The 115,343-nt window shown below is 71.4% G+C and carries 100 protein-coding genes (2 of these 100 running past the window's edge); 54 read left to right on the top strand and 46 right to left on the bottom strand.

Features of this window, described 5'->3' with window-relative positions; translation table 11 throughout:
- From ACFWJ8_RS04530 to ACFWJ8_RS04555, 6 genes are all read left to right on the top strand, one after another.
- Positions 1–1,039, top strand: partial view of a hypothetical protein gene (locus tag ACFWJ8_RS04530; protein ID WP_378809433.1) — the 3' portion only. 206 nt of this gene lie to the left of the window's left edge; 1,039 of the gene's 1,245 nt are visible here — the last part of the coding sequence; its start codon lies off the left edge, out of view; its stop codon occupies positions 1,037–1,039.
- Between the two features lie 19 nt (positions 1,040–1,058).
- Complete coding sequence (locus tag ACFWJ8_RS04535) at positions 1,059–1,874, top strand: polysaccharide pyruvyl transferase family protein (RefSeq protein ID WP_378809434.1); 816 nt, start codon at positions 1,059–1,061, stop codon at positions 1,872–1,874.
- Positions 1,871–2,440: an acyltransferase gene (locus tag ACFWJ8_RS04540; RefSeq protein ID WP_378809435.1), complete on the top strand. Its 570-nt coding sequence runs from the start codon at positions 1,871–1,873 to the stop codon at positions 2,438–2,440. The genes ACFWJ8_RS04535 and ACFWJ8_RS04540 overlap by 4 nt, the downstream gene beginning before the upstream one ends.
- Positions 2,437–3,624, top strand: a complete 1,188-nt coding sequence (locus ACFWJ8_RS04545) for a glycosyltransferase (protein WP_378809436.1) — start codon at positions 2,437–2,439, stop codon at positions 3,622–3,624. The genes ACFWJ8_RS04540 and ACFWJ8_RS04545 overlap by 4 nt, the downstream gene beginning before the upstream one ends.
- Positions 3,625–3,868: 244 nt before the next feature.
- Positions 3,869–5,308, top strand: coding sequence for a sugar transferase (locus tag ACFWJ8_RS04550; RefSeq protein ID WP_378809438.1), 1,440 nt, complete (start codon positions 3,869–3,871; stop codon positions 5,306–5,308).
- Positions 5,309–5,336: 28 nt separating this feature from the next.
- Positions 5,337–6,287, top strand: a complete 951-nt coding sequence (locus ACFWJ8_RS04555; protein ID WP_378809440.1) for a glycosyltransferase — start codon at positions 5,337–5,339, stop codon at positions 6,285–6,287.
- Positions 6,288–6,333: 46 nt separating this feature from the next.
- Here the strand turns inward: ACFWJ8_RS04555 and ACFWJ8_RS04560 are convergent, their stop codons facing one another.
- From ACFWJ8_RS04560 to ACFWJ8_RS04580, 5 genes are read right to left on the bottom strand one after another with little or no spacing between them, the layout of a single operon-like run.
- Positions 6,334–7,218 (bottom strand): SGNH/GDSL hydrolase family protein, encoded by an 885-nt coding sequence (locus tag ACFWJ8_RS04560; RefSeq protein WP_378809442.1) that lies wholly within the window; start codon positions 7,216–7,218, stop codon positions 6,334–6,336.
- Positions 7,215–8,894, bottom strand: coding sequence for a lipopolysaccharide biosynthesis protein (locus ACFWJ8_RS04565; RefSeq protein ID WP_378809443.1), 1,680 nt, complete (start codon positions 8,892–8,894; stop codon positions 7,215–7,217). Before ACFWJ8_RS04565 ends, ACFWJ8_RS04560 begins: the two co-directional genes overlap by 4 nt.
- On the bottom strand, positions 8,891–9,739 hold the full coding sequence (locus tag ACFWJ8_RS04570; RefSeq protein WP_378809445.1) for a glycosyltransferase: 849 nt from the start codon (positions 9,737–9,739) through the stop codon (positions 8,891–8,893). The genes ACFWJ8_RS04565 and ACFWJ8_RS04570 overlap by 4 nt, the downstream gene beginning before the upstream one ends.
- Entirely contained in the window at positions 9,736–11,322 is a 1,587-nt protein-coding gene (locus ACFWJ8_RS04575; protein ID WP_378809447.1) for an O-antigen ligase family protein, read from the bottom strand. The genes ACFWJ8_RS04570 and ACFWJ8_RS04575 overlap by 4 nt, the downstream gene beginning before the upstream one ends.
- A 12-nt stretch (positions 11,323–11,334) precedes the next feature.
- Positions 11,335–12,234 (bottom strand): hypothetical protein, encoded by a 900-nt coding sequence (locus tag ACFWJ8_RS04580; protein ID WP_378809449.1) that lies wholly within the window; start codon positions 12,232–12,234, stop codon positions 11,335–11,337.
- A 287-nt stretch (positions 12,235–12,521) separates the two neighbouring features.
- On the opposite strand from ACFWJ8_RS04580, the gene ACFWJ8_RS04585 reads away from it, so the two are divergent.
- The 6 genes from ACFWJ8_RS04585 to ACFWJ8_RS04610 are packed head-to-tail and all read left to right on the top strand — an operon-like array spanning position 12,522 to position 20,210.
- Positions 12,522–13,694, top strand: coding sequence for a glycosyltransferase family 4 protein (locus ACFWJ8_RS04585; RefSeq protein WP_378809450.1), 1,173 nt, complete (start codon positions 12,522–12,524; stop codon positions 13,692–13,694).
- Entirely contained in the window at positions 13,678–14,598 is a 921-nt protein-coding gene (locus tag ACFWJ8_RS04590; RefSeq protein WP_378809451.1) for a glycosyltransferase, read from the top strand. The genes ACFWJ8_RS04585 and ACFWJ8_RS04590 overlap by 17 nt, the downstream gene beginning before the upstream one ends.
- The gene (locus ACFWJ8_RS04595; RefSeq protein ID WP_378809453.1) at positions 14,595–15,932 is read left to right on the top strand and encodes a wax ester/triacylglycerol synthase domain-containing protein; all 1,338 of its coding nucleotides are present in this window, start codon (positions 14,595–14,597) and stop codon (positions 15,930–15,932) included. Before ACFWJ8_RS04590 ends, ACFWJ8_RS04595 begins: the two co-directional genes overlap by 4 nt.
- A complete protein-coding gene (locus ACFWJ8_RS04600; RefSeq protein WP_378809455.1) occupies positions 15,929–16,501 on the top strand; it encodes an acyltransferase in 573 nt (190 codons plus the stop codon). Before ACFWJ8_RS04595 ends, ACFWJ8_RS04600 begins: the two co-directional genes overlap by 4 nt.
- A complete protein-coding gene (locus tag ACFWJ8_RS04605) occupies positions 16,498–18,555 on the top strand; it encodes a glycosyltransferase (RefSeq protein WP_378809456.1) in 2,058 nt (685 codons plus the stop codon). The genes ACFWJ8_RS04600 and ACFWJ8_RS04605 overlap by 4 nt, the downstream gene beginning before the upstream one ends.
- Positions 18,552–20,210 (top strand): S8 family serine peptidase, encoded by a 1,659-nt coding sequence (locus ACFWJ8_RS04610; RefSeq protein WP_378809457.1) that lies wholly within the window; start codon positions 18,552–18,554, stop codon positions 20,208–20,210. The genes ACFWJ8_RS04605 and ACFWJ8_RS04610 overlap by 4 nt, the downstream gene beginning before the upstream one ends.
- A gap of 12 nt (positions 20,211–20,222) precedes the next feature.
- Here ACFWJ8_RS04610 and ACFWJ8_RS04615 read toward each other — a convergent pair whose 3' ends face one another.
- From ACFWJ8_RS04615 to nucS, 4 genes are all read right to left on the bottom strand, one after another.
- Positions 20,223–22,304, bottom strand: coding sequence for a bifunctional lysylphosphatidylglycerol flippase/synthetase MprF (locus ACFWJ8_RS04615; protein WP_378809458.1), 2,082 nt, complete (start codon positions 22,302–22,304; stop codon positions 20,223–20,225).
- Positions 22,305–22,424: 120 nt separating this feature from the next.
- Positions 22,425–23,696, bottom strand: a complete 1,272-nt coding sequence (locus tag ACFWJ8_RS04620; protein WP_378809459.1) for a hypothetical protein — start codon at positions 23,694–23,696, stop codon at positions 22,425–22,427.
- Complete coding sequence (locus tag ACFWJ8_RS04625) at positions 23,689–24,393, bottom strand: HAD hydrolase-like protein (protein WP_378809460.1); 705 nt, start codon at positions 24,391–24,393, stop codon at positions 23,689–23,691. Before ACFWJ8_RS04625 ends, ACFWJ8_RS04620 begins: the two co-directional genes overlap by 8 nt.
- A 62-nt stretch (positions 24,394–24,455) precedes the next feature.
- Positions 24,456–25,151 carry an endonuclease NucS gene (gene nucS, locus ACFWJ8_RS04630; RefSeq protein ID WP_378809461.1) on the bottom strand — a complete coding sequence of 232 codons (696 nt, stop codon included), beginning with the start codon at positions 25,149–25,151 and terminating at the stop codon, positions 24,456–24,458.
- A 240-nt stretch (positions 25,152–25,391) separates the two neighbouring features.
- Here nucS and ACFWJ8_RS04635 point away from each other — a divergent pair, with 240 nt between their 5' ends.
- Positions 25,392–26,717 carry a MinD/ParA family protein gene (locus ACFWJ8_RS04635; RefSeq protein ID WP_378809463.1) on the top strand — a complete coding sequence of 442 codons (1,326 nt, stop codon included), beginning with the start codon at positions 25,392–25,394 and terminating at the stop codon, positions 26,715–26,717.
- Between the two features lie 130 nt (positions 26,718–26,847).
- On the opposite strand, the gene ACFWJ8_RS04640 is transcribed toward ACFWJ8_RS04635, so the two are convergent.
- Positions 26,848–28,077, bottom strand: a complete 1,230-nt coding sequence (locus tag ACFWJ8_RS04640; RefSeq protein WP_378809465.1) for an MFS transporter — start codon at positions 28,075–28,077, stop codon at positions 26,848–26,850.
- 114 nt (positions 28,078–28,191) lie between these two features.
- Between ACFWJ8_RS04640 and ACFWJ8_RS04645 the strand changes: the two genes are divergently transcribed.
- Positions 28,192–29,274, top strand: coding sequence for a LacI family DNA-binding transcriptional regulator (locus ACFWJ8_RS04645; protein WP_378809466.1), 1,083 nt, complete (start codon positions 28,192–28,194; stop codon positions 29,272–29,274).
- A gap of 15 nt (positions 29,275–29,289) precedes the next feature.
- On the opposite strand, the gene ACFWJ8_RS04650 is transcribed toward ACFWJ8_RS04645, so the two are convergent.
- Positions 29,290–30,858: a hypothetical protein gene (locus ACFWJ8_RS04650; RefSeq protein WP_378809467.1), complete on the bottom strand. Its 1,569-nt coding sequence runs from the start codon at positions 30,856–30,858 to the stop codon at positions 29,290–29,292.
- A 276-nt stretch (positions 30,859–31,134) separates the two neighbouring features.
- On the opposite strand from ACFWJ8_RS04650, the gene ACFWJ8_RS04655 reads away from it, so the two are divergent.
- From ACFWJ8_RS04655 to arr, 7 genes are read left to right on the top strand one after another with little or no spacing between them, the layout of a single operon-like run.
- Positions 31,135–34,086, top strand: a complete 2,952-nt coding sequence (locus ACFWJ8_RS04655; protein ID WP_378809468.1) for a Na+/H+ antiporter subunit A — start codon at positions 31,135–31,137, stop codon at positions 34,084–34,086.
- Positions 34,083–34,700 (top strand): Na(+)/H(+) antiporter subunit C, encoded by a 618-nt coding sequence (locus tag ACFWJ8_RS04660; RefSeq protein ID WP_378809469.1) that lies wholly within the window; start codon positions 34,083–34,085, stop codon positions 34,698–34,700. Before ACFWJ8_RS04655 ends, ACFWJ8_RS04660 begins: the two co-directional genes overlap by 4 nt.
- On the top strand, positions 34,697–36,286 hold the full coding sequence (locus tag ACFWJ8_RS04665; protein ID WP_378809470.1) for a Na+/H+ antiporter subunit D: 1,590 nt from the start codon (positions 34,697–34,699) through the stop codon (positions 36,284–36,286). The genes ACFWJ8_RS04660 and ACFWJ8_RS04665 overlap by 4 nt, the downstream gene beginning before the upstream one ends.
- Complete coding sequence (locus tag ACFWJ8_RS04670; protein WP_378809471.1) at positions 36,283–36,954, top strand: Na+/H+ antiporter subunit E; 672 nt, start codon at positions 36,283–36,285, stop codon at positions 36,952–36,954. Before ACFWJ8_RS04665 ends, ACFWJ8_RS04670 begins: the two co-directional genes overlap by 4 nt.
- The gene (locus tag ACFWJ8_RS04675) at positions 36,951–37,217 is read left to right on the top strand and encodes a monovalent cation/H+ antiporter complex subunit F (protein ID WP_378809472.1); all 267 of its coding nucleotides are present in this window, start codon (positions 36,951–36,953) and stop codon (positions 37,215–37,217) included. The genes ACFWJ8_RS04670 and ACFWJ8_RS04675 overlap by 4 nt, the downstream gene beginning before the upstream one ends.
- A complete protein-coding gene (mnhG, locus tag ACFWJ8_RS04680) occupies positions 37,217–37,573 on the top strand; it encodes a monovalent cation/H(+) antiporter subunit G (protein WP_378809473.1) in 357 nt (118 codons plus the stop codon). The genes ACFWJ8_RS04675 and mnhG overlap by 1 nt, the downstream gene beginning before the upstream one ends.
- A gap of 38 nt (positions 37,574–37,611) precedes the next feature.
- The gene (gene arr, locus ACFWJ8_RS04685; RefSeq protein ID WP_378809474.1) at positions 37,612–38,022 is read left to right on the top strand and encodes an NAD(+)--rifampin ADP-ribosyltransferase; all 411 of its coding nucleotides are present in this window, start codon (positions 37,612–37,614) and stop codon (positions 38,020–38,022) included.
- Positions 38,023–38,041: 19 nt separating this feature from the next.
- Here arr and ACFWJ8_RS04690 read toward each other — a convergent pair whose 3' ends face one another.
- Positions 38,042–38,329 (bottom strand): DUF1905 domain-containing protein, encoded by a 288-nt coding sequence (locus ACFWJ8_RS04690; RefSeq protein WP_378809475.1) that lies wholly within the window; start codon positions 38,327–38,329, stop codon positions 38,042–38,044.
- A 49-nt stretch (positions 38,330–38,378) separates the two neighbouring features.
- The gene (locus tag ACFWJ8_RS04695) at positions 38,379–39,344 is read right to left on the bottom strand and encodes a LysR family transcriptional regulator (RefSeq protein WP_378809477.1); all 966 of its coding nucleotides are present in this window, start codon (positions 39,342–39,344) and stop codon (positions 38,379–38,381) included.
- A gap of 70 nt (positions 39,345–39,414) precedes the next feature.
- Between ACFWJ8_RS04695 and ACFWJ8_RS04700 the strand changes: the two genes are divergently transcribed.
- Together ACFWJ8_RS04700 and ACFWJ8_RS04705 are read left to right on the top strand one after the other, a co-directional pair.
- Complete coding sequence (locus ACFWJ8_RS04700; RefSeq protein WP_378809478.1) at positions 39,415–41,148, top strand: L-aspartate oxidase; 1,734 nt, start codon at positions 39,415–39,417, stop codon at positions 41,146–41,148.
- 70 nt (positions 41,149–41,218) lie between these two features.
- Complete coding sequence (locus ACFWJ8_RS04705; RefSeq protein ID WP_378809479.1) at positions 41,219–41,659, top strand: VOC family protein; 441 nt, start codon at positions 41,219–41,221, stop codon at positions 41,657–41,659.
- An 11-nt stretch (positions 41,660–41,670) separates the two neighbouring features.
- On the opposite strand, the gene ACFWJ8_RS04710 is transcribed toward ACFWJ8_RS04705, so the two are convergent.
- Entirely contained in the window at positions 41,671–42,219 is a 549-nt protein-coding gene (locus ACFWJ8_RS04710; RefSeq protein ID WP_378809480.1) for a CGNR zinc finger domain-containing protein, read from the bottom strand.
- Between the two features lie 130 nt (positions 42,220–42,349).
- Between ACFWJ8_RS04710 and ACFWJ8_RS04715 the strand changes: the two genes are divergently transcribed.
- From ACFWJ8_RS04715 to ACFWJ8_RS04725, 3 genes are read left to right on the top strand one after another with little or no spacing between them, the layout of a single operon-like run.
- Positions 42,350–42,793: a VOC family protein gene (locus tag ACFWJ8_RS04715; RefSeq protein ID WP_378809481.1), complete on the top strand. Its 444-nt coding sequence runs from the start codon at positions 42,350–42,352 to the stop codon at positions 42,791–42,793.
- A 20-nt stretch (positions 42,794–42,813) separates the two neighbouring features.
- Positions 42,814–43,011, top strand: a complete 198-nt coding sequence (locus tag ACFWJ8_RS04720) for a hypothetical protein (protein ID WP_378809482.1) — start codon at positions 42,814–42,816, stop codon at positions 43,009–43,011.
- Positions 43,008–43,478: a hypothetical protein gene (locus ACFWJ8_RS04725; RefSeq protein WP_378809484.1), complete on the top strand. Its 471-nt coding sequence runs from the start codon at positions 43,008–43,010 to the stop codon at positions 43,476–43,478. The genes ACFWJ8_RS04720 and ACFWJ8_RS04725 overlap by 4 nt, the downstream gene beginning before the upstream one ends.
- Before the next feature lie 153 nt (positions 43,479–43,631).
- Here the strand turns inward: ACFWJ8_RS04725 and ACFWJ8_RS04730 are convergent, their stop codons facing one another.
- A complete protein-coding gene (locus tag ACFWJ8_RS04730; RefSeq protein ID WP_378809486.1) occupies positions 43,632–46,244 on the bottom strand; it encodes a penicillin acylase family protein in 2,613 nt (870 codons plus the stop codon).
- Between the two features lie 235 nt (positions 46,245–46,479).
- Here ACFWJ8_RS04730 and ACFWJ8_RS04735 point away from each other — a divergent pair, with 235 nt between their 5' ends.
- Entirely contained in the window at positions 46,480–46,824 is a 345-nt protein-coding gene (locus ACFWJ8_RS04735) for a hypothetical protein (RefSeq protein WP_378809487.1), read from the top strand.
- Positions 46,825–46,876: 52 nt separating this feature from the next.
- On the opposite strand, the gene ACFWJ8_RS04740 is transcribed toward ACFWJ8_RS04735, so the two are convergent.
- The 5 genes from ACFWJ8_RS04740 to argG form a co-directional block, all read right to left on the bottom strand.
- A complete protein-coding gene (locus ACFWJ8_RS04740) occupies positions 46,877–48,688 on the bottom strand; it encodes a YhgE/Pip family protein (RefSeq protein ID WP_378809489.1) in 1,812 nt (603 codons plus the stop codon).
- Positions 48,685–49,473, bottom strand: a complete 789-nt coding sequence (locus ACFWJ8_RS04745; protein ID WP_378809491.1) for a hypothetical protein — start codon at positions 49,471–49,473, stop codon at positions 48,685–48,687. Before ACFWJ8_RS04745 ends, ACFWJ8_RS04740 begins: the two co-directional genes overlap by 4 nt.
- On the bottom strand, positions 49,470–50,108 hold the full coding sequence (locus tag ACFWJ8_RS04750) for a TetR/AcrR family transcriptional regulator (RefSeq protein WP_378809493.1): 639 nt from the start codon (positions 50,106–50,108) through the stop codon (positions 49,470–49,472). Before ACFWJ8_RS04750 ends, ACFWJ8_RS04745 begins: the two co-directional genes overlap by 4 nt.
- 41 nt (positions 50,109–50,149) lie before the next feature.
- Entirely contained in the window at positions 50,150–51,151 is a 1,002-nt protein-coding gene (locus tag ACFWJ8_RS04755; protein WP_378809494.1) for an NAD(P)-dependent alcohol dehydrogenase, read from the bottom strand.
- A 75-nt stretch (positions 51,152–51,226) separates the two neighbouring features.
- Positions 51,227–52,669, bottom strand: coding sequence for an argininosuccinate synthase (gene argG, locus ACFWJ8_RS04760; protein ID WP_378809496.1), 1,443 nt, complete (start codon positions 52,667–52,669; stop codon positions 51,227–51,229).
- Between the two features lie 192 nt (positions 52,670–52,861).
- Here argG and ACFWJ8_RS04765 point away from each other — a divergent pair, with 192 nt between their 5' ends.
- Positions 52,862–61,798 carry a DUF5979 domain-containing protein gene (locus ACFWJ8_RS04765; protein ID WP_378809497.1) on the top strand — a complete coding sequence of 2,979 codons (8,937 nt, stop codon included), beginning with the start codon at positions 52,862–52,864 and terminating at the stop codon, positions 61,796–61,798.
- Positions 61,799–61,864: 66 nt separating this feature from the next.
- Here ACFWJ8_RS04765 and ACFWJ8_RS04770 read toward each other — a convergent pair whose 3' ends face one another.
- Positions 61,865–62,599, bottom strand: a complete 735-nt coding sequence (locus ACFWJ8_RS04770) for a Pr6Pr family membrane protein (protein ID WP_378809498.1) — start codon at positions 62,597–62,599, stop codon at positions 61,865–61,867.
- Positions 62,600–62,910: 311 nt separating this feature from the next.
- Between ACFWJ8_RS04770 and ACFWJ8_RS04775 the strand changes: the two genes are divergently transcribed.
- Positions 62,911–63,663 carry a Pr6Pr family membrane protein gene (locus ACFWJ8_RS04775; RefSeq protein ID WP_378809499.1) on the top strand — a complete coding sequence of 251 codons (753 nt, stop codon included), beginning with the start codon at positions 62,911–62,913 and terminating at the stop codon, positions 63,661–63,663.
- A 43-nt stretch (positions 63,664–63,706) separates the two neighbouring features.
- Here the strand turns inward: ACFWJ8_RS04775 and ACFWJ8_RS04780 are convergent, their stop codons facing one another.
- Positions 63,707–64,252 (bottom strand): hypothetical protein, encoded by a 546-nt coding sequence (locus ACFWJ8_RS04780; RefSeq protein WP_378809500.1) that lies wholly within the window; start codon positions 64,250–64,252, stop codon positions 63,707–63,709.
- A gap of 108 nt (positions 64,253–64,360) precedes the next feature.
- On the opposite strand from ACFWJ8_RS04780, the gene ACFWJ8_RS04785 reads away from it, so the two are divergent.
- From ACFWJ8_RS04785 to ACFWJ8_RS04825, 9 genes are all read left to right on the top strand, one after another.
- Positions 64,361–65,647, top strand: a complete 1,287-nt coding sequence (locus tag ACFWJ8_RS04785; protein ID WP_378809501.1) for an adenylosuccinate synthase — start codon at positions 64,361–64,363, stop codon at positions 65,645–65,647.
- Positions 65,648–65,651: 4 nt separating this feature from the next.
- The gene (locus ACFWJ8_RS04790) at positions 65,652–66,833 is read left to right on the top strand and encodes a lactonase family protein (RefSeq protein ID WP_378809502.1); all 1,182 of its coding nucleotides are present in this window, start codon (positions 65,652–65,654) and stop codon (positions 66,831–66,833) included.
- Positions 66,834–66,896: 63 nt separating this feature from the next.
- Positions 66,897–67,712, top strand: a complete 816-nt coding sequence (locus ACFWJ8_RS04795; RefSeq protein WP_378809503.1) for a hypothetical protein — start codon at positions 66,897–66,899, stop codon at positions 67,710–67,712.
- Positions 67,619–68,494, top strand: a complete 876-nt coding sequence (locus ACFWJ8_RS04800) for a hypothetical protein (protein WP_378809505.1) — start codon at positions 67,619–67,621, stop codon at positions 68,492–68,494. Before ACFWJ8_RS04795 ends, ACFWJ8_RS04800 begins: the two co-directional genes overlap by 94 nt.
- Before the next feature lie 45 nt (positions 68,495–68,539).
- Positions 68,540–70,162, top strand: a complete 1,623-nt coding sequence (locus ACFWJ8_RS04805) for an AAA family ATPase (protein ID WP_378809506.1) — start codon at positions 68,540–68,542, stop codon at positions 70,160–70,162.
- Between the two features lie 10 nt (positions 70,163–70,172).
- On the top strand, positions 70,173–70,388 hold the full coding sequence (locus tag ACFWJ8_RS04810; RefSeq protein WP_378809507.1) for a DUF2997 domain-containing protein: 216 nt from the start codon (positions 70,173–70,175) through the stop codon (positions 70,386–70,388).
- Positions 70,385–71,158 carry a 4Fe-4S single cluster domain-containing protein gene (locus tag ACFWJ8_RS04815; protein WP_378809508.1) on the top strand — a complete coding sequence of 258 codons (774 nt, stop codon included), beginning with the start codon at positions 70,385–70,387 and terminating at the stop codon, positions 71,156–71,158. The genes ACFWJ8_RS04810 and ACFWJ8_RS04815 overlap by 4 nt, the downstream gene beginning before the upstream one ends.
- Entirely contained in the window at positions 71,155–71,676 is a 522-nt protein-coding gene (locus ACFWJ8_RS04820) for a hypothetical protein (RefSeq protein WP_378809509.1), read from the top strand. Before ACFWJ8_RS04815 ends, ACFWJ8_RS04820 begins: the two co-directional genes overlap by 4 nt.
- Positions 71,673–72,521 (top strand): ComEA family DNA-binding protein, encoded by an 849-nt coding sequence (locus ACFWJ8_RS04825; RefSeq protein WP_378809511.1) that lies wholly within the window; start codon positions 71,673–71,675, stop codon positions 72,519–72,521. Before ACFWJ8_RS04820 ends, ACFWJ8_RS04825 begins: the two co-directional genes overlap by 4 nt.
- 80 nt (positions 72,522–72,601) lie before the next feature.
- Here the strand turns inward: ACFWJ8_RS04825 and ACFWJ8_RS04830 are convergent, their stop codons facing one another.
- From ACFWJ8_RS04830 to ACFWJ8_RS04840, 3 genes are all read right to left on the bottom strand, one after another.
- Positions 72,602–73,702: a flavin-containing monooxygenase gene (locus ACFWJ8_RS04830; RefSeq protein WP_378809513.1), complete on the bottom strand. Its 1,101-nt coding sequence runs from the start codon at positions 73,700–73,702 to the stop codon at positions 72,602–72,604.
- A gap of 186 nt (positions 73,703–73,888) precedes the next feature.
- Positions 73,889–75,502 (bottom strand): LuxR C-terminal-related transcriptional regulator, encoded by a 1,614-nt coding sequence (locus tag ACFWJ8_RS04835; RefSeq protein WP_378809514.1) that lies wholly within the window; start codon positions 75,500–75,502, stop codon positions 73,889–73,891.
- Between the two features lie 43 nt (positions 75,503–75,545).
- Positions 75,546–76,754 carry an AI-2E family transporter gene (locus ACFWJ8_RS04840; protein WP_378809515.1) on the bottom strand — a complete coding sequence of 403 codons (1,209 nt, stop codon included), beginning with the start codon at positions 76,752–76,754 and terminating at the stop codon, positions 75,546–75,548.
- A 102-nt stretch (positions 76,755–76,856) separates the two neighbouring features.
- On the opposite strand from ACFWJ8_RS04840, the gene ACFWJ8_RS04845 reads away from it, so the two are divergent.
- Positions 76,857–77,150, top strand: coding sequence for a chorismate mutase (locus ACFWJ8_RS04845; protein ID WP_018173782.1), 294 nt, complete (start codon positions 76,857–76,859; stop codon positions 77,148–77,150).
- A 69-nt stretch (positions 77,151–77,219) separates the two neighbouring features.
- On the opposite strand, the gene ACFWJ8_RS04850 is transcribed toward ACFWJ8_RS04845, so the two are convergent.
- The 3 genes from ACFWJ8_RS04850 to ACFWJ8_RS04860 are packed head-to-tail and all read right to left on the bottom strand — an operon-like array spanning position 77,220 to position 79,206.
- Complete coding sequence (locus tag ACFWJ8_RS04850; RefSeq protein WP_378809517.1) at positions 77,220–77,906, bottom strand: hypothetical protein; 687 nt, start codon at positions 77,904–77,906, stop codon at positions 77,220–77,222.
- Positions 77,903–78,817 carry an ABC transporter ATP-binding protein gene (locus ACFWJ8_RS04855; RefSeq protein WP_378809518.1) on the bottom strand — a complete coding sequence of 305 codons (915 nt, stop codon included), beginning with the start codon at positions 78,815–78,817 and terminating at the stop codon, positions 77,903–77,905. Before ACFWJ8_RS04855 ends, ACFWJ8_RS04850 begins: the two co-directional genes overlap by 4 nt.
- The gene (locus ACFWJ8_RS04860; RefSeq protein WP_378809520.1) at positions 78,814–79,206 is read right to left on the bottom strand and encodes a GntR family transcriptional regulator; all 393 of its coding nucleotides are present in this window, start codon (positions 79,204–79,206) and stop codon (positions 78,814–78,816) included. The genes ACFWJ8_RS04855 and ACFWJ8_RS04860 overlap by 4 nt, the downstream gene beginning before the upstream one ends.
- Positions 79,207–79,568: 362 nt before the next feature.
- On the opposite strand from ACFWJ8_RS04860, the gene ACFWJ8_RS04865 reads away from it, so the two are divergent.
- The 5 genes from ACFWJ8_RS04865 to ACFWJ8_RS04885 are packed head-to-tail and all read left to right on the top strand — an operon-like array spanning position 79,569 to position 84,825.
- On the top strand, positions 79,569–80,963 hold the full coding sequence (locus ACFWJ8_RS04865; protein ID WP_378809522.1) for a glycine betaine/L-proline ABC transporter ATP-binding protein: 1,395 nt from the start codon (positions 79,569–79,571) through the stop codon (positions 80,961–80,963).
- A complete protein-coding gene (locus tag ACFWJ8_RS04870) occupies positions 80,960–81,916 on the top strand; it encodes an ABC transporter permease (RefSeq protein ID WP_378809524.1) in 957 nt (318 codons plus the stop codon). The genes ACFWJ8_RS04865 and ACFWJ8_RS04870 overlap by 4 nt, the downstream gene beginning before the upstream one ends.
- A gap of 17 nt (positions 81,917–81,933) precedes the next feature.
- The gene (locus ACFWJ8_RS04875; protein ID WP_378809526.1) at positions 81,934–82,824 is read left to right on the top strand and encodes a glycine betaine ABC transporter substrate-binding protein; all 891 of its coding nucleotides are present in this window, start codon (positions 81,934–81,936) and stop codon (positions 82,822–82,824) included.
- 37 nt (positions 82,825–82,861) lie between these two features.
- Positions 82,862–83,698, top strand: coding sequence for a patatin-like phospholipase family protein (locus ACFWJ8_RS04880; protein ID WP_378809527.1), 837 nt, complete (start codon positions 82,862–82,864; stop codon positions 83,696–83,698).
- Positions 83,695–84,825 (top strand): 1-acyl-sn-glycerol-3-phosphate acyltransferase, encoded by a 1,131-nt coding sequence (locus tag ACFWJ8_RS04885; protein ID WP_378809528.1) that lies wholly within the window; start codon positions 83,695–83,697, stop codon positions 84,823–84,825. Before ACFWJ8_RS04880 ends, ACFWJ8_RS04885 begins: the two co-directional genes overlap by 4 nt.
- A gap of 382 nt (positions 84,826–85,207) precedes the next feature.
- Here ACFWJ8_RS04885 and ACFWJ8_RS04890 read toward each other — a convergent pair whose 3' ends face one another.
- The 5 genes from ACFWJ8_RS04890 to purL all read right to left on the bottom strand — a co-directional run bounded on the left by ACFWJ8_RS04890 (position 85,208) and on the right by purL (position 89,796).
- The gene (locus ACFWJ8_RS04890) at positions 85,208–86,161 is read right to left on the bottom strand and encodes a hypothetical protein (RefSeq protein ID WP_378809529.1); all 954 of its coding nucleotides are present in this window, start codon (positions 86,159–86,161) and stop codon (positions 85,208–85,210) included.
- Between the two features lie 52 nt (positions 86,162–86,213).
- On the bottom strand, positions 86,214–87,008 hold the full coding sequence (locus tag ACFWJ8_RS04895; protein ID WP_378809530.1) for a hypothetical protein: 795 nt from the start codon (positions 87,006–87,008) through the stop codon (positions 86,214–86,216).
- Positions 87,009–87,087: 79 nt separating this feature from the next.
- Complete coding sequence (locus ACFWJ8_RS04900) at positions 87,088–87,261, bottom strand: hypothetical protein (protein WP_378809531.1); 174 nt, start codon at positions 87,259–87,261, stop codon at positions 87,088–87,090.
- 51 nt (positions 87,262–87,312) lie between these two features.
- Entirely contained in the window at positions 87,313–87,450 is a 138-nt protein-coding gene (locus ACFWJ8_RS04905; RefSeq protein ID WP_378809532.1) for a hypothetical protein, read from the bottom strand.
- Positions 87,451–87,465: 15 nt separating this feature from the next.
- The gene (gene purL / locus ACFWJ8_RS04910; protein ID WP_378809533.1) at positions 87,466–89,796 is read right to left on the bottom strand and encodes a phosphoribosylformylglycinamidine synthase subunit PurL; all 2,331 of its coding nucleotides are present in this window, start codon (positions 89,794–89,796) and stop codon (positions 87,466–87,468) included.
- 173 nt (positions 89,797–89,969) lie between these two features.
- Between purL and ACFWJ8_RS04915 the strand changes: the two genes are divergently transcribed.
- The 4 genes from ACFWJ8_RS04915 (at position 89,970) to ACFWJ8_RS04930 (ending at position 93,424) form a co-directional block, all read left to right on the top strand.
- A complete protein-coding gene (locus ACFWJ8_RS04915; RefSeq protein ID WP_378809534.1) occupies positions 89,970–91,079 on the top strand; it encodes a hypothetical protein in 1,110 nt (369 codons plus the stop codon).
- A 77-nt stretch (positions 91,080–91,156) separates the two neighbouring features.
- On the top strand, positions 91,157–91,543 hold the full coding sequence (locus ACFWJ8_RS04920) for an ArsR/SmtB family transcription factor (RefSeq protein WP_378809535.1): 387 nt from the start codon (positions 91,157–91,159) through the stop codon (positions 91,541–91,543).
- Between the two features lies 1 nt (position 91,544).
- On the top strand, positions 91,545–92,525 hold the full coding sequence (locus ACFWJ8_RS04925) for an SRPBCC domain-containing protein (protein WP_378809536.1): 981 nt from the start codon (positions 91,545–91,547) through the stop codon (positions 92,523–92,525).
- Positions 92,526–92,545: 20 nt separating this feature from the next.
- A complete protein-coding gene (locus tag ACFWJ8_RS04930) occupies positions 92,546–93,424 on the top strand; it encodes an alpha/beta fold hydrolase (RefSeq protein ID WP_378809537.1) in 879 nt (292 codons plus the stop codon).
- A 56-nt stretch (positions 93,425–93,480) separates the two neighbouring features.
- Here ACFWJ8_RS04930 and ACFWJ8_RS04935 read toward each other — a convergent pair whose 3' ends face one another.
- Positions 93,481–94,620 carry a fatty acid desaturase family protein gene (locus ACFWJ8_RS04935; RefSeq protein WP_378809621.1) on the bottom strand — a complete coding sequence of 380 codons (1,140 nt, stop codon included), beginning with the start codon at positions 94,618–94,620 and terminating at the stop codon, positions 93,481–93,483.
- A gap of 174 nt (positions 94,621–94,794) precedes the next feature.
- On the opposite strand from ACFWJ8_RS04935, the gene ACFWJ8_RS04940 reads away from it, so the two are divergent.
- From ACFWJ8_RS04940 to ACFWJ8_RS04955, 4 genes are all read left to right on the top strand, one after another.
- On the top strand, positions 94,795–95,697 hold the full coding sequence (locus ACFWJ8_RS04940) for a TerC family protein (RefSeq protein WP_378809538.1): 903 nt from the start codon (positions 94,795–94,797) through the stop codon (positions 95,695–95,697).
- A gap of 112 nt (positions 95,698–95,809) precedes the next feature.
- On the top strand, positions 95,810–96,046 hold the full coding sequence (locus ACFWJ8_RS04945) for a hypothetical protein (RefSeq protein WP_378809539.1): 237 nt from the start codon (positions 95,810–95,812) through the stop codon (positions 96,044–96,046).
- Entirely contained in the window at positions 96,046–96,171 is a 126-nt protein-coding gene (locus tag ACFWJ8_RS04950; RefSeq protein ID WP_378809540.1) for a hypothetical protein, read from the top strand. The genes ACFWJ8_RS04945 and ACFWJ8_RS04950 overlap by 1 nt, the downstream gene beginning before the upstream one ends.
- Before the next feature lie 119 nt (positions 96,172–96,290).
- Positions 96,291–96,953: a flavin reductase family protein gene (locus tag ACFWJ8_RS04955; protein ID WP_378809541.1), complete on the top strand. Its 663-nt coding sequence runs from the start codon at positions 96,291–96,293 to the stop codon at positions 96,951–96,953.
- A 12-nt stretch (positions 96,954–96,965) separates the two neighbouring features.
- On the opposite strand, the gene ACFWJ8_RS04960 is transcribed toward ACFWJ8_RS04955, so the two are convergent.
- The 9 genes from ACFWJ8_RS04960 to ACFWJ8_RS05000 form a co-directional block, all read right to left on the bottom strand.
- Complete coding sequence (locus ACFWJ8_RS04960; protein WP_378809542.1) at positions 96,966–97,661, bottom strand: response regulator; 696 nt, start codon at positions 97,659–97,661, stop codon at positions 96,966–96,968.
- Positions 97,658–100,183, bottom strand: a complete 2,526-nt coding sequence (locus ACFWJ8_RS04965; protein ID WP_378809544.1) for a DUF4118 domain-containing protein — start codon at positions 100,181–100,183, stop codon at positions 97,658–97,660. Before ACFWJ8_RS04965 ends, ACFWJ8_RS04960 begins: the two co-directional genes overlap by 4 nt.
- A 28-nt stretch (positions 100,184–100,211) precedes the next feature.
- Positions 100,212–100,826: a potassium-transporting ATPase subunit KdpC gene (gene kdpC, locus ACFWJ8_RS04970; RefSeq protein WP_378809545.1), complete on the bottom strand. Its 615-nt coding sequence runs from the start codon at positions 100,824–100,826 to the stop codon at positions 100,212–100,214.
- A gap of 25 nt (positions 100,827–100,851) precedes the next feature.
- Positions 100,852–103,134, bottom strand: a complete 2,283-nt coding sequence (gene kdpB / locus ACFWJ8_RS04975) for a potassium-transporting ATPase subunit KdpB (RefSeq protein WP_378809547.1) — start codon at positions 103,132–103,134, stop codon at positions 100,852–100,854.
- A 1-nt stretch (position 103,135) separates the two neighbouring features.
- A complete protein-coding gene (gene kdpA, locus ACFWJ8_RS04980) occupies positions 103,136–104,818 on the bottom strand; it encodes a potassium-transporting ATPase subunit KdpA (RefSeq protein WP_378809548.1) in 1,683 nt (560 codons plus the stop codon).
- A complete protein-coding gene (locus tag ACFWJ8_RS04985) occupies positions 104,818–104,907 on the bottom strand; it encodes a potassium-transporting ATPase subunit F (protein WP_378809550.1) in 90 nt (29 codons plus the stop codon). The genes kdpA and ACFWJ8_RS04985 overlap by 1 nt, the downstream gene beginning before the upstream one ends.
- 703 nt (positions 104,908–105,610) lie before the next feature.
- On the bottom strand, positions 105,611–106,063 hold the full coding sequence (gene sufU / locus ACFWJ8_RS04990; protein ID WP_378809552.1) for a Fe-S cluster assembly sulfur transfer protein SufU: 453 nt from the start codon (positions 106,061–106,063) through the stop codon (positions 105,611–105,613).
- The gene (locus tag ACFWJ8_RS04995; protein WP_378809553.1) at positions 106,060–107,358 is read right to left on the bottom strand and encodes a SufS family cysteine desulfurase; all 1,299 of its coding nucleotides are present in this window, start codon (positions 107,356–107,358) and stop codon (positions 106,060–106,062) included. The genes sufU and ACFWJ8_RS04995 overlap by 4 nt, the downstream gene beginning before the upstream one ends.
- An 82-nt stretch (positions 107,359–107,440) precedes the next feature.
- Positions 107,441–109,591 carry an APC family permease gene (locus tag ACFWJ8_RS05000; protein ID WP_378809555.1) on the bottom strand — a complete coding sequence of 717 codons (2,151 nt, stop codon included), beginning with the start codon at positions 109,589–109,591 and terminating at the stop codon, positions 107,441–107,443.
- Between the two features lie 75 nt (positions 109,592–109,666).
- Between ACFWJ8_RS05000 and ACFWJ8_RS05005 the strand changes: the two genes are divergently transcribed.
- The gene (locus tag ACFWJ8_RS05005) at positions 109,667–110,734 is read left to right on the top strand and encodes a VanZ family protein (RefSeq protein WP_378809556.1); all 1,068 of its coding nucleotides are present in this window, start codon (positions 109,667–109,669) and stop codon (positions 110,732–110,734) included.
- A gap of 42 nt (positions 110,735–110,776) precedes the next feature.
- On the opposite strand, the gene ACFWJ8_RS05010 is transcribed toward ACFWJ8_RS05005, so the two are convergent.
- Genes ACFWJ8_RS05010 through ACFWJ8_RS05020 form a run of 3 tightly spaced genes read right to left on the bottom strand, consistent with a single transcriptional unit; the run spans position 110,777 to position 114,806 of the window.
- Positions 110,777–112,003, bottom strand: coding sequence for an amidohydrolase (locus ACFWJ8_RS05010; protein ID WP_378809557.1), 1,227 nt, complete (start codon positions 112,001–112,003; stop codon positions 110,777–110,779).
- A 33-nt stretch (positions 112,004–112,036) separates the two neighbouring features.
- Positions 112,037–113,053 carry a LacI family DNA-binding transcriptional regulator gene (locus tag ACFWJ8_RS05015; protein ID WP_378809558.1) on the bottom strand — a complete coding sequence of 339 codons (1,017 nt, stop codon included), beginning with the start codon at positions 113,051–113,053 and terminating at the stop codon, positions 112,037–112,039.
- A gap of 55 nt (positions 113,054–113,108) precedes the next feature.
- Positions 113,109–114,806 (bottom strand): glycoside hydrolase family 13 protein, encoded by a 1,698-nt coding sequence (locus ACFWJ8_RS05020; protein WP_378809559.1) that lies wholly within the window; start codon positions 114,804–114,806, stop codon positions 113,109–113,111.
- A 154-nt stretch (positions 114,807–114,960) separates the two neighbouring features.
- Here ACFWJ8_RS05020 and ACFWJ8_RS05025 point away from each other — a divergent pair, with 154 nt between their 5' ends.
- Positions 114,961–115,343, top strand: partial view of an adenine phosphoribosyltransferase gene (locus ACFWJ8_RS05025; RefSeq protein ID WP_378809561.1) — the 5' portion only. The gene runs 133 nt beyond the window's last position; only the first 383 of its 516 coding nucleotides appear in the window; the start codon lies at positions 114,961–114,963; the stop codon falls past the right edge of the window.

Genomic DNA, 115,343 nt, shown 5'->3' on the forward strand with positions numbered 1-115,343 from the left:
CGGCCACCACTGGCCGACCCGCACACCGCGTCCCTCGGACGCGTTCGACCTCGTCGTCGAGGCCGAGTGCACGTGGAAGGACATCGCGCGCTCGATCTCGTACGTCGCCGAGCGCTCGCCCCACGGCAAGTGCTGCGTCCTGGTCAAACCGGGTGTGCTGCCCGGCTACGGCGCGGGCTCGTCGAAGCCGCCGGTGCTGCAGGGGATCGGCGCGCTCGACCGCGACCACCGGGTGCTGGTGATGCCCCGCGAAGGATCCGCGAGCATCACCTTCAGCGACGCGATCCGGATGGACGCCGTGAAGGGGGTCGCCTTCGCCGGGTTCTGGCTCTTCCCTCAGAGCATCGTGCTGACGTCGGTGCAGGACTTCGCGTGGGCCTGGTCGAAGGGCCAGGCCTTCAACATCACCGCCGGCGCCTCGGGACCGGCATCCCACATCGAGCTGGTGGAATGCGTGACCCCGGAGGCCAAGCTGACCGACGCGGATGTCTGGGCCATCCGGACGGGCGACAATCCCTGGAACGACATCCAGATCGTGGGCTGCTACCTGGCGCCCTCGTACAAGAGCGCGAGCTCGTCGGCGCACTGTGACACGCTGCAGCTGTCGGGCAACAGTCCGGGTAGGGATCTGGTCATCCGCGACACCGTGATCTTCGCGTCCACCAACTCCGGAGTGATCCCCTCCGACCGCACCAGCGGCATCGTGTTCGATCACAGCCTCGTCGTCGGGGGCGACCGCATGGTCGTCCGCTACCCGCTGCCGTCCGGCGCGAACGCCTTCGCCTCGGGCAAGCCCGCGGCCGTCAACGGCATCGGCACCGTCGACGCGCTGTCAGCCGTGTCGTCGACCTTCGTGGGGAACCTGCGCGGACAGTGGCTGTCGGTGCAGAACTGCATCGCGTCGATCCCCCGGCCGCCCGCCGTCACCTCCGGCCAGTTCAGCGTCGACCTCTCGCTCAACGCGATCGGCGCCGACTGGCTGGATGCCCGTGCTCCGCTGCCGACCGACGAGGCGCTCCGACTGGCATGGAGCCTGTGACGAGGAAGGCGGCGCGACGATGGTCGAGGTGATCCACTGGAACCCGCGGCGCAACCGCATCCCGGTGCTGCGGCGGTACCGCGTGGGGCCACGCGTCGGCAATTTCGGCGACCTGATCGGCCCGCTCGTCGTGGCGGCGATCCGCCGGCGCGAGGCCATCGGCGCCGGCGGCGACGGCCGGCGCCTGCTGGCCGTCGGGTCGATCCTGCACCTGGCGCGCGACGGCGATGTCATCTGGGGCACCGGCGTGAACGGCAAGATCGCGGTGAGTCAGCACCGTTTCACGACCCTGGACGTGCGCGCCGTGCGCGGCCCGCTGACGCGCGCGTGGCTCCGCGACGAGAAGGGCATCGACGCGCCCGCGGTCTACGGCGATCCCGCACTGCTGCTGAAGCTGGTCAGGCCCGATCTGTTCGCCGACGATCCGGGGCCGCGTCGCCCGCTGACCATCGTCCCCAACCTCAACGACCACGCAAGGATGTCGGCGCACGCGGCGACGATCGACCCGCGACGGCCTGTGCACGAGGTGGTCCGCGCGATCCGGGCGAGCGAGGTCGTCGTCGCGTCCTCGCTCCACGGCATCCTCGTGGCAGAGCTCGCCGGAGTGCCGGTCGTCCCGCTCGCCAGCCGTGGCGACGGTCCGCTCGGGCCCGAGCCGCTGTTCAAGTACGAGGACTACTTCAGCGGCACCGGCCGGCCGCTGCCGGAGTTCGCCCCTGACCTGGAGACGGCGATCGAACAGGCGGCAGCGGCGCCGGCGCCCGATCTGCACGTGGCGCCGATCGCGGATCGGCTCATGGCAGCATTCCCGCGCGACGTCTGGAGGTCGGCATGAGAGGCATCGACGGCATGGTCGTGGTCGGAGGAGTGCAGCGCATCCGCGATGCCGCGTTCACGGTGTTCGCCCGGAACGGCTTCGCCGAGTTCGGCAGCGGGAGCCGGATCATGCTGCCCTTTCGCGCCGGCAACCCGCACAAGGTCGCCGTGGGACGCAACGTGCTCATCGGGCCGTCGTCGTGGTTCATGGTCCCGATCCTGGACACGGACGGACCGGTCATCCACATCCATGACCGCGTGCGCATGAACCAGACCTCGATCGCCGCGGTCGTGGAGGTGGTCGTCGAGGAGGCGGTCGGCATCGCCCGGGGCGTCTACATCGCGGATCACATGCACGGATTCGATGATCCGGCGCTGCCCGTGCGCGATCAGCCGCTGGCCAGGGTCGCGCCCGTGCGCGTGAGACGCGGGGCATGGCTCGGACAGAACGCGGTCGTGATGCCGGGCGTGACCATCGGCGAAGGCGCGGTGGTGGGGGCGAACAGCGTGGTGACGCGCGACGTCCCCGCCCGCACCGTCGTGGCGGGGGCACCTGCGCGCGTGATCCGGGAGTTCGTGTCGTGAATGCCGCCCGCGACGTCGTCTTCACCTTCTCGTACGAGACCTACGCGGATGCCGTCGCGCGGGGCATGATGCGCCCGCCCGACCGGATCCTGCAGACGCTCCTCGGGGCGGACCAGGTCGACGGCGTGCTCGTCGCCAACCCCTTCCGCAGCCTGCCGAGTGTGCTGTCCAGACGGCTGCGGCGCGCAGACCCGGGCTTTCCGACCGGGCGCCGACGCGCACTCGTCACGCCCACCCGGCTGGCGCGCGCGGACCCCGTCGACCTCGATCGCATCGTGCGGACGTATCGGAGGTACGACGGGGTGCTCCGAAGGCGGGCCGCGTCGCTCGGCATCCACAAGCCCGCCGTCATCACGACGAATCCGCTGGTCGCCGCGTTCTGCCCGTTCGCGTGGGCGTCGACGGTCACCTACTTCGGGCGCGACGACTGGCTGAGCTCCGCGGCGAGACAGGCGTACTGGCCGGCCTATCGCGCGGCATATCGCCAGATCCGGGAGTCCGAGGTCGCCGTCGCCGCCGTCTCGCAGGAGATCATCGACCGCATCGATCCGCTCGGCCCGCGCGCGGTCGTGCCCAACGGCGTCGAGCCCGAGGAATGGCGCGGGGAGGCTCCGCCCGCTCCGGCGTGGCTGGCGGAGATCCCGACGCCGCGTGCCGTCTACGCCGGAACGCTGGACCAGCGGCTGGACACCGAGGGCATCGCAGCGCTGGCGGCGGACCGCCCGGAGCTGCAGATCATCCTCGCGGGCCCGGCGCCCGACCCGGAGTACGTCGCGGGCGTGCGCGGCATCCCGAACGTCCATGTGCACGGGGGAATGGGGCGACGGGAACTCGTCGCGACGCTGCGCAACTGCCAGCTGTCGCTGGTCGCCCACCGCCGCACCCCCCTCACCGAGGCCATGAGTCCGCTCAAGGTGTACGAGTACCTCGCGGCGGGACTGCCCGTGGTCTCGGTGGACCTGGGGCCGATCCGCCGGGCCGACGCCCGGATCCTCATCGCGGGGAGCACCGCCGAGATGGGTCCTCTCACGGACCGCGCCCTGGCCGAGGGCGGCATGACAGAGGCGGAGCGGACGGACTTCATCGATCGTCACAGTTGGGCCTCGCGCCACGAGGTGGTCCTGTCGCTCGCTCTGCGGTCCGGTTTGTTACACCGGAGTGAAGAGTTCCTTCCCGCCGTGTGAAACCAGGTCGCAGACCCGTGACGCCGCCCCATCGATCGGCTTAGCCTGAGGTCCACCACGGCGGGCATCGGGACCGCCGTCAAGGCTCCACTGCACCATGCCGGCCGCCCTGGGGCGCCGGTTCCATAGGGTCAGCGCCGCCCCTGAAGCTACTCATGCGTCTTCCGGGGGGTCGCATATGAGTTCTCTGGGTCATTCACTGGCAGCGACCGAGTCACCCGCGGTCGCTGCAGGCACCGCCGCGGTGCCGAGGCAGCCGCGTGCCGCCGCGTGGTACTCGCGGCTCGTCACGGGAATCTTCGTCGGCGACCTCGTGGCGATCGCCGCATCGCTCGGGATCGCGAGCTTCGTCCGGTTCGGCGCCACGACGCAATGGCGTGCCGCCTCCGCGGCGGCGTACGGGGTCGCGGCGGTCGTGGTGGCGGTGCTGTGGGCGCTGTCGCTGTGGGCGGTGAAGAGCAGGGCCAAGCGGATCGTCGGCGAAGGGCTCACCGAGTATCAGCGTGTGACGAACGCGACCCTGCTCGCCTTCGGCTGCGTGGCCATCTTCTGCTACGTCGGGCAGATCGACTTCGCTCGCGGCTACGTGGCGGTGGCGATGCCGCTCGGCTGGGTGCTGCTGCTGGCCAACCGGCTGTTCTGGCGGCGTTCCCTCATGACGCTGCGCCGCAACGGCCGCTGCTTCACCGGCGCCATGGTGGTGGGCTCTGCTCTCGATGTCGACCGCGTCGTCGCGCAGCTGCGGGCGAACTTCGGCGCCGGGTACAAGCCGGTCGCCGTCTCGCTCACCGAGCCGCTCGAGGACGCGCCCGCGGATGTCGTCCGGCGGCTGCGGGGAATGCCTCGCGTCGAGTTCGATGCCGTCGTGCCCGCCACACGCGATTCGCGCACGAAAGCGCTCATGGTCGCCGGCGACCTGCCGCATGGCCGGGAGCAGATCCGGCAGCTGGGCTGGCAGCTCGAGAACTCGAAGGCGGAGCTGATCCTCGTCTCGCGGCTCACCGACGTGGCCGGACCGCGCATCCACCTGCGCCCTGTCGTGGGACTGCCCATGGTGCATGTCCAGCTGCCGCAGTACTCCGGGTTCGCGCACTCCGTCAAGCGCGTGTTCGACGTGGTCGCGACCTCTGTCGGACTGCTGGTCCTTTCGCCGGTCCTGGCCGTCATCGCCGTGGCGATCCGGCTCGGCGACGGCGGGCCCGTGTTCTTCCGGCAGGAGCGCGTGGGAGTGGGCGGCTCGTCCTTCACGATGTACAAGTTCCGATCGATGGTCGTCGACGCGGAGCGCAGGCGGGCCGAGCTCGCAGCTCAGTCGGACGGCAACGGCGTCCTCTTCAAGATGAAGGACGATCCCCGCGTGACGCGCGTGGGACGGGTGCTCCGACGGTTCTCGCTCGACGAGCTCCCGCAGCTGTGGAACGTGCTGCGCGGCGACATGAGCCTGGTGGGTCCGCGGCCGCCGCTGCCGAGCGAGGTCGAGGCGTACGCCGGGCACGAGACCCGGCGCCTGCTCTCCAAGCCGGGGATCACGGGGCTGTGGCAGGTGAGCGGGCGCAGCGATCTGGACTGGGAGCAGAGCGTCCGGCTGGACCTCTACTACGTCGAGAACTGGTCGTTCACCGGCGACCTGCTCCTCATCCTGCGGACCGTGCTGCAGATCTTCAAACACGACGGCGCGTACTGACGATGCGGCGCCTGCAAAGGAGGCGGACATGACGAAGACGATGATGGTGTGCTCCGGCGGCGGACACCTGAAGCAGCTCTTCACTCTCGCGGAGCGGCTGGGCGTCGCACCCGAGGACCAGGTGTGGCTCACGTTCGAGAACGGACTCTCGACCTCGCTCCTGGCCGGCCGGGAGGTGCACTTCGCGCCCTTCGTCGCGCCGCGGGATCTGAGCAGCCTGTGGCGCTTCCGGGCCGTCGCGTCGCGCGTGCTCGATCGGCACCGCTACGACCGGGCGTTCAGCACCGGTTCGAGTCCGGCGGTGGCGGTCCTGCCGATGGCGGCCGCAGGTGGCGCCCGCGCGCACTACATCGAGAGCGCGGCCCGCGCCGAGGGACCCAGCGTGTCGGGGCGCATCCTGCAGCGGCTCCGGCGGGTCCGCACCTACACGCAGTACCCGGTCTGGCAGAGCGAACGCTGGCGCTACGCGGGCTCGATCTACGACGGGTTCGCGCCCGGGCCGACGGCGCCGGTCGCTCCCGACCGCATCCGTCGCGCCGTCGTCACCGTCGGCACGCAGGAGGGTTACGGGTTCGATCGGCTGTACGACGCGGTCGTCCCTCTTCTCGCGGACTGCGACGACGTGCTGTGGCAGGTGGGTTCCCAGGATGTGTCGGCCTGGGGCATCGAAGGGCGCGACCGGGTGCCGCACGACGAACTGAACGCCGCCGTGCGTGAGGCGGACGTCGTGATCGCCCACTCGGGGACCGGTTCGGCGATCGCCGCCTTCGAGCAGGGCAAGTTCCCCGTGCTCGTGCCGCGCCTGGCCCGCCATCGCGAGCACGTGGACGACCACCAGGTGCAGATCGCACGGGAGATGCAGCGACGGTCGCTCGCCTTCATGCGAGCGCCCGAGGAGCTGGATGCCGACGTCCTGCGTGAGGCGGCACGTCGGTCGGTGGTCGAGGTCGAGGCCCCCGCCATGGCGCTGGACGGCTGACACCGCCCGGCGCACCGACGGGCACCTCCGCCTCTGGGGGCGGGGATCAGCCGGCGGGCGCAGCCGGGTCGATCGCCGCGGCGACCGCGGACCAGGCGGCTTCGGCGAGCTTGGCCTGACCCTGCAGCGACGGATGGAAGCGGTCGACGGTCGAGACGTCGTCGCTGTCGAATCGCACGGCGTGGACGGCACCGGCGTCGAATGTGCACGACACGATCGCCGCGCAGGCATCAGCGATCGCGTCGTCGTAGGCGGTCACGAGCTCGTCGACCGCGGCACGCCGCTCGATGTCGGCGTCCGCGACGGATGCCGCGTTCTGGAGCAGCGACCGGCACGAAGGGCTCCGGCTCCACGCCTGGACGGTCGCGGGGTCGGTGCTGCCCAGCTGCCACAGCTGCAGCAGGTCGGGCAGCGACAGGGCGACGATGCGCGCGTCGGGGAGCGCGGCGCTCACGCCCGTCAGGAGCGCCGCGTACGAGTCGGCGAAGTCCCCGGGAGCGGTCATGCTCGCAGCGGATGCCGTGCACGCGTCGTTCGCGCCGACGAGCACGAGCACGAGGTCGGCGTCGCTGTCGGCCAGTGTGGGCAGTGCGGCTTCGGCATCCGCGATCCGGGCCCCCGGACGGGCGACGGCCTCCGTACGCGGAGCGCTCCCGGTCAGCTCGGCGACGCGCGACGCGATCGAGGCCACGGCCGGATCCGTTCCGATCGCCCACGACGCCTCGGCGCAGGCGTCCGCCGTGCCGCAGGCGGCGACGCCCAGCGAGATGGAGTCCCCGATCACGACGATCGATCCGACCTGCGGCGGAGCCGGTGCGGAAGGCGACGGCGTCGGGGCGGCGCGCACTTCGGCGGCCGAGCAGCCGGAGGCCACCGCGACGAGGGCGGTCGCGAGCAGCGCGCCGCCGATGCGGCGACGCCAGGCGGTCACCGCGACTCCTCGTGGCGAGGGCCGTCCGTCTTCTCCGCGGCAGCGACGGGGGACCGCTCGGGGTCGCCGGCCGCAGGAGGCCCGCCGGGCAGCGGATCGTCGGACTCGGCGCGGCGGATCGCCTGCAGCTCGCCGGCGGACACCTCATCGGCGCCGAGCATCGTCGCGGGGGCGTCGACGGGGGAGTCGGATGCCGCGTCCGCCCCACCCGCGGGCTTGCGGGCCCTCCGCACGAAGTCGAGCATCATGGCGTAATCGCGCCGGTAGGCGGGGACCACAGCGGCTCCGGCGAGGACGACCGCTCCGGCGCCCGCTCCCACGACGACCTGCAGCAGCGCCGGCCATGAGCCGACGAGGGTCGCAGCGGCCCACGCGGCCGCGAAGACGGCGGCGGCCACGATCGCCGGACGCACGAGCGGGGCCGCGACGTCGGCCCACCCCCGGACGAAGGTGCCGCGGATCGCGACAGCGAACCCGGGGACGAGCAGCACGGCCGTCGAGATGCCGTAGAGCAGCGCCAGGCCGTTCATCCCGGCCCACCAGATCCCGACGAAGAACGCCGCGATCACCAGCGGCCGGGTGATCAGGTAGTAGACGAGCTGGCGATGCGCGCGACCGAGGCTGATGAACATCCACCCCTGCACGTTCCCGACGGCCTGCGCGACCCCGGCGATCGAGAGCAGGGCGAACGCGTCGGCTGCGGCATCCCATCCCGGTCCCAGCAGCACGAGCATGAGGGGGTGGGCCACGGCGGCGGCGACCGCGTAGGCGGGCAGCGCGAGGTAGCCGATCACGGCGAGAGCGCTGCGCACGTAGCGGCGGTAGCGCTCGCCGTCGTCCTGCAGGCGCGAGAGGACGGGGAGTGCCACCCGGCCGAGCGGCGCCGTCAGCTGCTGCTGGGGCAGCAGGAACAGCGCGTACGCGCGCGAGTACTGACCGAGGGCCGCAGGTCCGAGCTGCTGGCCGATGATCACGTTGTCAAGGTTGCGTGCGGCGTAGTTGAGCAGTTGCACCCCGAAGATGCTCCCGCCGGTGCTGACGAACGGGCGGATGTCGCGCCCGATGCGAGGGCGTCCGAACCGCGGCCGGGCGGCGATCCACAGCGCGACGAGCCGGTAGACCTGGCCTGCGCCGGCGAGGACGACCAGCGACCACACGCCCCACCCGAGGAGCGCGGCCACGATCGACAGTGCGACCCCGACCGCCATCGAGACGACGTCGATCATCGCGAGCGTGCCGAACTGCAGCCGGCGCTGGACGGCGGCCTGCATGGGCATCGCGAGACCGTTGACCAGCAGCGTCGGGGCGATCGCGATCGTCAGCATGATCAGGCGTTCTTCGCCGTACAGGGCGGCTATCAGCGGCGCGGCGACCGCGACGCCGATCATCAGGACGGTCCCCAGCAGCGTCGAGAACCACAGGAGCCCCGACCACTGCCGGCTGGTGAGGTCGCGCGACTGCAGGATGGCGCCGGTCAGTCCGAAGTCGCGCACGAGGTCCGCGACGCCGACGATCGCCATGATCATGGCGACGAGGCCGAAGTCCGACTGGTCGAGGAGCCGGGCGAGCACCATCGTCGACGCGAGCTGGATGAGCGTCTTCAGCCACAGTCCGCCCGCCGTGAGCGCCGCGCCCCGCGACGCGCGGCTGCTGAGGTCCGACGCGGGGCGATTCACGCGCGCACCGTCTCGCGCAGCGAATCGTCCCTCGACCACGTCACCGCGCCGCCGGACCGGGCACCCACCTTCGCGGCGGCGAACCCGTAGAGGTAGAACGGCAGGCACACCCACAGCGCCGGACGCACCGCGACCCTGCCCAGCAGTCGCAGGTATCGGCGGCGCGCGGGCTCGTGCGCGGCGAGCTGGACGGCGGCGGGGAGCTCGCGGTTGCCCCGCTCGATGCGGATGCCGCGCCGGATGTGGGTGCGCATGTCCTTCGACGCGGCGACCACGAACTCCTCGCCGTCGAGAGATCGACGCTCCGCGGGCCGGAACCGCTGCTGCACGAAGCGATCGTCGGCGATGACGTCGGGGAAGGCATCCCAGCGCGCGCGGCCGGCCGCGTTGACGGCGTACACGCCCGACCCGATGTGCCCGTCTCCGCGATAGTCCGACAGGGCCCACACACGGTAGTAGGCGCGCACCGGCCGGCTGGTGCGCGCGGTGTCGACACGGAGCCGCGGAGCGGCGGCCCGCGGCTCCGTCGTCTCGTCCAGCGCCGCGGCCAGGGCGCGCAGGGTGGCGGTCGAGATCCGCACGTCGCTGTCGACGTAGGCCCGCGGAAAGCCGCGGGCCGCGGCATCCCCCGCGTTCAGAGCGAGGATCTTCGAGGCGCGATCGATCTCGACGACCGTGACGCCGCCGACGCGACGCGCCTGATCCGCGGTGTCGTCGCTGCAGCCGTTCGCGACGACGACGACCTCGAACTCGCCCGGCTCGGCGTCGGCGAGCATGTGCTCGAGTCCGATCCGCACGAGCGGGCCCTCGTCGTGTGCGGGGATCACGATGCTCATGCGGGTCATCGGGCCACCTCCGTGCGGGCGTCCCGGGCCTCCCGCGCGGCCCGTGCGGCCGCGGCCGGCGGGCTCTCGGTCAGCAGCCACGCGCCGACGGCGAGCAGGAGGCACAGGACGAAGAAGGTCTGGTAGAACCCGAATGCGTCGTAGAAGAACAGCGCTGCGGTGTAGCCGGCGACCGCGGCGGTGACGGCGAAGGCGAGCAGCGCGTAGCGCGGCTCTTCGCGGGCGGCGGTGAACGCCCACCGCAGGAGCATGATCATCGGCGTCAGCACGAATACGGCCAGCCCGGCGACGCCCACGGCGCCCGACTCCATGAGGGTGCCGAGCACCTGGTTGTCGAGGATGAACGCGTTCGCCTCGTCGCCCACGACGATACGGCTGCCCATCCCGGTCCCGAAGAACGGGCTGGCGGCCACCTGCTGCATCGCCGGTCCGAGATCGGCGAGACGCCCGGCGCCCGTCATTCCCGCAGACGTCTGCTGCGAGGCGATGAGCGAGTCGACGTCGAGGAACGAGGCGAAGAGCGTGTCGAACATCTTGGGCACGAGGAGGAACCCGAGGACGAGCGCCGGCAGCGACAGGGCGATCAGCGTCACCCCGAGCCACGGGCGGAGCAGCAGCGTCAGCAGCAGCATCACCGCGAGCACGACGACGGCCGTGCGCGACACGGCCGTGAGGACGCCGACCAGCAGCACCGCCACGACCCCGCCGTACAGCAGGCGGCGGCTGAGGTCGTTGTACGGCCGGCGTGCGTACATCGCGAGGTAGATCGCGAGCGGGATCAGCATGGCGAGCATGACCGACAGTGCGATCGGATGCTGCGCCGAACCGTAGGAGCGGAAGCCTCCGGCGCGGAAGGTCTCGCTGTCGTCGGCGAGCAGCTTCAGCGGCAGGACGGTGCTCAGCCGCCAGAAGAGGTTGATGCGCGTGATCCGCTCGAAGATCGCGAGCAGCGCGACGATCGTGCCGCACCACACGAGCGCGGTGATGAGGCCGAGGACGATCCGCTCGGTCGTCAGCAGCTGCCGGGCGATGTAGAACGTCGACAGCAGGACGAGGAAGTTCACCAGTGCGCCGGCGGCCGTGGACGCGAGACCGGCGGCCACCAGGTCGGGGCCGTTGACGATGATCGACAGGAGCAGGGTCGCCACGAAGATGCCGATGGGCCAGCCGAACGCGACCGGCCGCCAGGTGCGGGTCCGATCCAGCGCGAGGGCTGCGACGACGGCCACCAGCAGCAGCAGGAGCACGACGCGGTAGGGCTCCAGCGCGAACGGCAGCGGTATCGGCAGGGCGTAGCGGCGCACCGGCACGAACATGATCACCGCGACGAGGACGGCGAGGCCGCCGACCCATGAGAACACCAGCCGACGCGCAAGGAAAAGCAAGGCGACGGTCAGCAGCGTCGCGCCGGCGGTCAGCGGCGGGAGCAGCAGCACGGCGGCGAGGGCGACGACGGCGACGATCGCGCCCGCCACCGCCTGCCGCGCGACGCGTGACCGTGTCGCGCGGCCCACGGGGACGGTCGGCGCGGGACCCGTGGGGGTCGTCGTGGTCGGACCGCGGGGCGCCTCGATGGTCGACATGCGATCCCCGGCTCAGGCCGTGTGCGCCGGTTCGGGCTCACCGACCCGAGGGTCGTCCTCCGGTGCCGGGGCGCCGTCAGCTTCGGCGTCGGTGACGGGACCCGCCGCCTCACGCCGACCGCGACGGGCCTCCGTCCGCGCGGACGGCGCCGCGGGCGAGTCGACATCGGGTCCGTCGGGTTCGACGGATGCCTCCGCGGACGCCTCGGCGCTGCGACGGCGGCCGCCGCGCACCCCCGCCACGACGAACGCGGCGACGACGAACAGCAGGAAGACGCCGACGAAGGTCAGCACGATCGGGATCGCAGGGTTCGAGCCCTCCACCTCGGTCGCGGACGGCGAGTCGAGCACCGTGACCTCGACGCGTTCCGAGTCGGGCAGCTTGGCGTTCTCCTGCTCGCCCTCCATGTTCGCGACGAAGAGGCTCGCGGCCGTCTCGGAGATCTCCTCCGCCCGCTGCGGGTCGAGGGAGGCGCCCACCACCGCGAGGATCGGCAGCGAGTAGCGTCCGGGGAAAGCCTCGTCACCGCCGGGCTGGGTCGTGCGCCGAAGCGCGGTGAGCGCATCGGTGTCGGCGAAGTCGCCGACGGACTGCTCCACGTCGTGGCGCATGTCGGTGCCGCTGATGATGTAGGCGTAGAGGATCGTCTTCGACGTCAAGTCGGCCTCTTCGGGCTGTGTCTGGCCCTCGACGAGCTGCTGGCCGGGGATGACGGCCTGGTACATGTCGCTGGCCGGACTCGACACCAGGAGCGTGGTCTCGGCCGTGTACTGCTCGATCGCACGCGACTGCACGCGGCCGTCGACGATCGTGAATCCGGCGAAGAACGCCGCGACGGCGGCGACGACCACGCCGACCGCGAGCAGCCACTTGCTGTTCCAGAGGACCTTCAGGTAACCGGGTACGACCATGATCTCGCTCCCTGCTCGCCCCCCAGGGCGACTCGTCGGATGCGCGCCGCCGTGGCGATGAGGAGTGGATGCCGTCCGCGTGCGGAACAGCCCCACATTCATCGTGCGCGCGGCGGGCGGCCGGTGTGTTGCCGGAGTGTTAAGGGCTTGGGACAATTCGGTGCGACTGACCACGGGGACCTTGCACCCCCGGCACGCTCCACCCCACTCTTGTGGCAGACGCTGGACCTCAGCGTCGTGCGAAGGGGCGGAGGGCCGCCCTCCGCCTGCGAGACCGGGGGGTCTGCATGCAGGTGCTTCTCTCGTTTCCGCACGTGCTGGGCACGCCCGGGATCGGCACGACCGCTTGGCATCAGGCCGACTCGCTCATCTCGGCCGACCACGAGGTGCATGTCGTCGCCGCAGGCGTCGCCCGCCCGCTGCCCGGTGCCGCGTCCGTCACGACCTCGCTGGCGGCGAAGGGCCTCCGGGTGCCTCACAAGGCCCTCGGGCGCGACCGCGCCTTCCGCTGGCACGACACGGTCGCCCGCAGCGTGCTCGCGCGGACGCCGGTCGACGTCGTGCATCTGTGGCCGTTGGCCCCCGGACTCACCGCCGCGGCCGCGCGTGAGGCCGGCATCGCTGCCGTCAGAGAGGCCCCGAACACCCATACCCGCCACGCGTGGCGCGTCGTCGCCGCCGAGATCGAGGCGCTCGGCTATCCCGCGGAGCGGACCGCCCACACCCACGACGCGGCGCACCTCGCGATGGAGGAGGCGGAGCTGGGCGCGGTCACCGGCGTGCTGGCCCCGTCGGCCGCGGTCGCCGACTCCTTCATCGCCGCCGGGTTCGAGCCGCACCGCGTCCTGCGTCATCGGTACGGCCGACGGCCCTCGCCGCGTCGCGCCGTCGCCCGCGGTGCCGATACGCGCCCGCTGCGGGCGGTGTACGTGGGTCTCGGCGAGCCGCGTAAGGGGCTGCATCACGGTTTGCGGGCCTGGCTGGACTCGCGGGCAGCGAACGACGGCACCTTCACGATCGTGGGAAGGATCCTGCCGGCGTACGCCCGGCTGCTGCAGCCGCAGCTCCAGCACCCGAGCGTGAGGGTCGCGGGCTTCGCGGACGACGTGGACGCAGCGCTCGCCGCGGCCGACGTGCTCGTGCTGCCGACCGTGGAGGAGGGCAGTGCGCTCGTGACCTACGAGGCGCAGGGGATGGGGTGCGTGCCGCTGGTCTCGACCGCCGCGGGTGCGGTCATGGACGACGGCGTGCACGGCCTGCTCCACCGCCCGGGCGACGTCGCCGCGCTGACCCAGCAGTTCGACCGGCTGGCGGCCGATCGCGCCGAGCTCGCGGAGCTGAGCGGCGCGGCGCTCGCGCACGCCGAGGAACTGTCGTGGGACCGCGCGGGCGAACACCTCGTGCTCGCCTACCAGGCCGCCATCGATGCGGCGAGGAGCGCCCGTGCCGTCGCCGTCTGACATCACCGTCATCGTCTGCACGCGCAATCGCCCCGCGATGCTGCGAGGGGCCCTGGCCGCGATCCTCGCCGCGTCGCCCCCGGGCGCCGAGGTGCTCGTCGTGGACAGCGCGAGCGACGGACCCGACACCCGGTCCGCAGCAGAGGCGGCGGGCGTCGCGTGCGTGCGGTCCGGGCGGGGGCTGAGCGTGGCGCGCAACGTCGGCATCGCGGCATCCACTCGTCCGATCGTGGTCTTCACCGACGACGACTGCCGGCCCACCGACGGGTGGATCGAGCGGCTGCTCGCCTGCTTCGACGACGCCGACGTCGGTGCGGCGACCGGCCGGATGCTCGACCACACCGAGGCCGCCGACGCGCCGTACTCGCGTGCCGAGCGCTACCGCACGCCGATCTCGGGCATCGATGCCGGTCACGGTGCGGTCATGGCGTTCCGCCGGGAGCTGCTGCTGCGCCTCGGCGGGTTCGACGACGTGATGGGCGCCGGGCAGCGCCTCGCGGGTGCCGAGGACCTCGACATCTTCGTCCGCATCCTGCGCGCCGGCGCCGACGTGGTGCACGACGCCCGCTGCGTCGTGCTCCACGCGAACACGCGCGAGGGAGAGGCGTATGTCGAGCTGCACCACGGCTACGGGCTGGGGCTCGGCGCCCTGACAGGCAAGTGGCTGCGACGGGAGCCGCTGCTCGGCCTGCGGCTGGGGTGGCGGCTGGCCGGCCGTGCGGTCGCCCGGATCGTGAGGGCGGCAGGCCGTGGTGCGCCGACCGCGGCCGACCGCGCCCTCCTCGCGGGGATGCTCGCCGGCGTGTGGGAGGTCCGCACGCTGCGTCTGGTCGGCGAGCGGTTCGTGCCGCCGTGGGCGGACGACGACGCACCGGTGCTGCGCGCGGAAGGAGTCCCGGCATGACACGACCCGTATCGATCGACATGGTGCGCACCCTCGACGAGCAGAAGATCGGCACCAGCATCGCGTACGCGGCGATGCATGCCGGAGCGGTGCTCGTGATCGACGGGGCGCCGTTCCTCAGCCCCGACGGCCGCATCGACCGTGAACTCGTCCACGCCCACATGCGCCGATGCCTCGAACGGGTGCCGGAGTGGCGACTGCGGCTCATGGACTCCCCGCTGGGGGTCACGACCCCGGCCTGGGTCCCCGACGAGCGCTTCGAACCCCGCGATCACGTCGCCTTCGACGACGATCCGGTCGAGCTGACTGCAGAAACGGCGCGCCGCCTGACCGGCGCCGGCGGCCCCGGGCTCCCGCGGGACCGGCCGTTGTGGGACCTGCGCATCGCGGTGCTCGACACCGGCGAGGTCGCGGTCGGCGCCCGCATGCATCACGTCGTCGGCGACGGCGAGTGGGGCTTCAGCGTCATCCGCCGGCTCACTTCGCCGCAGCCCGAGCCCGTCGACGTCGCGGTGGCCGGGTGGACCTCCGACACGCGGGCGCCGCGCACCGCGATGGCCATTCCGCCGTTCGCGCTGCGGGACTTCCTCGCGCGGCAGAGCTCGATCCGCGGCGGGTGGCACGATTACTGGCGCAAGCCGTTCGTCAAGCGGGTCAAGCGCGTGGCCTCGCGCAACGCCGCCCCGTTGCGCGAGTGGTGGATCGCGCGCACCGGACTCCGCGACAGGATGCTGCCGCCCACGCATGCGGCAGCGTTCGACGTGACCGCCTCACCGGCAGCCCGCCGGGCCGCGCGGCTGCGGGGGACCCTCAACGATCTGCTCGTGGCATCCGCCCTCGGCGCCGTCGACGACGACGACCGCGGCCTCGACATGCTCGTGCCCGTCTCGCGCCGACGCCGGGGCAGCGGCGACGGTGTGCGCAACCACATCTCGATGGCGCGCGTGCACGTCGATCCGGGCACGACGCTGGCGGAACGCGTGGCGGAGGTGCGCGGAACCGTGCGCAACGAGCTCCGCGGCGAGAGCACCGACACCCCGCACGGACGCATGCTCGGCTACGCCACGATCATGTCGCTGTCGGACGACCCGCTGTGGTTCGGCGAGGCGAAGGTGAATCGCGTCATCGTCTTCCCGGTCGGCGACCCCCGCAGCGAGCTCTCGGCCTTCGGCGTCGTGTACGACGGGATGCTGTCGGTCACGCTCGTCTCGCGCCTGGAGCTCGACGTCGCGCGCATGGCCGACAGCATGCGGCGCGACCTCGAGCCGGCCCCGGTGGCCGAGACCGGCCGGGCGCCGGAGCAGCGCGACGCCGATCCTCAGGAGGCCGCATGAACAGGACGCTGAGAGCCCTGGGCTCGGTGCTGGACCCCCGGGTGTACGTCCACCTGCTGCGGGTCGCGCACTTCTACGGCTACGCGCACGTCACACAGGTGCGCCGGCTGACCCGCGGCCCGCAGGTGTCGTTCGCGCCGAACGTGTCGTTCCGCAATGCGGAGCGGATCACGATCGGCGCGGGCAGCCACATCGGCGAGTACTCGACGATCTGGGCGGGCAACAGCACCGGACGCATCACGCTCGGCGAGAAGGCGCTGCTGGCGCCCCGCGTCACCGTCACCGCGTCGGACTACGGCATGGTGCGGGGGATCCCGCCGATGGACCAGCCCAAGATCGAGCAGGACATCGTGATCGGCTCGGGGACGTGGCTCGGCGTCGGGGTGGTGGTGCTGGCGGGTGTGACGATCGGCGACGGAGCGATCGTGGCGGCCGGTGCGGTCGTGACCAAGGACGTGCCGCCGGATGCGATCGTCGGCGGAGTGCCGGCGAAGGTGATCGGGTGGCGTCCCGAGGCGGTCGCACCCGCGCCGGCCGTCGTCTCATCGGCGGCCCGGGAGGTGGCGTGAGCAGTCCGACCGTCGATGTCGTCATCGTCAACTTCAACACCCGCGAACGCACGCTCGAGTGCCTGGAGTCGCTGTACGCACAGGCGATCCCCGGTGTGCGGGCCGTCCTCGTGGACAACGGCTCGACCGACGGCAGCGTCCCGGCGATCCGCGCAGCGTATCCGCAGGCGACGATCGTGGACGCCGGTGAGAACCTCGGCTTCGCACGCGGGGTCAATCTGGGTGTGGCCTCGTCCGACGGCGACGTCGTGCTGCTGCTGAACCCCGATGCGACGGTGTTCCCCGGGTCGATCGAGGCGCTGCTGGACTTCGCGCAGCGGCATCCCGAGAACGGCGTGTACGGCGGACGCACCGTACGCGCCGATGGGACGCTCGACCCGTCCTCGTGCTGGGGGGCGCCGTCGCTGTGGTCGCTGCTCTGCTTCGCGAGCGGCCTGTCCACGCTGTGGCGCGGATCACCCGTGTTCGACCCGGAGTCGCTCGGCGGGTGGGCACGCGACACGGTGAGAGAGGTGCCGGTCGTCACCGGGTGCCTGCTCCTCGTGCGGCGGTCGGACTGGGAACGGATCGGCGGCATGGACGAGCGGTTCTTCCTCTACGGCGAGGACGCCGAGTTCTCGCACCGAGCGCGATCGCGGGGGCTGCGTCCCGTCGTCGTGCCCGACGCCGTCATCCGCCACGACGTCGGCGGGTCCACCGCGTCCAGCGGCCGCAAGATGGCGATGGTCATGGCCGGCAAGGTGACCTATCTGTGGACCGTGTGGCCGCCCGCGCTCGCGCTCGCCGGGGTGCTGCTGCTGCAGACCGGGGCGGGAGTGAGGGCTGCGCTCGAGACCCTCACCGGCGCCTCGCGTCGCACCTGGCGAGACGTGTGGACGCACCGACGGTCGTGGCGGGGAGGCTACCCTGCCGCCGAGCACACGCTCTTCGGGCGCGAGCCGCGGCAGACGCCGGGACTCGTCGTGCAGGCCGAGCCCGCCTTCCGCACCGAGCGCGCCAACCCCTACACCGGGCGGCTCTACCGCGCGCTGCAGAGCCGCGGCGCCCGCGTCAGCGACCTCAGCTACTGGCGGCTGGTCGCACAGCCTACCGACGTCGTGCACCTGCACTGGCCCGACCTGTCGTTCCTCTCGGGCTCGCGGCGCAGCATCCACGTCGCCCGCCTGGCGATCTTCTACGGCGCGCTGCGCGCGGTGCGTCGGCGCGGCACGGTGCTCGTCTGGACCGTGCACAACGTCTCGTCGCACGAGACCCGCTCGACCCCGCGGGTGCGGCGGGCCGCCGAGAAGCTGCTGCTGAGCAACGTCGACGGCATCATCGGGCTGACCCAGCAGGGAGTGGATGCCGCACGCGACGCGTATCCGCCGCTGAGGGAGGTCCCCGCCGCCGTGACCCCGCACGGGCACTACCGCGACGACTACGAGTTCGGCGTGCCGCGCGACGTGGCGCGCGCGGCGCTGGATCTGCCGCAGCACGATCCGGTGATCGCGACGGTGGGTCAGCTGCGTCCGTACAAGAACATCCCCCACCTGATCCGCGTGTTCCGCGCGCTGGACGTCGAGGCGACGCTGCTGGTCGCGGGCAAGCCGTCGCCGCCCGAGCTCGCCGACGAGATCCGCACCGCCGCCGCCGGCGATGCCCGCATCGTGCTCGACCTCAGGTTCGTGCCGGACGACGAGATCCCGGTGGTGCTGGGCGCGGCGGATCTGGTCGCCCTGCCGTACACCGACATCCAGAACTCCGGGTCGGCGATCCTCGCCTCGTCGGCCGACCGACCTGTCCTCGTGCCCGAGCTGGGGGCGATGGGAGAACTGCGCGAGCAGCTGGGCGCGGACTGGGTCCGCACGTATCGGGGCGACCTCGACGCCGCGCAGCTCGCGGACGCGCTGGCGTGGGCGACCGCCGCCGGGCGGCCTCAGCGCGCCGACCTCTCGGCGCTGGACTGGGATGCCATCGCCACGCAGACGATGGACGCCTACCGGCGGTTCCAGAGCCGTCCGCGACGGCGCAGCACTGCTCAGGATCCCGTGACGACCGAAGGAGACCGCACATGAACCGCACCCGCCGACGCTGGGCTGCGCGCCCTCGACTCTGGGCCGCCGCCGTCGCGGCTCTCGTCGTCTCGCTGCTCATCGCCCCGCAGTCCGCCGTGGCCGCGCCGCTGCCGGCCGGTCGCTACGTCGTGTCCATCGCCGACGGCATCGACGCCGATGCGCTCGCCCGCGCGGCCGGCCTCGACGTGGACCGACGGTTCTCGGCCGCGATCCAGGGATTCGCCGTGGAGCTGACCGCGGCCGAGGCGACAGCCCTCGCACGTGATCGGCGAATCACCGGCATCACCGCGGACGTCGCCGTCGAGGGGCAGGCCCAGACGGTGCCCGCCTCGGTGCGGACGGTCGAGGCCGATGAGCCTCCGGTCCGCGCGGGCGACGGCTCGACGTCGTGGACCGGACCGGCTGTCGCCGTGGTCGACTCCGGTGTCAACGCCCATTCGGACTTCAACCTGGTGCGCGGGGTCAACTGCCTCGGCACCGGCGATGAACGCGACGGCAATGGTCACGGGACGGGCGTCTCGGGGTACATCGCCGCCTACGACAACGACTTCGGCACGGTCGGCGTCGCCCCCGGCGCCCCGATCTACTCGGTGCGGGTGCTGGATGCCGACAACCGCGGAACGCTGTCGACCATCGTGTGCGGACTGGACTGGGTGGCCGACAATGCGGCGACCTACGGGATCAAGGTCGTCAACCTCAGCCTGGCCACGACGGGCTCGGACGATCAGAACTGCGGGTACTCCAACGGTGATGTCCTGCACCAGGCCGTGTGCGCCGTGGTCGCGAAGGGCATCGTGGTCGTCGCGTCGGCGGCCAACTCGTCCAAGGATCTCGCCGGCTTCGTCCCGGCGTCGTACGACGAGGTGCTCACTGCGACCAATGTCGCCGACTACGACGGCGCGCCGGGCGGCAAGGGCTCGCCCCCGTGCGCGGTGACGCCACCCGACGACTCGCCCGCCCCGAGTTCGAACTTCGCGGTGTCGGCGGCGGATCAGGCCCACACCGTCGCCTCGCCCGGGGTGTGCCCGTACACGACGCTCAAGGGCAACCGGTATGGCGTCATCCAGTCGGGCACCAGCATGTCGGCGGCCGCCCTGAGCGGCGTCGTGCTCGACTGCTACGCGGAGGGAGCCTGCGCCGGCCGCAGCCCCGCAGAGGTGAGGTCGATCATCGTCGGACAGGCGTCCGCGGCCGCCGCCCGCGGCCACCGATTCACGGGGGACCCGCTCTCGCCGATCTCGGGCAAGTACTACGGCTATCTCGCGTCGACGGTGCCGACCGCCGGCGGCCCGACGCCGACGCCGACACCGACGCCGACGCCGACACCCACGCCCACGCCGACACCCACCCCCACTCCGACTCCGGACCGGACGGCGCCCACGGTCACCATCACCTCGCCGGTGTCGGGCAGCACGGTGTCGGGATCTGTCGCCGTCGTCTCGACGGCGTCCGACGACGTGGGCGTATCCTCCGTCGCCTACTGGTCGGGTACCACGCGGCTCGCGGTGGCCACGCGACAGTCGGACGGCACATGGCGCGCGACGGTGAACTCGAAGTCGTATCCCAACGGCGACTACTCCGTGGTCGCGAAGGCGACGGACGCCGCCGGCAACGTCGGAACGAGCGCGGTCGCGAGGTTCACGATCCGCAACTGATCCGCGCGGCCGTCAGTCGCCGCCGCTGTCGCCGCGAACGAGCTCCAGGCCGGCGCCGGCGAACTGGCGCAGCGTCGCGTCGGGCAGGAACGCGCGGGTGAGCGCGCCGCCGATGCGGGTGAGGTCGGTCTCGTCGCGGTAGAGCAGGTACATGGTCTCGTAGCGCGGGTGGAACTTCTCCTTGAACCGATGGAGCGACCGGAAGCCGTAGACGGGCTCCAGCGCGTCGGCGAGGCGATCGCTGAGCGCGGCGATCATCCCGGCGTCCGGCGGGTAGTCGTGCGCGAGCGGCGCACCCGACAGCGACATGATCTCGGCGCCCTCGTCGGAGAACAGCCTCGCCGACGAGCCGATGAGGTACTCCATCACCGGCGCGAAGCCGCCGTCGCGCCGGCGCATGAGGTCGAGCGTCCAGCCGCGGACGCGACCGTCTCCGCCGTACACCGGCAGCCACGACAGGAATCCGTCGACGTCGCCGTTCGGGGCGATGGCGAGTGCCAGTCGCACCTCGGGACTCTCGGCCTCGACGAGCGTGCCGAGCGTGAACCCCATCTCGGGCAGGTCCTTGTCGCCGACCCACAGTTCCGAGATCGCCCGCAGCTGCTGCTGCACGCCCCACGGCTCGTCCTTCAGATGCGTCATGCGGAAGGTCATGTCCTCCCGGCCGGCGCGGTTCAGCGACGTCCGCACCGAGTTCCACCGCTTGCCGGTGAACTCCAGGCCCACGAGGTCGACGATCGTGTCATCGGCCACCACGAGGCTGCGCCACGACGACGGCACCGCCGCCCGGGTGGCCTCGCTCGCGCTGAAGAAGCACGGCACCAGTCCCGCCCTCTCGGCGTCGTGGATGAACTGCCCGACGGATGCCGCACGCGACGCCTCCGGTCCGAGCGGGTCCGCGAGGGCCAGAGCGACCCCGTTGCGTCGCTGGTAGGCGACGATGCCGTCGGCGGTGCGCGCGTAGGTGTTGCCCTCCCACGTCGTCATCCACGACAGCGTGCCGCCGCCGTGGGAGTGGAGCATGCCCACCACGTCGTCCACGGTGGGCGCCGGCTGACGCCCGATGCGCGACTTCCGACGGGCCCGGAACGCGCGACGCACCCAGATCAGGTAGACGAGCATCAGCAGCCACATGACGCCGCTTGCCAGCGACAGCTCGGTCTCGCCGTCGATCGTCGCCTCGAGCTGCTGCTCGCTGGTGAGGACGATCAGCAGGAGGACGAGCGCCGCGGTCAGGATGTTGAGCGCGGCGAGGACGATGGCGACGATCCACGACCACCGACGCCCTCGACGCAGGCCGTTGGCCACGACGAGGATCACGACGGCGTCGACTGCGACGTCGATGAACCCGCCGGAGGCGGGCTCGGTGGGGCCGAACGGACCGTCCGTGGGCACGATGAGCGTGATGACCTCGACGGCCCCGAGGACGAGCACCGCGATGAACGCGATGAGGCGCTGCTCGCGGATGGTGGTGCGGTGGATGCGCAGCGACCGGTCGACGAAGAGGATGAGCAGTACGGCCATCAGATGCTCGAGGTCTGCCAGCGCACCCCAGAACAGCATCGCCACGAACACCGTGCCCAGCAGCACCAGCCAGGCGCGCACCCGCCAGGGCGCCCGGAAGAGTCCGACGGCGGCGGCGATGCACGCCATCGTTCCGCCCGAGGCACCGACGTCCAGCGCCGCCGCCTCGGTGGCCGCCCAGGCCCAGGGGAGCATCGACAGCAGCCAGAGCAGCAGCGCCGTCGCGCAGATCGCGAACAGCTGCCCCACCCAGTAGTAGGCGAGCGCGACGCGTGAACCGCGGCGGAACTCGAGGTAGGCCATGCCGACGAACCCGGTGATCGTGAACGCGTACACCCACGGCTGATTCACGAAGAACGTGCCGGTGAACGGCGTCCACCAGCGACCGGCCTCGAAGGCCGGCAGCCCGTAGGCGACGACCGGGAACACCGGCGAGTCCTCGAAGGGCTGCCAGAGGCCCTGCCAGATGATGCCGACTACAAGGATCACGCCGATCATGGCCAGCGTCGCGGGGATCCTCGTCACGACGGCGAGGACCGGGCTCTGCGTGTGCGTCGCAGCGTCGCTCATGCGTTCAGGGTAGCGAGGCGACCCCCGCAGCCGGGGGAGCACGAGGTCATCGGGGCCCGGGCGCCCCGGCACGTCGTCGGGACGACTCGGCACGGCGACGCCGGCTGCCGCTCCAGGCGGCTAGCGGCCGGGCGATGCCAGGCGGGCGTAGTCGGCCAGCGCCTTGGCGTCCTCCGCGTCGCGCAGTGCGCGGCGTGCGGCGTCGATCGCGGCGACCGGGTCGGCCGCCTGGCGCGCCTGCGCGAGCTCGTGCTGGGCCGAGAGGAGCCTCGAGCGCGCGTCGGCTCCGGCGCGGGAGTGGGCGACGGATGCCTCCGCCTGGGCGATCGCGCCGCGCGCGGCCGCGAGGGTGCCCGGGAGCGCCGTGCGCGCACCGCGCAGACGCTGCTGCGCGGTGCGGGCGTCGCCGAGCGCGAGGTCGAGCCGGCCCCGCAGGCGGGCGATGGCGTCGACCGTGCGCGTCGGCCGGCGGGCGGCATCCGCTTCGACGCGGTCCAGCTCCGCTTCGATCGCATGGAGCTCGCCCCCGAGGCGCTCGGTGTCGGCGGGCTCGAGGTTCTGCCGGGTGTGGGAGGCGGAGGCCAGCGCGGCGCGTGCTCCGGCGATCTCGTCGGGCACGGCCTGCGCGGCCTGCAGCACGAGCCGGTGGGTCTCTTCGAGGTGACGCGCGTCGCTCTCGGCCTTGCGCAGCGCCCGCTCCGCGGCCGCGAGGTCGGGAAGCGCGCTCAACGAGGGATCCGCGGCGCGTGAGGCCGCGGCGTCGAGCAGACGCCCAGCCTCGGTGACCTCTGCCAGCGCCGCATGAGCCGCGTGCGAGGCATCCCGCCACTCCTCCTCGGCGAAGCGGGACGACAGATCGGCGACGAGTGCGGCCGGATCCCCCATGGTCGCGCGCAGGTCGGCCAGCCGCCGGCGGGCGGCGTCGATCTGGCCGGCAGCCGACACGTTCGTGCGCACCCAGGCGCCGTGCTCGGCGCGGGCCGCCGCGACGGCGGCGAGGGCCTCGCCGGCGCGACGGTCGATGCGGGCGGCCGCGCGGGCGATCTCGGCGGGGGCGACGCCCGGCGCGCTGATCGTGCGGTACTCCTCGAAGGCGTCGTCGCGCACGTGCTGCGCGGTGAGGCGCGCCCGGCGCAGCGATGCCGGCGCATCTCCGCCGTACAGGGCGCCCGACAGCCCCACTTCGAGGTCGAGCTCGCCGACCTCGTCGTCCAGACGCACCAGCGTCGTGCCGGCGCGGGTGCGGGCCTGCTCCGCCGCTGCGCGGGCGCGGGGGGATCGGCGCGCCCGGCGCACCGCCCAGACGATCACGGCGATCGCGATCGCCGTGATGCCGAACACGACCGCGGCCGGTACCAGCCAGCCGAGGAACGCTCCGGCGGGGTCAGTCATCCGCACCCTCGAGGGCTTCTGCGGGCTCGCCGAACAGCAGCAGCGCGCGCAGCTGGTCGACGTCGTCGACGACCGCCTGGGCACCCTCGGACTCGTGCGGCCAGCTGAACCCCCACCGTACGAAGATGACGGGCACGCCGTGCTCGGCGGCGCCCTCGACGTCGTGGTGGCGATCGCCCACCAGGACGGGCCGACTCGTGTCGACCCCGGCCGCCTGCAGCCGGCGCAGCGCCTCGGCGACCACGTCGGCCTTGCTGCTCAGCGTCCTCTCGTCCGGCGAAGCCCCGACGATCGCGGTGAGCGAGCTCGTCAGGTCGAAGTGCTCCATGAGCGCCACGACCTGCACCTCGGGCTTGGAACTGGCGGTGGCCTGCGGGATGCCGGCGGCCGCGGCATCCCGGATCAGCTCGCCCACGCCGGGGAACAGCTTGGCGCCCGTCGTGTAGCCGTCGATCTTGTTGAGGCCGCGGTAGAACCTCACCGCCTCGGTGGACTCCTCGGGCGTCATGCCCACGTTGACCTGGAACGACTCGAACATCGGCGGTCCGATCCAGTGCACGAGCTCCGCGCGGGTGGGCGGACGCTTGCCGAAGTGCTCGAGCGCGATGGTGAGGCGGCGCAGGATCCCGTCGGAGGCGTCGACGACCGTCCCGTCGACGTCCCACAGGATGCATGTCCACGGAGATCGGCTCGGCATGCCCTCCAGCCTAGGCGAGCAGCGGGCCGGCGCCCCGGGACGCTTTCAGAACCGCCCGCAGCTCAGAACAGCCGGGGCGCGCCCGACTCGATGCCCTTCATGCCCTCGTAGTCGAGGGTGACGCAGCGGATGCCGCGGTCGGCCGCCAGCACCTTCGCCTGCGGCTTGATCTCCTGCGCGGCGAACACGCCGGTGACCGGCGCAAGGTGAGGATCCCGCCCGAGCAGCTCGAGGTAGCGGGTGAGCTGCTCGACGCCGTCGATGTCGCCCCGGCGCTTCACCTCGACGGCGATCGTGCCGCCCGCCGGGTCGCGCAGCAGCAGGTCGACCGGGCCGATCGCGGTGGGGAACTCGCGCCGAACGAGCGTCAGGTTCTCGCCGATCACGTCGACCTGCTCGGCGAGCAGGCGCTGCAGGTCCGCCTCGACGCCGTCCTTCTGCAGGCCCGGGTCGATGCCGAGCTCGTGCGACGAGTCGTGCAGCACCTCGTAGATGCGCACGAGCAGTGCATCGCCGGTCTTCGCGTGGGTCACGCGCCAGTGCTCGAGCACACCGGCCGACGCGGACTCCTCGTCGGGCTCCTCGACGTCGAGTCGGCACGGCGGGCTCATCCAGTTGAGCGGCTTGTACGAGCCGCCGTCGGAGTGCACCAGGAGCGAGCCGTCGCCCTTGTGCACCAGCAGGCGCGTCGCCAGCGGCAGGTGGGCATTGAGCCGCCCGGTGTAATCGACGGAGCAGCGGGCGATGACGAGACGCACCCGATGAGCCTAGCCCGGGGCGGTGCGCCGCGGGCTCGCGGGCGGGCCGCCGGGTCCGGTCCGGCGCCTGTGGGCCTCGCCTCAGCTTGCCCGCAGACTCGTCGGATAGCGTAAGGCTCCGTGTCGCATCTGCGACGTCGGTCGACGCTGCGATCCTGACGGATCGATGAGCCCGTCGCCGACCCCCTGCTGCGGGCCCCTGGCCCCGGCTCACACGCCTCATCGCCCGGAGAAGAACCGATGAACTCACGTCTGCCCGACGCGACCGTGCACATCCTGTCCAGCACCGTCGCCGAGCTTCACGTCGGCACCGACGTCGCGGAGGTCGTCGCCCCCGACAGCCTCGCCCTGCGCGACCGGGTCGTGGAGGAGATCCGGCAGCTGGCCGCGTCCGCCGGGGAGCCCGCGCACGCCACTCTCGTCGAGGGTTCGTCCCGCTGGCCGCTCGTCGTCCACCCGGACGGCACCTTCGCGGAGGAGCTCGAGGCCGCGGCCGTCGTGCCCGAGGATGCTGCCGGCATCCCCGCACCGGCGTCCACCCCGGTGTCCGCAGTGACCGCTCCGACGCCGGTGTCCGCCGCGGCCGCGGCCGTGTCACCCGCAGCCGCGCCCGCCGCACCCGAGCCCGAGGCGCGCCCCACGGTGCAGGACCTGCTCGACTCGCGCGGCGGGACCACCCGCGCGCGGGCGACCGAGGGGTGGCAGGCGGCCGTGCGGCGCGCGACCGGCGGCCTGATCTCGCCCGCCCCCGGCCGTGCGGAGCGCTCGCGGCTCGACCGTGAGAAGCGCGTCCAGCGTCGCCTGGACGCGCCGCGCACGATCGTGGTGCTGAACCCGAAGGGCGGCGCGCACAAGACGACGAGCACGCTGCTGCTGGCCGCGACGTTCGGCACGCTGCGCGGCGGCGCGACCCTCGCGTGGGACAACAACGAGACCCGGGGGACGCTGGGCTGGCGGGCGCAGAACGCGCCGCACCACCGCACGGCCGTCGACCTGCTCGAAGACCTCGACGAGTCCTCGAACTTCCGCGGCTCGAGCCTTGCCGCACTCGACCACTACGTGCGCACGCAGGTCGACGCCCGATTCGACGTGCTGGCATCGGACGAGGACGCCGCGGCCTCCTCGACGATCGACTCGGCGGCCTTCGACCGGCTGCACGCGCTGCTGCGCCGCTACTACCGTCTGATGATCGTCGACACCGGCAACAACATGCGCGCCTCGAACTGGGTCGCCGCGGTCGCGGCCGCCGACCAGCTCGTGATCGTGTCGACGGTCCGCGAAGACACCGCCGCCAGCGCCGCATGGCTGCTGGACGGGCTGCGTGAGAAGGGCTTCGGCCGGAAGATCGACGAGGCGGTCACGGTGCTGACCGCGCCGTCGTCGCGCCCGGACCGCGAGCTCGAGGCGCGACTGGCGCAGCACTTCGAGCAGGTGACCTCGGCCGTCGTGAAGGCGCCGTTCGATCCCTCGCTCGTCGACGGCGGCCCCATCGACTTCGACGCGCTCGCACCCGAGACGCGCGACGCGTGGCTCACTGTCGCGGCGACGGTGGCCGACCGGCTCTGACCCGCGCACCGGGCGTGGGCGGGGCGTCACAGCCACAGCCGCGGCTCGCGATCGGTCGCGAGCCCGCCTGCTCCCGGATGCCGCACCGCTGAGACCGCGCCGGACGCCCGGGGCGATCCGTCGTCGGGCGTCAGTGGTGGGCGTGCCCTGCGCCGACCTTCGAGCCGGCGATCGGCTTCGCCGCGCCCGAGGCCAGCCCCGACATCGCGATGAGCCCCACGATGATCCACAGCGTCGGCAGGATGCCGATCTCGTGGCTGATCCAGCCGAGGATCGGCGGGCCGCACAGGAACGCGAGGTAGCCGATGGTGGCCGCGGCCGACACCGACGCCGCCGCCTTGCGCGGGTCGTCGGCCGCCGCCGACATGCCCAGGGGGAAGCCGAGCGAGGCGCCGGCGCCCCACAGCGCGATGCCGATGAAGGCGATCGGGAGGTTCGGCGCGAGGATGAACATGACGAGGCCGACGCCGGCGGCGATCGACAGGATGCGCAACGACCAGACGCGACCGATCCGATCGACGAGCGGACCGCCGAGGATGCGGAACGTGGTCATCGCGACCGAGAACACCGTCAGCGCGATGGCGCCGACGGCCTCGGTCTGGGCATGGCCGTCGACCATCGCGATCGTGAGCCAGTCGTTCGCGCTGCCCTCGGCGAAGGCCATGCCGAGCATGATGGCGCCGATGGCGTAGGTGCGCGGGTCGCGCCACACCGCCGCCACCTCGGCGAAGCGCTCGCGGCGCGTCACGGTGGTGGTGGCGTCGTCGTGCATGCTCTCGCGCACCGGCACGGCCCGCAGCGACAGCAGGCCCGCCACGGTGACGAGCACTCCCGCACCGGTCAGGTGCCAGCCGACGCCGATGCCGGCCGCGGCCATCGCGACGCCCAGGCCGGCGCCGACGACCGTGCCGAGGCTGAAGAAGGCGTGGAACAGCGGCATGAGCGTGCGCTCGAACGCCTGCTCGACGGCGGCGGCCTCGACGTTCATCATGACGTCGGTGGCGCTCATGCCGAGACCCATGAGTCCCAGCCCCACGGCGGTGACGATGTACGACCCGACGAACTCCACACCCACGCCTGCGACCAGCACGCCGAGGCCGAAGGTGATGATCGTCGCGAACATGCCGCGCCGGGCGCCCCAGCGCGCGACGATCACATTGGCCAGGGACAGGCCCACGATCGACGTGGCGCCCGACACGAAGAGCAGGACGCCGACCTGCAGGTCGTTGATGCCGAGGTCGCCCTTCACCGCGGGCAGCCGCGACGCCCACGACGCGAATCCGACCCCCATGGTGAGGAAGATCGCGAAGATGGCGGTACGCCAGGCGACCAGCTGTCGACGGGTGAGCGCGGTATCCATCCGCACATCGTACCGAATCGATTCGACAAAGTTCGAATCGATTCGACCCCGGTTCGGGCGACGGGCTAACATCGGTCTCGACGAGAGTCGTCACGAAACGAGCGCAGTCCCGACATGAGCCGACAGGACACCGGCACCACCCGCCGTGCCACGATCTCGGACGTCGCCCGCGAGGCCGGCGTCTCGCCGTCGACCGCGTCGGTCGTGTTCAGCCGCAAGACCCCGGTCTCGGACGCGACCCGGCGCCGCGTGCTCGACGCCGCCGCGACGCTCGGCTACACCGGCCCCGACCCGCGCGCCGCCTCGCTGCGCCGCGGCCGTTCCGGCATCGTCGGCGTGGTGTTCGAGGAGCACCTCGGTCAGGCCTTCCTCGACCCGGTCAAGACGCTCATGATGGACGGGCTCGCCGACGCCGTCGCGCCGCTCGGTGCGGGCCTGCTGCTGCTGCGCGACCACGAGCCCTCGGCCGCCGAGTCCGCGCTCACCGCCGGCCCCTCGCTCACCACGGCCCCGCTCGACGCCGCCGTGCTCATCGGATGCAGCGGCATGCTGCGCGAGTCGCTCGAGACCGTGAAGGCCCGCGGCATCCCGGTCGTCGTCATCGAGGGCGATGCCGGCGACGACGTGCCCCGCATCGATCTCGACAACCGTGAGGCGCAGCGACAGCTGGCGAGCCACCTGCGTGCGCTCGGCCACCGCCGGGTCGCCGTGGTATCGCTGCCCGCGCGCGTCGACTGGGAGCGCGGCTGGCTCGGCGACGACACCGCCGTGACGGTGGACGTCACGCGTGACCGGCTGGCCGGTGCGCTGGACGTGTTCCCGGATGCCGCGACCTACGCCGCGGCCGGCAGCTTCATCGACGAGGGACTCGCTGCCGGGCGCGAGATCTTCGCCGACCCCGAGCGCCGCCCCACGGCCGTCCTCGCGCAGAGCGACCTGCTCGCCGCCGGCGTCATCCGCGCCGCGGAAGAGGCGGGGCTGCGCGTGCCCGAGGACGTCAGCGTGACGGGCTTCGACGGGATCGTCGTCGACGGCCTCGCCCCGTACGAGCTCGCGACGGCCGTGCAGCCGGCGACCGACAAGGGCCGCGCCGCGGGTGCCGCCGTCGCCGCGATGCTGGAGGGCCGGCCGGCGGCATCCATCCGCTTCACGTGCACATTCCGCGAAGGGAATACCACCGGTCCTGCGCCGGAGTGAGGACTCGGCGCGGCGTCACGAGCGCAGCGGGCCGATGGGCAGAGGGTGGTCGCCGAAGTCGGCGATCGTGTAGCGGCCGCATGATGTGAGCTCGGCGTCGGCCATGCTGACGCCGGCGGGGAGCTCGAACGCGGGGGACTGGGCGTCGGTCACCAGGAACGTCACCTCGCCCACGGTGAAGTCGTCGCGGTTCACGAGCCACGCGTAGCCGCGCAGCTGGTGGTCGAGCTGCACGAGCCCGCGCGGGTCGGCGAGGTGCGTCTTCGGAAGCCGGATCGTCCAGAACTGCCCGGCCCCGGTGCGGCCGGAGTCCTCGGTCCACTGCACGACGCATTCCAGGTCGCGGTCGGGCGTCGTCGCCGCGGCGGCGAGGGACGGGATGCCGAGTCCCGCGGCCGCGACGAGGGCCACCGCCGAGATGCTGATGGCGGCGACCGGCCGCGTCGAGGGCAGGCGTCCGGGGAGGAGGCCCGGCAGCACCACGAGCCCGAGCAGCGGGGCGAACAGGGCCGGCTGCAGATAGCGTGCGGCGTGCGTGCCCAGGACGATCGCGCCGACGGTGACGAGCAGCGGCATCGCCCAGCCGCACGCGGCGACGACCGCTGCTCCCACGTCGCGACGGCGGGCGAGCAGCACGGTGGCCGCGATGCTCCAGGCCCACAACAGGAAAACCGCGACGAGGGATGCCGCACCCCATGGCGCGGCCCCGCGGTCGGCGAGCAGCGCGCCGTAGTACTCCAGCGAGGCGAGCCACTGCGACGGGTCGGCGTAGCCCGCCCCCGTGTTCGCGATGAGGCCGGCGAGCGGGATCCGTGCTGTGTAGCCGACGATCGAGCCGACGGCGAGAGCGGCCGCGAGCCACCAGCCGTCGCGCCGGCGAATTCCGACGACGGCGAGGACGATGCCCAGCGGGACGGTCGCCCATACGGCGAACAGCGGATTGGTGAGGACGGATGCCGCGGCCACGAGCCCGAGACCGATCATGGCGGCCCACGCAGGCCGTGTTCCACGTGAAACATCGCGGGGGACAACTCGGTGATCGAGCGCGCGCCGGGCGAGCCCGACCGCCAGCACCACGCCGACGACGGTGGCGCTGTAGTACGTCGTGGTGACGAGCAACGACGCCAGTTCGAGGGCGTCGCGCGAGGGCGACCCCTCGGACGCGGCGAGCAGTCCGAACGCGCCGAGTGCGACCAGCGCGCCCGCGATCGGCGCGCGAGCCCGTGCCGCCGATCCGGCTGCCACGCGCAGTGCGCCGTACAGCGCCACGACGTTGACCACTCCGGCGAGGGCGAGTGTGCCGTTCACGCCGAGCCCCAGGAGCGAGAGCAGCCACAGCACCGCGAGCTCGGGGAGGAACAGCACCGACGACATCGCCCAGTCCTGCGGCTGCGCCACCGCCAGCGAGTGCAGCACGAGCGTCGTCACCATCGAGTCGCCGTCGCGGAACAGCAGCTCCGACCGCCCCGATGACGCCACGGCGGCGACGACCGCGATCGCGATCGCGGCGGCCACCACCCAGCCGAGCAGCTCACGCGCGCCGCGCGACAGTCCGCTCCGCTGCCGGGTCTCCGTGCCGTTCACCCTGACACTCTGGCACGGCCGGGGTCGCCACCCCTCCCTCGAACGCGGACGTGAGCCGACCCGCGAACCGGAGCCGCCCGGTGCCACCACGGACCGGCTCACCTCCGCTCATGGGGGCTGCCGACCGTGCGCGGTCGCCGGAGAATGAGCGACGGATTCGGCGTCACGGGCGGCCCGGGGTGCGTGCCGCCCGTAGGATGGAGCAGACACCCCGATCGCCATGGCCTGCCGTCCTGCCCGGACGCCTGCCGGCCGACGACCCCGAGGAGGCCATGGATGCTCCTCGTGCTCGGCGCGTTCGCGGTCCTTCCGCTCCTGCTTCCGTGGTTCGTGTCGCGCATCGGGGCACGGGCGTTCTACCTCGCGGCGATCCTGCCGATCACGGGCTTCGTCCATGCGGCAGTGCTCACCCCCGTCGTGCTGGCGGGCGATATTCCGTTCGAGACATACGCCTGGATCCCGTCGCTGCACATCGACCTGTCGATGCGCATGGACACGCTGTCGTGGCTCATGACGCTCGTGGTCACGGGCGTCGGCGCGCTCGTGATGATCTATTGCCGCTGGTACTTCCGGGGCAAGCGCGAGAACCTCGGTCAGTTCGCGGCGGTGCTGCTGGCCTTCGCCGGCGCGATGTACGGCCTGGTGCTCACCGACGACCTCGTCGTGCTCGTGATGTTCTGGGAGATCACGAGCGTACTGTCGTACCTTCTCATCGGGTACTACAACAAGCGCGCGGCGAGTCGTCGAGCGGCCCTGCAGGCGCTGCTGGTGACGACGCTCGGCGGTCTCGTGATGCTGATCGGCGTCGTGCTGCTCGTCGTCGCGGCCGGCACGTCGAGCGTCTCGCAGATCCTCGCCGATGCCCCGACCGGCGCGGTCGTCGACGCCGCGCTGATCATGATCCTCGTCGGCGCGCTCAGCAAGTCGGCCATCTTCCCCTTCCACTTCTGGCTGCCCGGCGCGATGGCCGCCCCCACCCCGGTCAGCGCGTACCTCCACGCCGCCGCGATGGTGAAGGCGGGCATCTACCTCATCGCGCGGTTCGCTCCGGTGTTCGCCATCGCCGCCCCGTGGCGGCCGATCGTGGTCGCCCTGGGTGTGTTCACGATGCTGCTCGGCGGGTTCCAGGCGCTGCGCGAGACCGACCTCAAGCGCGTCCTCGCGTTCGGCACGGTGAGCCAGCTCGGCATGCTGACCGTCGTGCTCGGGTACGGGACGAGGGATGCCGCCCTCGCAGGTCTCGCCCTGCTGCTGAGCCATGCGCTGTTCAAGTCGGCGCTGTTCCTCGTCGTCGGCGTCATCGACCGGCAGCTGTCGACCCGTGATCTGACCGAGCTCTCGGGCGTCGGTCGCCAGGCGCCGGTCATGGCGACCTTCTCGATCATCGCGGTGGCGTCGATGGTGGGCTTCATCCCCACGATCGGCTTCGTCGCGAAGGAGGGCGCGCTGGCCGCGCTCCTCGACGAGGCGATGGGCGGCGCGGTGTGGGGCATCGTCGCGGTGGCGGGGATCGCCCTGGGCTCGGTGCTGACCGCGGGCTACGGCATCCGGTTCCTGTGGGGCGCGTTCGCGACCAAGCGGGACGCAGCCGGCGACCGCCTGCCCGACACGGAGTGGCCCGATCCGCCGATCGGATTCCTGGTCGCGCCCATCGCGCTGTCGGGGCTGACGCTGGTCGCGGGCTTCGCGGCACCGTGGCTCGACAAGGTGTTCACGCCGTACGCCGACACCGCACCGCTCTCGACGCCCGGCGTGCCGGCGCCCGAGCACGCCGCGCACCTTGCGCTGTGGCACGGGTTCGAACCCGCGCTGTGGATCTCGCTCGCCTCGATCGCGCTCGGCGCCGTCGTGTTCTGGCTGACCCGCGGCTGGCGCCCCGCGAAGCGCCTGCTGCCGTTCACGGCCGCCGACGCGTACAACGGCACGCTCCGCGCCATCGCGCGCCTGTCGGTGGTCATCACCGGACTCACCCAGCGCGGTTCGCTGCCCGTGTACGTCGGCACGATCTTCGTCGTGTTCGTCGCTGCCGAGGCCACGGCGCTGCTCGCGGGCGACGAGTGGCGCGCACAGCTGGACGCCTACCAGACGCCCATGCAGCTGTTCGTCGCCCCGATCATGATCGCCGCGGGCCTCATCGCCATCCGCGCCCGCAAGCGGTATACGGGCGTCGTGCTGGTGTCGGTGACGGGCCTCGGCATGGTCCTGCTGTTCGCGACGAGCGGCGCCCCCGACCTCGCCCTCACGCAGATCCTCGTCGAGACCGTGACGCTCGTGGCCTTCGCCCTCGTGCTGCGCCGCATCCCGTCGCGCATGGGGGAGCACAACGCGTCGGTGTGGCCCGTCGCGCGCGCCGTGCTCGGCGCCGCCGTGGGCATCACGATGGCGCTCGTCGCGATCGTGGCCACGAGTGCCCGCGTCGAGAAGCCGATCTCCGAGCGCTTCCCCGATCTCGCGTACGAGCTCGGCCATGGCAAGAACGTCGTGAACGTCGCCCTCGTCGACCTGCGCGGCTGGGACACCATGGGCGAGCTGTCGGTGCTGATCCTCGCGGCGACGGGTGTGGCATCCCTCGTGTTCGTGACGCACCGCGCCGACACGCTGTCGCGGGCGATCTCGTCACTTCCGACGGACGCCATCCGCACACGGCGGCCGCTGGTCGAGACCGATGAGGGCGTGAAGCCGCGCGGCACCGGCGGCGGCCCGATGGCGTGGCTCGTCGGCGGGCAGCGCGTGCGGCCCGAGAACCGCTCGATCATGCTGGAGGTGATCGTGCGGATCCTCTTCCACACGATCATCATCGTGTCGCTGTACCTGCTGTTCGCCGGTCACAACCTGCCCGGCGGCGGCTTCGCCGGCGGACTCGTGGCCGGAATGGCCCTGGTCATGCGATACATCGCCGGCGGCCGGTACGAGCTGGGCGCCGCCGCGCCCACCGACGCCGGGCGCCTGCTGGGCACCGGCATGACGATCGCCGTCGCGTGCGCGGTGGTGCCGGTGTTCTTCGGCGACCAGCCCCTCACCAGCTACTTCTGGGAGGGCACGGTCCCGGTGCTCGGCCACGTCGAATTCGTCACCTCGACGCTGTTCGACATCGGCGTGTACCTCGTCGTCATCGGCCTGGTGCTCGACGTGCTGCGCAGCCTCGGCGCCGAGGTCGACCGGCAGGCGCTGGAGGCCCGCGAGCAGGCCCAAGGACCGGGTTCGAAGGAGGAGGTGAGCGTGCCGTGAACGTCTCGCTCATCCTCATCATCGTCATGGCCGTGCTCTTCGCGTGCGGCGTGTACGCGATGCTCGAACGCAGCCTGACCCGTGTGCTCATCGGCTTCCTGCTGCTCGGCAACGCGACCAACCTGCTGCTGCTCATCGTCATGGGGGCACCCGGCGTCGCGCCCTTCTTCGGGGCGGCGAAGGACGTCGACGACATGTCTGACCCGCTGCCGCAGGCCCTCACGCTCACCGCGATCGTCATCACGTTCGCCGTCTCGGCGTTCCTGCTCGCCCTGATCTACCGCTCGTGGCAGCTCGGCCAGGCCGACACCGTGACCGACGACGAGGCCGATCTCGAGGTGCGCGAGCGCGGCGCGCTCGCCGAGGACGCGATCGACGAAGAGATCGAGATCGAGGACGCCGACGACGAGACCACCACCGACTTCGTCGGCACGGCAACGGCCCCGATCACGATCCTCGGCGCCCGCGACTTCGCGGGGCTCCGCGACGACGCCCCGGTCGACCGTCCCGAACAGGGCGGGGGACGGGATGCCGCCACCCGGACCGGCGACGAGCCCCGGGGGACCGGCATCCAGACCGACGACAAGCGCGATGAGGACGGAGGCGACGCATGAGCATGACGACCATCGCCCCCGCGCTCGTCCCGCTGCTGGTCACGCTGCCGCTGCTGGGCGCGGCGATCGCCCTCATCGCCGGCCGCCATCGCCGGACGCAGGTCGTGGTCTCGGTCGTGACGCTCACCGCCGTGCTCGTCATCGCGGCGATCCTGCTGTACGTCGTCGACACCGGCGACAAGCCGATCGCGGTGTCGGTGGGCGGGTGGCCCATCCCGTTCGGCATCGTGCTGTACGTCGACCGGCTGTCGGCGCTGCTCGTCGTGGTGTCCAGCGTCGTGCTGCTCGCGGTCCTGCTCTTCTCGATCGGGCAGGGCGCCGCCGACGGCGACGACGACACCCCGGTCTCGATCTTCCACCCGTCGTACCTGATCCTCGGCGCCGGCATCTTCAACGCCTTCATCGCCGGCGACCTCTTCAACCTCTACGTCGGTTTCGAGATCCTGCTCGTCGCGTCGTACGTGCTCATCACGCTCGGCTCGACCGAATCGCGCATCCGCACCGGCGTCGTCTACATCGTCGTGTCGCTGGTGTCGTCGATCCTGTTCCTCGCGGCGATCGCGATGATCTACGGCGCCCTCGGCACGGTCAACATGGTGCAGATCTCCGAGCGCATGGGCGAGCTGCCGCAGCAGACCCAGCTCGTGCTGCACCTGATGCTGCTGCTGGCGTTCAGCATCAAGGCCGCCGTCTTCCCGCTGTCGTTCTGGCTGCCGGACTCGTACCCGACGGCGCCCGCGCCGGTCACGGCGGTGTTCGCTGGCCTGCTGACCAAGGTCGGCGTCTACGCGATCATCCGCACCGAGACCGAGATGTTCCTCGACAACGACGTCAACATGCTGCTCATGTTCGTCGCGCTCGCGACGATGATCGTCGGGGTCCTGGGTGCGGTCGCACAGGCCGAGCTCAAACGCATCCTGTCGTTCACGCTCGTGAGCCACATCGGCTACATGATCTTCGGGCTCGCGATCGCGACGCCCGCGGCGATCGGCGCGACGATCTACTACATGGTCCACCACATCGTGGTGCAGACGACCCTGTTCCTCGCCGTCGGCCTCGTCGAGCGAAGAGCCGGGTCGACCTCGATCCTGAGAGTCAAGGGCCTCATGAAGGCCGCGCCGGTGATCGCCGTGCTCTACTTCATCCCCGCGATCAACCTGGGCGGGCTGCCGCCGTTCTCGGGCTTCATCGGCAAGTTCGCGCTGTTCGACGCCGCGGCACAGGTCGGCACCCCGATCATGATCGTGCTCATGGTGGGCGGCATCGTCACGAGCCTGCTGACCCTGTACGCCCTCATGCGCGCGTGGAACCTGGCGTTCTGGCGCGAGGACGAGGACTCGGCCGAGACCGAGGCCCGCATCTCGTACCTGGGCGCCGCGCCCGCCGCCGGCGTCGAGACCGAGCGTCGCGTCATCCCCAAGATCATGACCGCCGCCACCACCGGCATGGTGGCCATCACGGTCGCGCTGACCGTGTTCGCCGGGCCCCTCTACGACGTGTGCAACCGCATCGGCGAGGCCTTGCTGGAACCGGTGTCGCTCACGCAGCTGCAGGACGACTCGGCCGGGACGGAGAAGGCCCCGTGAGCCCCGACCTGCCCCAGAGCCGGCTGCGCCGCGCGGCCGCGACCGCGTGGCGTCAGCTGCCCTTCTTCGTCTGGCTGATCGCCCTGTGGATGCTGCTGTGGGGCCAGTTCACGTGGCTCGCGTTCCTCTCCGGGCTGATCGCGGCGATCGTCGTCACGCGGGTGTTCCGGCTGCCGCCGGTCGAGCTGTCGGGCCGCGTCAACCTGTGGTGGGGCCTCGTGTTCGTCGTCGAGTTCCTCGTCGCGGTCGTGCAGGGCTCGCTCACCGTCGCGTGGCAGGTGCTCGACTTCCGCCGGCAGCCGGGGACGGCGATCATCGGGGTGCACCTCGTGACGGACGACGACCTGATCATGACCCACGTCGGCGTGACGGCATCCCTCATCCCGGGGTCTCTCATCGTCGAGACCGATCGTGACCGCCGCATCCTGTACCTGCACGTCATCGGGGTGCACGACGACGCCGACGTCGAGAAGCAGCGCGCCAGCGTGCACCACTGGGAGGAGCGGATCGTCCGCGCCGTCGGCTCGCGCGCGCAGCTGCAGGCGATCAAGGGGGCGGCCGCCGGGCGCGCTTCGACAGGCTCAGCGACCGGAGGGTCGAGCTCAGCGACCGGAGGGTCGAGCTCAGCGACCGGAGGGTCGAGCTCAGCGACCGGAGGTGCGCGATGAACGTCATGCTGATCGCGATCTATGTGGTGTTCGGGGTCGCCGCGCTGCTGACGCTGTGGCGCATCGTGATCGGGCCGTCGATCCTCGACCGGGCCGTGGCATCCGATGTCCTGCTGACCGAGGTGATGTGCGTGCTCGGCGCCGAGATGGCGATCAACCACCACACGCGCACCCTGCCGGTGCTGCTCATCATCGCCGCGGTGGGCGTGTTCGGGTCGATCTCGATCGCCCGGTTCGTCGCGAGAAGGGACCAGGAACGCTGATGGATGCCGCACTCGACGTCGCCGCCCTGGTCCTGATCCTCATCGGGGCGCTGCTGTGCCTGACCGCCGCCATCGGCGTGCTGCGGTTCCGTGACGTGCCCACACGGCTGCACGCGGCGACCAAGCCCCAGGTGCTCGGCCTGATCCTCATCTGCCTCGCAGTGGCGCTGTCGCTGCGGTCGTGGCCGGTCGTCGCGTTCCTCGTGCCGGTGGTGCTGATCCAGCTCGCCACGGCGCCGCTGTCGGCGCACATGGTCGGGCGTCAGGCATACCGCAACGGGACGATCGACGAGACGTCGCTGCATGTCGACGAGCTCGCCGATTCCAAGCGCACGCCTCCCGCCTCGGGCGGCTGAGCCCGATCGGCGGCTGACTCCTCGCCTAGGCTGTCCGCGTGACGCAACCGCTGGACGAGGGGCCGTTCTTCCACGGCACGAAGGCCGATCTGCACGACGGCGAGCTGCTGACCGCGGGGTTCCGCTCGAACTACCGCCCCGAGGTCGTCATGAACCACATCTACTTCACCGCCCTGCGCGACGGGGCGGGATTGGCCGCTGAGCTCGCCGCCGGCGACGGCGAGCCGCGGGTCTACGTCGTGGAGCCGACCGGCCCGTTCGAGAATGACCCGAACGTGACCGACAAGAAGTTCCCGGGCAACCCGACGCGCTCCTACCGGAGCACGGAGCCGCTGCGGATCGTGGGCGAGGTGCTCGACTGGACGCGGCTGACACCGGAAGCGCTGCAGCAATGGCGCGACCGCCTGACACAGCTGGCTTCCGACGAGCGCGGCGCGATCATCAACTGACCCGCCGCGGACCCACCCGTCAGGACCGGCGCTCGGTGAGGTGGATGTCGACCTCGTCGCCGTCGGCCTTGCCGATCGCGTGACGGATGCCCGAGGCGATCGGCAGCTTGTGGGTGCCGTCGCCGAGGGCCATGAACGCGCCCTCGAACGGGTGGCCGTCGACGGTGCCGGCGACCTTGACGAGTCCGCGGGTGCCGAAGATCGTGGCGGAATCAGGCAGCTGGACGCACGTCCAGGTGTCGCCTTCGCGCACCTTGCCGAGGGTGGCGGTGAAGCGGATGTCGAGCGGTCCGGTCGTGCGAGCCATGGTCGTCCTCCGTCGGTGCGTCCCCACGAGTATGTCCCGCGGCGGTCTCTCACGGGGATGACGATCGGGCGGCGCCGCGATCGACATCGGCGGGCCGCATCGTCTCGCCGGCCGCGGCGGCCAGCTCGGCCGCCGTGTGCGCGATCGTGCGCTGCATGACGGCGACGGCGGCGGTCGGGGCCATGTCGGCGGGTCGCGCCATGCTGATCGTGCGGGTCAGGGTCGAGTCGCGCAGCCGGACCGCCCGCAGCCCGGGTCGCTCGACGAGCACCATGGCCGGGACGATGGCGACCCCGAGCCCCCGTTCGACGAATCGCAGGACGGCATCCATCTCCGCCCCCTCGACGGCGGCGCGCGGCGTGAGACCGGCGGCGCGGAACGCGGCGTCGGTGGCGGCGCGGAGGTCGTAGGCGCGGCTGAACACGACCTGGGGCAGCGCGGCGACGTCGGCCAGCGCGATGGTGTCGCCGTCGGTCACGGGCGGTGCACTGCGGGAGGAGATCACGACGAGCTCCTCGACGAGCAGCGGGGTCACGGTGAAGCGCTCGGGCGGCGCGGAGTCGGAGGTCGTGACGAGGGCGAGGTCGAGCTCGCCGGCGCCGAGCTCCTCGAGGAGTCGTCGCGACCCGTGCTCGGAGAGCTGCAGCTCGATGGCGGGGTGTGCGGCGTGGAAGGCGGTGAACACCTCGGCCACCAGGCTGACGCAGAGCGTGGGGGTGGCACCGAGGCGCACCCGGCCGCGCTGGAGCCCTGCGAGCTCGGCGAGCTCGCGGCGCACCGAGTCGGCGTCGGCGAGCATGCGGCGGGCGAGGGGGAGCAGCGACTCGCCCGCGACGGTGAGCGTGCTGCCGCGCCGGGCGCGGTGGAACAGCTCTGCACCGAGGTCCTGCTCCAGCGTCGTGATCTGCCGGCTCAGCGAGGGCTGCGCGAGGTGGAGGTTCTCCGCCGCGCGCGTGAAATTGCCGACCTGAGCCACTTCGACGAACGCCCTCAGCTGCTCGAGGTTCATGACCATAGCTTACGCGCATCGATTCAAGCAGGATTATGCATTGGAGTAATCGAAGCATCGTGCTTAGCGTCGTGGTGTGAAGTCCTCAGAACGTCAGCTGTCCACCACCGTCCTCGTCATCGGAACCGGAGGCTCGGGCCTTCGCGCGGCCATCGAACTCGCCGAGGCGGGCGTCGACGTGCTCGCCCTCGGCAAGCGCCCCAAGTCCGACGCCCACACCTCGCTCGCCGCGGGCGGCATCAACGCGTCGCTGGCGACCATGGACCCTGAGGACACGTGGCAGCAGCACGCCGCCGACACCCTCAAGGAGAGCTACCTGCTCGCCAACCCCGAGACCGTCGAGGTGGTCACGAAGGGCGCGGCCCAGGGCATCGACGACCTGGAGCGCTACGGCATGCCGTTCGCCCGGGAGGACGACGGCCGCATCTCGCAGCGCTTCTTCGGCGCGCACACCTACCGCCGCACCGCGTTCGCGGGCGACTACACCGGCCTGGAGATCCAGCGCACGCTCATCAACCGCGCCGCGCAGCTGCAGGTGCCGATCCTCGACACCGTCTATGTCACGCGCATCCTGGTGAACGACGACGGCTCCGTCTTCGGTGCATACGGATTCGACCTCGAAGACGGCACGCGGTACCTGATCCACGCGGATGCCGTCATCCTCGCCGCCGGCGGCCACAACCGCATCTGGCGCCGCACGTCGTCGCGCCGCGACGAGAACACCGGCGACTCGTTCCGCCTCGCGATCGAGGCGGGTGGCCGGCTGCGCGACCCCGAGCTCGTCCAGTTCCACCCGAGCGGCATCATCGAGCCCGAGAACGCCGCCGGCACGCTCATCTCGGAGGCCGCGCGCGGCGAGGGCGGCATCCTGCGCAACGGCCTGGGCGAGCGCTTCATGCACAAGTACGACCCCGAGCGCCTCGAGCTGTCGACCCGCGACCGCGTCGCGCTGGCCTGCTACACCGAGATCAAGGAAGGCCGCGGCACCCCGAACGGCGGTGTGTGGCTCGACGTCTCGCACCTGCCGCGCGAGGTCATCATGACCCGCCTGCCGCGCGTGTACCAGACGATGCTCGAGCTGCAGATGCTCGACATCACCAAGGAGCCCATCGAGATCGCGCCGACCGCGCACTACTCGATGGGCGGCGTGTGGGTCCGTTCGTCGGATCACTCCACCGACGTGCCGGGGCTGTACGCCATCGGCGAGGCCTCGTCAGGACTCCACGGCGCCAACCGCCTGGGCGGCAACTCGCTGATCGAGCTGCTGGTCTTCGGCCGCATCGTCGGTCAGGCGGCGGCCGCCTACTCCGCGGCGCTCCCGGCCCAGCAGCGCTCGGCGACCGCGGTCGCGACGGCGCGGGCCGAGATCGCGGATCTGCTGGCGGCATCCGGAACCGAGAACGTCCGTGCCCTGCAGCGCGCGATCCGCGACGTCATGACCGAGCATGCCGGCGTCGTCCGCGACGAGCAGGGCCTGCGCCGGGGTCTCACCGAGCTCGACGCGATCGAGGCGCGCATGGCCGACATCGGCGTACACCCCGACATCGCCGGGTACCACGACCTCGCGCACGCGTTCGACCTCAAGTCGGCCGCGCTCGCCTCTCGCGCGACGCTTGAGGCCGCGCTCGAGCGGCGCGAGACCCGTGGATGCCACAACCGCAGCGACTACCCGGACCTGGATCCCGAGCTCCAGGTGAACCTCGTGTGGTCGCCCGAGACCGGTGTCGTGCGCGAGGAGATCCCGGCGATCCCGGACGAGATCGCCGCGCTCATGCGTGAGGTGTCGGTCGTCGGCAAGCTCGTCGAGTAGGGGTCGACGGCGCCATGGTGTCGCCGTAGGCTCCGACGTGCACCGCGCGACGAGCTGAGGAGGCCACGCCATGGCGCCGATCACCACCTTCGACCACGTGGGCGTGACGGTCCGCGACCTCGACGCGGCGACGGCGTTCTTCGTCGCGCTGGGGCTCGAGATCGAGGGCCGGACGTTCATCGAGGGCGAGTTCATCGACACGGTGTGCGGCATCCCGGACTCCCGCAGCGAGATCGTGATGCTGCACGCTCCCGGCGGCGGCACCGGAATCGAGCTGGGCCGCTTCCTCCGCCCCGACCCGGTCGAGGGCTCCCCCGCGGCCATGGCGAACGAGCTCGGCCTGCGGAGCATCGCGTTCCAGGTGGACGATCTGCGTGCGGAGGTCGCGCGCCTGGCCGACGAGGGATACGGGCTCGTCGGCGGCATCGGCGAGTACGAGGGCGTGTGGCTCATGGCCTACGTGCGCGGGCCCGAGGGGATCACCGTCGCGCTCGCCGAGCGCCTCGGCTGACGCCGGCCGGCTCAGGCCGCGTCAGCCTTGCGACGTTCGCGGTACGCCTTGGCCTTCATGCGGCTGCCGCATGTGGCCATCGAGCACCACTCTCGCCGGTGCCCCCGGGACGTGTCGAGGTACACCTGCGTGCACTCCGGGCGCGCGCACTCGCGCAGCAGGGCCGCCTCGTCGCCGCCCACGATCTCGACCGCCTCTCGTGCGAGGTCCGACAGCGCCTGCCGCGGCGTGCCCGAGCGCGCCCAGCCGTCGGAGGTCAGCGCGGCGGCCAGCGGCGGCTCGGCGGCGACGGCGTTGAGTGTCGCGACGGCATCGGCCGGCAGCGCGCGGTCGTGCAGCCGGGCCCACACGAGCGCGTAGATCGCCTCGCGCACCTCGATCGCGGCGACCAGATCGGACGGATCGGATGCCGCGGCCCGCGGCACGAGGCCCGACTCGACGAACCACGCGTCGAGGTCGGCCGGCGCGGCGAGCTTCTCGGTGGGCTCGTCGTTGCGACGCGCACGCAGTGTGCCCACGAAGTCGAGGGCGAGCGTGCCGCAGGGGAAGGCGTGAATCACATCACCATTCTGACAGGTGACACGAGCGAACGGGCGAAATCGCGTCACCTGCTTGACAGGTGACGAATGGAAGAGCAAGGTAGTCACCAGTCAAACCGGTGACGCTACCGGAGGAATGAGGAGACCACCCATGGACCTGAAGCTCGAAGTCGTCGTCATCCCCGTCTCGGACGTGGATCGCGCCAAGGCGTTCTACGAGAGTGTCGGCTTCCGCCTCGACGCCGACTTCCGCTCCGAGCGCGGGCTGCGCGTCGTGCAGGCGACGCCGCCCGGGTCGGCGGCATCCATCATCTTCGGCGAGAAGCTCACGACCGCCGAGCCCGGATCGACGCAGGGACTGCACCTCATCACGCCCGACATCGCCGCGGCCTGCGCCGAGCTGATCGAGCGCGGGGCGGACGTCAGCGAGCTGTGGCACGACGCCGACGGCATCTTCCACTGGGCCGGCACCGACAACCGCGTCGCCGGTTCGCACCCCCTGGCCGACAGCTACGGCACCTACGCCTCGTTCGCCGACCCCGACGGCAACGGCTGGGTGCTGCAGCAGATCGTCACGCGGGCTCCCGGCCGCTGAGGGCCGCGAGAGGCACGACGATGTCGCACGAGACGACGGTGGCAGACACCGAGAACTTTCTGCGCGAACTGCTGATCCGCACCGCGGCTGCGCACGGCGCGCACGAGCGCGATGACCTCGGCGGCGTGTACGACGAGGACTGGCCCCGCTGGTACGCCGCCTACATGGCGCAGGCGCTCGCCGACGGCGGTCACGTGGTGGTCCGGGGCGCGTCGTGAGCGCCGATCGCCGGCCCGATCTCGCCGACGAGGCGGCGCTCGCGCGCTATCTCGTCGCGCTGCGCGAGAGCGGCTCGGCGCTCACTCCTGAGCTCGCCGCCGCGTTCGACGAACTCACGCCCGGGCAGCTCGACGTGCTGGTGGGGCTGCTCGTCGACGGCGCCGCGCAGGGCGCGGGCGAAGCTCGGCCCGACGCCCGCGCGTCAGCGACGCCCGCGAACACCACCGCGAGCCCCGTGGATGCCGCACCGCCGGCCGACCGTGCGCCCTGGTCGCTGCGGGCGTGGGCGGCGCTGCTGGTCGGCGCCTCGCTCGTCACCGGCGCCCTCGTGTGGGCCGCGAGCGTGGCGATCGAGGGCCCGGCGCAGCAGGACGGCACGAGCGTGGTCGCCGATCGGAGCGATGCCCCGGTGGACTTCGGCGACCTCGGCATCGACGTGACCGGGCTCGACGCCGGGGACTGGTGAACCCGTGCCGGCCGGTTTCGGCCGGCCGCCGGCATCCCGAAACCGAGGATCTGCTCCCCGAGGCCGGGGGTCCGCGCCGAAACCCAGGGCGACGCCCCCGGTCCTGCGCAGAATCCCCGATCTCGAGGAGACCGGGGATTCTGCGGACCTGCGTCAGGGCTTCAGCACCAGCGTGTCGGTGGTCGCTGCGGTCACGGCCTTTGACGAGTACGCCCACGGGGTGAGCTCGGCCTTCTGCCACGACGCCACCTGGTCGGTGTAGTTCGTGTGGAAGGCGTGGCCGCTCTCGCCGGTCAGCTGGTTCCAGCGCGAGTCGTCGAAGTCGTTCAGGTCGACGATCATGCGCATCGAGGGCACGGTGACCGTGGCGAAGTCGCCGGAGCCGAGGTCCCAGCCCGTCGCGTTCACGACCGACGAACCGCCGCCGACGGGGAACGGACCGCGGTTGAAGAACCACTCGATGGGCGCGATGCCCGATTCGCCGAACGTGCCGCTGTTCAGCGGCAGCGCGTGCAGCGAGCCCCAGTTCCAGCGGGACTGGTTGTCGCCCTGCTCCTTGGCGAGACGCTCGTACGCGTCGATGGCAGAGCGCTTCAGCATCTCGCGCATGCCCGAGACGCCGAGCTCGTCGTTGGTCCACCACGGCGACGCGTCGTCCGACAGCAGCGCGTCCATCACGAGGAACAGGCGGCCCTGGCCGCTCAGCGGCGCGGGGTTCTCGCGGCCCTTCTGGAACACGTTCTGCGCGAGGGTGTCCCACAGCACGCTGGCGTAGGCCGCCGCGGCCGAGTCGGCGCCGGCCTGGGCATCCCACTCCTGCAGCAGCTTCAGGGCGGAGTCGGTGCGGCTGTCGCCGGTCTCGATGTCGGCGTACGCGGCCGTCAGGCGCATGCCGATGAACGAGTAGTTGTCGGCCTGGATCGCGTTGAGGTCGTCGGCGGTCACCGGGCCCTTCGCGATCGCCCGCTCGATGAGCTCGGTGATGCGCGCCGCGCGCCAGCCGTAATCCCAGTCGCTTGTGAGGAAGTACTTGTAGTCCTGCCCGACGATCGCGTTGTTCGCGGTGACGATGTACCCGTTGTCGGGGTTGTACGACACCGGCAGCTCCTCGAACGGAATGAAGCCCTGCCAGGCGAACGCGGAGCTCCAGCCCGGCTGCGGCATCGAGCCGTCGGCCGCGCCGCGGATCGGAAGCTTGCCGGGCGTCTGGTATCCGATGTTGCCGTCGACGTCCGCGTAGATGAGGTTCTGCGCCGGCACGTCGAACAGCGCCGCCGCGCCGCGGAAGTCGTCGAAGTCCTTGGCCGTGTTGAGGGCGAAGATCGCGGATGCCGTCGTCCCGGGCTGCAGCGCGGTCCAGCGCAGGCTCACGGCGTACTCGCCCTCGGGGGCGTCGGCCGGGGGCTCGGTCACGGTGCCGCCGGTGCCCACGTACGGGTGCTCGGCGATCTCGGTGAAGTCGTCGGTCAATCCCGACACGATCGGGCCGTTGGCGGTGGAGCGCACCTCGAGCTCGACGTCGTCGCCGCCGGCCACCTTGAAGGTCTCGGTGTGCGTCTCCAGCGGCACGAGAGCGCCGTCGTACCAGTACGAGTCGCCCTGGATCTTCTCCAGGTACAGGTCGGTGACGTCGGTCGTGAGGTTGGTGAAGCCCCACGCGACGCGCTCGTTGTGGCCGATCACCACGCCCGGCAGGCCCGAGAACGAGAAGCCGGCGACGTCGAAGGGGCACTCGTCGGTGACGTCCGAGCACTTGAGCTGGATCTGGTGCCACACGCTCGGCAGCGAGGCGCCGAGGTGCGGGTCGTTGGCCAGCAGCGGCTTGCCGGTGTCGGTGTTGGCGCCCGACACCACCCACGAGTTCGAGCCGATGCCCTCGCCCGCATCGCCGACGAGCTCGCCGACGGCCTCGATGACGCTGTCGACCTGGGTCCACTCGATCGACGACGTGTCGGCATCCGTCTCGCCCTCGGCGGTCGCGTCGGGCGCGGTGCCGACGGCGGGCACCGTCGAGATCTTCGGCACGATGACGGGGTTGCGGTCGTACGGATACCCCGGGTACAGCTCGTCGATCTGCTCCTGGCTGTAGTCGGACGCGAGCACGGCGCGCTCGGTCTCGGACTCGATGTTGCTGCGGAGGTCCCAGGCCATCGCCTTCAGCCACGCGACGGAGTCGGCCGGCGTCCACGGCTCGATCTCATAGTCGGGGTTCTGCAGTCCCAGCACGGCGTACTCGAACGACGCATCGGCGCCCTGGTGGTCGGCGAGGTAGGCGTTCACCCCGTCGGCGTACGCGTCGTAGTACCCGCGCTCGGTGTCGGGCAGCGCCTCGACCTCCTGCTCGGCAGTCTCGTGCCAGCCGAGGGTGCGCAGGAACTTGTCGGTGCCCAGCTGCGACTCCCCGAACAGCTCCGACAGGCGGCCGCTGGTGACGTGGCGGCGGAAGTCCATCTCCCAGAAGCGGTCCTGCGCCTGCACGTAGCCCTGCGCGAAGAACAGGTCGTGCGACGAGTCGGCGGTGATGGTGGGGACGCCGAGCGCGTCGCGCTGCACCGTCACCTCGTCGTCGAGCCCCGTGACCGTCACCTCGCCGCTCAGCTGCGGGAACGAGCGCTGCACCGTATAGGTGATGAACCCGACCGCGACGAGCGCGATCACCACCACGACCGCGACGATGGTGAACAGGGTGATGCCGACGGTGCGGCCCACGGAGCGGCGCTGCACGGTGTCGTCGGTGGCGTAGGGCGAGGCGGGGGGCTTCGACATTGAGAGCTTTCCGGGCTGGGGTGGGGGGACACGCGGTGCCGGACACCGCGGGACGGCGTACCAGGTGCGTTCGGGGCGCACGGGCACTGTTCCGCATCGTATCCCGCCCGGCGCCCCGAGCCGAATCGCGCTCGCTTTTCGGCACGCGACCGGCCTCTTGTGGGGCCATCGTGCCGGTGCCAGACTCGGACGCGTTCACTGGTCCGATCTCAACTGGGGGAGATCCACTATGTCCATGCACACGCGCGCCTCGCGCCGGTCCGTCGCCCTGGCGGCGGCCGTCTCACTCACTGCGGTCGTCGCGCTCGGGAGCGCCGCACCCGCCTTCGCCTCGCAGCCCGTCGACGGGTCGCACCGGGTCGCGTACTGTCACGCGACGCACAGCGCCAAGAATCCGTACGTCTTCATCGAGACCGACAAGACGGCGGTGGTCCGCGCGCACGAGAAGCACCAGGACGACGAGGACATCATCCCCGCCTTCTGGTACGAGGACCGCGCCGGCAACCTGGCGTGGTTCCCGGGGCAGGGCGACTCGACGCAGATCGGCGACCGCACCTGCGTCGGCGGCGGCCCGCTGTAAGAAGCACGGGGAAGGGGGATGCCGGGTGCCCGGCATCCCCCTCTCCGGCGTGTCAGCCGATCACGCTCGGCTGCAGATCGCGCAGCGTGCGGAAGTGGGTCATGCGGGTCACCCCGATGGCCGCGAGCACGCCTGTGCCGACGAGCCATGCCACGAGCACGGTGAGATCGAGCCACACCCGGTCGGCACTGCCGCCGTACATGACCTGTCTCATCGCGTCGACGACATAGCCCATCGGCAGCACGTGGTGCAGTGCGGCGAGGGGCGCCGGCAGCGTCTGCCAGGGGAACGTCCCGCCGGCCGTCACGAGCTGCAGCACCATGAGGACGAGGCCGAGGAACTGGCCCACCGACCCGAGCCAGACGTTCAGCGCCAGCACGATCGCGGCATACGTGGCGGACGCGAGCAGCAGGATGCCGAGCGTCGCGAGCGGATGGGCGAACGAGAAGCCGAGCGCCAGCGACAGCACGCCGAACAGCCCGAGCATCTGCACGCCGCCGAGCAGTGCCGGGGTGGCCCAGCCCGCCAGCGTGATGCGGATCGGGGAGTGGAGGGCCGTCACCGCGCGCTTGGACACCGGCTTCACGATGAGGAACAGCGCGTAGATGCCGATCCAGCCGGCCAGAGCGGCGAAGAACGGCGCCAGGCCCGCACCGTAGTTCTGCGCCTGCGTGAGCGACGACCGCTCGACGTCGACGGGGGTCGCCAGGGTGTCGGCCTGCTTCGCGCGCGTGTCGGCGTCGTACGACGGCAGCTGCGCCGCCCCGTCGCTCAGGCCGTCGCGCAGCTGCGTCGCGCCGTCCTCCAGCTGCGTGATTCCGCTGTCGAGGGTCGTCGCGCCGTCGCGCAGCTGTGCCGCGCCGTCGGCGGCCGTCGCCGTGCCGGCGGCGAGGGTGGCGGCGCCGTCCGACACCTGGTGCGCGCCGTCGTCGAGCTGGTCGATCTGCGCCACCGCGCCCTGCACGCGCTGGTCGACGGCTGTGATGCGCGCGCCGAGCGGGTCGAGCGTCGTGAGCACCTCGTCGATCTGCGCCTGGTCGAGCCCCGCCTCGGCGAGCTTGGCAGCCAGGTCGGCGCGCGCCTGCGGAAGCGCGGCGATGGCCGTCGCGGACGCGGAGCCCACGCGGTCGGCGATGGCGGCGACCTGCGCCGTGCCGTCGGCGACCTGCGCAGCCCCGGCGGAGAGCTGTGCCGCGCCGTCGCGCAGCTGCGCGGTGCCGTCGGCGAGCTGCGTCGCCCCGTCCGCGAGCTGCGTCGCGCCGTCGCCGGCCTGTGCCAGCCCGTCGACCAGCTGCCCGGCACCGGCGGCCGCGTCGGTCAGCTGCACGCGGATCGTGTCGAGCGCGTCGAGCATCGTGAGCCCGGCCTCGGCCACCACCTTCTCCGTGACGGTCGTCTTGATCTTCTCGACGGCCTGCGTGCCGATCGTCGAGGCGAGGTAGTTGTTGGCGTCGCTCGTATGCAGCACTATGTCGGCCGGGTGCGGGTCGCCTGAGGTGATGGACGCGATGGATGCCGTGAAGTCGGCCGGCAGCTCCACCCCGAAGTCGTAGGTGCCGTCGTCGAGGCCCGCGGTCATCTCGTCGGCCGTGGTCAGGTGCCAGTCGAACGATCCGTCCTCGATGAGCTCCTGCGCGACCTCGTTGCCGAGGTTGCGGTCCGTGCCGTTGAGGTCGGCGCCGGTGTCGGCGACGACGAGCGCCACCGGCACCTGGTCGAGCTGCCCGTACGGATCGCGGTTGGCCCACAGGTACAGTCCGCCGTACAGGATCGGCACGGCCATGAGTGCGATGAGCGCGATGAGCGACATGCGCGTCGAGGTGAGCCGCCGCAGCTCGGCGAGGATCATCTGCGGAACCTTCATGCCCGGCCCCCTTTCGTGCGTGCCGTGAGCCGGCGCAGGCGGGGACGTCCGAGCGTCGGGCCGCCCTGCCCCCCGCACGTTGAGCGAGCGAAGCGAGACGAAACGCGCCGGGCGTCGCGCGGGTCGTTGTCGACGTCTGCTCGCGACGTTTCGTCTCCCTCGTTCCTCGGTCGCTCAACGACCGGGAAGGCGACGGCCGGCCGATCCGCGACCCGCTGCGACGCCTGCCCGGCGATCACGAGCACCGCGAACCCGCGCTCCGCGAACTCCTCGGCGATGCGCCACCAGGCCTCGGGCTCGCCGCCGTGGCGGTCGGGCGAGACCAGCACGAGTCCTTCGACGCCTTTGCGCAGCACCGCGAGCTCGCAGAGCGCGCGCACACGGTCGGCGGGATCGACGTTCGAGACGGGAAGGGATGCCGCCTCCGCCAGTCCGTTGTCGGCCAGCCAGTTCTGCACCGCGATGGGGTGCGAGCGCCGCCCGGCGAACATCAGCTCCTCCGCCACGACGCCCGCGAGGGTGACGTTGGGCTCGGGCTCGGACACTTCGGGCGCATCCACGAGGGCGACACGTCTGCGCAGGGCCGAGGCATCCACTTCTCCGTCGAGCTCGACGCGACCCGTGTCGGGACGCATGCGGCCCGAGGCGATGAGACCGAGCACCGTGGGGCGCTGCTCGGTCTCGGCGGCCACGAGCGTCGCGCCGCCGGAGGCGTAGACGGTCGAGGTCACGGGCAGGGCGTGTTCGCGGCGGCCCTTGCCGACCGCGTCGAGCACGACCCTCACGCGCTCGCCGCCTGGGCGCCGGCGAGGATCTCGGGATGCAGGTCGAGCAGCGCGTCGGCCTGCCGCCATGACAGCCCGGCGATGCTCAGCACCGCGCGGACGGCGAGGGCGCCTGCCTCGGGTGAGGAGGCGTCGATGCGGGTGATCACGGTGCGCGCGGTCTCTTCGACGAGGCGGGCCAGCGTGGGCGCGGCGACGTCGGTGCGCAGCACGTCGGCGTCCTGCCCCTCGCGGACGATGCGCACCACGGTGCGGCGCAGCGGTGCGAGCGCGGTGGCGGTCTCTTCGAGGTGGGCCTCGTCGAGCGCGATCGCGGCGAGCACCTGCACGTGCGCGGCCTCGTTCCACAGCGCGGCCGCCAGTCGGGCCAGTGCGACGCGGGCGTCGGCGTCGTCGATGGTGGCGGCGACGGCGTTGAAGCGGTCGGCGCCCTGCGCGACGAGCTCGCTCACGAGCGCGTCGCGGTCGTCGAAGTGGCCGTAGAGGGCGCGGCGCGAGAGTCCCGCTTGACGGGCGATCGCGTCGACCGAGGCGCGGGGATCGTGCGCGAGGGCGACGTGGGCCGCGGCGAGGATGCCGGCGCGGTTCTCGCGGGCATCGCGGCGCGGACGGCGCGCTTGTGTCGTGTCTGACATGCCACCAGTGTACATAACGTGCACACTCGTGTGCAAGATAGCTAGGTGGCCTGCACCTCGACGATCACCTTCCCCCGCGCACGCCCTTCGCCGTGATGCGCCAGCGCCGCGGCGACCTCCTCCAGCGGGAACCGCCTGTCGATCCGCAGCCGGACGTCGCCGCCGACGATCAGGTCCGTCATCGGCGTGAACTGCTCGGGTCCCTCGCGCACGACGAGCACCCGCAGCTTCGTGCCGCTGAGCGCACCGACGATCGCGCCGGCCGTGAGCACCCGCAGCAGCGCCCGAAGGGTGCCGCCGACCACGTAGTATCGGCCACCCGGCGCGAGCGCCCGCCGGCAGGCGAAGACCGAGCGATGCGCGACGAAGTCCACGATGAGGTCGTACGGCCCGGTCCTCGTGAAATCCCCCCGGGCGGGGTCCTTCGCGCGGTAGTCGAGTACGCGATCGGCGCCGAGCTCGCGCATGAAGTCGAGCTTCGCCGCATTGTCGACGCCGGTGACATGCATCCCGGCGGAAGCTGCGAGCTGGATCGCGAAGGCGCCGGAACCACCGCCGGCGCCGTTGATCAGGATCCGCTCTCCGGGCCGGCCTCGAGCGATCGCCTGCAGCGCGATCGCACCGGCCTGCGGAATCGCGCTCGCCTCGGCGAAGGTGAGACCAGCCGGCTTGAAGGCGAGAGCCGTCTCGGGCGCGACGGCGAACTGCGAGAACCCTCCTTTGCGCGCCAGGTTGTCGCCGTAGACCTCGTCGCCCACGCCGAAGCGCGTGACTCCGTCGCCGACGGCCGCCACCCGGCCCGCGATGTCCGATCCGAGCACCCGCTGCCGCGGACGTCGCAGCCCGCCGGCGATCCTCGCGTACGCAGGCGATCCGCGCAGGCCCTCCCAGTCCGAGAGGTTGATCGATGTCGCAACCACCTCGACGAGCACCTCACCCGAGCGCGGCGCCGGGACCGGCACGTCCTCGAGGCGGAGCTGCTCGATCCCGCCGTAGCGGTCGTACACGGCGGCGCGCATCGTCGCGGCGATCCCCGGGCTCACGACCGCCAGCGTAGGCGGCGCACGGCACGCCCGCCACCGAGGCGCAGGCCTCGGGTGACGGCGGAACGGCTCGGCTCAGTCGGTGCCGAGATCGAAGGCGGACGCCTCGTTGGCGGCATCCGTCGCGTCCGCGAGCTCCTCGCCCGCTGCCGAGAGGGGCGTCGCGCTCTCGGTGATCTCGCCCGCCTCGCCCTGCGACAGGTGGCCGACGAGCTCGCCGGTCGCGCCGCCGATGATGCCGGCCGCCGCGTAGTGCTCCAGGCGCACGCGCGAGTCGGCGATGTCGAGGTTGCGCATCGTGAGCTGGCCGATGCGGTCGGTGGGACCGAAGGCGGCGTCGCCGACGCGCTCCATCGACAGCTTCTCGGGGTGGTACGACAGGCGCGGGCCGTCGGTGTCGAGGATCGTGTAGTCCTCGCCGCGACGCAGTCGCAGCGTCACCGAGCCGGTGATCGTCGAGCCCACCCACTTCTGGATCGACTCGCGCAGCATGAGCGACTGCGGCTCGAGCCAGCGGCCCTCGTACATGAGGCGGCCGAGACGGCGGCCCTGCTCGTGGTACGTCGCGAGCGTGTCCTCGTTGAGGATGCCGTTGACCAGGCGCTCGTACGCCGTGAACAGCAGCGCCATGCCCGGCGCCTCGTAGATGCCGCGCGACTTCGCCTCGATGATGCGGTTCTCGATCTGGTCGCTCATGCCCAGGCCGTGGCGGCCGCCGATGCGGTTCGCCTCGAAGACCAACTGCACGGGGTCGCTGAACTCGACGCCGTTGAGCGCGACGGGTCGGCCGGCCTCGAACGTGACCGTGACGTCCTCGGTCTCGATCTCGACGGACGGGTCCCAGAACCGCACGCCCATGATGGGCTCGACGGTCTCGAGCGACACGTTGAGGTGTTCGAGGGTCTTGGCCTCGTGCGTGGCGCCCCAGATGTTCGCGTCGGTCGAGTAGGCCTTCTCGGCGGAGTCGCGGTAGGGGAAGCCGTGCTCGACGAGCCACTCGCTCATCTCCTGGCGCCCGCCGAGCTCGGTGACGAAGTCGGCGTCGAGCCACGGCTTGTAGATGCGCAGCGCGGGGTTGGCCAGCAGGCCGTAGCGGTAGAACCGCTCGATGTCGTTGCCCTTATACGTGGAGCCGTCGCCCCAGATGTCGACGCCGTCCTCCTTCATGGCGCGCACCAGCAGCGTGCCGGTGACGGCGCGGCCGATGGGCGTCGTGTTGAAGTAGGTGCGTCCGCCCGAGCGGATGTGGAACGCGCCGCAGGCGAGGGCGCCGAAGCCCTCCTCGACGAGGGCGGGCTTGCAGTCGACCAGGCGCGAGAGCTCCGCGCCGTACTCGAGCGCCCGTGCCGGGATCGCGTCGATGTCGTCCTCGTCGGGCTGCCCGAGGTCGCCGGTGTACGTGCAGGGGACCGCGCCCTTGTCGCGCATCCACGCGACGGCGACGGAGGTGTCAAGGCCCCCCGAGAAGGCGATGCCGACGCGCTCGCCGACGGGCAGGGACTGGAGGACCTTCGACATGGTCTCCAGTCTAGTTAGGGCTGAGTGGATGCCGTGGGCCGAGGCATCCCCGTCGTCACAGCAATCACACCTGTCACACCCGCCGGGCTGGAAAAGGCCTGTGAGCAGGTCCTAGGCTGAGGCGCAATACGCGTAATCGGGGGGTTCGAGAGTATGGGACGGCGTCGGGGTTTTCTCGCGGGACTGACCGCGGTGGTGCTTGCCGCCGCGACCGTGTTCATCGGAGTGGCGCCGGCGGCCTTCGCCGTGGCGGCGTTCTCGATCCAGAAGAGCACGGTCGAGCCCGGTCCCTTCAGCCCCGGTGACACGGTCACCTACCAGATTACCGTCAACTGCTCGTCGGCCAACGACCCGGGTTGCTTCAACACGGTGCTCAGCGACACGCTGCCCGCGCCTCTCGAGTTCAATCCCGACAACCCCAATCCTGTGACTGTCGCGCTGTCCGCGCCGTCCGGCCAGCCGGTCGGGGAGTACGATCTCGCGGTCGACCCCGCCACGAACAGCTTCACCGTGACGCCGGGTACGGACCTGAACGCCGATCCCGTGGTGTGGCCGGCGGGCAACAGCATGACCATCACGATCAACGCGATCGTGCCCCCCGACACCGAGGGCACGTGGGACGGCCAGACCGTCACGAACACCGCGTCGGTGGTGGCGGACAACGCCCCGGCCGCGGACGGCTCCGCCGACGTGACCCTCGACGTCGAGACGACGCTCGTGCCGAGCCTCGACAAGTCCGTCACCCCCACGACGACGATGCCGGCGGTCCCCGGCCAGCCCGTGGACTGGACCCTGACCCCGGGGAACGCGTCGAACCAGAACGTCGACACGATCGTGGTGCAGGACCCGCAGAACCCGCCGGCCGACTTCGGCGGCTACCTCGACTTCGCAGGCGTCGACGTGACGGCCCCGCCCGGCACCACCGGGACGACCACCGAGTACTACGTGAACGGCGCGTGGACGGAGGTCGCCCCGGACCCGATCAGCGCCGCCGGGGGTGTGCGCGTGACGTTCACGGGCACGTTCGCGCCCGACGCCACCGGCAGCGTCGTGGTGCACACCGTCACGAACGACACGGTGACGACGATCCCCGACGGCGAGGACGTGACCGTCACGAACGACGCATCGTCCACCGTGTCGAAGGACGGCACCGAGAGCGACCCCGTCGTGGACGACGCGAGCGTCACCATCGCGCAGCGGCTGCCCGACGTCACCGTCGACAAGTCCTTCGCCGACAACACCCTCGTGAGCGGTCAGAGCACGACAGCGAACATCACCGCGACGGTCGGCGAGCAGAACGTCCAGACGATGACGATCACCGAGCCGTCCGCGGGCTCGCCGACCTTCACCGAGCAGGGACTGACCTTCGACGGCTTCGGCGCGGGCATCTCGTGGCCCGTCGCCGCCACATCGGCCGAGATCACCTACACCTACAGCGACTGCCCCGACAGCACCGCGTCGACCACCACCGTCAACACGCTGCCCGGTCCGACCGCCGGCTGCACCGTCGAGGGCTACACCGTGGTGTTCTCGGCCGAGGGCGACGACATCGTGTCGGGCGCATATGCCACCCTCCCGATGGACGTCACCGCGCTGCCCACCGACACGCCCGTGTCGAGCACCAACGTCGTCGACACCCAGGTCGAGAACACCAACGGCCAGACCGGCACCGACGATGCCGAGGCGCCGTTCACGGTCGATCCGCTCAACCTCGACACCTCCGTCACCAAGAACATCAACCCCGACCAGATCTGGGGCGTCCCCGGAACCTCGGCCGACATGACGCTGACGGGCAACGTGACACCGGAATCCAACGCGGGCTCCGACAAGCTCGTGATCTCGGACCCGGCCGATCCCGCGAACGACACCGAGTTCTGGGACAACTTCGCCATCACGCAGATCAACAACACCGACATCCCCGAGTGCACCACGCTGACGGTGCGCTATTGGTCGAAGTCCGCCGGCGAGTGGGTGCCGTTCCCGGACGCGGTAGACGTGCCCGGCCCGCAGGACCTGTGGTCGTACGACATCCCGGCGAACCTGCAGAGCGACATCGGCGGCATCCAGTTCGAGTACGACCCGATGGACGCCGAGGGATGCCCCGACCAGCTCGCCCCCGGCTTCACGGTGGTGACGCACCTCGACATCGAGCTCACGCAGGAGCAGGACGAGCCCGTCACCTTCGACAACACCGCCCAGTCCCTCGTCGACAACCCCGACGCGGGCGGAGAGCACACCGCCGACGACGGGGACAGCATCGACGTCGTGCCGCTGGACCCCGACGGAAACGGCGCCGACTTCCTCGACAAGCAGTGGACGCCCGACGACAACGTTCCGGCCTTGTCAGGTGAGACGCGCACGGCGCGGCTGTGGTGGTCCACCGACGGGCTCAACATCTCGGAGATGACGCTGAGCGACATCTCCGAGACCGAGATCCCCGCGAACACCGCAGACACCACCGGGTCGGTCTACGACGCTTTCGATCTGGTCCGCATCGACCCGATCACGACGACGACCGACCCGCTCATCGCGAACGCCGTGGTCAGCGAGGTGTCGCTCTACCTCGACGGGTCGGGCTGGACCGACATCACAACCCAGGCCTGCGCGAGCGGCTGCGACGGCCAGTTCGGCGGCTACACGCTGACCGACCCGCAGGCGGCGGACACGCTCGCCGTGCGCGTCGTCCTGACCGAGAAGACGGCAGGTGCGGGGGTCGGCACGTCGTACGACCGTCGTCCGTTCGACCTCGACTTCCGCGTGCGCGACACGCTGCGCAGCGACCCCGACCAGTGGGTGCTCGGCGACCTCCACCCGTACACCTACAACACCGGCAGCCCGGGCCGGGTGAACAACACCGCCAGCGCGCACGGCGTCAACGAGGCGACGGGGGTCGACAGCGTCGACGTGGCCGACGACGACATCCAGATCGTCGACCAGCCCATCAACGCCACGATGACCAAGACGTTCGACCAGGACCAGCTGGGCCTGCCCGACGCCGGCGTCGACCCGGACGACTACCCGCTCATCACCAGCACGATCACGGCGACCAACACATCGGCGGCGCGCGTCTCCGGTGTGGTCATCTCCGACCCGGCTCCCGGGCAGGCGCTGGCCGACACCGCGTTCGACACGCTGAATCTGTACGACATCGACGCCATCCAGGTGCCGTCAGGCATCACCGAGGCAGAGACGACCGTCACCCTGACGATCAACGGTGCGCCGGTCACCTATACCGACGCCGAGGCGCTCGCCCTCGGCCCCGACGTCCTGCGTGAGGCGACGGCGATCTCGGTGACCTTCCGCGACGCCGAGGGTGACGCGGTGATCGCGACGGGGGGCACCGGCGGCATCACCCTCACGTGGCAGCTGCGCGACGAGCTGCGGTCGGCTCCGGGCACGCCCGTCACGGTCACCGCACCGGGCGAGAGCATCGAGAACGACGCCCACACGCAGCTCGAGAGCCCGGTGCTCGACGGCTGCGCCGACAACCAGTGCGGCACCGGCGCCGCCGACGCGAGCGACGACTTCATCATCGTCGCGGCCAACTATTCGATCACCACGACCAAGTCGATCACGCCGAGCAGCATCTACGAGGACCAGTCGAAGAGCTACGTCACGAACCTCGGCGGCCGCCCCAACGGCACCGCGCGTACGACGTCCTTCACCCTGACCGACACGACGCCGACGTTCTGGAACACGATGGACTACGTCGCGGCGCAGATCAACGTGCCTGCGCCGGTCAACCAGGTGGCTATGGACGTGCTGGTCGACGACGACGCGGGCAGGGACGTCGCCTACGCGGTCGTCGGAGGCGTGCTCACGGCGACGTGCAACGGCGACATGATCACCATCGACTCGCCGTGCTGGGTGAACGGCGACTGGGTGGATGCCGCACCCGGCACGATCGAGAGCTTCGATCTTCCCGCGGGCGTCACCGATGAGGGCACCGTGGTCGGCGTGCGCTTCCGAGCCCAGGAGGTCGACGCCGACGGCAACGTGCTGCAGTGGGAGCGGCCGTACAACCCGCAGCTGACGTTCTCGGTCACGACGATGCGCCGCGACACGCTGCGCAGTGATCCGTCCGTCGTCGTTTCCACGACGCGTCCCGACCTGCAGCCGAACGCGGGCGAGACAGCGCCCGGCGTCATCAGCAACGATGTGCAGTCCTTCAGCCGCGCACAGTTCGGCGCGCAGGGGTTCGAACAGTCCGGTGAGGCGGCCGACACGACGACCGTGCTGCACCGCCCCAACTCGGTCAAGGTGACCAAGACCCGCGGTACGTCGCAGCTCATCTCGCAGTCGGCCACCATCCCTTACGTCATCACCGTGACCAACACCGGCCAGTGGAACATGACGGGCTTCACGATCGTCGACCAGGTGGCGACCGATGCGAACGGCTCGCTGCTGGTCGAGCCCGATCCGACCGCGTACACGTTCGCCCTGAGCGGCAGCGGCGGTCAGACGGGAGACCCCGGGTTCACGGCATCCCTCGACGAGGCCACCGGCCTGCTCACGATCACGCCGCCGGCCGGCTTCGTCTTCAACGCCGGCTCGATCCTGACGGTGAACGCGCCGCTGAAGTTCCGCGACGACGTGACACCTGACACCGTGGTGACCAACGAGGTCACCGTCAGCTCGGACCGCCTCTTCGAGACGTGCGAGGGCACGACCGTCACGAACGGCATGGACCTCACGCCGAAGCCCGTCGAGAACACACCCCCCGGCGTGCCCGACTGCTCGGCAGACACGTCCATCGCCCCGATCGCCATCGCGACGATCACGGCGAAGAAGTACGTCAAGGGCGACGACGCCGGCGACCCGAACATCGCGGGCGACGACGACCTCGGCGTGCTCGCGTTCACCGGCGACGCCTCGACGTGCGATGCGTCGGTACCCGGCGTCGTCAACGAGCGGGGCTTCTACTCCTACCCCTGCGCGCCCGTGACACGGCCGGGCGGCAAAGCGCTGTGGGAGGTCGACTTCACCAACACGGGCAACACCAGCGCCCGGGTGATCGCCGGGGTCGACACCCTGCCGACGGTCGGAGACCAGGGCGTGATCGTCCCGGGCGACCGCGGCTCGCAGTTCCCCGTGAGCCTCACCGGCGGGCTGCTCGCCAACTTCCGGGAGCTCGCCGAGGGCGAGCAGGCCACCTACGGCATCTACCTGTCGGCGGTCCAGCTCAGCCAGGCGTGCAACACCAACGCCATCAAGGTGTGGACCGAAGACGCGACGCCGGACCCGTCGTGCGCCTTCGACTGGGTGCTCGTCGATGAATCGACGACGATCGAGACGATCCAGAACGCCCGCAGCGTCATGCTCGCGCTCGAGTACGAGAACCCCGACAACCTCGCGCCGGCGCCGGGTCTCGAGCCGGGCGAGACACTGCGACTGACGTACCAGACCCAGACGCCGTACGTGCTGCCCGCGAACTCGGCGGTGCCGGACGGGCTGCCGGTCGCGTGGAACTCGTTCGCGACGGCATCCCGCTCCAACGCGACGGTCACCCAGCCGGAGCGGCCGTCGCTCGTCGTCGAGCCGCAGAAGGTCGGCATCGCCGCCGCGACCGGCCAGCTGGAGATGCAGAAGACGGTGACCGCTCCCGACTTCGCCAGCCCGATCGACCTGCCTGACAGCTATCCGCTGCTGGTGAGCTGTGTCTCGGGCGGGGAGCAGACGACCCTGCTCCACGCCGACGGGTCCGACGCGAGCAGGCCGTCGGTGCCTGCCGACGGCACCGTGCTGATCTACGACAGCGCGACCGGCCCCGTGAACCTCCCGCTGTTCTCGACCTGCACGGTCGTCGAGGATCCCGAGATCCCCGGCGTCGAATGGAGCGTCGACCCCGAGGACGGCGTCGTCGCCGAGCGCGACTTCGCCGAGGACGAGCGCGTGTGGGACCCCTACTCGGGTGACACGCAGACCGCATCGTTCCAGATCGCGAACGAGTACTTCGCCGGCGGCTTCACCGTGGAGAAGACGGTCGACAACGGCGGAGCCGTGAACGAGGACGGCGAGCCCATCGTCTACGACCGGACGTACACGTTCGACGCCAGCTGCACGTATCTCGGCCAGGAGGCGATCCCCGCGGCCGACCGCACGTTCACGCTGCAGGACGGCGAGTCGAAGACGTTCGAGAACCTGCCTGCCGGCGCCGAGTGCACCGTCACGGAGCGCCCCGACCCCGGCGCGCAGACGACGATCACCGTGACGGAGGACGGCGACCAGATCGTCGACCAGCCGTTCACGATCCTTCCGTACGAGGAGGGCACGACGACCGCCCGCACCGACGTCGCGGTCGAGAACGCCTACACCGTGGGGTCGGTCTCGGTCGTGAAGTCGATCGTCGATCCCGGCGGCTGGGCGACTGCGCCGTTCACGGTCGAGATGACGTGCACGATCGACGGCGCGACGCCCGATCCTGTCTTCCACGACACGCACACGCTGACCCCGCCGGACGACCTGACCTGGACGGTGCCCAACCTGCCGACCGGCGCCGAGTGCGTCGTCACCGAACCCGGGACCGGCGGCGCGAACGACTCCACGCCGAGCGTCACGGTCACCGTCGGCGACGATCCCGAAGTGCCGCTCGAGGCCGACATCACGAACACGTTCGACATCGGGTCGCTGCAGGTGCAGAAGGACCTCGAGGGCGCTCCGGCGAACGGGCTCGACCCGGCGACGACCGATACGTACACCGTGAGCCTGGCGTGCACGCGCCTCGTCAACGGCGAGACGGTCGATGTGGCGATCCCCGGTGGCGCGACGCGCACCATCACCGGTGCGGGCACAGCCCTGTACGAGGGCCTTCCGACCGGCGCAGAGTGCACCGTGACCGAGACGGACCCGGGCTTCGCCACCGGCACACCGGTGATCACCCCCGACCCGGTGACCATCGGCGAAGGCGACACCCCCGTCGTCGTCACTGTGACCAACGTCTTCGAGAACGGCTCGATCTCGGTCGAGAAGACCGTGGATGCCCCCGAGGGCTTCCCGGTTCCCGACTCGTTCACGGCCACCGTGTCGTGCACATGGCAGAGCGCCGACGTCCCGCTCGCGAACGGCGGAGTCGTGACGATCGTCCCGGGCGAGGCCCCGGTCGTGATCCCGGACGTGCCCGTCGGCTCGATCTGCACCGTCGAGGAGGACGACGCCGGGCAGACCGGAACCACGGTCACTCCCGAGTCGATCACGGTGACCGACGCCGACGAGACGTTCGCGTTCGATGTCGAGAACACGTACGAGTGGGCTTCGCTCGAGGTCGGCAAGATCGTGGAGTCGGCGAGCCCGTACGTCCCGACGGGCTTCGAGTTCCGCGTCGTGTGCACCTACGACGGCGAGACCGTGGTCGACGAGACGTTCACGCTCGACGCGAACGAGACCGAGACGATCACCGAGATCCCGGCGCGTTCGAGGTGCATCGTGACCGAGACGGATGCCCGCAACGCCGATGCGACCATCCCCTCGGCCGACATCCCGGGCGTCGACGGCGACCTGGCTCCGATCATCGACCCGCGCACGCGTCGCGTCATCATCCCCGAGCTGCAGCCCGACAGCACGGCGGTCGTGAACACGGTGACGTACACCAACCTGTTCGACGCGACGGCCATGGTGCTCGTGAAGGACTTCGAGGGCGGCGGCGCCGACCAGTTCGGTCTCGACCAGACGTTCACCTTCACGGTGACCTGCACGTTCGGGGGCGAGACGGTGCTCGACACCCAGGTCGAGCTGAACGCCGAGAACGGCTTCAGCACCGCGATCCACCAGGTGATCCCCGGCTCGGTGTGCACGGTCGTCGAGGACGACCTCAACGGCGCCGACGCGGTCGTGATCACGCCGAACGACGGCGAGGACACCTCTGTCGGCACGGGCACCGTGCCCGTCACGGGCGGTCTCATCACCGTGACAGCGACGAACTGGTACCTCACCGGCTCGCTCGAGGTGACGAAGACGTTCGACGGCGACGGCGCCGACAAGTTCGGCACCTCGGCCTACGAGCTGAGCCTCACGTGCATGCGCGACGGGCAGGTCGTCGACATCCCCGACGGTCGCGTCCGCATCGTCAGCGCCGATTCGCCGACGGCCCTGTGGGAGAACCTGCCCACCGGCGCGGAGTGCCGACTCGTGGAGGTGGATGCCGGCGGCGCGAGCTCGACCGAGATCCTCGACGCCGACGGCAACGTGGTCGCGGGCGACGGCGAGGGCTACACCTTCACCGTCGAGACCGACCCGACGATCCTGAGCGTCGACGACCAGCCGCAGCCCGGCCTGGAGGTGCGCAACACCTTCAACCTCGCGCAGGTCTCGGTCACGAAGACCGTCGACAACGGTGGCGCGGTCGACGCGAACGGCGATCCCGTGGTCTACGGGCCCTTCGAGGTGACGCTCGCCTGCGTGTGGGACGAGCAGCAGGTGACCGCGGCCGAGCCGATGACGCAGCAGATCGCCGACGGCGAGACGGTCACGTGGAGCGAGCTTCCCGAGGGCGCGGACTGCACCGTCACCGAGACAGACACGGCCGGTGCCGAGTCGACGACGATCGTGGTCACCGAGGGCGGTGAGACGGGCGACCCGCAGATCGGCACGACCGTCGAGCTCGCGCCGCTGCCGAACACGGATGCCGCCGACCAGACGTCGGTCGCGGTCACGAACCCGTTCGGGGTCACCGCCCTCAGCATCTCGAAGATCGTCGACGGCACGGGCGCCTCGTCGGTCACCCGCACCTTCCCGGTCGACGTGATGTGCGTGCTCATCGACGCGTCCCACCCCGACCCGGGTCTCGTGGTGCTCGATGGGTCGTACGAGATCGGCGGCCCGGACCGGCTCCCGGCCGAGATCGAGAACCTGCCCGCCGGCAGCGAGTGCGCGGTGACCGAGACCGACACCGGCGACGCCGCCCAGACCACGATGACGGTCGACGGCGAGCAGCAGCCGGGCGCGACCGGCTCGGTCACGCTCGCCTCGGGCCACGTGACGATCGTGTTCACCAACACGTTCATCGCCCCGCTGCCGCCGACGGGCCTGGAGGCCCGGGCGATGGTGCTGGCGCTGTCCGCCGGCTTCGCGATCCTCGCCGGCGGTGTGGCGCTGGTGATCGTCGCGATGCGCCGACGCCGTCAGCTGGGCTGATCCGCGCGAGAGAGGGGGAGGGATGCCGCCGGCATCCCTCCCCCTCTCCGCGTGTGGGCGGCGGTGTCAGACGGGCAGCGGCCCGCGTGCGGCGGGGGCGAGGCGGTGGTTCGCGCGTCGTTCGCGGAAGCGGCCGATCTCGACGATGCCGACGCCGAGGATGAGGAACATCGCGAGGATCGCCCCGATGTACAGGAACGACGAGCCGTAGCCGCCCGCGCCGTGCGGGTCGAGGAACGGATACGGGTACCACCACGGCGTGGATCCGTCGGGGTTGCCGACGAGCTCGCCGCGCACCATCGTGTAGGCGGTCCATGTCAGCGGGTAGCCGACGATCACGGCCAGCGACCACCACGGCAGTCCGCGACGGCGTGGTGCCAGCAGCAGGTCCAGCACGAAGTAGATCGGCAGCACGACGTGCAGCATCTCGACCGCGTACTCGTCGAGCATGTGGATGCCCACGGTGTCGCCGAGGGCGACCGGCGACGGCAGGCCGCGCAGCAGCGCGTTGTAGACGATGCCCAGCAGCAGGACGGGGCCGGTGACCGCGGCCAGGGCCAGGGCGATGCCGAAGGGCTCGCGCGACGAGCCCGGGTGCCGCAGGCTCCATGAGGCGGCTGCCAGCAGCACGATCGCGCTCAGCAGCGTCGAGACGATCGTGAAGAGGCTGAAGTAGTTCGCGAGCACGGCCCCGAGCGGTTCGCTCAGCCGCGCGGCGCGGTCCACGTTGACGATGAAGCCGGCGACGACTCCCGAGAAGCCGGCGATCGCGGCTGCGATCCGAAACCATGCCCAGTGCATGTCCCACCCCCAGAGCTCTGACGACCGCGGAATGCGTGTCGTTCTTCCCGAGGTCGAGGGTCCTCTCGCAAATACGTGTTGCCGCGAAAAGTTGGCACGCGGACGGCGGGAAAACGTGCACCCAGAACCCTGGATTGTGGCAGACATACAACGTGTCCGCCGTTTGGGGGACAGAACCTACGAAGACCTCTCCAATACTGGCCGACGGCTCGATCATCCCGCGACGGTGCGCCGTCGCGGGCCCGGCGCACCCGTTCCCTACTGTGTGTGCAGGGGCACCTCCCCGGCACGGTCGCACCGGAAGGCGAGACATGGCAGACACGACGAGAACGGCTCAGAGCGCGCCGCAGGCGGCCGCTTCGCCGGTCCGGCGCGGGGTGTTCATCGGGCTGCGGATACTGTTCGCCGTCGCGATCGCCGCGGCCACCATCACGACGTACGCGGTGGCGGCTGCCGAGTGGGATCGCGCGGGCTACGCCGACCGCGTGACGCTGGTGACGAACTTCTTCAGCTACTTCACGATCCTCTCGAACATCTCCGCCGTCGTGGTGCTGGTGATCGGCGCCGTCGTGCTCCTGAGGGGCACCGACGACCCGGAGTGGTTCGCCATCGTCCGTGCCTCCGTCGTGACCTACATGGCGATCACCGGGATCGTCTACAACCTGCTGCTGCGAGGGATCGCCGTCACCGGCGCCGGCGAGGGACAGGCGTGGACGAACGAGGTGATGCACGTCCTCGGGCCGATCTACCTCGTCGTCGACTGGCTGTTCGCGCCCGGCCGCAGGCCCATCGACTGGCGCCACATCTGGACGGTGCTCGCCTTCCCGATCGTGTGGGTCGCCTACACCCTGATCCGCGGACCGCTCGTCTACGACCAGGTCAAGGCGCAGTGGACCTGGTACCCGTACCCGTTCCTGAACCCGGCGAACTCCGAGACGGGCTACGGATCGGTCGCGTTCTACGTGCTGCTGATCGCCGCGGTGTTCGGGCTCGTCGCCGCCGGCGTGATCTGGGTCTCGCGACGCTGGCCCGACGTGCGCAGGATCGACCCCGCATCCGCCTGACACCGCTCGTGCGGCATCCACTCGGAACGGAGGGGGATGCCGCTCACCGCCCGGAGCGGTCGGGCCGCGCGCCGTTCGCCTCGGCGACCTCCTGCGGTCGGCGGATCGCCGTGACCGGCAGCACCACGAAGACCCACGCGACGAGCCCCGCGAGGATGCCGAGGAACAGGCCCGCGAGGAGCGAGAGCAGCCACGGGTTGCCGTCCTCTGCGGGGAACCAGTAGTGCCAGCCGTCGGCCAGGCGTGCGTGGGAGAGCGTCCGCTGCAGGGGAGGCAGCGCATAGGTGATCGCGATCGTCACGGTGGACACCACTGCCGAGATCGCCGGCAAGAGCAGCATCCGCACCGGCATGCCGGTGAACGCGCTTCGCCCCGTCCAGAGCACCTCCAGGACGGCGTAGACGGCAGCCACCGCCGGCGTCGCGAAGAGGACGAGGCCCCACAGGGTATCGCCGCGAGAGTCGAGCGCCGCGAAGTACATCGCGACGATGGTGAGCGGGATGGTCGCCCCGATCATGAGCCGGGCGATGGGCGAGATCGCCCCGCGCACGCCTCCGGGCGCGGGGGCTTCGGTGCCGGCGGTCGTCACCGGGCCATCCTGCCAGCACCGGCGGGCACGATGTGACCTCGGATGTGGTGTAAGAGGGGCCCGTCGATAGGATGGGGTGTAACCGTCCAATAAACGGGGGAGTAGCCCATGCCAGGCATCGTGATCGTCGGAGTCCAGTGGGGGGACGAGGGCAAGGGCAAGGCCACCGACCTCCTCGGTGAGCGCACCGACTGGGTGGTCAAGTTCAACGGCGGCAACAACGCCGGTCACACGGTCGTGATCGGGGATGAGAAGTACGCCCTGCACCTGCTGCCGTCGGGCATCCTCTCGGACGGCGTGAACCCGGTGATCGGCAACGGCGTCGTGATCGACCTCGAAGTGCTGTTTGCCGAGCTCGGGGCGCTCAAGTCCCGCGGCGTCGACACGTCGCGTCTGAAGGTGAGCGCCAACGCGCACATCATCACGCAGTACCACCGGACGCTCGACAAGGTCACCGAGCGCTTCCTCGGCAAGCGCATGATCGGCACCACCGGCCGCGGCATCGGCCCCGCGTACGCCGACAAGATCAACCGCGTCGGCATCCGCGTGCAGGACCTCTTCGACGAGAACATCCTCCGCCAGAAGGTCGAGGGCGCCCTCGACCAGAAGAACCACCTGCTGGTGAAGGTCTTCAACCGCCGCGCCATCACGTGCGATGAGATCGTCGACGACCTGCTGTCGTACGCGGACCGCCTGCGGCCCATGGTCGCCGACACGTCGCTGCTGCTGAACGAAGCCCTCGACGCGGGCGATGTCGTGGTGTTCGAGGGCGGTCAGGCGACCATGCTCGACGTCGACCACGGCACGTACCCGTTCGTGACGTCGTCGTCGGCGACGGCGGGCGGCGCGGCGACCGGTTCGGGCGTCGGCCCCAACCGCCTCGACCGCATCGTCGGCATCGTGAAGGCCTACACGACGCGTGTCGGCTCGGGCCCGTTCCCGACGGAGCTGTTCGACGAGAACGGCGACTTCCTGCGCTCGCGCGGCTTCGAGTTCGGCACCACGACCGGCCGCCCGCGCCGGGTCGGCTGGTACGACGCGCCGATCACGCGGTACGCGACGCGCATCAACGGCATCACCGATCTGGTGCTCACGAAGCTCGACATCCTCACCGGACTCGACCAGATCCCGGTGTGCGTGGCCTACGACGTCGACGGCCAGCGCTTCGAAGAGGTGCCGGTGAACCAGTCCGACTTCCACCACGCGGTGCCCATCCTGGAGTACTTCCCGGGCTGGAAGCAGGACATCTCGGGCGCGCGCACCTTCGAGGACCTCCCCGTCGCGGCGCAGGAGTACGTCCTCGCGCTCGAGGCGATGAGCGGCACCCGCATCTCGGTGATCGGCGTGGGCCCCGCCCGCGATGCCGTCATCGTCCGCCACGACCTCGTCGACTGACGCTGTGAAGTTCTGGCTGGGCGGGTACACCGCAGACATGGGCGGCAGCGCGTCCGGAATCGGGATGCTGCTCGCCGGCGCCGCCGACGACGCCTCGGCAGGCGGCGCACTGGCCTACGCCGGTGAGGTCGCCGCGGCCGCGTCGCCGTCGTGGCTGGCCCCGCACCCCAGGCAGGACGTGGTGTACGCGGCACTGGAGAACCGGCAGCAGGTGCAGGCCTTCCGCCGCACCGGCGAGACGACGTTCGCACCGCTGGGTGAGCCGGTCGCGGCCGGCGAGGCCGTGTGCCACGTCGCCGTCGCGCCCGACGGCGGGTCGCTGATCGCGAGCTGCTGGGGCGACGGCCGCGTGGTGCGGATGGCACTGGATGCCGCCGGTCGTCCCTCGACGCCGGTCCTGGCTCCGGCGGCCGTCGACCCCTACGGCCCCGACGCCGACGCCGAACAGGTTCCTGAGCCGGGCGATCTCGACCTCGCCGCGGCCGCGCGCGCCCTGCGCGAGGCGGCGGGCGACGAGTACGCGCACCTCGTGCCCGATCACGATCGCGTCGACGCGGTGCCGGCAGCCGCGCAGGACGAGGCATCCCTTCGTCCGTCGCGTGCGCACGAGGCGGTGTTCCTGCCCGGCGGGCTCGTCGCGACGACCGACCTCGGGTTCGACGTGGTGCGCTTCTGGCGCACCGGTGAGGGCGGGCTGCGTCCGCTGCAGCAGGTCGCGCTGCCGAAGGGCAGCGGGCCGCGCCACATGGTGTGGCATCCGAGCGGGCACCTGTACGTCGTGACGGAGCTGTCGTGCGAGCTGTTCGTGCTGGCCCCCGCGGTGGACGGCACGTGGCGCGTGGTCGGCGGCTCGCCGCTCGGCGCCGGCACGCTGCCGGGCGACAGCGCGGCCGAGCTCGCCGCTTCGCGCGACGGGGAGTTCCTGTACGCCGGCGTGCGCGGCAGCAACACCCTCGCCACGCTGCGCGTGCGCGGCGCGGGCGAGTCCGTCGCGCCGGTCGCGCTGGCGGACTCGGGCGTGGACTGGCCGCGTCACCACGTGGTGGTCCGCGACACGCTCCTGGTGGCCGGTCAGCTCTCGGACGAGGTGGTCTCGCTCGCGCTGGATATCCGCACCGGCGTGCCGGGTCGGGTGCGTCACCGCACACCCGCTCCGTCGCCCACCTGCCTGCTGCCCGTCCGCTGATCCACAGCCGGTCGGGGCGCCGTCACGGCCCTTGTTAGCCTGGTCGAGGGACGAAAGGCGGCGATGAGCTCGAACACGACGCTGAGCGGTGCCGCTCGCAACCGTCTGTTCGCCTTCAACGGCACGGCGTGGATCGCCGGGCTCATCCTGATCGCCGTCATCGCCGTCTTCGTGATGGCGGATGCCGTCGGCGAGACCTCCTCGTCGGGCGATTACTACGGCGACCCGTGGGCGAACCCCGATCCGCCCCTCGCGACCGCCGAAGGCGACGGTGTCTACAGCGGGGCGGACGGTGCGAAGATCGCCCTCGAAGGCCTCGACCCCGCGCAGCCGCTGCTGATCACGGAGCTCGACGACACCTACGTCGGCGGGGTGTGGGTGACCGCCCCCGACGGCGAGATCCTGACGCCCGGCGAGTACGGCGACGCGCCCGCGTTCGACTCGTTCACCCTGTCGGGCGAGCAGTGGGTGCTGGTGCCGCGGCCGGAGGTGGCGCTGTGGGTGAACGGGCTGCGCGACGAACGGTTCCGGCTGCAGGTGACGACGCCGGCGGTCGAGAAGCGCACCGGCGTCGTCAGCGGGGTCGGATCGCAGACGTTCTTCATCGACGAGGGTGTCACGACGGCGCGCGTCAGCACGCGCGGCGACGGCTACGTGTACATCACGGCGGTCACCGTCTCGGGCCAGCGCGAGGTGTTCTCGTCGAGCGAGGCCACCGATCAGTCGATCGCGTGGGCCGACAGCGACGTCGCGCTGTTCGTGGTCGACGCGTCGGAGGACACCGCGTGGACCATCGACTTCCCGTCGCCGGCCGCGGCGCCGGAGGCGACCCCGAGCGCGACGCCCGCGCCGACGCCGACCGAGGGGGGCGGCGAGTGAACGGGTTCCGGCGCATTCGCCTGTTCTCGGCGGTCACCTGGGCGGTCGGCACCGTCGTGGTGGTGGCGCTCGCGTTCCTGACGTTCCCGTCGATGGCGATCAACCCGCGCACCGGCGAGCTGCTGGTCGGCGGCGAGGGGGGAGCAGACGACTACGCGTACCCGTGGAACACCGCCGACCCTGCCGAGCTCGAGATCGTCGACGGTGTCGTGCACGGTACCCGCGCGGGCGGGTACCTGCGACTGCCGGGAGGCTCTCCCCTCGTGACGTTCACCGCCGCGGGAGCGACGGATGACGACTGGGTGGGCGTCTACCAGCAGCGTGGCACGGGCCTCGACCCCCAGGCGGACGATTGGGAGTGGCCCGGCTACCTCGGTGCGCTGTACCCGGACACCGACGTCGTCGTGCTCCCGGGCACCGAGGACGGGCTGCTGTGGTTCGGCGAGTCGCCCGGCGACTGGTCGGCCACCGTCGCCTACCCGGAGGCCACTCCGATGACCGGCACGGCATCCGGCACGGGCAACGCGCTGCTGCTGTACGAGGGCGAGTCGCTGAGCGGCCGCTTCCAGCACACCGGCACCGGCATCTTCCTGGTCGGCGCCGTCACCGTCGGAGACTGGAACAGCCTCGTCAACGACGTGGACGAGGTCGACGAGCGGGCCTCGTGGGATCAGAGCGACCGCGTCGTGTTCCAGGTCGTGGCCGACACCGGCGACGGCAGCTGGACGATCACGCTCGACACCCCCGCCGGCACCGAGCCAGATCCCGCGCCGACGCCGTGAGCCGCGGCATCCCCGTTCCGAACCCCACCCACCGAGGAGCCTGACGTGACCTTCGCCGACACTCTCACCGAGGCGTTCAAGGCGCGCCTGCCGCTGCTGTACATCGAGACGGGCGAGGAGGTGCGCGCGATCTCCGCGATCTCGGACGCCGCCGAGACGCAGCGTCACCCGCGCGCACTGTGGACCTGGAGCGCCGCGCTCGGGCTCGTGGGTCCCGACGGCAAGTCGGTCGGGAACACCGTCAACCCCGCCCGTGCGCTGCAGCACATCGCGGGCGTCGACGCCCCGAGCGTCTTCGTGTTCTGCGACCTGCACGCGTACCTGGGTGGGGAGCACCGCCCCGGCGACCCGGTGCTCGTGCGCACGGTGCGCGAGACGGCCCTCGAGTTCCGCCACGGCGACGTGTCGCGCACGCTCGTGATCACGGCCCCGGTGCGGATCATCCCGCCCGAGCTCGACGAGGTGACGCACCTGCTCGACTTCCCGCTGCCGACGGCCGCCGAGATCCGCGACCTGCTCGAGACGATGATCGACAACAACGCGTCCGGCGACGGGCGGATCCGGGTGGATGCCGACGACGCGGCGCGCGAGCAGCTCGTGCATGCCGCACTCGGGCTGTCGATGGCCGAGGCCGAGAACGCGTTCGCGCGCGCGATGGTGAACGACGGCAGCCTGTCGGCGCAGGACGTGCCGATCGTGCTCGACGAGAAGCGCCAGGTGGTGCGCAAGTCGGGCGTGCTGGAGTTCGTGCAGGCCGACATCGACCTCGACGACGTCGGCGGTCTCAACAACCTCAAGCGCTGGCTGTCGCGCCGCGACGGCTCGTGGCTCGGCAGCGCGCGCGACTACGGGCTGCCGGCACCGAAGGGCGTGCTGATCACCGGCATCCCGGGCTGTGGGAAGTCCCTCACCGCCAAGGCGACCGCGGCGTCGTGGGGGCTGCCGCTGCTGCGCCTCGACATCGGCCGCATCTTCTCGGGCCTCGTGGGCTCCAGCGAGCAGAACCTGCGCACCGCGATCGCGACGGCCGAGGCGGTGGCCCCGTGCGTGCTGTGGGTCGACGAGATCGAGAAGGGCTTCTCGAACACGACCGGGCAGGGCGACTCCGGCACCACCGCCCGCGTGTTCGGCACGTTCCTGACGTGGATGCAGGAGAAGCGGCATCCCGTCTTCGTCGTCGCCACCGCGAACAACATCGACTCGCTGCCGCCCGAGTTCTTGCGCAAGGGGCGCTTCGACGAGATCTTCTTCGTCGACCTGCCCACCGCTCACGAGCGCGAGGCGATCTGGCGGCTGCAGCTGCGCTCGCGTGCGTCGGAGGCGAACGGCCTCGAGGCGATCGCGGCGGACGACGCGGCGCTGGCCGCCCTCGCCGCGGCGAGCGAGAACCACTCCGGCGCCGAGATCGAGCAGTCGGTCGTCTCGGCACTGTACGAGGGGTTCGGCGGCCGCTCGAAGATCGCGCTCGACACGGTGCGCGAGGTCGTCGACACGATGATCCCGCTCGCCGTGACGCAGGCCGAGCAGGTGCAGCGCATCCGCGCGTGGGCGACGGAGCGCGCCGTCCGCGCGACCGGGACCGAGGATCTGGATGCCGCCGAACTGACGGGTGCGGCGGCCGAGGGCGCGTTGTCGATGCGCCGCGGCGGCCGGACCGTGGACTACTGAGGAGGGCGACATGGCCAAGCAGCTCGTGGTGAGACTCCGCGCCGACGGAACGGTCGATGCCGAGACGATCGGCATGCACGGGTCGGAGTGCCTCGACCACATCGAGGCGCTCGAGGCCCTCCTCGACGCCGAGACGGTGTCGTCGAGCTTCACCGAGGCCTACACGTCGGCCTCGACGTCGGACTCGATCCCGATCGACACCGAGCAGTCGGACGGCGCACCGTGACCGACGTCGTCGCCGAGTCGCCCGGCCGCGGCGGTCGCCGGTCGATCCTGGGCACCGTGGCGCCCGCCGAGGCGCCGGCCGACGCCGTGCGCTGGTCGCGCTTCCTTCCCGCGACCGAGGCGGAGGGGCCCGGTGTGCGTGCGGCCGTGTGGCTGCAGGGCTGCGCCGTCCACTGCCCCGAGTGCTTCAACCCGCAGCTGTGGGCTCCGCGCGGCGGCATCGTGACGGCGCCCGACGAGCTCGCGCGGGCGTGGGTCGCCGAGGCCGTCGCGCGCGGCGCCGAGGGTGTCACGCTGCTGGGCGGCGAGCCGTTCGAGCAGGCGTGGGGCGCGGCATCCCTCGCCCGCGCGTTCCGTGAGGCGGGCCTCGGGGTCATGACGTTCAGCGGGCACCCCTACGGACTGCTGCAGGGCTGGGCCGACGGCGGCCGCGACGACATCGCAGCGCTGCTCGACGCGACCGACCTGCTGTGCGACGGACCGTACCTGCGCGACCTGCCCGACACCGGGCGGCCGTGGGTGGGTTCGCGCAACCAGGGCATCCGCGCGCTGACCGGGCGCTATGCACCCGAGGTGCGGGCGATCGCGGCCGACGGCGGCGCCGACCGCGTCGAGGTGCGCATCGCCCGCGACGGCACGGTCGCCGTCAACGGCTGGGCGACGGATGCCGCCCTCGCGGCCCTCTTCGACGACCTGGGCGTGCGCGCCGACAGCCCCGCACAGGTGGCCGCGGCAGACAGAGGACGAACACGAGTGGAGGCCGTGCGATGAGCGTGACCCTGATCCTGATCCCCGCGGCCCTCGCCGCCGCCACCGCGATCTCGGCCGCCGGCGGGATCGGCGCGCTCACGCAGCTGGGTCGCGACGATGAGGTCGGGGCAGCGGGGGAAGCCGCCGCCGAGAGCGGCCCGCGACCCGTCGAGGTGCGCACGCGCATGAAGGACCCCGACCTGCTGGGCGACGCGCTGCGCGACATCGGGGCGACCGGCGTGGCCTTCGACGGCGACGCGCTGTCCGCGGCCATAGACGGCGTCGAGCTCGACATGCGGCGCTCCGAGGACGGCGTGTGGGCGGCGCACTTCCAGCGCGCCGACGGGCGGGAGCTCGCCGAGGCCGAGGCCGCCGAGCTCGTCGCGCGGCTCGACGCCGCGTACGCGCTGCGGGTGCAGCAGACGGTGGCCGCGCGCATCCGCGAGCGGGCGGCATCCGCCGGGTTCGAGCTGGTCTCGGAGTCCCGTGACGACGATGACACCGTCACGATGGTGCTCGACGTGAAGGACTACGCATGAGCACCGCGCGCGCCACCCCCGCGACCGACGTCCCCAGCATCGGCTGGATGCTCGGGATGAGCTCGTGGATGCTGCTCACCCCGGTTCCCGGACCGATGTTCGCGTGGCTCGGCTTCGGCATCATCGGCGTCGTCTCGCGCAGCCGCCGGCTCATCATCCTCGGCGTCGTGTGGGGCGCGATCGCGATCCTGGTGAACCTGGAGCTGTGGGGCCAGGCGCAGCCGATCGTGCGGACCGTCGCGTACCTCGCCGGCATGGTGTGCGCGCTCGCCGTGAACCCGGGGTGGCTGCGCACGATGTGGCAGCGCCGCCTCGACAGGTCAGGCATAGGCGCGACCTCGGCGCGTGCGGCTGCGACAGGCACTGCCGCGGCGTCGGCCGGCAACCGGGCGAGCAGGCGCGCTGCGGCCAAGCGCAAGCAGTCGCAGAAGTCGGCTCAGGCGAAAGCATCGGCTGCCTGGCCGGCCGCGAAGAAGGAGGTGGCCGGACCGGCGCCCGACGAGGCCGCCGAGCTCGCCGCCTCGGTCGGCGCGTCGGCGGACGATCTGCTCGACACCCCGGCCCGCGAGACCCCGGCGACGCCGGTCGGGCCCGTCGCAGCCGCCGAGCCCGTCGACGTCAACACCGCGACCGCAGCCGAGCTCGAGGGCCTGCCCGGCGTGACGCGCGCCCGCGCACGCAAGGCCGTGTCGGCGCGCGAGGAGCAGGGCGGGTTCAGCTCACTCGAGGACTTCGGCGAGACGCTCGGCCTGCAGCCGCACGAGATCGTCCGGCTGCGCAAGGTTGCGGTGTGCTCGCCGCGCCCGCGGGGCGAACGCCGCTTCGGCCGGCGCGTCGACTTCTGACGCCCCGCCGCGTGCGGGAATCCGCGAGGGATGCCGCGGCCGCGGCATCCCCGCGCCTGCACGTTCCGGCACGCCCGGGCTCAGGCGCGCACCGGCGCGGCCGTCGCAGGCACCTGCTCGGACAGCCGCGCGACCACGTACTCCGCGTCGCGCCCCATGCCCATGAGCGTCGGCGAGGCGACGGAGTACTGGAACGGCAGGCCCACGAACGCCAGCCCCGGCACGTGCGTCGCGATCCCGCGCTCGTGATCGGGCCATCCGCCGGCGCCGAACGCCGCCGGGATGTCGAGGAACGCCAGATCCGGGCGCGAGCCGGTGCACCACACGATGGTGGCGGCATCCATCCGCTCCCCGTCGACGATGGGACGCCCGTCGGCGACGCCGTTGACGCGGCCGATCCGGCGCACGCCCGCGCGGTCGAGGTCGGACACATGGTTGCGCACGAGGTTCACGCCGTGGCCGCGGTGCTCGGCGGCGAAGCGGCGCCCCCGTTCGGTGTCGAGGGTGAGCCCACGCAGGCGCCGGATGAAGATCCCCGCGATGAGGTTGCCGACAGGTGTGTCGATGCGCCCCGGCACCTGGCCCGGGTGGCGGCCGGCGAGCGTCGTCGGGTGTCCCGTCGCCGCGGCCTCCAGCGCGATGTCGGTGCCCGAGTTGCCGGCGCCGACCACGAGCACGGGACCGGGGGCGAAGTCCTCGGGGCCGTGGTAGTCGAGCGAATGGACGGTGCGGATCGCCGGATCGAGGTCGCCGGCGAACGGCGGCACGAGCGGCACGCGGTGCGCTCCGGCGGCCACGACGACGTGCGCCGCGACGAGCTGTGCGCCCGTGGACAGGGCGAGCCGGAACCGGCCGTCCGCGTCGAGCGAGACCCGCGACACTCGCGTCGACATCAGCAGCGGGGAGCCGATGGCGGCGGCGCAGCGCTGCAGATAGTCGGCGAACTGCGTGCCGGTCGGGTAGGCGAAGTAGCCGATGCCGAGCGGGATGCCCGGGAGCTCGGCCCACCGTCGCGGCGTGAACAGGCGCAGCGACCGGTACCTCTCACGCCACGTGTCGCCGACGCGGGCCCCCGCGTCGATCACCAGGTGGTCGATGTCGCGCTCGGCCAGCAGCCGTGCGGCATGAAGGCCGGCGGCGCCCGCGCCGATGACGAGGGTGTCGTGCTCTGTCGTGTCCATGTCGTCCTCCTGCGCTCACGGTAGGTCTGCGATCGAGCCCAGGGCATCGGCAGAAATGACCAATTCGCCGTGACTCGGGTCCTCGAATGAGGGCCTGGGCCGAACTGCGGAGCTTCTGCGCGAGGGCGGTCCGCATTCCGGCTCAGGTCCTCGGCTGAGGGATCGGGATGCCGCCGCCCGCTGCGCTTACCCGGTCGCAGCCAGCCCGTGCTCGAACGCGTACGCCGTGGCGGCGGAGCGGCTCGGCACGCCGAGCTTCGCGAGGATGCTGCCCACGTGCCGGGCGACCGTGCGCTCGCTGAGGAAGAGGTGCTCGGCGATGCGCCGGTTCGACCAGCCGCGCGAGACGAGCGCGAGCACCTCGCGTTCACGACGGCTGAGCCCCGGGTCGGCGCCGCCACTCGCGGCCGGCGCGGTCGCGGTGCGCTCGAGCCGCGCGAGGTCGGGGATCGCGCCCAGGCCCTCCAGCACCCCGCGGGCCGCGTCGAACTCGAGGTCGGCACCCTCGCCGTCGCCCAGCGCCCGCACGGCTGCGCCGATCGACACGCGGGTCAGGGCGGCGTCGTAGGGGGCGTCCAGCCGGCGCCATGCCGCCCACGCGGTGCGCAGCAGAGGGAGGGCCTCGAGCGGGCGCCCGCTCGCGACCGCCACCTCACCGTCGGCGCGCGACGACAGGGCGCGCAGGTACACGGTGTCGAAGGCCGCGGCGCACGCGGCGAGCTCGGCGGCGGCATCCCGCGCCTCGTCCACGTGCCCACGTTCGAGGGCGATCCACACCGCCGCAGCCAGCACCTCGGACCGGGTGGCGGGATCGACCGCCGTGGCGCGCGCGGTCGCGAGACCCGCCCAGGCGCCCGCGAGGTCGGCGGTGTCGCGGTGCAGCAGAGCCAGACCCGGCTGCACCTCGCGCCCGAGCGCGGCAGCCCGGCGCAGGGCGTCACGGCAGGCCCCGGGCCGGCCGGCCACCCGGTGCAGGTCGGCGACGCGGTACCAGGCGTTCGCGAGCGTCTCGGTGCGCTCCTCGGTCGCGCACACCTGGGCGGCGGCCGCCGCGGCGGCCGACCACTCGCCGCCGAGCTGCATGACGCTCGCGCGGTGCAGCGTGCACTCCCCGCGGAACGGCTCGAGGCCCCGCTGCGCGTCGCACCAGTCTCCGAGCTCGCGGGTCCACACCCGTGCGCGTTCGACGTCGCCGCGGGAGAGCAGGCTTGCGATGACGGCGCAGTACGCCGGTCCGGCCGCGCGGTCGCTCACGCGCCCGTCGGCGATCCGCAGCATCACCCCGTCGAACGTCGCGAAGGCCTCGGCGATCCGGCCGTCGGCCAGCAGCGCCCGACCCAGCCCCATGGTCGCGAGGGTGGCGGTGTCGGCGTCGTGTGCGGCATCCGCCCGCTCGATCGCGTCGCGGTACAGCGGAACGGATGCCGCGGCCTCGCCGCGGCCGGACGCCGCGACCGCGGTGCACAGTGCCCGCACGCTCTCGGTCGCGGGCGTCGCCGCCGGGCGCGCGCACAGCTCCATGAGCCGCGCCATCCATGCGCCGGCGCGGACGCCGTCGCCGTGCTCGCTCAGTGTGAAGCCGAGCCAGAACACGCAGCGGACGGCCGACGCGAGGTCGCCGTCGTCGAGGAACCGCAGATGCGCGCGCTCCCACGCGCGCTGCGACACGTCGTCACGGCCGACGAACCAGGCCGCCTGGCCGAGCTCGTCCAGCTCGTCGCCGGCCAGTGTGGCCTCGTGAGCGGCGAGCTGCTCGAACCGTCCCGTCCAGTCCACGACGGCGGCGCCGCGGATCGCCATGCGCAAAGTATGGGCGCGCGGCGATCCGCGAGCAAGGCGCGGGTCAGAGCTTGGCGTCCTGCTTGGGGATGAAGACCTGCTTGAGGATGAGCAGGATCGACGCGGTCACGGGGATCGCGACGAGCGCGCCCAGCAGGCCGAGCAGGGTGCCGCCGACCATCGCGCCGATGACCACGAGCGCACCCGGCACCGAGATGGCCTTGTTCATGACCTTGGGCGTGAGCACGTATGCCTCGATCTGCATGTAGACGAGGTAGATGATCGCGAAGATCAGCGCCGGCAGCCACCCGGTGAACAGGGCGATCACGGTCGCCGTGATCCAGTACAGCACCGAGCCGACGAGCGGGATCAGGGTGATGCCGAACGCGAGGACGGCCATCAGCGCGGGGAAGGGCAGTCCCAGGAACAGGTGCAGGAAGAACGCGACCACCGAGTTGCAGAACGCCAGCACCACCATGCCCATGAGGTAGCTGCCGATCGAGTCGGTGATCTGCTCGGTGAGCTCCCCGGCCTTGGGGCGGTTGCGGGCCGGCGCGAAGCGCAGGAACGCCACCTTCATCGCCGGCAGTCCGGCCAGGAAGTAGAGGCTCAGCACCAGCACGATGATGAGGCCCGAGATCGTGGTGCCGACGTTGATCGCGAAGTTCAGGACGCCGCCGCCGATCGCCGCGATGTTGGCCGGGTTGGTGAGGAACTTCTCGACCTGGTCGGTGATCGCACCGACCTGGGAGCCGAACGTGTCGCGCAGCCACGCGTAGAAGTCGCTCTTCTGGAAGTCGTCGATCGTCTGAGGCAGATCGGCGAAGAACTGCGTGATCTGCGTCACGAGGGCGGGCACCACCAGGAGCAGGATGCCCGCCAGCACGATCGCGAACGCCGTGTAGACGATGACGATGCCCCACGCCCGCTTCACATGGTGCTTCTCGAACCACCGCACGACAGGGTCGAGGCCCAGCGCCGCGAACAGCGCGAACACGATGTAGATGATGATCGTCGACAGGTTCCAGAACGCCAGGCCCAGTGCGACGGCGACGAGGCCGCCGAGGGTCACGAACAGACCCACGCCGAACGGCTGGTTCAGGTTCGCCCAGAACGTCCGCGACGCCGGCGCTTCGCCGGAGCGTGCCGCGACGGTGTCGGGGACCGCGATGCCCTCCGCGTGGGCGGCATCCGTGGGCGCGGCGGCCTCGACGGACAGGGGCTCGGCGGCTTCGGCGTCGGTGGCGCCGATCGAGGGCGAGACTTCGGTCATGCGACACACTCTAGGGCCGCGTCACACACCCGCGCATGACCGTGGGCGGCGAGCGGACAGGACCGGACGCTCGGGTAGGGTCGAGGAGCGAAGGAGGACCCCATGACCGAAGACCCCACGGCGACGCTCACCCGTCTGCGCAGCAGCATCGACAACATCGACGCCGCCCTGGTGTATCTGCTGGCGGAGCGCTTCAAAGCGACCAAGCAGGTGGGGCACCTGAAGGCGGAGCACGGCATGCCGGCGTCCGACCCGGCCCGCGAGGAGCAGCAGGTCGCCCGCCTGCGCAGCCTCGCCGAGCAGGCCGACCTCGACCCGGCGTTCGCCGAGAAGTGGTTCAACTTCGTGGTGGCCGAGGTCATCCGCCACCACACCGAGGCCGCCGACAGCCGCTGACGGCCCACCGAGACGACAGGATGCCTCGACCCGGCGCAGCGCGCCGGGCCGAGGCATCCCCGTGTCCGGTCAGGGTGTCGCGCGCCGCAGCGTGAAGAACGACCCGATCGAGATGACCACGGTCAGCAGCAGGCCCCACAGCGACAGGCCGAGCGCTCCCTGCGTCATGATCCACTCGAACAGCGCGGCCCAGGCGTTCGCCTGACCGACGAGGTACATCGCGCCCACCAGAAGCACGCCGATGCCGACGAGCACGATCGTCAGCCCCATCGGGCCGAACCGCTTGTAGAGCAGTGCGCAGCTGAAGCCGATGATGAACAGCAGCATCGCGATGCCGAAGTACACGACCGCGGCTGCAGCGGGGCCGGCCTCCCACACCCACGGCAGCCGGAAGAACCAGCCGTTGAGCCCCCAGCCGTTCGTCGCCTCTTCGACGAACCCGCCGACGACGAAGACGCCGGAGAGGATCGCCGAGGTGAGCACGGCGGTCAGCAGCGTCCCGAGGAGGAACTCGCGGCGCGTGATGCTCAGCGCCTGCGAGAAGGGGAACGACAGCGTCATCGCCTGGATTCCGACGGCGAAGAAGTACCACAGCGGCGCCTGTGCGCCGCCGCCGTACTTGGGTGCGTCGGTGGGGATCATCGCGTAGATCGCGAGGCTCATCAGGAACGATGCGCCGAGGATGATCAGGGGCAGCCAGATGAAGGTCTGCCGGTTGATCAGCTGCATGCGGATCACGTTGAGCGTGCGGCTCATCGGAGTGCTCCTTCGTCGAGGGCGGACTGGTCGGCGGCATGCTGGGTCGTGCGGACGATCAGCTGCTGCAGCGAGACGGGCGCGACGTCCAGGCCGGCGGCGGCGAGGCGCTCGCGATCTGCCAGCGTCAGCGCACCGAGGACGGTCACCGATGCCACGTTGCCGAGGCTCTCGCGATGGATGACCTGGCGACCCTGGACGAAGGCGTCCACGGCCGACGCGTCGCCGACGATGTTCGCCGCGCGGTCGCGGACGGCGTCCGTCGCCTCGTCCATCACGATGCGTCCGCGGTCGATCACCAGGACGCGCTCGATGAGGTTCGACACCTCGTCGATCAGGTGGCTGGAGAGGATCACCGTGCGCGGGTGCTCGGTGTAGTCCTCGAGCAGCCGGTCGTAGAAGATCTGCCGCGCGACCGCGTCCAGGCCCAGGTACGGCTCGTCGAAGAACGTGATCTCGGCGCGTGAGGCGAGGCCGATGATCACGCCGACGGCCGACAGCTGACCCCGCGAGAGCTTCTTGATCCGCCGGCTCATCGGGAGCTGGAACTCGTCGATCAGCTGGTCGGCGAGCTCCTGGTTCCAGTTCGGGAAGAAGAGGCGCGCGGCGGCGAACGCGTGGCCCGGCTTGGCGTCGTCGGGGTACTTCTGGCTCTCCCGCACGAAGCACATGCGCGAGAGCACCTTGGCGTTCTCGTACGGCGACTGCCCGAACACGCGCACGTCGCCGCTCGTGGCGAAGTTCTGCGCCGTGAGGATCGACATGACCGTGGTCTTGCCGGCGCCGTTGCGGCCGAGCAGGCCGTAGATGGTGTCCTTCTCGATGGTGAAGCTCACGTCGTCCACCGCGACGACGTCGCGATAGCGCTTGGTGAGACCGTTCACCTCGACGACGTGCGTCCCGGTCGTCATCGTGCGTTCCCTTCCGTGGTGGTCGCGGCGCGCGCCCCGGCGCGGTCGCGGATGAGCTGTTCCAGGTCTGCGGGCCCGAGCCCGAGCTTGCGGGCCTCGACGAGCAGCGGCTCGACGAAGCGGTCGGCGAACACGGTGCGGCGTTCGCTCAGCAGAAGCTCGCGGGCTCCCGGCGCCACGAACATGCCGATGCCGCGGCGCTTGTACAGCACGCCCTTGTCGGCGAGCATGGCCACTCCCTTCGCGGCGGTCGCGGGGTTGATCCGGTAGAAGGCGGCGAGCTCGTTCGTGGACGGCGCCTGCGCCTCTTCCGCGAGGCTGCCGTCGATGATCGCGTCCTCCACGCTCTCGGCGATCTGGAGGAACAGCGCCCGGCCTTCTTCGATCACATCCCGCTCCGCTTGGTCGGTTACTTACTTGACTAACTAACCATGCAACGAAGGTGGGGCGTTGTCAACCCCCATGCGGGCCGCCCGCTCGCACGACGGGCGTGGTATCACGCGTGCGCGGAGTAGCGAAAGGGCCGGTGGGTGTCGAATTTGCCTCGATTCCAACGCCTGTGAAACGGTGGATGCGGCCCCGTGCGGGGTCACACCCGACCAGTCCGCGGTCGCTGGTGACGTTCACCCGAGCGTCAGACCGGCGAGCGTATGGTCGGCGGCCGCTGCGCGGATCCGACATCCGCTGCGAGTGCGGCCGCCACCCGGGCGCGACCGATGCAGCTCCTGCACCGGAGCTGCCGAGGTGCACAGTGACGCTTCCGCCTGCCATCGAGGCGAAGAACCTGTTCAAGGTCTTCGGACGCAATCCCAAAGACGCGGTCCAACGGCTCCGCGCAGGCGCGACCCGCGCCGATGTCGCCGACGCCGGCTCGGCCGCCGTCATCGACGCGAGCTTCACCGTCCAGCCGGGCGAGATCTTCGTCATCATGGGGCTCTCGGGCTCCGGCAAGTCGACGGTGATCCGCATGCTCAACGGCCTCCTCGCGCCCACCGCCGGTGACGTGCGCGTGCAGGGGAAGAGCGTCGTGGATGCCTCGGCCAAGACATTGCGCGGCATCCGCCGCCGATCGATCTCGATGGTGTTCCAGCACTTCGCGCTGCTGCCGCACCTGACGGTGCTCGACAACGCCGCCTATGCGCTCGAGATCCAGGGCGTCGGCCGCGACGAGCGGCGCGAGCGCGCGCGGGAGATCCTCGGCAAGGTCGGCCTGGGGGATCGCGTCGACGCCATGCCCGACGAGCTGTCGGGCGGCATGCGCCAGCGCGTCGGCCTCGCCCGGGCGCTCACGGCGGGCACCGACATCCTGCTCATGGACGAGGCCTTCTCAGCTCTGGACCCGCTCATCCGCCGTGAGATGCAGGAGCAGCTCATCGAGCTGCAGCGGGAGCTCGGCCGCACGATCGTCTTCATCACGCACGACCTCAACGAGGCGATGTTCCTCGGCGACCGGATCGCCGTGATGCGCGACGGGCGCATCGTGCAGACAGGTACCCCCGAAGAGATCCTCACCGACCCCGCCAACGACTATGTCGCGCAGTTCGTGCAGGACGTCGACCGCGCCCGCGTGCTGACGGCGGGCTCGGTGATGGCCCCGCCCGTCGCGACGACGCCGGTGAGCGCCGGCGTCCGCGGCGCGCTGCGGGTCATGCGCGACCTGCAGGTGGGCTCGGTGTCGGTGATCGAGAACCGCCGCTTCGTGGGCACCGTCACCGACCGCGCCGTCATCCGCGCGGTCAAGGCGGGCAGCACCGACCTGCGCTCCCTCGTCCGCACCGGCCGCCCCGCGGTCCACGTCGACGACCCGCTCACCGACGTGGTCGAGCGCGCCGTCGAGAGCCCCGTGCCGGTGGCCGTCGTCGACGACGCCGGGCGCCTCGTCGGCACGATCCCGCGTGTGACGCTGCTCGCGGCTCTCGGCGACGTGCCCGCGGTGACCCGTGAGAACCCGATCATCGACGTCCCCGCCAGTGTGCCGGCGAGCGAGATCACCCAGACGCTCGCCACCGTCGAGTCCTCCGCGGCGGCGACGACGACCCTCGGCGGCCGTGCCGCCCCGCCCACGCGCCTCGCCGCCGGCGCGACGGCCGCAGGCGCGCCCGCCGCCGACGATGCGCGCGCCACGACGGAAGGAACCGCCCGATGAACGACACGTTCCGCCTTCCCCTCGGCGATGTCGTCGAGGGCGCCGTCCGTTGGCTCATCGATGCCCTCGGCGGGTTCTTCGACGTCGTGGCCGTGGTCTTCGGCGGCCTCTACGACTGGCTCGACGCCTCGCTGTCGACGCCGCCGTTCTGGGCGGTCATCCTCGTGATCGCCGCGTTCGCGTATTGGTCGAAGGGCCTCATGCTGGCCATCGGCAGCGCGCTCGGCCTGCTCGTCATCGTGGCCGTGGGTCAATGGTCCAACGCGATGGACTCGCTGGCGCTGGTGATCCTCGCCGCGGCGGTGGCCATCGTGATCGCGGTGCCGCTCGGCATCTGGGCCGCGAGCAGCGACCGCGTCTCGGCCGTGCTGCGTCCCGTGCTCGACTTCCTGCAGACGATGCCCGCGTTCGTGTACCTCATCCCCGCGATGCTGATCTTCGGCGTGGGACCCGTGCCCGGCATGGTCGCGACCATCGTCTTCGCGCTCGCTCCCGGCGTGCGGCTCACCGAGCTCGGCATCCGTGGCGTCGACGCCGAGATCGTCGAGGCGGGCCACGCGTTCGGAGCCTCGCCGGGCCGCATCCTGCGCCAGATCCAGCTGCCGCTCGCGATGCCGAGCATCATGGCCGGCGTCAACCAGGTGATCATGCTGAGCCTGTCGATGGTCGTCATCGCGGGCATGGTCGGCGCCGGCGGCCTCGGCGGCGCCGTCGTGCAGAGCCTGAGCCGCATCGACATCGCCCTGGGCGTCGAGGCGGGCCTGTCGGTCGTCATCCTTGCGATGATCCTCGACCGTGTGACCTCCGGATTCTCGGCGCCTCGCGAGCGCCGGCCGCGGACCTCGGGGGATGCCGCCACCGCCGCCGTCACGACCGCCGATGAGCGGCGGGTCGCGGCATCCACTCCCGACACCGCCACCACCGCCGACGACCGCACGCCGGTCGCGGTCTGAACCGAGAGGACCCGCACATGACGAAGCGACGCATGATCGCCGCCGGCCTCGCGCTGGCCGGCACCGCCGCCCTGCTCGTGAACGGCGCCGTCGCCCAGACGGGCTCGGCCGCCGACGCCGGCAAGGGCCGCATCACCGTGGCCGTGTTCAACGGCTGGGACGAGGGCATCGCCGCGTCCGAGCTGTGGAAGGCGGTGCTCGAGGACGAGGGCTACGCCGTCGACCTCGTGTACGCCGACCCGGCCGCCGCCTACACCGGCATCGCCAAGGGCGACTACGACCTGACGCTCGACACGTGGCTGCCGCTCACCCACGCGGACTACATGAAGACCTACGGCGACGACCTCGTCGATCTGGGCTCCTGGAACGACGAGGCGAAGCTCACCATCGCGGTGAACGAGGACGCCCCCATCGACTCGCTCACCGAGCTCGCCGCGAACGCCGACCTGTTCGGCAACCGCCTGGTGGGCATCGAGTCGGGCTCGGGCCTCGTGACCGTCACGCAGAACGACGTGATCCCCGGCTACGGCCTGGAGGGGATGCAGTTCGTGACGTCGTCGACGCCCGCGATGCTCACCGAGCTGCAGGCGGCGACCGATGCCGGGCGGAACGTCGCGGTGACGCTGTGGCGCCCGCACTGGGCGTACAACGCGTTCCCCATCAAGGACCTCGAGGACCCCGACGGTCTGCTCGGCGACGCGGAGGGCATCCACACCGTGACCTCGACCGGCTTCGCGGACGAGTTCCCCGAGGTGGCGGACTGGCTCGAGGCGTTCCGCATGGACAACGAGCTGCTGTACTCGCTCGAGGACGCGATGTTCGGCGCGTACGACGGTGACGACTACGGACCCGTCGTCGCGCAGTGGATCGCCGACAACCGGGACTACGTCGACACCCTCACACGCTGACCCCGGCCGTCGTGCCCGCGCCGCGTAGGGTGTGGGCATGACGGTGGCGTTCGTGCTGGGCGGCGGCGGTGTCCGCGGCGCGGTGGAGATCGGGATGCTGCGCGCCCTGCTCGAACGCGGCATCCGGCCCGACCTCGTCGTGGGCACCTCAATCGGCGCGATCAACGGCGCCCTGGTCGCGTCCGACCCGACGCCGGCGGTCATCCAGCGCCTGCTCGACGCGTGGACCTCGCCGGAGGCGAACGCCGTCTACGGCGACTCGCTGTTCGCCCAGTTCGGGCGGCTCATCAAGACCAGGACGCACCTGAACTCACCGGCACCGCTGCGGCACCTGCTCGAGCGCGCGCTGCGCGCGGACACCCGCTTCGAAGACCTCGCCGTGCGCCTGCGCGTCGTGGCGGCGAGCATCGAGCGCGCCGCCGAGCACGTGTTCGAGTCCGGTCCGCTCATCGAGGCGGTGCTGGCATCGGCCTCGGTGCCCGGGCTGCTTCCGCCGACGCGTATCGGCGACGAGCACTTCATCGACGGCGGCATCGTCAACTCGATCCCCATCGCGCAGGCCGTGGATGCAGGAGCACGTACCGTCTTCGTGCTGCAGGTGGGGCGTATCGAGACCCCGCTCGAGGCGCCGCGGTCGGCCGTCGAGACCGCGCGCGTGGCGTTCGAGATCGCCCGCCGTCACCGGTACGCCTACGACGTCGCGAACCTCCCCGAGGGGGTCGCTCTCCATGTGCTCCCCTCGGGCGGGGCGCAGGACCGCGACGACTCGCTCATGTCGTACCGCCGCATGACGACGGTGCGGCGCCGCATCGACGCCGCGTACGGCGCGAGCCGGGACTTCCTCGTGGCGCGCGGGCTCGGGGAGGACGCATGAGCAGGATGCCGCCGACCTGGGTGCGCCGCATCCTCCTCGGTCCGCTCGTCATCGTCGCCGCGCTCGCGATGCTCGCGCTCACGCCGCTGTGGCTGCTGGTCGCGCTGGCCTTGACCTCGCTGGTGCCCGGCCGCTTCCGGCTGCCGCGCGTGGCATGGCTCGTGACGGTGTACCTGCTGTGGGACGCGATGCTCGTGATCGCGATGTTCGCCCTGTGGATCGCCTCGGGCTTCGGGTACTTCATCCGGCGCCCCGGGTTCGTGACCGCGCACTACCGGCTGGGGGCGTGGGGACTGCGCCTGCTGTTCTGGATCTTCGGCGGGGTGCTGCGGCTCACGATCACCACGACGGGCTCGGAAGAGGAGGTCCCCACGCCCCCTCCAGCCGCCGCTGGCGCGTCGGCCGGAGCCTCCGGGCGCGTTGGCCCAGCCGCCGGCAGCGCCGCGTTCGATGCCCTGTTCGCCGCCGGCACGCCCCTCATCGTCGCCAGCCGCCATGGCGGCCCCGGCGACTCGTTCATCCTGATCCACACGCTGCTCAACGAGGTCGCCCGTCGTCCGCGCATCGTGCTGAAGTACACGCTGCAGTGGGACCCGGCGATCGACATCCTGCTGCACCGCGTGCCCTCGCAGTTCATCGTGCCTTCGGGCTTCGGCGGCACGCCCCGGGGCGGTGGCGTGCGCGTCGAAGAGGCGCTCGCCCGGCTCGCGACGGGGCTCGGCCCTGAGGACGCTTTCGTGATCTTTCCGGAGGGCGGCAACGTGAGCGCGGCCCGCCGGACCTCCCGCATCAAGCGGCTGCGCGACGCCGGCCGCGAGCAGATGGCCGAGCGCGCCGAGGCGATGCGCCACGTGATGGCGCCGCAGCCGGGCGGCATGCACGCGGCCCTGAGCGCGGCGCCGGACGCCGACGTCGTGTTCATCGCGCACACCGGCCTCGACCGTCTCGTCACGCTGCGCGACATCTGGCGCGAACTGCCGATGGACAAGGGCATCGCGATGCGCGCGTGGCGTGTGCCGCGCAGCGAGGTGCCCGACGGCCTCGACGCGCGGGCGACGTGGCTGTTCGACTGGTTCGCGCGCATCGACGCGTGGATCGACGCGCACCCCGACGCCCCGGTGCGCTGAGCGGCACTGCGGGCCGGCCGTGCGCTCGGGGCGTTTCGTCTCGCTCGTTCCTCGCTCGCTCAACGGCCGCGGGTGCCGCGATGGCCGAGTTCCGGTCGCTGAGCGAGCGCGAGCGAGACGAAGCGTGGTGCCGCGATGGCCGGGTTCCGGTCGCTGAGCGAGCGCCGGCGAGACGAAGCGTGGTGCCGCGATGGCAGGGTTCCGGTCGCTGAGCGAGCGCCAGCGAGACGAAGCGTGGTGCCGCGATGGCCGGGTTCCGGTCGCTGAGCGAGCGCCGGCGAGACGAAGCGTGGTGCCGCGATGGCCGAGTTCCGGTCGCTGAGCGAGCGCGAGCGAGACGAAGCGTGGTGCCGGCGGCCCGGCACACGACGTCCGGCGCGGCTCAGTGGTTCGGCTTGGGGTGGATCACTCGGCCCGGGGCGTCGCCGTTGCCACGCGAGGGCACCGGCCACGGCGCGGCGGCCGGCGGAGTCGTGCTCGGACGCGACGCCGGCAGACGCTCGGGTTCAGGTGCCGGCGCGGGTGGCGGCGACACCGGGGCCTGCGCGGACGGGGCGGTGGCGGCATCCCCTCCCGCCGTGGCGGCCGTCGGGCCCAGCTCCAGCATGACCTTGTTCTCGAGCACCTCGATCGCCTCGTCCGAGATCGAGATGAGCCCGTCGAGCTCCTCGCGCACGCGGCGGTAGGCGAGCTGACGCTCCGCGGGCGTCGCCGCTTCGTCGATCGCGACCGTCAGCAGCTTCTTGGCCGTGTCGAGACGTTTGCGCTCGACCTCGCTGAAGCCTGAGTCGCGGATGCGCCGTGCGTCGCGCTCGGCGACGTCGAACGCGACCTCGAAGTCCGCGACGGCGTTGCGGTACTCGGTGAGCTGCTCCTTCGTGAGCTTCGCCTTCGCCGACGCGGGCCGCAGACCGTCGGCGACGCGCTTGGCGCGCAGGAACGCGGCCGTCAGCGGCTGCCGACCGTCGCTCATGGCGGGGAAGGCGATGATCTTCGCGACGTCGAGCTCGTACTCCAGCCAGCGGGCGGTGACGGCGTCGTGCGTCGCGAACAGCCGCTCCAGCTGCGTGGCCTGCGTCTCGCGGGCGGGGGCATCGGGGGCGCCCACGGTCGCCGTGGGCGCGGTGAAGGCCGGAAGGGATGCCGCCGCCACCGCCTTGCCGCGCGCCGCCGCCTGCGCGGACTTCAGCTCTGCCTTGGCGTGGAGCACCTCGATGCGCCGCTGGTGACGGCGCCGTGACCCGCGCTCCAGCGCACGATAGGCACCGCTCATCACACCCATGAGCGGGAAGATCAGCCACCAGAAATGACTGAGCCAGTCGAAGAACGGCTGCACTCTGTCATGCTAACCGCCGCGGCAGACCCTGTGTCGGGTCCGAAGCAGGCTGTCAGGTCGGAGGCGTCTCGCGTGACGGCGGTACGCGCACGATCAGCGACGGCAGCCGATCGGCGAGGTCGGCGATCATCGTGGCCGCGGCGCTGATGGTCGCGGCCGTCGTCGCCGCGGCCGCCTGTGCGGCGGTCGGCGGTGCGGCACCCGGCACGCCCGCCTGGCGCTCCGCCTCGACGAGGGACGCCTGCAGCGCGCGCACCGCCTCGCGGTACTCGACGTACTGCTGAGGCGTCACGCGATCGCGCAGCGTAGGGCGCTTGACGAGGGCCTCGCGCTGCGCGCGCAGGAACACGACGGTCGCGGCGTGGCGCGTGTCGGTCATCTTCGGATAGCTCAGGGCCTTGTCGACGTCGGTCTCGTACGCGAGCCAGCGCGTGTTGACGGCGTCGTGCTCGGCCCACAGCCGCTCGATGGGCAGCGGGTCCTGAGATGTCGCGGCGCGGTACTGCGAGTAGCCCGCCTTCACACGGGAACGGCTGGCGCGCAGGGCGAGCGACGCGGACTTCTCGGACTGCCGGGCGACCTGCAGCTCGCGACGGGCCTCGGCGGCCTGCGGCGTCGCGGCGCGCGCCTTCGCGGTCATCACGTCGGCCTGGGCCGTGCGCACGCGGGCCTTCGCGACGACGAGCTCGCGGTACGCCTGCGACTCCTCGTGGCGGGCGGCGTCGAGCTCGAGCCGACGCGCACGGCGCCCGCGCGTCGTCAGGCCGACGTAGGTCGCCGCTCCGGCGCCTGCGGCTGCCGGAACGATCCACGCCCAGCTCGTCACGATGAGGAGGATCGGCTCCACAGTGTCATGGTACCCGCGGCGCGCTGCTGTGCGGCCGGGAGTGCGCTGAGTGCTCTCCGCCCCGCCGACGCCTGTGAGCTCAGCCGCCGAGCTGCATGGTGCCGCCGTGGCGGCGGCCGTCGGTCGCCTCGTACACGGGGCTGTCGGGGCCGGTGCCCGGCTCACCCGGCCGCGGCGTCCGCGTGTCGTAGCTCTCGCGCGGAGGCGAGATGAAGTCGCGGATGCGGGTCCAGAGGGACGGTGTGCCGGTCATAGCGGACCTCCTTGGGTGGAGGCTACCGGGTCCCGAGGATGCGCGGAAGCGTCAGCCGAACAGCAGCGCGAACACCGTCGCACCGCCGCCGACGAGGATGAGGGCGACGATCGTCACCCACGCGATCACCTTGACGCGCCGCTGCCGGGCGTCGTTGAAATCGGTGTACTCGTCCTCGTCCGCGGCCATGCGTCAATCCTACGGTCAGGCCGGCTCGACGACCGTCGCGCCGAAGGCGTTCGGGAGCGTCGAGGTCGACAGGCCGCGCAGCTCGGCGAGCGGCACGGTGAACAGGCCCTGCACCTCGAGCGCCGGCTCGTCGCCGTCCGCCGCGGGGTCGGTCACGCCGATGCGCAGCACCGGGTAGCCGCGGCCCTCGCACAGGCCGCGGAACTTGACGTCGTCCTCACGGGGCACACTCACGATGACGCGGCCCGTTGACTCCGAGAACAGGGCGGTGGCGGCATCCACTCCGTCACGCTCCTGGATCTCGTCGAGCCAGACGCGCGCGCCGACGCCGAAGCGCATGACCGCCTCGGCGAGGGCCTGCGCGAGACCGCCCGACGACAGGTCGTGCGCCGACGACACGAGCGACTGCTGGCCGGCTGCGTGCAGCAGCTCGGCGAGCTTCTTCTCGTTCGCGAGGTCGACCGCCGGCGGGCGGCCGCCCAGGTGGTCGTGGATCGTGCCGGCCCACTGCGAGCCCGACAGCTCGGTCGCGGTCACGCCGAGGAGGTAGATGTTCTCGCCCGCGTCCTGCCAGCCCGACGGGATGCGGCGGGCCACGTCGTCGATGATGCCGAGGACCCCCACGACCGGGGTCGGGAAGATCGGCTGGTCGCCGGTCTGGTTGTAGAACGAGACGTTGCCGCCCGTGACGGGGACGCCGAGTTCGAGGCATCCATCCGACAGGCCGTCGACGGCCTGCGAGAACTGCCACATCACCTCGGGGTTCTCGGGGCTGCCGAAGTTGAGGCAGTCCGTGACGGCGGTGGGCACCGCGCCCGACACGGCGACGTTGCGGTACGCCTCGGCCAGCGCCAGCTTCGCGCCCTGGTACGGGTCGAGCTGGCAGTAGCGGCCGTTGCAGTCCGTCGCGATCGCGAAGCCGAGGCCGGAGTGCTCGTCGACGCGGATCATGCCCGAGTCGTCGGGGAACGACAGCGCCGTGTTGCCCATGACGTAGTAGTCGTACTGGTTGGTGATCCAGGACGTGTCGGCGAGGTTGGGGCTCGCGACGAGGCGCGTGAACTGCTCGCGCAGGGTGTCGGCGTCGGTGGCGCGGGGCAGGGCCGAGGCCGAGTCGTCGCGCAGCGCGTCGATCCAGGTCGGGTACGCCACCGGGCGCTCGTAGACCGGGCCGTCGACGGCGACCGTCGACGGGTCGACGTTCACGATCTCCTCGCCGTGCCAGAAGATCTGCAGGCGGCCGTCGCCGGTCACCTCGCCGAGCACCGAGGTCTCGACGTCCCACTTGTTCACGACCTCGAGGAACGCGTCGAGCTTCTCGGGCGCGACGATCGCCATCATGCGCTCCTGGCTCTCGCTCATGAGGATCTCCTCCGGCGTGAGCGTGGGATCGCGCAGCAGCACGTTCTCGAGGTCGACGCGCATGCCCGAGCCGCCGTTGGCGGCCAGTTCGCTGGTCGCGCACGAGATGCCGGCCGCGCCGAGGTCCTGGATGGCCTCGACGAGCTCGCCCTTGTACAGCTCGAGGCAGCACTCGATGAGCACCTTCTCGGCGAACGGGTCGCCGACCTGCACCGCGGGGCGCTTGGTCGGGCCGCCCTCGGAGAACGTGTCGGAGGCGAGGATCGACGCACCGCCGATGCCGTCGCCGCCCGTGCGGGCGCCGAACAGGACGACCTTGTTGCCGGCGCCGGTGGCGTTGGCGAGCTTGAGGTCCTCGTGGCGCAGCACGCCGACCGCGAGGGCGTTGACGAGCGGGTTGCCCTGGTAGACCGCGTCGAACACGGTCTCGCCGCCGATGTTGGGCAGGCCCAGGCAGTTGCCGTAGAACGAGATGCCGCTCACGACGCCGTGCACGACACGGGCGGTGTCGGGGTCGGAGATGTCGCCGAAGCGCAGCTGGTCCATGACGGCGACGGGGCGCGCGCCCATCGAGATGATGTCGCGCACGATGCCGCCGACGCCGGTCGCGGCACCCTGGAACGGCTCGATGTAGCTCGGGTGGTTGTGCGACTCGACCTTGAAGGTGACCGCCCAGCCCTCGCCGATGTCGACGACGCCGGCGTTCTGGCCCATGCCGACCATGAGCCGTTCCTTCATCTCGTCCGAGACCTTCTCTCCGAACTTGCGGAGGTAGATCTTCGAGGACTTGTACGAGCAGTGCTCCGACCACATGACGGAGTACATGGCCAGCTCGCCCGAGGTGGGGCGGCGGCCGAGGATCTCGCGGATCTTCGCGTATTCGTCGTCCTTGAGGCCGAGCGCCGCGTACGGCTGCTCCTTCTCAGGGGTGGCGGCGGCGTTCTCGACGGTATCGGCGACAGCGGTCGAAGCAGGGGTGGTCACTCGGCTCAGCTCCAGAAAATCGGGGGATGCCGGACCCCACCAGTCTATTCGGCGTGAGAGGGGGTGACGGATGCTGTCGGTCACATGGTCCGCAGGCCCGGTGTATCGGGCCCGGGGGTTCGAGGCTCCTCCCGTGCAGCGCGTTTTCGCGCCACCGGAAGAGGGAGAGAGCCATGCACGACAACGACACGCGCCGACGGATCGCTCGGCGCCGGGCAGCACTGGCCGCGACGGCGTTCGCCGGCTTCGCGATCGCGAGCGCATTCGTCGCCCCTGCGCACGCCGACGAGGGCGAGCGGCTCGTGGTGCACCCGATGATCTGCTCGAGCGAGGGCGTCTGTCTCGCGTACACCGCCCTGCTCGCAGACTCGGATCAGGACGGGATCGCCGACATCGACGAAGAGGTCGCCGGCACCGATCCGGCCGAGTGGGGGAGCGCGCCGAAGGTCGACGAGCTCACCGCGTACATCGGCAAGGGCGCGCTGCCCAGCTTCGAGCTCGGGTTCTCGGAGGTCATCGTGCTGCCTGAGACGCTGCCGGACGGCACGCCGCTGATCAAGGATGCCGCGACCGCCCTCGCCGGGCGCACGTCCGCACTGGAGCGCATGGGCGTGGCGGGCAAGCTGCTCGACCAGTACGGGTTCGACCTCGGCGCCGGGGTGGTGCTCGACCAGGCGGCGGGGGCCGTCGGCATGCACCTCGACAAGGACGGCCGTCCGGTGCGCGACGGCGACAAGCCGGTGCAGAAGCGGGTGGGCGGCATCATGCTCGGCTGGATCAGCGCCGACGGCGGTGTCGGCGAGGACGATGGGAAGCCGGTCGACACCCCCGCGTTCGGCACCGACCGCAACGGCGGCAAGGACACTGCGAAGACGTTCGGCGAGAAGGCGATCGAGCTCCTCACTCCGGACTTCCTGAAGCCGAAGCCCGACAAGCCCGACGGCGGCACGCCCACCTCGCTGAGCACGGGCGACGAGGGCAACGTCGTGGTGCCGCTCACTGCCGAAGACATGGAGCGCGTGATCGTCAAGCTCAACGCGACGACCAAGCCCGTGAACGGCGACCCGAAGGTCGATCCCGACGTCACCGGCGTCGACCTCAACCCGCGCCGCACGATCATCCTCACCGACGACCCCGTCGAGAACCGGCTGACCGCCGACATCCTCAAGATCGTGCTCACCGAGCCCGATCCGCAGGACCCGTCGGTGCGCGACACGAACTTCGGCCCCAACGGGGGCATCGTTCCGGCCGTCGAGGAGGGCTCGGGCTTCCCCAAGCCCTGAGCGTGGGCGGGCGGCGGCATCCGTCGATCTCTGAAAGGGGTTGACGGATGCCGTCGGCGGTCGTAACCTACAACCAAATGGTTGTAGGAATTGAGCTCAGCGATGACGAGATCGACCGCGTGTTCCACGCGCTCGCCGCAGCGACCCGGCGCGACATCCTTCGTCGCACCATCGCCGGCGAGCACTCCGTCTCGGCCCTCGCCCGCGAGTACGACATGTCGTTCGCGGCCGTCCAGAAGCACGTCACCGTGCTGGAGGCTGCGGGCCTCATCATCAAGCGCGCCGAAGGGCGCGAACGCCTCGTCCGGGCGGATCCGACCATGATCGCCCGCGCCCGCGCGCTGCTCTCCCGCTACGAGGAGCTGTGGCGCACCCGCATCGACCGCCTCGATGCACTGCTCTCCGAGCCGGCACCGGATGCCGGCATCCCCGATTCGCACGACCCCAGGAACGAAGGAGATTGAGATGCCCGTCACCGACGTCACCACCGACCCCGAAGCGCTCACCCTGACGCTCACCGCCGAGTTCGCCGCCCCCGTGGAGCGACTCTGGCAGGCCTTCACCGATCCGCGGCAGCTCGAGCGGTTCTGGGGTCCTCCGGGCTGGCCGGCCACGTTCACGGCGTTCGACCTCACCGTCGGCGGCCGCGCGGACTACCACATGAGCGGACCGCGCGGCGAGTACGCGGGCGGCTCGTGGGAGTTCCTCGAGATCGACGCGCCGACCCGCTTCGAGGTGCTGGACTCGTTCGTGGACGAGGGCGGCGCACGCGTCGAGAGCATGCCGACCATGCGCGTCGACTTCGCGTTCGAGACCACCGACGCCGGCTCGCGCCTGCGCAGCGTCACCTCGTTCACCTCCGCCGAGGCGCTCGAGAAGACCGTCGCCATGGGCGCCGTCGAGGGATCGCGGATGGCCCTCAACCAGCTCGACCGCGTGCTGGAGGGACTGCGTGCGTACGCCGCGGGCAAGGGCACGCAGACCGAGATCCTCGACGACACGCACGTGCGCATCACGCGGCTCATCGAAGGCCCGATCGACCTCGTCTGGCGCGCGCACCAGGAACCGGAGCTCATCCAGCAGTGGCTGCTCGGCCCCGACGGCTGGCGCATGTCGATCTGCGACGTCGACCCCGCTGTCGGCGGGCGTTACCGCTACGAGTGGGAGCCGCTGGAGGGCACCGAGGGGGAGCGCTTCGGCTTCGACGGCGAGACGCTCCTGAGCGACGCGCCGAACCGCGCGGTCACGACCGAGCACATGACCGGCACCGACTTCCCGTCGACGCTCAACGACCTGACGCTCTACGAGGAGGACGGCGCCACCCTCATCACGCTAGTGATCGAGTACCCCGACGCCCAGACGCGCGACATCGTGCTCGCCACCGGCATGACCGACGGCATGGAGGCCAGCTACGCCCGTCTGGAAGGAGCGCTCGCCGGAGTCTGAGGCGGGCGAGGAGCAGACACATGACCGAGAACACCGTCGAGCGCACCGTGACCACGCACGTCGTGGGCACCGGGGACGACGCGATCACGTACGACATCCACGGCGACCTGGCCGCGGCGACCGCCGAGCGGCCGGTCCTGTTCCTGTTCGCAGCGCCCATGGACGCCGGCGGCCTCGGACTGCTGGCAGCCCGCTTCACCGACCGGCCGGTGGTGACGTACGATCCGCGGGGCGCCGGGCGCAATCCCGTCGGCACCTCCGACATCGGCGTCGAGGACCACGCGGCCGACCTGCACCGGGTCATCACGGCACTGGATGCCGGACCGGTCGACGCCTTCGGGACCAGCGGCGGCGCGGTGAACCTGCTCGCCCTGGTGACGGCTCACCCCGACGACGTCCGCATCGCGGTGGTGCACGAGCCGCCACTGGCCGAGCACCTCCCCGACGGCGAGACGGTGCTCGCGGCCGTCGCCGACATGAAGCGCACGTATGCCGAGCAGGGCGACGGGGCGGCGATGGCGAAGTTCATCCCCCTGGTGATGTTCGACGGGGCCCTGCCGGAGGACTATCTCGCGCAGCCGGCTCCGGCCCCCGAGATGTTCGGCATGTCGTCGGAGGACGACGGCAGGCGGACGAACCCGCTGCTGCGGAACATGCCGGCGACGGTCGACTACCGCATCGACGTCGACGCGCTGAAGGCGCTCGGCGACCGCCTCGTCCTCGCGGCGGGGGTGGAGTCCGGCGACACGTTCGCGGCGCACGGCGCCCGCTCGGTCGCGGAGGCGATCGACCGACCAGTGGCCGAGTTCCCCAGTCACCACGCCGGCTTCACCGACGTTCCGGGGCAGCCCGGCGACCCTGCGGGCTTCGCGGCCCGGCTGCGGGAGGTCGTCGGCTGAGCAGAGGAGGGGTGGATGCCGCGGCATCCACCCCTCCCTTGCTCACGGTCGACGCGTCAGGCGCTGCGGAACCGGGTCACCATCGGGCAGTCGAACGGGTCGCGCGCGGCGAGGCCGACGCGATTGAGGTACGCGATGACGATGCCGTACGACTGCAGGAGCGTCGTCTCGGTGTAGGGCACGCCGCGGGTGCGGCACTGCTCGATGACGATCTCGCGCGCCTTGGCGAGGTGCGGCCGCGCCATGCTCGGGAAGAGGTGGTGCTCGACCTGGTAGTTGAGCCCGCCCATGAGCGCCGTGGCCCACCAGCCGCCGCGGATGTTGCGCGACGTGCGCACCTGCTTCGAGAAGAAGTCGAGCTTCGCGTCAGGCGCGATGATCGGCATGCCCTTATGGTTGGGCGCGAACGAGGCGCCCATGTAGACGCCGAAGACGGCCAGCTGCACGCCGAGGAACGCGAAGGCCATGCCCAAGGGCAGGAACACGAAGATCGGCGTGAGGTAGAGCGCGAAGCGCACGGCGATGAGTGTGAGCTCGATCCATCGTCCCTTCACCTCGCCGCGCGAGAACAGGTGCCGCAGCGCGTGCGCGTGCAGGTTCAGGCCCTCGAGCGTGAGCAGTGGGAAGAACAGCCAACCCTGCTTGCGGGTGATGAGCGCGCCGAGCCGGCCGACCTTGGCGGCGTCCGCGTCGAGGAACCTGATGGTGTCGACCTCGATGTCGGGATCCTTGCCCACCCGGTTGGGGTTGGCGTGGTGACGATTGTGCTTGTTGTTCCACCAGCTGAGGCTGATGCCCACGACGCCGGCGGCGAGGAAGCGGCCGAGCCGGTCGTTCGCGGGACCTGCCGCGAGGATCTGCCGGTGCGCGGCCTCATGGGCGAGGAACGCGACCTGCGTGAAGAGGATGCCGAGGGCGCCGGCGATCAGCAGCTGATACCAGGTGTGTCCGAGGAGGATGAAGCCCGTGACCGCGCCGCCGAACGCGAGGAGGAGAGCGACGCCCACGATCGCGTAGAACCACTCCGCCCGGCGGAGGAGGCCCGTCTCGCGGACGACCTGCGAGACCTCGGTGTACGCGCGGGCGACGGGCGGGAAGGTCTCGGTGCCGGCGTACGTCTGACGGATGGGGCCCAGTCGCGACTCGGGGGCGACGGCGGTGATGGTGGCGATGATCGCACCTGCTCTGGGTCGGATGCCGACAGCCTTGTCGACGCGGAGCCACAGGCGGATGCCGATCGCTGGGGCCCACACTACGCAGGTCCATATGGCCTGAGCGGAATGGGCGGGGGATGCCCAGGCTGTTCCGGGCCGATGCCCAGGCGACCGCCCTCGCGAGGGTGGCGGGGGAGCGCCGCCTACGATGGCCCCGTGGACTTCTCCTTCGCCTTCACGCCCGATCTGATCGCCGTGTTCCTGACGCTGTTCGTCCTCGAGGTCGTCCTCGGCGTCGACAACGTGATCTTCATCTCGATCCTCGCCTCGAAGCTGCCCAAGGAGCAGCAGGCGAAGGCACGCAACCTCGGCCTCACACTCGCGATGCTGATGCGCGTCGTGCTCGTGCTCGTCGCCGGGTGGATCGTGACACTGAAGGAGGACGTCTTCTTCATCGGCGAGATGGGCTTCTCGTGGAAGGACCTCATCCTCATCGCCGGCGGCCTCTTCCTGGTCTACAAAGCCGTCACCGAGATCCATCACAAGCTCGAGGGATCCGAGGAGGAGCACGGCGGCGGTGGCCGCAAGGCCGTGACCTTCGGCTCGGTCATCGCGCAGATCCTCGTGCTCGACCTCGTGTTCTCGCTGGACTCGGTCATCACCGCGGTCGGCATGACCGAGAACCTCGTCGTGATCATCACGGTGGTCGTGCTCTCGTTCGGCATCATGCTCTTCGCCTCGCGCTACATCTTCGCGTTCGTGAACAAGCACCCCACGGTGAAGATGCTGGCGCTGTCGTTCCTCCTCCTCATCGGCGTGTTCCTCATCGCCGAGGGCTTCGGGTTCCACATCGACAAGGCGTTCATCTACGGCCCGATGGCGTTCGCGATCTTCGTCGAGGCCCTGAACCTGTGGGCGGCGGCCTCGAAGGCCAAGCGCGAGCAGCGCCGCCGCAACCCCGTCCAGCTGCGGCCGCAGTACCCCGACGTCGACGAGTCGATCGCGGTCTCGGCCGCGCTGTCGAACGACCCGCACGCGGGATCGGTGGGACTGTCGTCGCGGCCGGTCGACGGCGATGCGGCATCCGCCCCCGACGGTGAGCGCCGCGGCCTCGGCTGACCCGGCCGCTCGTGCACGCCGGCGCATCGGTCCCGTCAGGATCCACGGCGCCGGCGTGCGGGTCTCGTGAGGGCGCGGGACCGCGTCGCGCCCGGCACCGTAGACCGGGAGCATGACACTCACGTCGCTCCTGCCCACCCTGAGACACAGCATCCCGTCGCCCTTCGTCAGGGACCTGTGGCCTGCCGGCGCCGTCCCTGAGGTCGATGACGTCACGGTGACGGGGATCTCGGTCCTGCGCTACACCACCCTGTGCGGCACGCCGTGCGTCATGACCGGCACTGCGGTCATCCCGCTCTCGGGCGACGTGCGCCGCCACGCGGTCCAGGCCGGGATCGGGGTCGCGTGATGCTCCTCGTCACGATCGAGTGGGCCCGTCGCTGCGCCCGCGTCGAAGCCGAGTATGCGCATTGGTCCGCGCTCGAAGCCGACGAGCCGTCGGCGCCCGACGACCAGGTCGCGCGTCCGGACTGACCGCCCGGCCGGCATCCGGCCGACGGACCGGGCGACGCCGCAGCGCGGCGTCCGATTCCCGCCGGACCGGGTGCCGGGCGCGTTCGAGACTGGAGCCGAACCCACGAAAGGCGGCTCCCATGGGCACCCTCACCGCACTCGACCCGCACGTCGCGATCTCGCCTGCGATCCTGTACTTCGGCACGCCGGTGTCGCTGCTGTCGACGGTCGACGAGGACGGCCGCGCCAACCTCGCCCCCAACTCGTCGGTGTGGTGGCTCGGTCAGACCGCGGTCGTGGGCGTCGCCGCGCGCAGCCAGACCGGCCGCAACCTCGTCGCCACCGGCGAAGTCGTGATCAACCTGCCGTCCACCACCGAGGTCGACGCCGTGGACCGGCTCGCGCTGACCACGGGCCGGGCGCCGGTGTCGCCCCGCAAGGCGGCCGCGGGCTACCGCCACGTCGCCGACAAGTTCGCCGAGGCCGGAGTGCGCCCGCTCGCGTCCGAGACGGTGACTCCGCCGCGGGTCGCCGAGCTGCCGGTGCACCTGGAGGGGCGCGTGACGGCGATCCACCCGCTGGGCGGCGCGCCCTCGGTGGACGACGCGAGCATCCTCGCGGTCGAGGTGGGCGTCACCCGCGTGCACGTGCGGGAGTCGCTGCGCCTCCCTGGTCACGCGAACCGCATCGATCCGCTGCGCTGGCGCCCGCTGCTGCTGAGCTTCCAGCGCTTCTTCGGCCTGGGTGACGAGGCGCACCCGTCGCGGCTGTCGACGATCGACGAGGAGTGGTACCGCGGCTGACGCCGGCAGGCCTCAGCTCAGCGCCGCGGTCTGCGGGTCGGCCATCAGCCGATAGCCCATGCCGGACTCCGTGAGCAGGTGCACGGGGCGCCCCGGATCAGCCTCGAGCTTCTTGCGCAGCTGCGACATGTACAGGCGCAGGTAGCCCGTGTCGGCGACCTGTTCGGTGCCCCAGATGTCCTTCAGCAGGGCCTGCCGGGTCACCAGCGAACCGGGGTTGCGCGCGAGGAACTCCAGGATGCGCCACTCGGTCGGCGTCAGGTGCACGCGCTCGCCGGCTCGGGTCACGGTCTTGGTCGACAGGTCGATCACGACGTCCCCGAAGGTGACGACGGGCACCCCGGACGCCGCACCCGCGCGCCGCGAAAGCGCACGCAGGCGCGCGAGCAGCTCGTCGATCTGGAACGGCTTGGTGACATAGTCGTCTGCGCCGGCATCCAGGGCCTCCACCTTGTCGGCGGAGCCCGTTCGTCCCGACACCACGATCACGGGCGCGGTCGTCCAGCCGCGCAGCGCCTCGATCACCTGGACGCCGTCCAGGCGCGGCATCCCGAGGTCGACCATGACGATGTCGGGGTGCTCCTTCGCGGCGAGGGCCACCGCGGCCGCGCCGTCGGGGGCGGCGACGACGTCGTAGCCGTGGGCGGCGAGCGTGATGCGCAGGGCGCGGACGAGCTGCGGGTCGTCGTCGGCGATGAGGACCTTCACGCGATCCTCCCGTCGCCGTCGGCTACGACGTCGTCGACGGGTAGGGCGATGACCATCGTCAAGCCTCCTCCAGGAGTGTCTTCGGGGGTGAGCGTACCGCCCATGCCTTCGGTGAACCCCTTCGACAGGGCGAGGCCCAGGCCGAGTCCGGCCGTGTTGTCGGTGTCGCCGAGCCGCTGGAAGGGGGTGAACATGTCGTCGCGCCGGTGGTGCGGCACACCGCTGCCGTGGTCGATGACGCGGATCTCGGCCGTGCGGCCGAGGCGGCTCGTCGACACGCGGACCCGCGCATCGGGCGGCGAATGCCGTGCCGCATTGGCCAGCACGTTCACGAGCACGCGCTGCAGCAGCACCGGGTCGGCCTGCACGGCGGGCAGCTCGGCGTCGAGGGCGAGTTCGAAGCGCTCGGGTCCGGCGCCGAGCTCGTCCAGCGCCGCGAGGACCATGCCCGCGCTGTCGACCGGCTGCAGCGACACCGCCAGCACCCCGGCCTGCACGCGGCTCACGTCGAGCAGGTCCGTGACCAGCGCCGACAGCGTGGCGAGCGACTCGTCGGCCGTCGCGAGCAGCTCGGCCCGATCGTCGGGCGACAGGTTCGGCCCCGCCGCGCGGAGACCGCCCACGGCGGCCACAGCGGCCGCGAGGGGGCGGCGCAGGTCGTGGCTCACGGCCGACAGCAGCGCGCTGCGCACCTGATCGGTCTCGGCCAGCACGCCGGCCTCGCGGGCGGTCTCGGTGAGGTCGGTGTGCTCCAGGGCCGCTGACAGCTGCGCGGCCACGGCGTCGACGAGGCGTCGTTCGGACGCGTCGAGCCCGTGGCCGTGCAGCTCGAGCATGGCGGGCGGTCCGCCGTTGCGGCGTGCGACGGTGACCGCATCGAACCGTCCGTCGCGCACCGGCTCGCCGTCGGTGGCGAGCACCGCGCCGTCGGCGCCGATCAGCCGCACCCCGGCGAGGCCGAGCGACTCGCGCGTGCGGCTGATGAGCGCGGGCACCGCGGACTCGCCGCGCAGCACGCTGCCGGCGACGTTGGCGAGGAGCTCCGCCTCGGCCTCCGATCGCCGAGCGGCGCGTGCCGCCCGCGCGGCGCGGTCGACGACGAAGCTCACGAGCACCGCGATCACCACGTAGAGGATCAGCGCCCAGACGTTGCGGGGGTCGGCGATCGTGATCGTGTAGAGCGGAGCGGTGAAGAAGTAGTTGAGCGTGATGCCCGACATGACGGCGGCGAACACCGCCGGCCAGATGCCGCCCACGAGCGCCACGAGCACCACGAGCAGCTGGTACGCGAGCACATCGCTCGTGATGGTCTCGTCGCTGCGGATCGAGACGAGCAGCCACGTCAGCAGCGGGCCGCCGACGAGCGCGAGGGTGAAACCCAGCAGCCGCCGCTTCACGCTGAGCGCGCCGCCGCTCAGCCGCGGGAGGGTGAAGCGGTCGCCCGCGGCCGAGTGGGTGACGATGTGCACGTCGATGTCGCCCGACTCGCGGATCACGGTGGCGCCGATGCCGGGACCCGTGAGCGCCGCCGACAGCCGCCCGCGACGGCTGACGCCGATGACGAGCTGCGTCGCGTTCGCCGACCGCGCGAACTCGACGAGCGCGCGCGGCACATCGTCGCCGACGACCTGGTGGTACGTGCCGCCGAGCGACTCGACGAGGGCCCGCTGCGCGGCGAGAGCGGTCGGGTTGCCCGAGCGCAGGCCGTCCTGGCTGGACACGTGCACGGCGAGCAGTTCGCCGCCGGCCGAGCGCGCGGCGATGCGGGCGCCGCGGCGCAGCAGCGTCTCGCCCTCGGAGCCGCCGGTGAGTGCGACCACGACGCGCTCGCGCGCCTGCCAGGTGCCCTCGATTCCGTGCTCGGCGCGGTACGACTTCAGGGCGCTGTCGACCTCGTCGGCCAGCCACAGCAATGCGAGTTCGCGCAGCGCCGTCAGGTTTCCGAGACGGAAGTAGTTCGACAGCGCCGCGTCGATCCGCTCCGCCGGGTACACGAGCCCGGCCGACAGTCGGTCGCGCAGCGACTGCGGCGACAGGTCGATGACCTCGACCTGGTCGGCAGCTCGGACGACGGCATCCGGAACCGTCTCGCGCTGCGCGACGCCCGTGATCTGCTCGACCACGCCGCCGAGCGACTCGATGTGCTGCACGTTGACCGTCGTGATGACGTCGATGCCGGCGTCGAGCAGGGTCTCGACGTCCTGCCAGCGCTTCGTGTGCAGCAGCCCCGGCGCGTTGGTGTGGGCGAGCTCGTCGACGAGGGCGATCTCGGGCGCCCGCTCGAGCACGGCCTCCAGGTCCATGTCGGTCAGCTCGACACCGCGGTGGCTCACCGTGGTGCGCGGCACCACGGTGAGCCCCTCGGCGAGGGCGGCGGTCGCGGCGCGGCCGTGGGTCTCGACGACGGCGATGACGACGTCGCGCCCGTCCTCGGAGAGCCGCCGGCCCTCCTCGAGCATCTCGTAGGTCTTGCCGACGCCCGGCGCGGCGCCCAGCAGCACCCGCAGCCTGCCGCGCTTCATGTGGTCACCCTATGACCTGCAGGCTGCGTCATCGGCTCAGCGCGTCCAGAGCGAGGTTCAGCTCCAGCACGTTCACACGAGGCTCGCCGAGGTAGCCGAGGTCGCGCTGCTGGACGTGCGCCTCGACGACCTCGCGCACGGCGGCCTCGTCGAGCCCGCGCGCCTCGGCGACGCGCGGCACCTGCAGCAGCGCGTACGCCGGGCTGATGTGGGGGTCCAGGCCCGAGCCCGACGCGGTGACCGCGTCGGCGGGGACCTCCAACGGCGCCACGCCCTCGCGCTCGGCGATCGCCGTGCGGCGCTCCTCGATCGCGGCGATCAGGTCGGTGTTCTCGGGGCCGAGGTTCGAGCCGCTGGATGCACCGGCGTCGTAGCCGTCGCCGGCCGCGGAGGGGCGCGGCTGGAAGTACTGCGGCAGGGCGTTGCCGTCGGCGTCGGTGAACGACTGCCCGATGAGGGCCGAGCCGACGGTGTCGCCGGATCCGTCCTGCACGGGTGAGCCGTTCGCCTGCCATGGCAGGGTCAGCTGCCCGATGCCGGTCACGAGCAGCGTGTAGCCGACGCCGAGCACGAGGGTGAGCACGAGCATCGCGCGCAGCGCGACGCCGGTGGTGCGGACGGTGGTGCGGGTGGGGGTGGACATGTTGTTCGTCTCCTGTCGTCCCGGCTCAGAAGCCCGGGATGAGGCTCACGACGAGGTCGATGAGCTTGATGCCGATGAAGGGCGCGATCACGCCGCCCAGCCCGTACACGAGCAGGTTGCGGCTGAGGATCTGCGACGCGCTCGCCGGGCGGTACTTCACGCCCCGCAGCGACAGCGGGATGAGCGCAACGATGATGATCGCGTTGAAGATGATCGCGCTCGTGACGGCGGATGCCGGCGAGCTGAGCTGCATGACGTTCAGCGCCGCCAGGCCCGGGAAGACCCCCATGAACATCGCGGGGATGATCGCGAAGTACTTGGCGATGTCGTTCGCGAGCGAGAACGTGGTGAGCGCACCGCGCGTGATGAGCAGCTGCTTGCCGATGCGGACGATGTCGATGAGCTTCGTCGGGTCGGAGTCGAGGTCGACCATGTTGCCGGCCTCCTTCGCGGCCGACGTGCCGGTGTTCATCGCGACGCCGACGTCGGCCTGCGCGAGCGCGGGGGCGTCGTTGGTGCCGTCGCCGGTCATCGCGACGAGGTTGCCGCCCTGCTGCTCGCGCTTGATGAGCGCCAGCTTGTCTTCGGGCGTCGCCTCGGCGAGGTAGTCGTCGACACCGGCCTCCTTCGCGATCGCGGCCGCTGTGAGCGGGTTGTCGCCGGTGATCATCACGGTGCGGATGCCCATCGCGCGCAGCTCGTCGAACCGCTCGCGCAGACCGTCCTTGACGATGTCCTTCAGGTGCACGACGCCGAGGACGCGCGCTTCGACAGGCTCAGCGACCGGTCCGTGGCCCTCACCCGGTCCGTGGCCTTCGCCCGGTCCGTGGCCTTCACCCGGTCCGTGGCCTTCGCCCGGTCCGTGGCCTTCACCCGGTCCCTGAGCCCGTCGAAGGGTCGCGACCACCAGGGGCGTGCCGCCGGACTGGGCGATGGCGTCTGTCTCACTGGTGAGCAGCGCCCGCGTGGACGTCGGGACGCGGGAGCCGGATGCCTCCAGCCACGCCAGCACCGCCGACCCGGCGCCCTTGCGCACCTGGGTGCCGTCGGCGAGGTCGACGCCGCTCATGCGGGTCTGGGCCGTGAACGGCACGATGGCCGAGCCCTCGGGCGTGGTGACGTGGATGCCGCGCACGGCGGCCAGCTCGACCACCGAGACACCCTCGGGCGTGGGGTCGGCGAGCGACGACAGCGCCGCCGCTCGTGCCAGCTCGGAGCCGTCGACACCGGGCATCGCGACGAAGTCCGACGCGCGGCGGTTGCCGTAGGTGATGGTGCCCGTCTTGTCGAGGAGCAGCGTCGTCACATCGCCCGCCGCCTCGACGGCGCGGCCCGACATCGCGAGCACGTTGCGCTGCACGAGGCGATCCATGCCGGCGATGCCGATGGCCGACAGCAGGGCACCGATGGTCGTCGGGATGAGGCACACGAGCAGTGCCACGAGCACCGGGATGCTCACCGGCGCGGCGGCGTACGACGCGATCGGGTTGAGCGTCAGCACGACGACCACGAACACGATCGACAGGCTCGACAGCAGGATGCCCAGGGCGATCTCGTTCGGCGTCTTCTGGCGGCTGGCGCCCTCGACGAGCGCGATCATGCGGTCGACGAACGTCTCGCCGGGCTTGGACGTGATGCGCACGACGATGCGGTCAGACAGCACGCGCGTGCCGCCGGTGACCGCCGAACGGTCGCCGCCGGACTCGCGCACGACGGGCGCGGACTCGCCGGTGATGGCCGATTCGTCCACGGTCGCGATGCCGTTCACGATGTCGCCGTCGCCGGGGATCAGCTCGCCCGCCGTCACCACGACGACGTCGCCGAGCCGCAGATCGGCCGAGGCGACCTCGACGGTCGCGGCGCGCTGGGCGGCGGCATCCATCCGCTCGTCATAGGCGGTGACCCGACGGGCCGCTGTCGAGGTGCGCGTCTTCCGCAGCGTCGCCGCCTGCGCCTTGCCGCGGCCCTCCGCGACCGATTCGGCGAGGTTCGCGAACAAGACGGTCAGCCACAGCCAGATGGCGATGCCCCACGTGAACCCGAACGGCACGGCGGTGCCGCCGGAGGCCTCGGGGCCGCCGAGGAACGGCTCGGCGATCGCGATGACGGTGGTGAGGGCGGCGCCCACCCACACCAGGAACATGACGGGGTTGCGCCACAGCGCTGCCGGGTTGAGCTTGCGCAGCGCGCCCGGGAGCGCTGCCCACAGCTGCGCAGCGCTGAACGCGCGCGAGGACGGCTTGGGGGGCTTGATCGAGACCGAGCCGGAGACGGGTGCCCCGGCGGGGGTGAGAGTCGACGTGGACATTTCAGACGAGACCTTCCGCCAGGGGACCCAGCGTGAGAACGGGGAAATAGGTGAGTGCGGTGATGACGACCGAGATGGCGGCGAGCAGGCCGACGAACTGCGGTCGGTGCGTCGGCAGCGTGCCGGCGGTCGACGGGACGGAGTCCTGCGCCGCCAGCGAGCCGGCGAGGGCGAGCACCAGCACGATCGGGATGAACCGGCCGAGCAGCATCGCGACGCCGAGCGCCGTGTTGAGCCACGGGGTGTTCGCGGTGAGTCCCGCGAACGCCGAGCCGTTGTTGTTCGCCGCCGACGTGAAGGCGTACAGCACCTCGCTCAGGCCGTGCACGCCCGGGTTCCAGATCGACGTCGACTCGACGTCGGACCGGATCGCGGGGACGGCGAAGCTCAGTGCCGTGCCCGCCAGCACCAGGGTGGGCGTCACGAGGATGTAGAGGCTCGCGAGCTTGATCTGGGTCGGGCCGATCTTCTTGCCGAGGTACTCCGGAGTGCGGCCGACGAGCAGTCCGCCCACGAAGACGGCGATGATCGCGAGCACGAGCATGCCGTACAGCCCCGATCCGACACCGCCGGGCGCGACCTCGCCGAGCATCATGTTGATCATCGGGATCATGCCGCCCAGCGCCGTGTACGAGTCGTGCATCGAGTTGACCGCGCCGGTGCTCGTGAGCGTCGTGGCGCCGGCGAACAGCGTCGAGCCGAAGATGCCGAAGCGGGTCTCCTTGCCCTCCATGGCCGCGCCCGCGAGCTGCGGCGCGGTGCCGAGCCCGAGCGCCTCCAGCCACGTGACGGCGGCGATCGACACGATCGCGATCGAGCTCATCACCGCGAGGATCGCGTAGCCCTGCCGGTCGTCGCCGACCATGCGGCCGAACGCCCGAGGCAGTGCGACCGGGATCGCGAGGATCAGGAGGATCTCGAACACGTTCGACCACGGCGTGGGGTTCTCGAACGGGTGCGCCGAGTTGGCGTTGAAGAATCCGCCGCCGTTCGTGCCGAGGAGCTTGATCGCCTCCTGCGACGCGACCGGCCCACCGGGGATCGACTGCGCGCCGCCGGCCACCGTGTTCACGTCGACGAAGCCCGAGAAGCTCTGCACGACGCCGCCGGCCACCAGCGCGATCGCCGCGACGACCGCGAGCGGCAGCAGCAGCCGCGTGAGCCCGCGGGTCAGGTCGACCCAGAAGTTCCCGATGGTCGACGCGCCCCGCCGCGAGAAGCCGCGCACGAGGGCGACGGCCACGGCGATGCCGACGGCGGCCGACACGAAGTTCTGCACCGCGAGCCCGGCGAGCTGCACGGTGTAGCCCATCGTCACCTCGGGCGAGTACGACTGCCAGTTCGTGTTCGTGACGAACGACACCGCGGTGTTGAACGCGAGCCCCTCGGGCACGGCGGGCAGCCCGAGCGAGTACGGCAGCACCGCCTGGAGGCGCTGCAGCGCGTACACGAACAGCACGCCCATGAGCGAGAACGCGAGCACGCCCCGCGTGTACGCCTGCCACGTCTGCTGCGAGCGGGAGTCGACGCCGACGAGGCGGTACATGCCGCGTTCGACGCGCCAGTCCCCGTCCGACGTGAACACACGGGCGATCCAGTCGCCCAGCGGCCGGTACAGCAGCGCGAGGATCAGCAGGACGGTGGCGATCTGCAGGATGCCGGTCCAGATGACGGCAGCATCCATCAGAACTTCTCCGGCTTCACGAGGGCGACGACGAGATAGACGGTCGCGGCGAGGCCGAGCGCGGCCGCGACGAGCGAGAAGACGATCACAGCTTCTCCGCCCCCTTCGCGATCAGCCCGACCAGCGCGAAGAGCGCGAGCGTGAGGGCGAGGTAGATGACATCGAGCACAGGGACTCCCGGTTGGCTTCCGCCCGCGGTGCAGCGGGCGCGGGATCGATGCAACTCCCGCGTGGATGTCGTCAGCCCGGTCCTCACGGAATCCGTGCGTCCCCTGCGCCCATGCTCACGGGACGCTGACGCCCCGGGGTGCGCCGGATCGCCCGGGTCGCGTTTCGTCTCGCTCGTTCCTCGCTCGCTCAACGACCGGTTCCGGGCCCCTCACCTGCGCACGGACCGCGACCACCCCTCGGCCGCAGGGCGCGCACCAGCGAGACGAAACGCGACCACCCGGTCGCTGAGCGAGCGCCAGCGAGACGAAGCGCGCACTGATCGCGGCGCACGGGACCGCCCGGTCGCTGAGCGAGCCAGCGCGACGAAGCGCGCACTGATCGCGGCGCCCGCGACCGCCCGGTCGCTGAGCGAGCGCCAGCGAGACGAAGCGCGCACTGATCGCGGCGCACGTGACCGCCCGGTCGCTGAGCGAGCCAGCGAGACGAAGCGCGCACTGATCGCGGCGCACGTGACCGCCCGGTCGCTGAGCGAGCGCCAGCGAGACGAAGCGCGTGCGCAGACCCCAGACCGACCCCGCAGCTGCTGCCCCGCGGAGTCCGTCGCTGCGGCGGGCCGCAGCGTCAGGCGCGGGCGACCGCGTCCTCGAACGCGACCCACGCGAGCATCGCGCACTTCACGCGGGCGGTGTACTTCGACACCCCCGACAGCGCGGCGGCGTCGCCGAACACCTCTTCGTCCAGCGGCAGCTCGCCGCGCGAGCGCAGCGCCTCGCGGAAGCCGTCGACGAGCGCGATCGCATCGGGCCGCGGCATCCGTCCCTCTTCCTCGACGAGGGCGGCGAGCATCGACGCCGACGCCTGCGAGATCGAGCACCCGGCGCCGTCCCACGTGACCTCGGTCACCTCGGTGCCGTCGTCCGACACGCGCACGCGCAGCGTGATCTCATCGCCGCAGATCGGGTTGCGCTGGTACGAGGAGGCGGTGTGCGGGGCGTCGTCCGCGAGACCCTTGCCGTGCGGGCGCTTGGAGTGGTCGAGGATGAGCTCCTGGTAGAGCGATTCGAGACCGTTCATGCGCTGACTCCGAAGAACGAGCGGACGCCCGACAGGGCGTCGAGGAAGACGTCGACGTCGTCCGCGGTGTTGTAGACCGAGGTGGATGCCCGCACCGAGGCGGTCAGGCCGAACCGGCGGTGCAGCGGCTGGGCGCAGTGGTGCCCGACCCGCACCGCGACGCCGCGGGAGTCGAGGAACTGGCCCACGTCGTGGGCGTGCACGCCGTCCACGTCGAAGGCCCACAGGCCCACGCGCTCGGCGCCCGGCGCATCGCCGAGCAGGCGCACGCCGTCGATCTGCCGCAGTCCCTCGCCCAGGCGCGCTTCGAGCGCCTTCTCGTGCGCGTGCACGGCAGGCATCCCGAGGCCTTCGAGATAGCGGACGGCGGCCGCCAGCGCGATCGCCTGCGACACCGGCTGCGTGCCGGCCTCGAACCGCTGCGGCGGTGCCAGGTATTGCGCCTCGTCGAGCGTGACGGTGGTGATCATGGAGCCGCCGGTGAGGAACGGCGGCAGCGCCTCGAGCACGTCGGCGCGTCCGTACAGGCCGCCGACGCCGTAAGGGCCGAGCATCTTGTGGCCCGAGAACACCGCGAGGTCGACGCCGAGCGCCGGGAGGTCCAGCGGCAGATGGGGCGCCGACTGGCACGCGTCGAGCACGGTCGTGGCGCCGACGGCCTGCGCGAGCGCCACGAGCGGTGCCACCGGGTTCACGATGCCCAGCACGTTCGACACGTGCGTGAACGCCACGACCCGCGTGCGTGCGCCGATGAGGGCGGCCGCCGCCTCGAGATCGAGCGTGCCGTCGTCGTGCACGGGGATGTGCCGCAGCACGGCGCCGGTGCGGGCAGCGAGCTCCTGCCACGGGATGAGGTTGGCGTGGTGCTCGATCTCGGTCACCACGATCTCGTCGCCCGGCCGCAGCGCGAAGCGCGCGCTCTCAGGCGCCCCGCGGCCGACCGATGCGTTGCCGATCGCGTAGGCAGCGAGGTTCAGGCCCGCCGTCGCGCCGCTCGTCCACACCAGCTGCTCGGGCGCTGCGCCCACGAAGCCGGCGACCGTCGTGCGTGCGTCCTCGAACAGTTCGGTGGCCTCGGCGGCGAGCGTGTGGGCGCCCCGGTGCACGGCCGAGTTGGCGCGCGTCAGGAACGACACCTCGGCGTCGATGACCGCCTGCGGCTTCTGGCTGGTCGCGCCCGAGTCCAGGTAGACCAGGCGTTCGCCGTTCACGCGCTCGCCGAGGATCGGGAAGTCGGCGCGGACCGTGTCCGCGTCGATCAGCGCGGCCGGCGAAGGGGCGGGTGCAGAGGTCACCCCTTAAGGCTACGCGGGATGCCGGCGTCCGGGGTCGACGGATCGTCGCCGGGTGGCGGCATCCCTTCTCCGCCGCGCGAGGTCAGGACTTGTGCGAGGCGTCCGCGTTCTCGGTCGGCGCAGGCGGGCCGGCCGGGCGGACGGCCCGGCGGCCGCGGCTCTCGACGACCGGGATCGCGTGCTGGCCGCCGCGCCCGGCGCGCTCGTCGCCGGGCAGCACGCGCGAGCGCCGTCCGTAGATGAGCTCGGACGAGTCGAGCAGCCACGGCACCAGCGTGATCGACACGCCGTGCACGAGCATGAGCTGCTGCGCGATGCGCCGGGCCCGACGGTTGTGGAGGATGCCCTCCCACCAGTGCCCGACGATGTACTGCGGCAGGTAGACGGTGACCACCGACGAGCCGTGCTCCTCGCGGTACTTGCGCACCCACTCGGCGATCGGCCCCGCATACGTGCGGTACGGCGACTCGATGATCTTCAGCGGGATCGGCATGCGATGCTTGCGCCACTCGGCTTCGATCTCTGCCGTGTCCTCCTTCGAGACGGCGATGTGCACCGCGAAGGTCTTGTCGTGCTTTGCCGCGAGGGCGTAGTCGATGGCCTTGACGACCGGCTTCTGCAGCTTGTTGACGAGGATGATCGCAACGTCGCCCGACGAGCCGAAGTGGGTCTGGTCGTCCATCTCGATCTCGTGCTCGACGTCGCGGTAGTACCGGTGCACGCCGACCATGAGGAACGACAGCAGCGGGATCGCCAGGAACACCAGCCACGCGCCGTGGGTGAACTTCGTGATCGTCACGATGACGAGCACGGATGCCGTCATCGTGGCGCCCAGCGAGTTGATGAAGAGGCCCTTGCGCAGGCCGAGCAGCTCGCTGCGCACGCTCTGCGAGCCGCGCTGCTCCGCCGGCAACCTGCCGATCTGCCGGATGCCGCGCGTCCAGTGCCGGATCATGCCGATCTGCCCGATCGTGAACGACACGAAGACGCCGATGATGTACAGCTGGATGAGGTTCGTGAGGTTGGCCTGGTAGACGATCAGCACCCCGATGGCGATGAGGCCGAGGATGATCATGCCGTTCGAGTACACGAGGCGGTCGCCGCGGGTGTTGAGCGCCTTCGGCGCATACCCGTCGCGTGCGAGCACCGAGCCGAGCAGCGGGAAGCCGTTGAACGCCGTGTTCGCCGCCAGCAGCAGCACGACCGCCGTCGCAGCCTGGATGATGAAGAACGGGATCGAGTTCATCCCGAACACGGCCGACGACACCTGCGCCATGAGGCTCGGCTGCGGGTTGGAGCAGTCGAAGCCGACGAGGTCGCACGGGTTCTCGGCGTAGTGCACGCCCGACACCAGCGCGATCGCGGTGAGGCCCGTGAACAGCAGGATCGCGATGCCGCCCATCATGGCGAGCGTGGTCTGCGCGTTCTTGACCTTCGGTCGGCGGAACGCCTGCACACCGTTCGAGACCGCCTCGACGCCGGTGAGGGCGGAACAGCCGCTGGAGAACGCGCGCAGCACCAGCAGGATGACCGCAGCCTGCGTGAGACTCTGCGTCTCGACCGCGTACTGGGCGCTCGAGGCGACCGGCGCATTGCCGGTCAGGATCTCGAAGAGGCCCACGACGATCATGACCCCGACGGAGCCGATGAACACGTAGGTCGGAATGGCGAACGCGCGGGATGCCTCCCGCACCCCCCGCAGGTTGATCACGACGATGAGGATGACGAAGCCGACGGCCAGCTCCACCCGCCACGGGTTGAGCCCCGGCAGGGCCGAGATGATGTTGTCGACGCCGGAGGCGACCGACACCGCGACCGTCAGCACGTAGTCGACGAGCAGCGCCGACGCCACGATGACACCGGGGATCTCGCCGAGGTTCTTGCGCGCGACCTCGTAGTCGCCGCCGCCCGACGGATACGCCTTGATGAGCTGGCGGTAGCTGATCACCACGACGATCAGCAGCACGACCACCGCGGCGGCGATCCAGGGCGCGAAGGCCAGGAACGCCAGCCCGCCGGTCATCAGGATGAGCAGCAGCTCCTGGGGTGCGTAGGCCACCGACGACAGCGCGTCGGAGGCGAAGATCGGCAGTGCCAGCTTCTTCGGCAGGAGGTGCTCGTCGGAGTCGGTGGAGGCGAGCGGGTCCCCCAGGATGAGGCGCTTCGCGATCGGCGTCTCATCCACCGACTGCTCGCGGCTTTCGTTCGTCACGGCGGGTGATGTTACCCGCATGGAATCCGTGAGGACGCATCCGGACAGCCATCCTCACGGAATCCATACGGCGCCCTCCTCTGAGAGACTCAAACCGTGGATGAACAGGTGATTCTGGGGGTGCTCGCGATCGCCGCCGGCCTCGTCGTCGGCGTCTTCCTGTTCGTCCCCTTCGTCGCCCTGAGCTACCGTCGGCGCGGCGGGTTCGGGGTCGGCCGGTTCGTGCTGTGGGGCGCGGCGCTGGTGTACCTCATGGCGATCTGGACGTACACGCTCCTGCCCCTGCCCGACCCCGACGCGATCCGGTGCGCGGGCGTCAACCTCCACGTGCTGACGTTCGTCGACGACATCGGCGCGGCGCTCGCCCGGCCCGGCAGCGCCCTCGCCGATCCCGCGGTGCTGCAGCTGCTGCTGAACGTGCTGCTGTTCGTGCCGCTCGGGTTCTTCGTGCGCGTGCTGGGCGGTCGCGGCATCCCCACGGCGCTCCTCGTGGGCCTCGGAGTGTCGGCGTTCATCGAGACCACGCAGCTGACCGGCGTGTGGGGGCTCTACCCGTGCGCGTACCGGGTGTTCGACGTCGACGACCTGCTGACCAACACGCTCGGGGCCGTGGTCGGATCCGTGCTCGCCCTCGCGGTGCCCCGACGCCACTGGGGCACGCCGAAGTTCCCTGACGCCGAGTCGCCGCGCCCCATCACCCGCCGGCGCCGCTTCCTCGCGATGCTGTGCGACGTGCTCGCCGCGTGGGTGCTCGGCGTCGCGGTCGCCGTCGGGTTCCAGCTGCTGCTGTACGCGCTGGGCGCCGACCGGGCGGTGCGCGAGGGCACCGCGGCGAGCGTCGTGGCCGGCGCCGTGCCGATCGTGCTGTGGCTCGTCGTCACGCTCGCCACCGGGCGCACCATCGGCGACCACGCCGTGCAGCTGCGGTACACCGGCGGCCAGCTGCCCACGGCGCTGTCACGGCCGCTGCGCTTCCTCGGCGGCATCGGCGGTTACCTGCTGCTGAGCGCCCTGCCCGGCGCCTGGGGCGTCGTCACGGGCTCCTTCGCCGTGGTATCGGCCGTGCTCGTGCTCACCACGGAGGACCGCCGCGGCCTCCCGGGCATCGTGTCGGGCCAGCGCCTCGTCGATGCCCGAGAGCCCGTCGAGCCCGTCGAACGCTGACGCGGAGGGATGCCGGCGGCCGCGGCCGCCGGCATCCACACGTCAAGAGTCGGATGATCCCAGGAACTCGCGCGCGGCGACCACGAGCGCGTCGACGCCGCGGCTGAGCGTCGGCTGGAGCACCGGGGCGAAGAACGGCGAGTGGTTCGTCGGGATGTCGTGCTCGACGGTTCCCGCTGCGAACGCCTTCGCGAACGCCTCGGGGTCGACACCGCCCCAGAACCAGTAGACGAGCGGCACGCCGGCCTCGCGGGCGAACCACGAGACGTCCTCGCTGCCGGTGAACATGCCCGGGTCGATGACGGTGCCGTCGCCGAACGCGGCGTCGAACGCCGCGGTCAGGCGTGCGGTCGCGGCCGCGTCGTTGATCGTCGGCGGCAGGGTGTGGTCGGTGACGATGACCGGGGGCTCTTCGGCGCCCGATGCCTGCGCCTCAGCGCGCACGATGCGCTCCACCTTCTCGAGCACGCGGGCGCGGGCCTCGTCGTCGGGGTAGCGCAGGCTCAGCTCGAGCTTCGCCTCGGCTGGGATGATGTTGTTCTTCAGGCCCGCGTGGATCGAGCCGACGGTGACGACCGCGACGTCGCGGGGGTCGACCTCGCGCGAGACGATCGTCTGCAGTCGCATGACGGTCGCCGCCGCCATCACGACCGGGTCGATCGTGGCCTGCGGGCGCGAGCCGTGGCCGCCGCGCCCCAGCAGGGTGACGGTGAGGCCGTCGGATGCCGCCATCTGGGTGCCGCCGCGCACGCCGATCGTGCCGGCCGGCAGCGGGGTCACGTGCTGGCCGAGCACGATGTCGGGCTTCGGGAACCGGTCGAGCACGCCGTCGGCGATCATCGCCTGGGCGCCCGAGCCGTACTCCTCGGCGGGCTGGAAGACGACGACCACGGTGCCCGACCACTCGTCGGTCGTGGCGACCAGGCGCTCCAGCGCGCCCAGCATCGCCGTCACGTGCATGTCGTGGCCGCACGCGTGCATGACGGGCACGTCGTTGCCCGCCGGGTCTGTGCCGCGGGCGGTGCTGGCGTACTCGAGACCGGTCTGCTCGGGCACGGGCAGCGCGTCCATGTCGGCGCGCAGCCACACGACGGGGCCCTCGCCGTTGCGGATCACACCCGCCACGCCGGTCTTGCCGATCCCCTCCTCGAACTCGATGCCGAGACCGGTGAGGTGCTGCGCGATCACCCCCGCCGTACGCGTCTCTTGGAACGACAGCTCCGGATGCCGGTGCAGATCGATGTACAGCGCTTCGAGGTCGATCGTCATGAACCGAGCCTAGCCGCGGGCCCGGAGGCGTCGTCAGCCGGGCAGACGGGCTGTGGAACCACGCACGATGAGCTCGAACGGCAGCTCGCCGGGCCGGTGCGTGGGCGCCTCGTCGTCGGCCGCTTCGAGCGCCGCGAGCATCGCGTCGGCGGCACGCTCGCCCTGCCCCATCGGGAACTGGTCGACCGTCGTCAGCCGGAAGAACTCGCCCAGCTCATGGCCGTCGATGCCGATCACCGAGAGGTCCTCGGGCACGCGGTAGCCGAGATCGCGGGCCGCGAGCAGCGCGCCGATCGCCATCTCGTCGGATGCCGCGAAGATGGCCGTCGGCCGCCCGGGCTTGCCCAGCAGCTGCTTGGCGGCGCGGAAGCCGCCCTCGATCGTGAAGTCGGCGGGCTCGAACAGCGACGGACTGACCTCGATGCCGGCGTCCGCGAGAGCCTGCTCGAAGCCCTGGCGGCGCTGCGTCGGGATGTGGAAGTCGATGTCGAACTCGGGGCTCGCGCCGATGTGGGCGATCTCGCGGTGCCCGAGCGCCAGCAGGTGCTCGGTGGCCAGACGCGCGACCGCGACGTCGTCGACCGTGAGGGTCGTCAGGTGCGGGTTCGGCCCGCCGATCGCGATCACCGGGAGGTCGAGCTCGACCAGCCGCTCGGTCTCCTCCTCGCCGAGCTCCAGCGAGATCGCGATCACGCCGTCGACGCGGCCGCGGCGCAGGAACGTGTCGAACACGTCGTGGCGCTCGCCGCGGTCGGCGGTCAGGCTGTACAGCGTGATGTCGTAGCCGCGGCGCATGAGCGCCGACGCGATGCCGCTCAGCACCGTGGAGAAGAACCAGCGGTCGAGGAACGGCACCAGCACGCCGATGTTGCGCGTACGCCCCGAGGCCAGGCTCGACGCGGACGCCGACACCACGTACCCGAGGCTCTTCGCAGCCTCCTCGACCTTGGCCTTGGCGCCGGCCGAGACGTGGCCCCGCCCACTCAGGGCGCGCGAGACGGTCGCCGTCGAGACACCCGCCACGCGGGCGACCTCGTCGATGCTGACCACGTCGTCACCTGGCTTTCGTGAGAAGGAGAAGGGATGCCGCGGCTCGCGCCGCGCGTCAGCGCGGGTCGGCCACCCAGACCGCCGTGTCGGCCGGGATCACGTCGGTGACGGGACCGCTCGACGCGATCACGATACCGCTCGGGAGCGCGACAGGCCGGGAACCGGTGTTCGCCACGACGGTGACATTCCCGTTGCGGAATGCGACGGCATCCACTCCGTAGCCCTCGAGCCACTCGAGCGACCCGGCGCCCAGGCTCCGCGCACGGCGCTCGGCGAGCAGCGTACGGTACAGCTCGAGCGTCGAGCCGGCGACGCCGCGCTGGGCGTCGCGGGCGAGCTCGGCCCACTCGGCGGGCTGCGGCAGCCATGAGGCGCCGCTGTCGTTGAAGCCGTAGGCCGGGCCTTCGGCGCTCCACGGGAGCGGCACGCGGCAGCCGTCGCGGCCGTAGCGCTCGCCGTTCGTGCGGAACCACGTCGGGTCCTGACGCGCCTCTCCCGGGATGTCGATGACCTCGGGCAGACCGAGCTCCTCGCCCTGGTACAGGTACGCCGAGCCGGGCAGCGCGAGCATGAGCGTCGTCGCGGCGCGAGCGCGCGCGCGGCCCACCTCGGGGATCGGCTGGCCGGGGGAGTCCGGGCCGATGCCGTGACCCTGCGGATTCTCGGCTGTCAGCGCGAGGCGCGTGGCGTGGCGCACGACGTCGTGATTCGACAGCACCCACGTCGACGGCGCGCCGACGCCGGGGAAGGCGCGCAGCGACAGGTCGATGACCGCGCGCAGGTCGGCGGCATCCCATTCGGTCTGCAGGTAGGGGAAGTTGAACGCCTGGTGCATCTCGTCGGGGCGCACCCACTCGGCGGTGCGCTCGGCCGTCGGCAGCCAGGCCTCTGCGGCGAGGGCACGGTCGCCCGGGTACTCCTCGAGGATCTTGCGCCAGTCGCGGTACACCTCGTGCACGGCGTCCTGGCCCCAGTAGGGCACGTTCTCCTCTTCGCCGCCCATCGATCCGGCCTCGGGGTCCGGGATGTAGTCCGGAAGCCCCTCGGCCTTCATGAGGCCGTGCGCGACATCGACGCGGAAGCCGTCGACCCCGCGGTCGAGCCAGAAGCGCAGCACGCGGCGGAACTCGTCGCGCACCACCTCGTTCGACCAGTCGAAGTCGGGCTGCGACGAGTCGAACAGGTGCAGGTACCACTGACCCGGAGCGCCGTCGGCCTCGACCACCCGGGTCCACGCGGGTCCGCCGAACACCGACTCCCAGTTGTTCGGGGGCAGCTCGCCCCGCTCGCCCTTGCCGTCGCGGAACATGTATCGGGCGCGCTCGGCGCTGCCCGGGGCGGCGGCGAGGGCCTCCTGGAACCACTCGTGCTGGTCCGACGAGTGGTTCGGGACCAGGTCGACGATGACGCGGATGCCGCGGGCGTGCGCCGCGGCGAGCATGTCGTCGAAGTCGCCCAGCGTGCCGAACAGCGGGTCGACGTCGCAGTAGTCGCTGACGTCGTAGCCGGCGTCCTTCTGCGGCGACCGCTGGAACGGGCTGAGCCAGATCGCGTCGATGCCGAGGCTCTGAAGGTCGTCGAGGCGCGACGTGATGCCGGGGAGGTCGCCGATGCCGTCACCGGACGCGTCCGCGAACGAGCGGGGGTAGATCTGGTAGATCACGGCAGTGCGCCACCACTCGGACCCGGCGGGCGTCGGCTCGGCGGACGGGAACGGCGCAGCGATGCGCTCGGCGGTCTCGGCGGAAGTCATCCGGCCAGCATACTGCAAGCGCTTACACTCGCGATCTTCCATGACCTCCCCGTCCTCGAATGAGGTGCATCGCCGGGATGCGGACGCCTCGCGGCTGCGCGCTCCTCATCTCGGCAATCCTCCTCCAACGAGGACGCGGCGTAGGGTGAAGCGCGTGTCCGAAGCCCTCACCCGCGCCGAATCGCTCATCCGCACGATCCCCGACTACCCCGAGCCGGGAGTGCTGTTCCGCGACATCACGCCACTGCTGGCCGATGCCTCGGCCCTGCGCACCGTCATCCACGCCATGATCGCACCGTTCGAGGGCTCGTTCGACGTCGTCGCCGGTGTGGAGGCGCGTGGATTCCTGCTCGCCGGCGCCGTCGCCATGGAGGCGGGCGTAGGCCTCGTGCCGATCCGCAAGGCCGGCAAGCTGCCCCTGCCGGCGGCATCCGTCACCTACGCGCTCGAGTACGGCACGGCGACGATCGAGGCGCATGACGACATCGCCGCCGGCACGCGCGTGCTGCTCGTCGACGACGTGCTCGCCACCGGCGG

The organism is Microbacterium sp. NPDC058389, assembly GCF_042722305.1.
GTDB lineage: Bacteria > Actinomycetota > Actinomycetes > Actinomycetales > Microbacteriaceae > Microbacterium.

Coding starts and splice junctions, on each gene's coding strand:
- ACFWJ8_RS04535 (WP_378809434.1), top strand. CDS start 1,059: ATGGTCGAGGTGATCCACTGGAACCCGCGGCGCAACCGCATCCCGGTG.
- ACFWJ8_RS04540 (WP_378809435.1), top strand. CDS start 1,871: ATGAGAGGCATCGACGGCATGGTCGTGGTCGGAGGAGTGCAGCGCATC.
- ACFWJ8_RS04555 (WP_378809440.1), top strand. CDS start 5,337: ATGACGAAGACGATGATGGTGTGCTCCGGCGGCGGACACCTGAAGCAG.
- ACFWJ8_RS04570 (WP_378809445.1), bottom strand. CDS start 9,739: ATGACCCGCATGAGCATCGTGATCCCCGCACACGACGAGGGCCCGCTC.
- ACFWJ8_RS04575 (WP_378809447.1), bottom strand. CDS start 11,322: ATGTCGACCATCGAGGCGCCCCGCGGTCCGACCACGACGACCCCCACG.
- ACFWJ8_RS04580 (WP_378809449.1), bottom strand. CDS start 12,234: ATGGTCGTACCCGGTTACCTGAAGGTCCTCTGGAACAGCAAGTGGCTG.
- ACFWJ8_RS04585 (WP_378809450.1), top strand. CDS start 12,522: ATGCAGGTGCTTCTCTCGTTTCCGCACGTGCTGGGCACGCCCGGGATC.
- ACFWJ8_RS04595 (WP_378809453.1), top strand. CDS start 14,595: ATGACACGACCCGTATCGATCGACATGGTGCGCACCCTCGACGAGCAG.
- ACFWJ8_RS04600 (WP_378809455.1), top strand. CDS start 15,929: ATGAACAGGACGCTGAGAGCCCTGGGCTCGGTGCTGGACCCCCGGGTG.
- ACFWJ8_RS04610 (WP_378809457.1), top strand. CDS start 18,552: ATGAACCGCACCCGCCGACGCTGGGCTGCGCGCCCTCGACTCTGGGCC.
- ACFWJ8_RS04615 (WP_378809458.1), bottom strand. CDS start 22,304: ATGAGCGACGCTGCGACGCACACGCAGAGCCCGGTCCTCGCCGTCGTG.
- ACFWJ8_RS04620 (WP_378809459.1), bottom strand. CDS start 23,696: ATGACTGACCCCGCCGGAGCGTTCCTCGGCTGGCTGGTACCGGCCGCG.
- ACFWJ8_RS04625 (WP_378809460.1), bottom strand. CDS start 24,393: ATGCCGAGCCGATCTCCGTGGACATGCATCCTGTGGGACGTCGACGGG.
- ACFWJ8_RS04635 (WP_378809463.1), top strand. CDS start 25,392: ATGAACTCACGTCTGCCCGACGCGACCGTGCACATCCTGTCCAGCACC.
- ACFWJ8_RS04640 (WP_378809465.1), bottom strand. CDS start 28,077: ATGGATACCGCGCTCACCCGTCGACAGCTGGTCGCCTGGCGTACCGCC.
- ACFWJ8_RS04645 (WP_378809466.1), top strand. CDS start 28,192: ATGAGCCGACAGGACACCGGCACCACCCGCCGTGCCACGATCTCGGAC.
- ACFWJ8_RS04655 (WP_378809468.1), top strand. CDS start 31,135: ATGCTCCTCGTGCTCGGCGCGTTCGCGGTCCTTCCGCTCCTGCTTCCG.
- ACFWJ8_RS04665 (WP_378809470.1), top strand. CDS start 34,697: ATGAGCATGACGACCATCGCCCCCGCGCTCGTCCCGCTGCTGGTCACG.
- ACFWJ8_RS04675 (WP_378809472.1), top strand. CDS start 36,951: ATGAACGTCATGCTGATCGCGATCTATGTGGTGTTCGGGGTCGCCGCG.
- mnhG (WP_378809473.1), top strand. CDS start 37,217: ATGGATGCCGCACTCGACGTCGCCGCCCTGGTCCTGATCCTCATCGGG.
- ACFWJ8_RS04690 (WP_378809475.1), bottom strand. CDS start 38,329: ATGGCTCGCACGACCGGACCGCTCGACATCCGCTTCACCGCCACCCTC.
- ACFWJ8_RS04695 (WP_378809477.1), bottom strand. CDS start 39,344: ATGGTCATGAACCTCGAGCAGCTGAGGGCGTTCGTCGAAGTGGCTCAG.
- ACFWJ8_RS04705 (WP_378809479.1), top strand. CDS start 41,219: ATGGCGCCGATCACCACCTTCGACCACGTGGGCGTGACGGTCCGCGAC.
- ACFWJ8_RS04715 (WP_378809481.1), top strand. CDS start 42,350: ATGGACCTGAAGCTCGAAGTCGTCGTCATCCCCGTCTCGGACGTGGAT.
- ACFWJ8_RS04720 (WP_378809482.1), top strand. CDS start 42,814: ATGTCGCACGAGACGACGGTGGCAGACACCGAGAACTTTCTGCGCGAA.
- ACFWJ8_RS04730 (WP_378809486.1), bottom strand. CDS start 46,244: ATGTCGAAGCCCCCCGCCTCGCCCTACGCCACCGACGACACCGTGCAG.
- ACFWJ8_RS04735 (WP_378809487.1), top strand. CDS start 46,480: ATGCACACGCGCGCCTCGCGCCGGTCCGTCGCCCTGGCGGCGGCCGTC.
- ACFWJ8_RS04740 (WP_378809489.1), bottom strand. CDS start 48,688: ATGAAGGTTCCGCAGATGATCCTCGCCGAGCTGCGGCGGCTCACCTCG.
- ACFWJ8_RS04750 (WP_378809493.1), bottom strand. CDS start 50,108: ATGTCAGACACGACACAAGCGCGCCGTCCGCGCCGCGATGCCCGCGAG.
- argG (WP_378809496.1), bottom strand. CDS start 52,669: ATGTCGAAGGTCCTCCAGTCCCTGCCCGTCGGCGAGCGCGTCGGCATC.
- ACFWJ8_RS04770 (WP_378809498.1), bottom strand. CDS start 62,599: ATGCACTGGGCATGGTTTCGGATCGCAGCCGCGATCGCCGGCTTCTCG.
- ACFWJ8_RS04775 (WP_378809499.1), top strand. CDS start 62,911: ATGGCAGACACGACGAGAACGGCTCAGAGCGCGCCGCAGGCGGCCGCT.
- ACFWJ8_RS04785 (WP_378809501.1), top strand. CDS start 64,361: ATGCCAGGCATCGTGATCGTCGGAGTCCAGTGGGGGGACGAGGGCAAG.
- ACFWJ8_RS04795 (WP_378809503.1), top strand. CDS start 66,897: ATGAGCTCGAACACGACGCTGAGCGGTGCCGCTCGCAACCGTCTGTTC.
- ACFWJ8_RS04810 (WP_378809507.1), top strand. CDS start 70,173: ATGGCCAAGCAGCTCGTGGTGAGACTCCGCGCCGACGGAACGGTCGAT.
- ACFWJ8_RS04820 (WP_378809509.1), top strand. CDS start 71,155: ATGAGCGTGACCCTGATCCTGATCCCCGCGGCCCTCGCCGCCGCCACC.
- ACFWJ8_RS04825 (WP_378809511.1), top strand. CDS start 71,673: ATGAGCACCGCGCGCGCCACCCCCGCGACCGACGTCCCCAGCATCGGC.
- ACFWJ8_RS04830 (WP_378809513.1), bottom strand. CDS start 73,702: ATGGACACGACAGAGCACGACACCCTCGTCATCGGCGCGGGCGCCGCC.
- ACFWJ8_RS04835 (WP_378809514.1), bottom strand. CDS start 75,502: ATGGCGATCCGCGGCGCCGCCGTCGTGGACTGGACGGGACGGTTCGAG.
- ACFWJ8_RS04840 (WP_378809515.1), bottom strand. CDS start 76,754: ATGACCGAAGTCTCGCCCTCGATCGGCGCCACCGACGCCGAAGCCGCC.
- ACFWJ8_RS04845 (WP_018173782.1), top strand. CDS start 76,857: ATGACCGAAGACCCCACGGCGACGCTCACCCGTCTGCGCAGCAGCATC.
- ACFWJ8_RS04850 (WP_378809517.1), bottom strand. CDS start 77,906: ATGAGCCGCACGCTCAACGTGATCCGCATGCAGCTGATCAACCGGCAG.
- ACFWJ8_RS04855 (WP_378809518.1), bottom strand. CDS start 78,817: ATGACGACCGGGACGCACGTCGTCGAGGTGAACGGTCTCACCAAGCGC.
- ACFWJ8_RS04870 (WP_378809524.1), top strand. CDS start 80,960: ATGAACGACACGTTCCGCCTTCCCCTCGGCGATGTCGTCGAGGGCGCC.
- ACFWJ8_RS04875 (WP_378809526.1), top strand. CDS start 81,934: ATGACGAAGCGACGCATGATCGCCGCCGGCCTCGCGCTGGCCGGCACC.
- ACFWJ8_RS04880 (WP_378809527.1), top strand. CDS start 82,862: ATGACGGTGGCGTTCGTGCTGGGCGGCGGCGGTGTCCGCGGCGCGGTG.
- ACFWJ8_RS04885 (WP_378809528.1), top strand. CDS start 83,695: ATGAGCAGGATGCCGCCGACCTGGGTGCGCCGCATCCTCCTCGGTCCG.
- ACFWJ8_RS04900 (WP_378809531.1), bottom strand. CDS start 87,261: ATGACCGGCACACCGTCCCTCTGGACCCGCATCCGCGACTTCATCTCG.
- ACFWJ8_RS04905 (WP_378809532.1), bottom strand. CDS start 87,450: ATGGCCGCGGACGAGGACGAGTACACCGATTTCAACGACGCCCGGCAG.
- ACFWJ8_RS04915 (WP_378809534.1), top strand. CDS start 89,970: ATGCACGACAACGACACGCGCCGACGGATCGCTCGGCGCCGGGCAGCA.
- ACFWJ8_RS04920 (WP_378809535.1), top strand. CDS start 91,157: ATGGTTGTAGGAATTGAGCTCAGCGATGACGAGATCGACCGCGTGTTC.
- ACFWJ8_RS04925 (WP_378809536.1), top strand. CDS start 91,545: ATGCCCGTCACCGACGTCACCACCGACCCCGAAGCGCTCACCCTGACG.
- ACFWJ8_RS04930 (WP_378809537.1), top strand. CDS start 92,546: ATGACCGAGAACACCGTCGAGCGCACCGTGACCACGCACGTCGTGGGC.
- ACFWJ8_RS04945 (WP_378809539.1), top strand. CDS start 95,810: ATGACACTCACGTCGCTCCTGCCCACCCTGAGACACAGCATCCCGTCG.
- ACFWJ8_RS04950 (WP_378809540.1), top strand. CDS start 96,046: ATGCTCCTCGTCACGATCGAGTGGGCCCGTCGCTGCGCCCGCGTCGAA.
- ACFWJ8_RS04955 (WP_378809541.1), top strand. CDS start 96,291: ATGGGCACCCTCACCGCACTCGACCCGCACGTCGCGATCTCGCCTGCG.
- ACFWJ8_RS04965 (WP_378809544.1), bottom strand. CDS start 100,183: ATGAAGCGCGGCAGGCTGCGGGTGCTGCTGGGCGCCGCGCCGGGCGTC.
- kdpC (WP_378809545.1), bottom strand. CDS start 100,826: ATGTCCACCCCCACCCGCACCACCGTCCGCACCACCGGCGTCGCGCTG.
- kdpB (WP_378809547.1), bottom strand. CDS start 103,134: ATGTCCACGTCGACTCTCACCCCCGCCGGGGCACCCGTCTCCGGCTCG.
- kdpA (WP_378809548.1), bottom strand. CDS start 104,818: ATGGATGCTGCCGTCATCTGGACCGGCATCCTGCAGATCGCCACCGTC.
- sufU (WP_378809552.1), bottom strand. CDS start 106,063: ATGAACGGTCTCGAATCGCTCTACCAGGAGCTCATCCTCGACCACTCC.
- ACFWJ8_RS05000 (WP_378809555.1), bottom strand. CDS start 109,591: ATGCGGGTAACATCACCCGCCGTGACGAACGAAAGCCGCGAGCAGTCG.
- ACFWJ8_RS05010 (WP_378809557.1), bottom strand. CDS start 112,003: ATGACGATCGACCTCGAAGCGCTGTACATCGATCTGCACCGGCATCCG.
- ACFWJ8_RS05020 (WP_378809559.1), bottom strand. CDS start 114,806: ATGACTTCCGCCGAGACCGCCGAGCGCATCGCTGCGCCGTTCCCGTCC.